We start from the raw sequence: 111681 nt of genomic DNA on the forward strand, positions 1-111681 counted from the left end.
GCGCGACCCGGGGAATGGGTCGTGATTTCGGGCGTCGGCGGGCTCGGGCATGTCGCCGTGCAATATGCCAAGGCGATGGGGTTTCACGTCGCGGCCCTCGATGTCTCCGCCGACAAGCTCGCGCTTGCGCGGGAGCTCGGTGCCGATCTGGCGTTCGACTGCTCCGAAGGCGACGGCGTTGAAAAGCTGTTGCGCGCAACGGGAGGCGGCGCCCACGGCGTGCTCGTGACCGCAGTCTCGCCAGCCGCGTTCAGCCAGGCGATCGCGTGCACCCGCCGCCGCGGAACGATCGCTTTGGTGGGGCTGCCGCCGGGCGACTTCCCGACCCCGATCTTCGATGTCGTGCTGAAGCGGATCACCGTGAGAGGATCGATCGTCGGCACCCGCCGCGATCTGGCAGAGGCGCTATCTTTCGTGGCCGATGGGAAGGTCCGTACGTCCGTAATCGAGGAGCCGCTCGCGGCCGTGAACGACGTGTTCGACCGCTTACGTCAGGGCCGGATCGAGGGCAGGGCAGTCTTGCGCCCCTGATCGCGCGGTTTCCGCGGGCTCAAGCAGCGGGGCTGCGGCAGGCCGTCTAGGCTGCGCCAAAACGCTCTCTCGAGCTCACGTCGGTGAAGGCGCGATTGTCGTTGACGTCAGCGTAGGGAAGCGCCTTTCCAGCTGCCGCATTGCGCGGTTGACGGCCGACTTTCCTGTCCACGAGGTCCGCCAGCGAGTAGTCGCCGAGGACGCTCCAGAACGCCGCCATCGCCTCGTCGAGGATCGGCTCGAGGCGGCAGCGGGCGATCAGTCGGCAGCCTAAACAATCGACCAGCGGACACGAGGGCTCCGTGGCGCGGATCACATCCTTGAGCTTGATTGTTTCAGCGGTCCGCGCAAGCGAGATCCCGCCGCCGCGGCCACGTGCAGCTGCGATGAACCCGCGGACCGTCAGCAGGTTCGCGATCTTCATCAGGTGGGTGCGCGATATGCCCTGCGCTTCTGCCACCTCCGCGATCGACACCCGGCGACCGACCGCGGCGAGATAGATGAGCAGGCGCAATGCATAGTCGGTCTGCTTGGTCAGTTGCACCGCGCGACGATCTCCTTGCCTGCACTACCTCATGCAACCGCCTTCCAGGCACGAGTTTGACGCCGGTCAAAGTGCCGTCTGCAGCGGCGCTTAAAGTGGAGTTCAGAGTTCATCTTTGGCGAAGGGCCGTGCCATGTACTGCGTGCAATGCGAACAATCGAACAAAGGCGGATGTGCGGCCAAGGTAGGATCCTGCGGCAAGAGCGCGACCGTCGCCGACCTGCAGGACGTCCTGCTCCGCCTTATGCAGGGTGTCTCCGTCTACGCGGATCGTGCAGCGCGCGTCGGCGGCTATGATTGCCGGGTCAACGCGTTCACGCCACACGCCTGGTTCACCACGCTCACGAACGTCAATTTCGACGACAACCGCTTCGTCGCGTTGATCGCGGAGGCTTTGCGGATGCGTAACTCGGCGCGAGACCTTGCAACCCGCATGGGCGCTGACCTCACGGACCTGCCCGAGCCCGCCACGTGGCAGCCCGGCACCACAGCTTCCGAGCTGGCGGCGGCGGCTCCGTTCGCCGCGATCCAGCGGTTCATGGACCGCGATGGGCCCAGCATCGTCGGCCTGCGTAACCTTATCCTTTACGGGCTCAAGGGTACCGCTGCCTATAGCGAGCATGCGCGCGTGCTCGGCACCGAAGAGCAGGCAGTCAGCGCCGAGTTTCACCGGATCAGCGCGTTTCTCGCTTCCGACCCGACCGACATGGATGCGCTCCTGCGCGAAGCGTTGGCGCTTGGAGCGCTCAATCTCAAGGTGATGGAACTGCTCGATGCGGCCAACACCGGGCGGTTCGGGCACCCCGAAGTCACCATGGTGCGCATGACACCCAAGGCGGGCAAGGCGTTGCTCGTATCCGGCCACGACATGGGGGACCTCGAGACCATTCTGCTGCAGACCGAGGGCACGGGCGTCAACGTCTATACGCACGGGGAGCTTCTGCCGGCAAACGCATATCCAAGGCTCAAGAGGTTCCCGCATCTCGCCGGCAACTATGGCGGCGCCTGGCAGGACCAGCAGAAGGACTTCGCCGCTTTCCCGGGCGCGATCGTGATGACGTCCAACTGCCTGATCAACCCGAACCTCAAGGGCTATGCGGATCGGCTGTTCACGGCGGGGCCGGTGGGCTGGAACGGTATCGCACACGTAAGCGATCACGATTTCAGCCCTGCCATTACCCGTGCGCTGGCGCTTCCCGGCTTTCTGGAGAATGCGGTCGAGCGGACGATCCCGATCGGCTTCGCGCGCAACACCGTGATGGGTGTCGCCGATACGCTGCTCGGCATGATCCGGAAGGGCGATGTCCGCAATCTGTTCCTGATCGGCGGTTGCGATGGGGCCCGGCCCGGTCGCAACTACTTCCATGATCTCGCCGTTCACACTCCACAGGACAGCCTGATCCTCACTCTGGGTTGCGGGAAGTTCCGGTTCAACGGCGAGGACCTCGGCACCATCAACGGCGTGCCGCGGGTGCTCGACGTTGGGCAGTGCAACGATGCCTATAGCGCGATCCGCATCGCGACCGCTGTCGCCGATGCGCTCGGCTGCGGTGTCAACGACCTTCCGCTGCACTATGCGATCAGCTGGTTCGAGCAGAAGGCGACCGCGGTCCTGCTGACGATGCTGCATCTGGGTCTTCGCCGCATCCACCTCGGACCGACCTTGCCGCAATTCCTTACGCCCGACGTATTGAACGTGCTGATCGAAAAGTTCGACATCCGTCCCACCGGCGACGCACAGCAGGACCTGGAGGCGATGCTTCAGGCCGCCTGACAGTTCCCAGGACCGGGCATCGGCGGGTGACCTTCTGCCGTGCCCGCTTCGATGTCCCTCGCAGCACAGGCGGTCAGCTGGTGCTATGATCGCCTCGCGTGAGCAATGGCCGACCTGGAGAACGCAGCTCGCGCGGCAATCGTCAACGAGGAGGAGCGCGTGGTTCAGCTGGGGATTGCAACGGCGATGGTCGCCATCACAGTCGTCATGCACCTCGCGGGCCTTGCCCTCCTCGTCGCGCTGCTGCGTGGACATCGGCGCCGCTTCGGCGAGCGCTTCCGCGAGTGGTCGCAATTGGCGGCGATCTTGGGTGCCGCCTTTGGGCTTTTCGCGCTGCACACCGCGGAGATCTGGGCCTACGCTCTCCTGTATGCACGCTATGCCGGGTTGATCAACTTTGATGATGCTCTGTACTTTTCGACCGCCACCTACACCACGCTCGGGACGGCTGATCTTGCGCTTCCGAGCGCCTGGAGGCTCGTCGGTGCGATTGAGAGCGCCAACGGCATCATCTTGTTGGGCTGGTCGACCGCCTTCTTCGTTTCGGTGATTAATCGGATCAGGCTGTTCGAACAGGAGGCGAGAGGAAGCGGCTGATGCGCCCTCTCTTACCCAAACCTTCGAAGACCATCATGGTCGAACTCGATCTTCAAGAAGACGACCTTCAGCGTGTCGTTCACGCGTTTTACGCGCAAGTGCGAACGGACTCCCAGCTGCAACGCGTCTTCAATGGAGCCATCGGCGACTGATCCGACATTTTCAAGGAGCTTTGCGACTTCTGGTCATCGGTGATGCTGACAAGCCGGTCGCTCCAAAGGGCATCCCAGGGCTGTGCACCTCCGGCACGCTGAGGCCATGGCGACGTCCGCATTTGCACGCCTGGCTGCGACTGTGGGAGGAGACACCAACGAGATGCTCGCACCTGAGCAGGAATCAGCGCTGCAGGACAATGCGGCGCGGATCGCCGAGAGCCTCGCGCTCGGGATAGGTTCCAGCGTGGCGACGTTCCTGGCGCAGGCGTCAGGCCGGTAGCCTGCGCGCATACCTAAGCCTCGAGGAGCAGTGCGCATTTGCGGACAGGCCGTACATGGAATGCAACTCGGCACTACCCCATCAGCGTCGAACCGGTGGGAAGGTACCACAAGGTAGCCATTCCTGTGGTACCATACGATACGCACACCTGAGTGGAACTTGACCACCTTCGCCGGTAGGCCCGAACGCATCACAGCCTCTACCGCGCGGCAAGCGGTCGATGGCGTCGAAGCTGTCGTGTCCGGGAATCCAAGGGTGGGATCATAAATTCGCTTGCTCGTCGGCCGACAGATCCGCGTCCGGGCTGTAATAGAGCGACGCACATTCCTCAGCGAGGCAACCGCCCTCGATTTCGATGTCGTCCCGATAGGCATCGCCGATGAAGGCCAGCGTGTCGACGTGCTTCGCCTCAAAGTACATGGGGTGCACGTCCTCGCGCCCCGCGCCATAGACGACTCGGCCTACCTTCGACCAGATGGATGCCATGGTGCACATGCCGCAGGGCTGGAGCGTCGAGTAGAGCGTGGCGCCTCTCAGCTCCATCTCGCCGGTGGTCTCGCACGCGCGGCGGATCGCCATCATCTCCGCATGAGCCGTGGCATCCGGGAGCTCTTGGGTCTGATTGCGCTCGGCCGCGATGACTTCGCCATCCAGGACGATCACGCAGCCGAGCGGCGAGGTTGACGGATCCGACCCCTTGGAGCGCGCGACCTCAAGCGCCACGCGCATGTACGTCTCATCAGCGCCGACACACATTCTCTTCCTCCATCCGGTCGAACAACCGAACGCCTGCGGACGCGATCGGCTTCTCATGCGGCGAGGCAGATCGGCGACAATCTTAATTTCGGGCCTGAGGCCCGCTTACGAACGGCATTCGCTCGTTTGACTGCTCGCCAGCACGCCCAAATGGATACAGGCCACGCTGGCCCGCGAAAGCATCCGCTGGCCGGCACCGCTCCGCGCGCGGGTCTTGGCGCATCATCGGCTGGCGGGCCTGGACGTCGAGGACATTCTGGAGCAGTTTCGCGCGTGGCTTGTTGAGCGGGAGCAGCGCTTGCGTGAACGAACATCGCTGATCGGGTAAGGGCGCGACAAGCTCCTAAACACCTAACCTGTAGAGCAAATCTGTGTTCCCGCTGATTAGAAAAGACACATTCTGCCCCAAATAGAAATGACACACGGCTGGTAGCAGCGGGGGCAGCGTGGAGCCATCCACAAGCGCAGCGCTGACCCCGCTGATGCGGTGAGTTTCGAGGGAAGGGCGACGGACCCGCTGCGCCAGCAGCGGGCTCGGTCACACCAGAATGCAGACAGTCAGGCAGGTTCCTGGGGTGGGGTGGCGTGACCCGGACTCAGCCAGCGTATTCGGCCAGTCCGCGCGCGACGAGTTCCGTCTCGGAAAGGCGCGGCCCGCGCTTCAGTTTCGGCGTGCAGAGCGTGCGGCGATCCACCTTCGATGCGGTCGCAACAGCCGACGCGGCGAACATGCCGCCAGTCTGCGCCGTCCGCGCCGGCTCGTTGTTGTTCCGCTTGCGGTGGTGTGGCGCCGTTTCCTGCAGGAGCCGCGCCATCGCCAGCGCCGCGTCGAGATGCTTGTTGTCGACCACTGCTGCCTGGTTCACCCGCCGCATCTTGTCGAACACGCGATAGGGCAAGGCCTGCCCGTCGTGCCGGATCTCGATCCGTCCGTCAGGATACTCGCAAACCTCCACCCGCTTGCGCGCCAGCGCCTGGCTGGTCCGGTTCGGCTCCAGGATGAACAGCGCCTTGTTGTAGTGCAGCGTCAGCGCCGCGGTCACCGTGCGCTGCTCGCGCCACACCATCTCTGCCTCGATGTTCTCGTGCGGCGCCAGCGGGCGGTGCAGATCGCGCGGGTCGAACGGGGTCCTGGCGAACTGCCGGTTGTGCCGGGCCATGTAGGAGGGGAGGAAGGCATTGGCTTCGTCGATGGTGGAGATGCCCTCCAGTCTCATCGCCTTGACCAGCCGGTCCTGCAACGTGCCGTTCGCGCGCTCGACGCGCCCCTTGGCTTGCGGCGAGTTGGCGCAGATGATCTCGATGTTGAGCGCGTGCAACGCCCGCCCGAGATGGGTCATGCCGTCGCCGTTCGCCGAGGCCGTGTTGTTGCGAAACGCGCTGTGCTTGTCGGAGTAAAGGGCCACGGGTTTGCCATGGCGCTCGATATAGCTGCGCGTCGCCCGCATATACGAGAAGGTGCTCTCGCTCTCCACCATCTCCAGGTGCATCAGCTCGCTGGTCGCATCGTCGATATAGACCAGCAGCGTGCATTGCGGGCCCCGGTCCTCGAACCACCAGTGTTTGGACCCGTCGACCTGGATCAGCTCGCCGCGGCAGTCCCGCCGATAACGCGGCTGGTACGGGCGAGGGCGGCGCGCTGCGCGGTCCTTCCACAGCCCCGCTGCCATCATCATCTGCCGCAGCGTCTCGCACGAGATTCGGATGCCGTGCCGCTCGGCCAGATACTCGCGCGCGAGCGTCGGCCCGAAGCCGCTATACTGCTCGCGCACGAGGCTGACGACCTGATCACGAACGGCATCGCCGTAACGCCGGTTGCTCGGACGCCCACGCTTGCGGGATATGAGCCCGGCTGCGCCGTCCTGCCGAAGTCGCTCCAGCAACCGGTAGATCTGTCGACGCTCAAGCCTCAGCAGCGCCATCGCGTCCGCCACCCTGATCTCACCGCGGTCGAGCCGCATCAGCGTGTCGTACCGGCTCACCTCGGCAGCACTCATTGTCAGCACCGTCATCGCTTGCACATCCTCGCTGCCGAGGATGGCCATGACACCGGCGACCCGCTGGCACTCGTTGTGCCTTTTCTATCTAGCGGAGGAGTGTCATTTCTACTTAGCACTGCGGTTTCAAGCCGAAGTGCGACACCGCCTCGTGGCAGCGGGGCAGCGTGTAGCCTCCCAAGCAGCGCAGCGCTGCCCCGCTGATGCGATGGCCTCTCGGCTCTTGCGCCCTCGGACCCGCTGCGACAGCAGCGGGCTCGGTCACGCCGGTAACGGCCGCGAACAACCACTAGCAATTATGCGCGGACGGCTCGGTGAGCAGCCCTCTAAAGGCATAGGAGGGCACAAGTACAACCTTCGAAAGGTTGCAGCGCTACCGCGCAGCCTTTTCGGCGAGAATATCTCGTAGCGTGCCTCTCGGCCAGGGACCGATGTCGACGTAGGAATGGCTCCGCGCCGACCGACGAACGATCAACGTAATGAAGATAGTACCCCGACCGGTCGTCGCACCGAGAATGTCGGTCCACGCCCATCTTCGAGTTTGATAGATATCCGCCACCTCGATCCCATCTTCGTCCATGATCAGCGAGCTGGGGTGCCGATAGTGTTTGAGGCTGCGGATCACACCACGAAGCGACGCAACACCGACCACAAAGAAAACAATCGACACGAACGTTTCGGGCGGCGAAGCATGGCCGCGTACGGCATTGAAGATGCCTCCAGAGCCCAAGGGTAGGGATATAATACCCAGAAGAAGGCTGGCAATGGCGCGCGCCATCCATCCTCCCCTGGCGCCTGATCGTACCTCGGGCTCGCGGTTTGCCGTCATGGGGTCACTCTCATTGCGAGTGATCGTATCATAAGCGTCCAGGGTTTCAGTATCGTTGACGGCGAAGGCGACGTAAGGGACAACTATCACCTTCTTGGTCGCGGAACCGGACTGTTGTCTAGCCTCTTAATCACACACGCTCGTTGCCGGCCCGAACGGCGACGTACGCCAATGGCCGAGATTGGCAGGTGAACAGCCGGGCCGGTATTGTCATGGAAGAGCTATAAGCGGACAGTCGCCGACCCCCGGCATCGTAGCAAGGGTTCGTGTGCGACCATTGAGTCGCTGAGATCGGAGATGCGGCATGCCGAAGAACAAAGCACGGATCTTGGCTGTAACCTGCGCTCTTGGGTTCAGTCACCCGGTCGCAAATGCCCAAACCATAGCCTCGAAACCGCTGGGGGGTGTCCCAGCGCAGTGCCAACTTTCCGAGCCAGCCCGAATCGTTAACTCACTGCGCGATCTTCCAGAGGTTGCCGCTGAATTTCGCAGGCAAAATTTGGGCATCGCAGATGTTGGAGAGAGCTTCAATCCGTCCGATGTTGTGGACGAAAAATCAAGGACATTGCCGCCCCGGCAGTTCGTTCGAGCCTACGCCTTCAAGGACAGGACTATCGTTTGGTATTTTCGCGGTGGCTTTGCTGCTAGGTTCCATGTCGTCGAGCTTAGGACAGGTCGCGACACGATGCCAAACGCTCCGCCTTTGTTGCGCTTTACGGGTCGGACTCTTTCAGGGCCGCCGTGTGCGGCGACTGACGCCATCCTTGCAGGCGTCGATGGCGGGCAGGGCTGGTAGTGAAGAGCTAAGTCCGCCCGAGGCTGCTGCTCCTCTACCGCCGACCGCATCCTGTACGAGCGGCCGATTTCGGGAACGATCATCGGTGGCTGAGATGGCGAGTTTGGGCGCTTGCGGACATGCCGAAACGTCACGGTTCCGCTTCAAGCACGAGGGCGACCTGCTCGGCCAGGACCTCGCCCGGCGTTCGATATGCAAGGCACTTGCGTGGCGTTCGGTTGAGGCGGTCTACCAACTGCTCGAGCTCGCCTCGCGGTACCTGTGCGATGTCCGTGTCGGAGGGCAGGAAGCGCCGTATCCTGCCGTTGCTGTTCTCCACGCTGCCCTTCTGCCATGGCGCTGAGGGCTGGCAGAAGTACGCGGTCATGCCCAAGCTCTCCCGTAGGCGCCCATACCCGGCGAACTCGGTGCCCCGGTCAAGCGTGATGGTGCGACGGAGGGAAGGGGGGAAGGTGCCGAGGTGGCGCTCGATGCCTTCCATGATGCCGGCCGAGTGACGGCTGCTGTTGGGCGTCAGCACGGTGAAGCGGCTCCGGCGCTCAACCAGCGAGGTGAGGTTAGCCTTACCGTGCTGCAGCTTGAACGCGATGAGGTCGCCTTCCCAATGGCCAAAGTCGGCCCGCTCAGCGATGTCTGGCGGTCGAGCCGCGATGGTGTGGGCGGGCGGGATGTTCAGGCCGCGTGGCTTGCGAGCGTAGCGACGTCGGCGTTTCCGCCTGCCGGTGGGCAGCAGCCGTGCCAGCTTGGCCGCCTGACCGTCGGGCCCATACACGAACTGGTAGATCGTTTCATGGCTCACCCGAAGCGGCCCTGCGGTACGGTGCCGAAGGTAGCCGGCAATCTGCTCCGGCGACCAGGCGGCTTCCAGCCGGTCGACGATGTAGCTGGCGAGCTGTAAGCGTCCGGTCTTCTCCACCTTGCTGACGAGGTGATGCGCAAGCCACAGGTTCGGCACTGTGGCAGACACCGGTGCGGCATCATGGCGACGCGAATTATCGAGATGGTTGGGCCTGAACCGCGCCGGCGGTTCAGCGAAGATGACAAGGCGCGGATCGTGTCGGAGGCGATGATGCCGGGTGCCAGCGTGCTGGAGGTGGCGCGGCGACACCGGGTGTGCACGTCGCTGGTGTATCGCTGGCGACGCACGCTGCTGCGCGACGGGGTGGCGAGCGAAGCATTGCCGTTGCCGGGGCCGGCATTCATTCCGGTCGAGGTGGCGGGCGCGCCCATGGTGCCGCATTCGGAGCCGCTCGGACCGGGTGTGGTGGAAGTGGTCGGCCCGGCCGGGCAACGCATCCGCCTGGCACCTCCCATCGACGCGCGGGTGCTCAAGACCGTGCTGGCGGGGTTTGCTTGATCGGGCCGCCGGGCGGTGTCCGGGTGTATCTGGCGGCCGGGGTCACGGACATGCGCAAGGGCTTCGACGGGCTGGCCGCGCTGGTACAGCAGCGGCTGCGCCAGGATCCGTTTGGCGGTGCGGTGTACGCCTTCCGGGGCAAGCGTGGCGATCTGGTCAAGCTGCTGTGGTGGGATGGTCAGGGTCTCGTGCTCCATGCCAAGCGTCTGGAGCGGGGCCGGTTCACCTGGCCGGCGACCGCGGACGGCGTCGCGGTGCTGACCCCGGCGCAGCTGTCGATGCTGCTCGAAGGGGTGGACTGGCGGCATCCGATCCGGTCCTCGCAGCCGACCTTGGCCTGGTAAAAAGTACGGTTTCCTGCGGCTTTCGCGTGTATCGGCACGGGGGTTCTGGTATAAGCGGGCGTGTCGCCCGATGCCGCCTCGCTGCCCGACGATATCGCCCTTCTGAAGGCCATGCTCATTGCTGCCGGCGCCGAGCTGGAGCAGTTGCGGATGCAGGTCGCGCGGCTGCGGCGCATGGCCTTCGGCCGTTCGTCGGAGAAGCTGACGCACCAGGCTGACCAGCTGGAACTCGGGCTGGAAGAGCGCGAGGCGGAAGCCGCCACTGCGGCGATGCCGGTGGTCACCCGGACACGGGAGACCGCCAGGCCGTATCGACAGCCGCTGCCCGATCATCTGCCCCGCACCGAGGTCGTGCATGAGGCACCGTGCGTCTGCCCCGACTGCGGTGGTGCCATGCGGCGCATGGGCGAGGACGTTACGGAACAGCTCGACTATGTGCCCGCCTCGTTCCGGGTCGTGCGCCACGTCCGGCCGCGGCTCAGCTGCCGGTCATGCGAGCGCATAGTGCAGGCGCCGTTGCCGTCCATGCCCATCGAGCGCGGTCGACCCGGTGCGGGGCTGCTCGCCCATGTGCTGGTGTCCAAATACGCCAACCATCTGCCGCTCTACCGCCAGTCGGGCATCTATGCTCGCCAGGGCGTCGACCTTGCCCGCTCCACGCTCGCCGACTGGGTCGGGCGCTCGGCCGCGCTCCTCGGCCCCTTGGTCGACGCGCTCGAGCGCCACGTCATGGGCGGCGCGACCCTCCATGCCGACGACACGCCGGTGCCGGTACTGGCCCCTGGTGCCGGTCGCACCAGGACGGGCAGGCTGTGGACCTATGTACGCGACGAGCGCGGGGCTGGCGGCGAGGCTCCGCCCGCCGTGCTGTTCCACTACGCGCCCGACCGCAAGGGCGAACGACCCGCCGGACATCTTGCCCGGTTCCGGGGCGATCTGCACGCCGATGGCTATGCCGGGTTCGACCGCCTCTATGGCGACCGCATCGCAGAGGTGGCCTGCTGGGCGCATGTCAGGCGCAAGTTCTTCGACGTCCATGCCGCAACCGGCTCCCCCACGGCCCGCGAGGCACTGGACCATATCGCCGGCCTCTATGCCGTCGAACGGGATGTGCGTGGCCGGCTCCCTGACGAGCGACGGCACGCGCGCCAGGCCAGGGCCGGACCGCTGCTCGATGCCTTCCGCCAGTGGCTCGACGCGACCGGACCGAAGCTGTCCCGGCGCTCCGACCTTGCGGTCGCCATCCGCTATGCGCTCGCCCGCTGGCAGGCGCTGACCCGCTATGCCGACGATGGTCGCCTGGAGATCGACAACAATGCCGCCGAGCGCTCGCTGCGCGGTATCGCCGTCGGGCGCAAAAACTGGCTATTCGCGGGCTCCGACCAGGGCGGGCACCGCGCCGCCAGCATCTACAGCCTGGTGGAAACCGCCAGGCTCAACGGCGTCGACCCCGAGGCCTGGCTGGCCGACACCATCAGACGCATCGCAGACCATCCGGCCCGCCGGGTCGCTGAACTGCTGCCGTGGAACTACCGGCCCGTTTGAGGTGACGCCGTCACCGGACGCTTACGGCGAGCTCGGGATAGCGGCTGATTTTCGCGCCCCTAAGCCGTCGCCCAGCCGCCATCGATTGAGCAGTCAGCGGAAAGTACCCGCGGAACATCGGCTCTTCGTCAAACCGGTGATTGCGCTTCAGCTCGCGGTAGATCGTGGACGGGTGACGCCCGAGCTCGGCCGCCGCCTGGCGCGGACTTCTACCGGCGCTGGTGAGCTGATACAGCTTGCGGCGCTCGTCGAGATCCAGATGCGTGTAGCTGCCCATGCGCAACCCTCCGCCGGGTGGAACCCGCACTTAAGCTAGGTTTTCGCACTTCGATCTAGAATGCACCCACCTACAATCTGCCAGTTCGATAACATTGATTATGTAAAATCGTAGATCGTTTGGCAGGTAGTCAGGCCGCCTCGAGCCAGTCCGCCATCGACTCCCGTGGCAGATACCCGCGATTGCGCAGGATCGTAACGATGACGCTGTCGCGTACCCCGAAGCGGCTCGCGGCGCGCACGATCTGCTCGCGGGTCGGACGGTTCACGTCGACGACGTTGCGCAGCGCCTCCATCGGACAGAGCAGCGCCTGGGCGAACGCGCGCTGGAACTTCTGGCGGTCGGTTCGCGACCGGCTGATCACGCCGAAGCCTTGGCCACCGGTCCAAACCTCGTCGCCGATCATCCTCGCCAGCTCGAACCGGCGATCGTTGAGGGGTTTCATCGCCAAGGCCAATCGCGACTGTGAGCCGTTACCTTCCGTCTTGGCGGAGAACGGCAGATGACGCGCCGTCGCCGTTGCTTCCTTGAGCAACTCCCACCGGACCTGAAGAATGTCGCCCAGATCGGCCCAGCGCACGGTATTGCCGAGGTTGAGGGCAGCACGCAGCGCGATCGCGGCGTCTTCGGCCGCCTGCCACGGGGTCTGGCCGGGCAGCGTTGCCGGATCGATTTGACCCTGTACCGAGGCGAAGTCGACAACGACGTCGGACGCCTCGACTGCCTCCAGCACCGCTTCCAGCGCAACTGGCGCAGCTTGCCCCTTGGTCGCGAGCGCAGCTTCGTCGATCGCCGCCTCGCCGACCCTCTCCTCGAAGCCGAGCAGCGCCTCGACGACCGCCTGGGGAGCCTGGTCGGGATCGTAGCCGAGACATGCTTCCAGACGTCGCCATCCCGCGAGCTCGTCGTCTGCGCGCTCGCGGGCGAGTTGCCCGATGAGATCGGCAAAGGCCGCGCTGTCGGGCAGATCGCGACAGCGCAGCAACGCGTCGAAGAAGCGCTCGAGGCCGGTCTCGAACTCGTCCGAGAGCATCGTCAGGGGGCGCTCATGGAGATAGCGGATGACGCTGCCATCGTCCTCGACCCCGGTAACCGGCGCTACCATCACCCGCGGTCCCATCCCATAGATCATGAAGGGCGGCAGGACGGTATCGCCGGACGCGGCGCTGAGCTCATGGCGCAGTCGCCATTCGGTGCTCGGAAAATGAGGATCGTCGAGCGGCTCCCAGCGCAGCCGCCAGAAATTGTCGACGAACCAGAAGCCGAGCAGGAGCGGCGACGCCCGAAAATAGTCTCGCCGGGTCCCCTCATGTTCGTCGAGCAGGCGAGTGAACACCGTTCGACCGACCGCCATGCGGATGTCGGCGACCCCCTGCGACCGGTCCCCTGCCGGCCAGTCAAGATCGATGTCGAAGCTCACAGCTCTATCTATACCGCTCCTGGGCTCCTCGCAACGCGGCAAGCATTGCGGGCTGTCTCTGCGCGCGCGACAGCGACAGATACCAGTTCTCGAAACGCGCAATCACCTTGCGGCCCAGTGCATTGGTCGGCAGCAAAGGATAACCGTGGTAGAGCGCGCGCCCGGGAATGGTTTGCCGCAATTCGTAGATCCATCCATCGTCGTCCAGCGTCCAGAGCATCGTCGGGTCGCCTTGCCGGACGAGGTCGCCGAACAGGCCGGCGTCAATTCCTCGCCGCAACAGCTGCGGAATACGTTGCTGATCGGCGATCCCGAAGCCGGTGTCCTCACAAAATGTCCGATCGGGAGCACGGCCACGATACGGTTCCAGCCCCCAGGCATAGGGATCGCGCTTGTGCTTGGCATACCCGCCGTATGTTGCGCGACCGCTTAGTTGGGCGCGCTCGGCGGCCGATGGCATCCCCGGCGAAAGGTCACGCTTCTCGTTCTCGCTACGACGTGGTTGAAGGATGCGGGGCGATGGCTTGCGACGCATGCTTGGCAGACTGGGAATCAATCAGCGATAAGTCGGTCAAGCGGAAGATCGAAGCGAACCCGCAGTCCTGTAGGCTCGAAATCTCGGTTCCACTTGCCCCCGAACTGTCGCACTAGGCTCCGCTCGATGAGCTTGCTCCCGAACCCGTCGCGCAACGGAGGCGTGACGTCGCTCACGCCGACCTCGATCCAGCTGAACTGCAACTGCTCGTCCTGAGCAGTCCAGCTTACCTCGACGAAACCCTCAGGGTTCCTCAATGCCCCGTACTTTGCAGCATTGGTGCAGAGTTCGTGAAGCGCCAAGGAGAAGGCGGTCACCGCCTGCGCCTTAATCACGAGCTGCGGCCCCGAGGAGCGTATGCGCCCGGCCGCCCCTACCTGCGCCGAACAGGCTCTAAGGACGACGGACTCAAGCGACGCCTTACGCCAGTTGTCCTGCGTAAGCGCTTCATTGGCCGCCCCGAGCGCAGTGAGACGCGCGTGAAAGGTGTCGAGCGCGTCCTCGACGCCTTCGCCTTGAAAGGTCTGCGTGGCGATCGCCTGGACCACCGCCAGCATGTTCTTGACGCGGTGATGGAGTTCGCCCGTCAGCAGTTCGCGCGCATCCTCGGCACGTCGCCGTTCGATCGCCTCACGCGTCCGACGAAGCGCCTCCTGCAGAAAGGCCAGCTTGTCATCGGACCAATGCCGAACGTTACGGTCATGCAGGAAGATCAGGGCTACCAGCCGGCCATGCTCAAGCAGCGGCACGTTCACCAGCGCGCGAATGGTAAGCGTACGGAACCTCTCGGCATGGCCGGCAGTGTGCGGATCAGACTCGATGTCGTCGATGACGACAGGCTGTCCCGCTGCGAGTTGGTCGAGCGGCAGGCCATAGTCCTCGAATTGGTAGGAACCGGCGAGACCCGCTACACCTTGCGATGTCCAGTCGCGGTCGATTGTGAGCGTCCCCGCAGCCTGATCAATCGTCCCATAGCCGGCACGGGTAAGTTCGAATGTTCGCCCGAGGATCTCGCCGAGCGCCTGCGTCATCTCCGACGTATGCCGGGCTCGTCCCAAACGATCGGAGAGTTCGACCAGCGCCGCAGCCCAGAGTTCCCGCGTTTTTCGACGCGTGATATCCAGCGCCGTTCCTGGCAGCCGCGTTGATCGGCCTTCGTGGTCGAAGGTTGGTCGACCCTGAAGAGTGATCCAGCGCGGAAGTTGGGCATGCTGTGGAACCCGATAGTCGATCGCAACCGCCACGCCATCGTTACGGGCGCTCTCAAGCGCGCTCTGGACATGCGCGCGATCGGCGTCATGAACCGCTCCCAGAAAGCGCGTAAGCGACTGTTCTTGCTCGTCGCTTGCTGACAGTCGGTGCAGCTGCCAGAAGCGATTGTCGCCGCGCAGGACACCTGACGGAAGATCGAGCTCGAAAGTGGTCAACCCAGGGCTGGCCGCAAGCGCCGCTTTAAGGCGCTCGTCCATGCGCGCGCGACGCTCTGCCTCTTCCCGCTGGCGGGTACGGTCGCGCAGGATCTTGACGAAGCCCTGCTCCTGGCCCTCGACGAGGAGCGGCATCATCATGCCGGTGGCGAAAAACCGCTTACCTCCCTTATGCAGGTGCCAGCGGTCGTCTTCGGCACAGCCGTTCTCCCGGGCGCCGAGCATCTCTTGCTTCGGTACGCCTGCAGCGCGATCTTCGGGTGTGAAGATGAGGTCGGCAGAAAGCCCCCTCACCTCTTCAAACTCCCACCCGAGAATGCGCCGCGCACCCTCGTTCCAATCAGTGATCACGCCCTCTACATCCATGATGATGATGGCGTAGTCGGTCGTGCTGTCCAGCAAGGATCGATAGCGCGCCTGATCGGTCGCTTGCCGCTCCGCGACACGCTCCAGTGCCCACTCGAGCGAGTGGAAGCTCTCGGGCCCGAGCGGGCCACGGCTGCTCTGAAGCTTGACGACTTCTGCCCGCAAGCGGGCAAGTTCGTCCTGTGGATCGGTCATGATGGTTGGCGTCCCCTGCAGCGCAGAGAGCGCCCAACCTCCAACCTATTATCCGATCAGACGAAGTTCCAGCATCTTCAATGGATCGCGGACGGATATGCCGGGTTGAGCGAGTGTGAGCACCTCCAGTCTACACACAATCCTCGTCGTCGACGACGATCCCCTGTTGCGCATGCTGGCGGCGGACACCTTCACCGATGCCGGCTACACCGTATTTGAAGCGGATAGCGGCAGTGCCGCGCTCCAGCTGTTGGAATCGGGAGCGGATGTCTGCGCCGTGTTCACGGACATCCAGATGCCGGGCGATCCCGACGGCCTCAAGCTTGCGAGTCTCCTGCGGACCATGTGCCCGGATTGCGCCATTCTTGTCACCTCCGGGCAGGTTACGCCTGAACCGCAGGATCTGGCCAGCGGCGCCCGGTTCGTTCCCAAGCCATACCGGCCCCGCGAGCTGCTGGCGCTGGTAAGAGAGATGCTGGAGCGGACGTAGACCGGAGCTTGCGCCCGGCACACAAGTTCCAGCGCAACGCCTCCCCCTCGCCTCAAGCAGCCATCATCAGGACGTTCCGCCCTGCCCGCTTCGCGCTGTACAAGGCAGCATCGGCGACGGCCATCGTGGCATCGAGGCTCGTGTCCGCACTGAGCGGCGCAATGCCTCCGCTTACGGTGATGCGGATCGTCGCTCCGCCGACCGATACTGCCATCTTCTGGGTCGCATCGCGAAGCCGGTCACACACTGCGAGCGCCTGTTCGGAGTTCGCGCGAGGCAGCAGGACCGCGAACTCTTCGCCGCCGAGCCGGGCGACGACATCGCCTTCCCGCACCATCCCTTTGGCCAAAGCCGCGAACCGCTTCAGGACCAAATCGCCGGCCGCGTGGCCGTGGCGATCGTTGACCTGCTTGAAAAGATCGATGTCAAAGGTTGCGATCGCGCCGCCCCCGCCCCCGGCAAGGTGACGTTCGCAGCAGCGTTCGAACGATCGGCGGTTCGCAAGTCCGGTCAGCGGATCGGTTATCGCTGGGATGGCGAGGCTTGGTATGGCGGCGACATCAACCGCTTCGTTGCGAAGACCGAGGGCGAAGGCACGTTCGGCAAGGGCATCGAGAGTGCCGAGGTGCAGGCGCTCTACTCGCGCACGATCGGCCCCTATTGGAACCTGCAGGGTGGCATCCGCTACGACTTCAAGCCCAATCCGTCGCGCACCTATGCCACATTCGGCATCGAGGGATTGGCTCCGAATATGTTTGATCTCGAAGCTGCCGCCTTTCTGTCCGACAAGGGCGACGTGCTGGCGCGGATCGAGGGCTATTACGATCAACGGCTGACCCAGCGCTTCATTCTCCAACCCCGCGCCGAGTTCAACCTGGCCGCGCAGGACGTGCCTCGTGACGGCTACGGTGCCGGGCTGATCGACGCCGAGCTGGGGCTTCGACTTCGGTACGAGCTCCGGCGCGAGTTCGCCCCTTATTTCGGCGTATCGTGGGAGCGCCAGTTCGGCGACACCCGCCGCTACTCGCGTGCGCCGGGCGAGAACACGGGCGGGTTCAGCTTCGTCGCCGGTATCAGGACGTGGTTCTGAGGAGCCGGCGCGCCCGTCTGCACCTGTTCGCGAGCCGCACGCATAGGTGGCTTGGGCTCATCATCGGCGCGCAGCTCCTCTTGTGGTTCACCAGCGGCGCATTGATGAGCTTCCTGCCCATCGACCGCGTGCATGGCGATCACCTGATTAATCGCAAGGCCGTGGCGGCGCTGCCTACCGGCGTCCCGCTTGCACCGCCATCGGCGATCACCGAGGCCAGTGCCGCGCCGGTCGAGGCCGTCACCTATCGCCTGTGGCTGGGCCGCCCCATTGCCGAGGTGACGGCGGCCAAGGGCACACGGCTGTTTGACGCGCGGACCGGCGCGGCGCTGCCCGCCCCAACCGCGATTGATGCCGAGGCGGTCGCCCGCGCCGCGTGGCGCGGAGACGGCCGACCGGAGGCCAAGGTGGACCGCATCCAGTGTCCCAGCCCCGAATATCGCGGTCCGCTCCCCGCATGGCGTGTCGCCTTCGCCGACGCAGACGCGACTCGCGTCTTCGTCGCGGGCGACACCGGCCGCATCGCGGCGGTCAGGACCGGGACGTGGCGGCTCTACGACTTCTTCTGGGGGCTACACATCATGGACTGGAGCAACCACGAGAACTTCAACACGCCTTGGCTGCTTGCGTTCGCGATTGGCGGCGTGGCGCTTTGGCTGGGCGGAGCGGTGCTCCTTTACATGCGCTGGCCGAAGCGGTCGCGACGGGCGTCCAAGGATCAATCAACGCTCCAGCAGGGGCATGCGTGACGGACGACAAACCCGACAAGATGAAGCTGATGATGGGAACGGGCCGGGCCGCTTAACCGCGGTGACGTTCACGCTCGTGATGTATGGCCTCATGGCCCTTAGCATCTAAGCGCTCACCCGCCAGTTCAGGTCTGCCCCCCTCCGGCGTCCTGGCGGCGTCTCTGCTCAGCCACTTGCACCTTGATAGGGAGATTGCGTGCGCGGCCTGTCGCTCATCAGGTCTTAGTGGCGGGCTCAAGCAGGTGAAATAAAACGTTGAGGGGTGAGCGGCTGCGCCGCGTAGCAGATGGGGGTAGCACGAGGAGTTCGAAGGAAATGCGCTCTATTTCGATATTCACCGCTTTGGCGCTCGTCGCCACGCCCGCGTTTGCCCAACAGAGCGGGAAGCAGGCGATGGACCACGGCCAAATGCAAGGCATGGACCATGGCCAGATGCAGGGCATGGATCACGGCGATATGGCCGGCATGATGGCGGGCAATCCCTACGGCCAGGCCGAAATGGACATGCACCGGAAGATGATGGCGGCCAAGCAGGGTGATGCGGCAGAAATGTGGACCCGCAAGATGATCGAGCATCACCGCGGCGCGATCGCGATGGCGCGGGTCGCTCAACGTGATGCGAAGGATGCCGAGACCCGCCAGATGGCGACGATGACGATCTCGAAGCAGGAAAAGGACATCGCGGAGCTGCAAGCCTGGCTTCGTAAGCATGGCAAGCGCGCGCAGTAAGGCGCGCTGCACCCGCCCTGCCGTCCCCCCAACCACCCGCGGCAGGGCGGGATCACTTCCGTTGGAGCTGACCCATGACCCATCGCCCTCGCTTCCTAGCCGCAATGCTCTTGATCGCCGTTCCGAGCGTCGCATCGGCTGCGGCGGATATCGTCATGCACCGCGACCCCGGCTGCGGCTGTTGCGAGAAGTGGGCGGCGCAAGTGCGCCAGCAGTTCGGCCGCAACGTGCAAATCGTTGATGATGCCAACCGCGCCGCGTACCAACGCCGGCTCGGCGTGCCGACCTCAATTGCGTCCTGCCACACCGCCATCATCGACGGCATGGCATTCGAGGGCCACGTTCCAATCGCCGACATGAAGCGGGTGATCGCCCAGCACCCAAAGGGTGTGCGCGGCCTGGCCGTCGCCGGAATGCCGATGGGTTCTCCCGGCATGGAGGTCGCGGGCATGCGGCCCCAAGCCTATGACGTGATCGCGTTCGGCCCGAGCGGCCAGCGCGTCTATGCTCGCCACGGCGGCTAGACGAGGGTCTTAGCGAGAACGGGGGCGGTTGCCCGCCCCCGCCCCGTTTCAGTGGTTCATGCCTGGCATCGGTGCAGGCTTGGAATCACCCGGCTTCGCCTTCATCTTGTCGCAGCAGTCCGCGCAATCCTTTGCAGCACGCCTTGTCGGCGCCGCAGCAGCAGCCCGCATCGGTCGCGAACGCCGCGGTCGGGAGGGCGAGCGCCAGGGCGGCGCGGATCAGTTTCAGTCATGTCATCAGTATCTCCGTCGGTTGAACGTGTGAGCTGTCGAGGAGGTCACACCGTTCGCGGCGGGGGCGTTGCCGGTGGCACCGGCAGCCCGGCCAACTCTTAAGCCGGAGCAGGAATTGGCGTTGTCGACGGCAAGCGCCACGGCGCAGGCCTAATTAGGGTAGGCTGGTGGACGGCCGCGCATGGTGTTGTGCATGCCGACCCGGGTGCCTTCTTCGTCGGCGTCCCCTTTCAGTCGCAACCGGCCATGACCGGCGCCACCGGCGCGGCGCTCGCCGCCGCCTCGCACCACGGTCCCAGGCGCAGGAGCAGGAGCGCCGCGAGCACGCCGAGCAGGGCGACGCGGAGCAGGCTGGCGGAAGGTTGCGACCTGGTTCCCACGTTCCCTATCCGCGCGCGCGCCGCTTCGATGTCAATTGCAGCCTCAGTGCGCCATCGACAGCGCGGACGGGGCGAACAGCATCCACAGCGCCATTCCCACCATCATCAGGTTCTCGGTCAGCGAGATGAAGCCGAGCGGCACGCTGCTTGCGCCGCCGACGCAGGCGCACTTCAGCTCGCGCTTGTCGATATAGACGGCCTTGAAGACCGACACCGCCCCGATCGTGCCGATGACGAGCGCGACGGGCACCGACAGCCAAGTCAGCGCGCCCGCGATCATCAGCACGCCCGCGCCGCCTTCGGCGAAGGGGTAGATGTAGCCGTATGGCACCCAGCGCCTGGCGAGCAGATCGTAGTTGAGGAACATGGTCGAGAACTTCTCGACGTCTTGGAGCTTCAACAGCGCCAGCACGCACATCGAGAAGGCGATGAACCACTCGCCCGCACGGACGGTGAACGGCGTGCCAAGCACGGCATAGCTGGCGGTGAGCGCCATCAACGCCGTCATCGCGAACACCGCGATCACCGGCTTGTAGCTGGTCTCGTCCTTCGCCGGCACGTGACCGCCGAAGAAGCGGGTGAGGTCGTCGTTGCCGCCGATCCGCTTGGCCCCGATGAACGTCTGCGGCGTGGTCTTGACGTCGTGCTTCGCCTTGAACGCCTCGGTCTCTTCCTTGGTGCGCAGCCAGTGATCCTCGACCTCATAGCCGTGCCGCTCGAGCTGCCACTTGGACTTTAGGCCATAGGGGCAAGTATGCTCGGGCATCACCATACGGTAGAGCGCCGCCTTCTTGGGCGCGGTGGTCGCCATATCGCTTCTCCAATTGGTTACACGACTTATATAGGGTCTGTACCATAGTCCGGAGTCAAGGCATGACGAGCATGACGATCGCGGGGCTTGCGCGCGAAGGCGGCGTCGGTGTCGAGACAGTTCGCTTCTACCAGCGCCGCGGCCTGCTGGGTACGCCCGAGCGGCCCGGCGGGTCGGGATCGGCCGGCGGATTTCGGCGCTATGGGGACGACGACGTTCGACGGCTCCGTTTCATCCGCGCGGCGCAGTCGGCCGGGTTCACGCTGGAGCAGATCGGCGAGCTGCTGGCGCTGGACGCGACCGACGATCGCGCGCGCGCGCGCCTGCTCGCCAACGAGCGCATTGCCGCGCTGGATGCCAAGATCGAGGAACTCGAGCGGGTCCGCACAGCGCTGCGCCGGCTTGCGATGGAGTGCGGGTCCGGGTCGGATGGGCCGTGTCCGATCCTGAGGGCATTTGAGAAGTAGCGAGCTAGGTTCTCTCCCTATGCCCAGGATGCTCTCCGGCACGTTGCGGGAGAACGACGATCAGCAGCAGGATGGCGGCCGCCAGGACTGCGGACGCGAGCGGCCGACTGAACGCGAGCCCGCCATGATCGAACGGCTTGTCGAGAAAGTCGCCCACCGCAGCGCCAAGGGGTCGCGTCATAACAAAGGCGGCCCAGAACAGCACCACGCGGCTGGCGTTCGTCATTAAGTAGAGCAGCGCCAAAACGGCCAGCAGACCCGCGAAGATGCCAGCCGCACCGATATAGCCGAGGTTGCCCGTATCAGCCGTCCAGTCTCCAAGCGCGGTGCCGAGTGTCTGCGAGAAGGTGATCGTGACCCAGTAGAACAGCTCGGCCTTCGGCTCGCGCACGGTGCTGACCGAGATCGAGCCCAGCGTTTGATACCAGACCAACAGCGAGGCCAGCACGCAGCCGAGCAGCAGCGCTGATCCCCCGGTATAGCCGATGCCGAGCGAGCGCGTGGCGAAGTCCGCCATCGTCGTTCCCGCGGTCGTGGAGGCGATGATCGTTGCCCAATAAAGGAACGGGTGAAAGCGCGTTGACGCGACCTGCCACCAGACCAGGGCGACCAGCACCGTCAGGAATATCGCGGTCCCGACCAGATAACCGAGGTCCATCGTCATCGAGACGGTATCGCCGCCCGTTTCGCCGAGCGTGGTGGCGAGGATTTTGATGATCCAGAAGCCCAGCGTGACGGCCGGCACTTTACTCGCAAGTTCCCGGTTCGTTGTGTCCAACACAGCGCGCGTGCTTGCCCTCGCCAACGCCGCACCGGCGTTCGCCGGGCCGATCCCGCAACCCTATTACTTCCCGAACGGGTCGCGGGGTGTGAAGATCAACTATGCGCTTCCGGCCGCCTGCGACGCCAACACCAAGGCCGCGGTCGACACGATCAACGCCGCAGGGCGCTCGTTCCAGCTCACCGGAACGACGCAGAACTACACGTCGACTTACTACTCGGCGACCGAGGACCCGGATTTCATCAACATCCAGGACGGCTCCAGCATGTCGGCGATCATGCGGACCATCATTTACGGCTATTCCGGGCCAGCACCTGCGCAGGCGATCGACGCGACCGTGTACGTCAATACCGACCGCATCTACTACGACACGGGCCACACGGCGCAATCGACCGATTTGATCTGCGGTTCGTCGATCACGTCGAGCAACATCGGCCAGCATATCGACTGGCAGTCCGCGATGACGCATGAGATGGGTCACGTGAAAGGGATGGACCACCGCACCGATGGTTCGACAGGGCCATGCTTGATGACGACCTATCTCAACCCTGGGCAGATCAAGCGGAGCCTATGCTCTGACGAGCGGGCGCTGCTGGTCGGGTTCTATGGCTGACCGAGGCAAGGCCTCGACCGGGGCGGGATGGCTTTTGGCCTTCATCGCCCTGGCAGGGTGCGACCGCGGCTCCGAGAAGGAGCCGCGGCCCACCGAGCTCTCCGGCCCCGTCGGAACCGAGTATTCGATCCACCCCCGCAATGTGGCCGGCGACCGCCTACTGATCGCCGGCTGCTGCACGTTCGACGTGGGACAGGCGCGAATCACTAAGTTGGAGGGCGACGTTGACGGCCGCATGGTCGAGGGGGAGGGTTATCGGGTGGAGATTTCATTCGGGAACGGCCTGGCTCGCCGGCCCCTTTCCGCGGCCGCGCCCTCGACGCTCAACATCGATGGGGTGACTCTCCGGAAGTTCAGGCCAGCAAGCCCCGGACAGAAAGAGCCCGATCTCCTCTACGCCGCTATCGTCCCTCTCGATGCAGAGGCGCAACGTCGTCGTGTTCGGAGCCCGGGCCTTGAAGTCAGGGCTTGGTGCGCGACCACCGCGAGCTGCCAGGCCGCAACTCGGTTGGTCGAGGGGATCAGATTCTGACCAGTCCCGTCAGTAGCGCTGAGCGTGAGCGCGGGGCGCTGATTGCGAGCAGCCGCGGGAGATCGCGAGCATATTGTCAAAAAGCGTGAGCAGACGCGCGCTCTGACTGTCAGCTAATCCGAGCAGAAAAGTGGTCTGTTTGCGAGCAGGAGCCCATCCGATTGCGAGCGGCTACAAATAGGGCACCCACCGTTTGGCGAGGAGATCGTAGCCGAGGAACATGCTCGAAAAGCTCTCGATATCCTGGAGCTTCAGCATGGCGAGGACGATCATCGAGAAGCCGATGAACCACTCGGCCGCGCGGATGGTGAACGGTGCCCCGACCACGGCGTAGCTCGCCGCCAACGCCATCAGCGCCGTCATCGAGAATACCGCGATCACCGGCCGATACGTGACCGCCTTGGGATCGCGGACGGCCTTGCCGAAGTATCGGCGCAGATCGTCGAAGCCGCCGACCCGCTCGCCGTTAATGAACATCTGCGGCGTCGTCTTCACGTCGTACTTGGCCTTGAAGGCGTCCTGCTCCTCGCGCGTCGTCAGCCAGTGGTCCTCGACCGAATAGCCCTCGCGCCGCAGCAGGTCCTTGGCCTTCAGGCCATAGGGACAGGTGTGCGTCGGCATCACCATCCGATAAATACTGGCGCTCTTCGCTGCCGCGGCCATGTCACTTCTCCGGGGGATCGTAACGCCTATATGGGGTCCGTACCATAGTCCGGAGTCAACCCATGCCCGCCATGACGATTGCAGGTCTCGCATCGGTGCTACCGATACAGATGTGACCGATCCTCGCAGCCGTCGCCCGGACCCTCGATTTGCACCGTGCTATGCTCGATATCGAACCGTTTGGCGAGCAGGCCGCTGACGGACCGGCGAACGGCATCCGGGTCCGCCCCTTCCGCGAGCGTCACATGCAGGGTGTGCACCGGTGAGAGGATGGTCGAGCACGTACGCTCTCATGACTGCCATCCGAGACGCTGGCCGAGTTTACTCCTTCGCTGGCCAGGAAGCCAGCGTCGCATTGACCTTGGCGGGTGTGCCGCGGGCGCCTGATCGACGACGATTGATCACGCTCTCATCCGCGGGTTGATTACCGCACTACCCGTATCCGTCGCTGGGCCTGTCCACCGTCTAAGATCGGGCGTCGGACGAACCTGCCCCAACGTACGCCGTGGATTACCCATCACAGTCGGGTGCCCGCGGCACGCCGGCCAAGGCTATGCAGGTCGTGCGCTGGCGCCTCCTCTCGTCGCGTTCGGGGAAAGGGTCAGGTGGCGACCGCCGGCGACACGCGCCTCGCGATGTCCCACGCGTAGCCGATGAGTTCGCGCGCGATCGCGGTTATTACCTTGGGCTGGGGCTTGCCCGTGGCGGCCAGGCGGCGGAAACGCTGACACAGGCGGACCTGCGCCTTCCATCCGATAGCCTGGACCTCGTCGGGCAGATCAGCGACCCGCTCGCGGTAGCGACGCTCCTCGCGTGCAGGCAACCGGTAAGCCCAGCCTGCCTCGACCAGCATGGTGCGCGCCTGCCCGTTACCAGCGCGGGTGATGCGTCCGCGCTGTTTGCGAGCGCCGCTGGAATATTCGGACGGTACCAGCCCGACATAGGCCATCAACTGCTTGGGATTGTCGAAGCGGGTAAGATCGCCGACTTCGGCGACCAACGTTGCGGCGCTGACCAACTGAATGCCACGCAGCGCCTGTAGATTGCGGACAAGCGGGGCGAACCGCCAGCCCTCCACTGCCTCGCCGAGGGCCGCCTCGAGGCGGCCGACGCGTGCTTGCGCCTCGAGCACGCGCTTCTGCATCTCCTCGAACGCCAGTTGCTGATGCGGGAAGTCGAACCGCTGCTCCGACAACCATCGCCAGTACATCTTGGTCCAGGTTCCTTTGCCGCCATAACGACGATCGTGCCGGAGCAGAAAGCTCTTCACCGTCTGCTTGGCCCCGGTGGCGTCCTCCTTCGCGCTGCGCCTTGCCCGGATCAGGTCGCGCACTGCCTCGTGCGCTTCGTCCGGCACCCAGATCGCGGTGAGTTCGCCGGCACGCAGCAGGCGCGCCAACGTCATCGCATCACGCCGGTCGGTCTTCACGTGATCGCCAGGTCGCCACGGCATCATCGAAGGGGCGATGACGATGCAGCTCTGCCCCAGCCCGGTTAGCAACCGGTGCAGGCCGTAGCCGCACGGGCCCGCCTCGTAGCAGACTTGCAACTTCGTGCCCGCCCCGGTCAGCCGCTTGACCAGCTTTCTGACCGCATCGTCCTCGTTGGGAACCGTGCCGACATAGCGTACCTCGCCCCCGCGTTCCCCATCGGCCACCGCGACAGCGATGGTCTCCTTGTGCACGTCCAGCCCGATGTATTTCACTGCCTCCGTCATGACTCGTCTCCGTTGCTGACTAATCCATAGTCAGCATCCCAGATTCGAGCCGCCGAGGCTCCCGCAGTCATTGGGTCTAAGCGTTCCGACCTTGCTGGTGGAGCCGGAGCGACCTGAACTGTTCACGGGGTTTGTCGATGTCGCCTCAGAGAATGTCGCCGTTGAGGCCGACGTACTCCCAGCGCAATGGCGCGACGTGAGCGAGCAGTTCGTCGGGCACGTCGACCCGGTTGCCAAGCAGATTCCGGACGACGCGGTCGAGATAGACGGTGTTCCATAGCGTCGGTGCGGGCGAAGGCGGCCACCATCAGCGTCGGCCGTTGCCGGAGGACTCTCGCTGCGCCGCCGCGTCGAGCTCGGCCACGGCCTGCGCTGCGGCCTCACAATCGCTGCCGGTCTCTTGGCCCCGCTCGCAGCGTGTGACGACCAGTCTCGCCTCTTCCGCGTGGAAGCGGAAATAGCCGGCGTCGCGTGGTTTAATCAGCCCGCATCCGGACAGAACGATTGTTGCGGCAACGGCGATGACCGCCTGCTGCTTGCTGTTCCCCATTATGTCGATCCTCTCCATATTCCGGCCCAACGCCACTTCCCTCCGTTGCGACGCCATGCGTGAAATCCGCTGCGGTGAAGCCTTCCAACCAATCTGATGAGGATGATCGAGCTGGCTGGTGAGATCAGGCTAAAAGCACGTGCAAAGCGTGTGATGCGGACAAGCATCGAAGCTGCCATGAGCCAAAGGCCGGCAGGAAACGCGGGCAGCAGGTCAGCCATCAATGGCCACCCCTTGATCGCCCGAAAGTCGCGACCCGCCAAAGATACCAGATGACGGCCAGCGCGAGCACGGCGTTGCTGATCGGTTCGATGACGCTCGCCACCTGGCTATAGCGTTCGCCCAGCTCATAGCCCGCCAGCACGAGGATAACGGTCCATATGGCCGAGCCGGTGAGCGTCGAGACCAAGAATGGACCAAGGGGCATCCCGCTGACCCCTGCGGGCACCGAAATCAGGGTCCGGACTCCCGGGACCATGCGCCCGAACAGAACCGCCCAACGACCGTAGCGGTCGAACCAGCGGTCGACATGATCGACCTCACCGCGCGTCAACGTCAGCCATCGGCCGTGGCGGGAAGCAAAGCGCTTCAATCGTTCGATGCCGATCCAGCGGCCGACATAGTACCACAGCACCGCCCCTGCAGCCGATCCGAGGGTGCCGGCGATTGCCACCACCCACAGCGAGCCGCGCCCCTGCGCAGCGGTGTAGCCGGCAAGTGGCAAAATCACTTCCGATGGGATCGGCGGAAAGACGTTCTCAGCCAGCATCAACAGGAAGACGCCAAAGCCGCCGAGTGACGCGAGGATCGATGTTATGATGTCGAACACAAACCAGCCTCGTCAGAAGATCCAATAGGAGATCGCGCAAGTCACGAGCAGGAGGGCGACGACGGACCCAACGATCCGACTTTCCAGGCGCGGACATTCGACGTCCTGATCCGCACGGCGACCTGCCAAGCGGGTCGAACCGGACACCGCCACGAACCTGCGGCAATCCGATCCAGCTCGGCATCCGACAACCCGAAGAACGATTTTGCTTCACCTCGCGATCGTCCCGCCAACCCCATCACCCGCAGCACCACGTCGCTCCATGCGACGTCGATCGCGCTCGGCCGATCGACCATCGTGCTGCGCGCGTCGCCGCCCGCCCACGAGGGGACAGCAGGCCGATTATCTGGTGGGGATTGCGCTCCAGCAGCGTCGCCCAGCGCAGCAAGCGATGTTGGCGGTCTCGCGCCGCGATGGTCGTCGCCGGTGACCAGCGCCGGGTAAGGGATCGCACAGGCCGCATCCATCGGCTCGCCCAAGGGCTCGTCATGGGCTCGCCGAGCTGCCAACGTCGCCATTGGTGGCACGCTTGAGCGGACGAGAGCAGCGCAGGGTGAGGAAGGTAGTGGCGCTCAGGATGAAGGCGATGTCGTATAGGCCGTAGCCTACGGCCGCGCCGAGTGCCCCAGTCGCCCACAGACTGGCCGCCGTCGCCGTACCTGACGCCTTGTCGCCCTTCTTCAGAATCGCGCCGCCCCCGATGAAGCCGACGCCCGTAATCAGACCTTCGAGCAACCTGGCTTGCGCTGGAGACGTGCGGCCGAGGATCGCGATGCCCACCAGCACGAAGCCGCAACTGGCGATGGCAACCAACGGGAATGTACGGATGCCTGCGCTGCGGGCGTCCTTCTCGCGATCCCAGCCAACAGGAAGGGCGAGCGCGTAGGCGACGGCGAGACTGATGATATGGGTGGCGATCTCCCACCACGAGCTTTGAAACATGCCGGCCTGCCTGTTCTACGCGATTGCTCCAGATCGGAGGTAAAGGGCTAAGGTCGGGACGAGAGTCCCACAGACGTTCAGGCCCAAGGCGGGGATCGCGAACATCGGCGATCCCTACCGGTGCAGACATGCGATGATGGCTGTCACGACGGCGGTGGTTTCCGCAACGTCGCGCACTCTCACCGTATCGAGGCCAATTTCAGCGGCGGGATAGTCATTCCCACCGGGGAAGATCGCGTCGCCGATGAACAGCATCCCGTCGAGCGGGACGCCGCTTTCAGCACTCAGGCGCTTCAGGCCATAGCCCTTGTCCACCCCTGCCCTGGTCACGTCGATCGATGTCGTGCCACCTAGATTGATCGAGAGGTCCGGCAGCGTCGCGCGCAACGTGGCCTGCAACGCGGTCCTCTTCTTTCGGTCGGGATCCCACGCTTCCTTTTCCTTTAGCGGCGCTGCCTGCCCCAGCCCCGAAAAGGTGATCTGGCTGCCCCGGTCCTCGATCCGTTCGCCCCAGATACGTTCGTCGGCGAGGCTGGCATCGGTCAGGGCTTGATCGAAGGCCGCGCGGATCGTCGCCTTCTCTGCGTCGTCGAACAGCTCGGCATAGACCGCGCGCCAAGCGCCGTTGATGAACCGATAGAGTTTTGTGCCTGTGGTCGGCATCAACCAGAGACGGTCAAGCGCGGCGCCGGCAGGAAGACGCGAGGCGACCTGCTTTTCGAACTGCGGCCAGTCCCCGCCCGAGATCACCGCCACATCCGTGACGGCGAGCAATCGGGCGAGGGTTGTGGCCATATCCTCCGACAGCGGCCGCTTGCTCTCGGCAAGCGTGCCGTCGAGGTCGAAGGCGATCATCCACTTCATGCCGCCTTCCCCGCCGGATCGCGGTAGGCGAGCAGCCTGAGCGCATTGATGACAACAAGCAGCGTTGATCCCTCATGAACCGCCACCGCTGGCCCAATACCGAGGCCCAGGATGGTGGCAGGAACGAGGAAGGCGACCACGCCCAGGCTGACGAAGACGTTCTGGCGGATGATCCCGCGTGTGTGACGGCTCAAGCCGACCGCGAACGGCAGGTGCGCCAGATCGTCGGCCATCAATGCGACGTCGGCTGTCTCCAGCGCCACGTCCGAGCCCGCCGCGCCCATTGCAATGCCGACCGTTGCACTGGCCATCGCCGGCGCGTCGTTCACGCCGTCGCCGACCATCGCGACCTTGTCTTCACCGGCGAGCTTCTTGATCGCGGCAACCTTGTCTTCGGGCATGAGGTCGCCCCACGCCTCATCGATCCCGACTTCGTTGGCGATCGCTTCGGCGACTTTCTGGTGGTCGCCAGAGATCATTATCATCCGCGACACGCCCATCTCGTGCAGCCGGCGCAGCGCGGTCTTTGCCGCTTCGCGGGGCGTGTCCATCAGGCCGATCGCGCCCAGGTCGCGGTCCCCCTTGCGGACCACCATCGTCGTGCGACCGTTCTCGCGCAGTTTCGCGATCGCGTCCTGCGCTCCCTGCCCCAGCGCCGGAATACCCTCACTCCCGAACATCTCGGCCTTCCCGATCCAGACCGTCTCGCCATCCACGCTCGCGGTGACGCCCCGACCGGTCAGGCTCTTGAGGTCGCCGGCAGTCGGCACGGCACGATCGTTCAGTCGTTCGCGGCCGTCCTTGACGATCGCTTGGGCCAGAGGATGGTCGCTCAACGCTTCGACGGCGACGGCCAGCGCCAGCAGCTCGCCTTCATCGGCGCCATCGACGGGCACCACATCGGTGATGCGCGGACGACCTTCGGTCAGCGTGCCCGTCTTGTCGAAAGCGATCGCCTTGAGCGACCCAAGGTTTTCGAGCGGTGCACCGCCCTTCACGAGCACGCCGCCCCGCGCTGCACGGGCAACGCCAGACAGGACAGCGCTCGGAGTTGCGATGGCGAGCGCGCACGGGCTTGCCGCCACCAGTACCGCCATCGCGCGATAGAAGCTGTCGCGGAACGGCTCGTCGACGACCACCCATGCGAAGAGCAGGAGCACCGACAGGATCAGGACAGCAGGCACGAAGATCCGCTCAAACCGATCGGTGAAGCGCTGCGTCGGCGACTTCTGCGTCTCCGCTTCGCTCACCATCTTCACGACCTTGGCGAGTGCGCTTTCGTTGGAACGGCGCGTCACCTCGATCTCGATCGCGCCGCCGCCGTTGATCGTACCGGCAAAAACCCGGCTTTCCGCGTCCAACGCATCGGGCTTTGCGCGTGCCGCCGCAGCGTCGGCGACCGGCACCTTGTCGACCGGGATGCTTTCACCCGTCACCGGGGCCTGGTTGATCGCGCTCGTGCCCTTGATGACGAAGCCGTCGGCGGGCAGGCGCTCATTCGGGCGCACGATGGCGATGTCCCCGACGACCATCTGTTCGACAGGGATTTCGCTAGTTTCCCCGTCGCGACGCACGGTCGCGGTTTCCGGGGCGAGCTTCGCCAGCGCCTCGATCGCCTTCTTGGCGCGACCCATCGCGTAATGCTCGAGCGCGTGACCAAGGCTGAACAGGAACAGCAGCAGCGCGCCTTCGGCCCATGCGCCCAGCGCAGCGGCGCCGGCGGCAGCGACCAACATCAGCGTGTCGATCTCGAACTTCTTCATCCGAAGGTTATCGATCGCCTCGCGCAGCGTGAAGAATCCGCCGAAAAAGTAGGCTGTGATGTAGCAGGCGGTCGGCAGCCACTCCGGTGCGCCGGCAACTAGCTTCTCGATCGCATAGCCGATCCCCAGCAGCGCGCCGCAGGCGAGCGCGAAGATCAGCTCGGTGTTGGGGCCAAGAAACTCGGCATGGCTATGGTCGTGGCCATCGCCGGGACCGTGCTTCTCCTCGCTCATGCCGTGGCCCCCCGGCCCGTGGTCGTGGCCGGCATGGTCGTCGGCCGCGACCCGCTTGCCCACACCGACCTTCAGCTTGCCAAGTGCAGCGCGGACCTCCTCTTCGGTGGTTTCGCGTCGATCATACTCGACCCGAACCGAGCCGCTGGTGCTGGCGCTTGCCTGGACCACGCCGGGCAAGGCGCACAGCGCATCGCTGACGGTGCGTGCCCGACGCTCGTGATTGATACCTGTAACCTGCCAGATTGCATGGCCATAGCGGTCGGTGATCTCGGCGCCCGCGGCGCGCACCATCTCGCGCACGCGCGGCAGCGGCAGCTTGGCAGCATCGAAATGGATGCACAGCGCCGCCGGCGTGTCGCCGTCGAGGCAGATCACATGCGCCCGCTCCACGCCTTCGCGCTTGGATAGGGTCGACACAAGACGGTCCAGGCAGGCATCGGCCGCATCAGGCAGGTCCGGCAACAGCACTGGAATATCGAGTTCGAGCTTGTCGTTCATGACGACCTCCTTTCGCTTTTCTTGGTTTCGGCGCGCGCATCGCGCAGGATTTCGACACCGCCCTTGATGGCGATGATGGCGGTGGCGAAGCCGACCAGCAGGTCCGGCCAGTTGGTGCCCAGCCACAAAACCAGCACGCCGGCGATCAGGATGCCGCCGTTGGAAATGAAGTCGTTGAAGCTGAAGGTGGTGGCGGCCCGGAGATTGACGTCCGGATCCTTGAGGCGCTGAAGCAGCCGCAGGCAGAGGTAATTCACGACACCGGCAATCGCCGACATGACCATCATCGTCGGTCCGATCGGCTCGCTGCCTTGCACGTAGCGCCGTGCGACATCGAGCAGAATGCCGCCCGCGAAGATCAGCAGCATGACGCCCGACGCCATCGCGGCGCGTGTCTTCCATGTCTTGCCCCGGGTGAGCGCCACGAGGCTCAGCGCGTACACGGCGGTGTCTGACAGGTTGTCGACGCCGTTGGCGATCAGCGCGCTCGAATCCGCGAAGAAGCCCGAGACGAAGAAGCCTGCCGCAATCGCCGCGTTCAGCAGCAGGACGATCCAGAGGGTGCGGCGCTCCTGTCCGCCTTTGTTGTCATTGCTCGAGATCATCCCATAATCTCCTCAAGCGTGAGCAGGGCCAGGAACCCCACGAAGAACATCGAGCTGATGAGCGGGGTGTCGGGTTTCTCGTGCGCCTCGACCAGCAGCTCCTCCGTGACGAGATAGAGCAGCGCCATCAGCCCGAAGCTGAGGAAGCCGGCGACCATCACCGGCGACAGCGTGGCGACGGGCACGGCCGCAAGCGCGCCGAGCGGCAGCAGCAGCGCCAATGCCGACACGATCACGATAATGCGAAGGCGCGAGCGATAGGTTTCCGCCAGCTCGTCGGTCAGCGTCAGCCCTAGGAACAACACTTCCAGCGTCAGCGCGATCGTCAGCAGGAAACCCGCCTTTTCGCCCGCCACGAAAGCGAGGCCGAGCACCAAGCCGTCGACCAGAATGTCAATGCCGATCGCGGCGAGCAGCGCCATCGGTCCTTTGAAGCGGGCTTCGAATGCCTTGAGCCCTAGCATCGTCGCGACGCCCGCCGCCCCGCCGATCAACGTCGCGCTGGGCGACGCCTCATGCTTGACCTGCGGCAGGATTTCAGTCGCGGCCGCCGCGAACACGACCCCTGCCGCGAGATGCTGGAGGCCGGCCACAAGGTTGGGCTTCAACTTGGAGCGGCTCGCTATAATCGCGCCGAGCACGACCGCCAGCACAGGCGCAAGCGTGTAAAGCAGTGCCTGCATATCCTATGATCCCTCCGGGGTTCGGTGACAGACGTGGATTTTCCCGCGCCGCATGAAGGCGATCGCCCCGCCCGCCACGACGGCCCGTGACTGGTTGCCGCGAAATTCATCACCGGTTCGCTGGGCGCGCAGGATCTCGGTCCTGCCCTTCGGCAGCCAGGTGACGGCCATCTTCAGGCCGTCGTCGATGAAGTCGACATCGGCGCGGGTGCCGTCGTCGCAATACATGATGCGCTGCGCGATCAGCCTTGGCGTCACACGCTTGTCGTGAGCCGGTTCGACAGGTTCGCTCGGAGCCGGGTTGCACGCCCCTACAATCACGCCGGTGACGAGAACGACGCCAACGCGCGCGATCGTCAGCCCGGGCAGATGCAGCAAGGCGCGCATGCCCATCACCACAGCACCCCGTGGTCAGGTGTCAGCGGCTCGGGGGCCGGAAGTCCCGCGGTTTGGAGAAGGTCGATCTCGATCGTGCGACACATTGCCGTGAGCGGGACATCGTGGACGCTATTGGCGAACGGATCGGTCAGATCCTCGCCGATGCTCAGCACCGCGAGGAAGACGAGTCCGATCAGCGTCGATCCGATCGGCGTGGCAAGGCCCAGGGATTCGACCAGCGCGATCGGGAGCAGCACGCAGAACACACGCGTGAAGAGGTTCGGGAAGAACCGAAAGCCATTGGGCAGCGGCGTGTTCTTGATCCGCTCCATGCCGCCCTGCGCATTGGCGATGTCGATCAGGACGCGCTCCACAGTTGCCTGCTGGATTTCGGTGATCCGACCTTCCGCGAGCGCGTCGGCGTAAATGCCCGATATGTCCTCCAGGAGCGCGTTGGCAGGGTTCAGGCGGGCGACCGCCATATCGGCGACTTCCGTTCCAGCGACCCGGGCAATCTCTTCATAGGGCGACTGTCGGCGAAGCTGGCAGCGCATCGAGTGCGCAAAGGCGATCTGCCGCAGGATGATGTTGTGCCGCATCTCACTGCCCTCGGGTTCCCCCTTGGTCAGGCTGCGCGTGATCCGGGCCAAGCTGCGCGAGGCATTGATGAGCGCGCCCCAAAGAGTTCGCGCTTCCCACCAGCGTGCATAAGCGGCGTTGGTCCGAAACCCCATGAAGAGCGCGATGGCAGTGCCGAACAGCGCCGTCGGCAAAGGCGGTTCCTTGATCGGGGTCATCATGTGGAATGCCGTCACCGCCACGTCCCACACGAACAGGATCGTGAGAGGCTTCCAAACCTCGACAATAATCTGCTTGAATCGTGGCCTTGTGCCGACAATCATACCAATACCGCCTTAGTTATCTTCGCGATCGTCATCCGATCGGCATGTTCATGATGTCTCGATATGCAGACAGCAGCTTGTTCCGGACTTGCAGCGTCGCCTCGAAAGTAATGGATGCACGGCTCTGGATGAGCGCGACGGTTGCAATGTCGGTGGTTTCGCCCCGTTCATATGCTTCGGTGACGACATCCTCCTGCTCCTGGGTCTCGTTGACCTTCGCCACCACGGCATTGAGGGTGTCGGCAAAGGTTGAGGCTGGAGCGGTCGGCGTCACGCCGGGCGGTGCCGTCGGCTGCGCCTCGCGCAAGGCGCGGCTTCGCGCGATTACTTCGGCGCGAATGGCCATCACATTCGAGATCGACGTGTCAGACATCGTTTCTCTCCCGTTGCGGTGCGACGTGTCGGAAGACATGACGGTTCATCGGGTGCCCTCCCGTTCGCAGGTCCGCGTGCGGCCTTCGCCTTCCACGATGGTGAGCTGCGACCCCTTGAAGGTCGCGGTGGCTGTCTCGCCGACATATTGGAGGCCCTGCGCTGGCGCGGTCAGCGTCATGGGCACGGCGCTGCTGGAGCGCCGCAAATCGATCTGCAGGCCGTTGTCCTTGTAGTCGACGAACAGCGGTTCCCCGTCGGAACAGCGATAGGGATGGCGCCCCATTTCCCCGGTCGCCACGGCGCTGTCGGATGAATGGATTTGCTGCTCCGTTGGCGGGGCTGGCGGCTTGCTTTCCGTGCAAGCCGCCAGCCCGACAACGAGGATGAGGGCGGGCAGTACCCGCTTCAACGGCGTCATCGCGCCTTCCTCCTGTAGCGGGAGGGGACGCGCTGACGATTGATCCCACGGGCAGGCTGACCCACCCGCCAGCGCAGATAGGTCGCAAGTCGATCGTCGGCATCGACCATCAGGGACCGCAGACGACGCAACATCATCGCCGCGAACGGCAAAGACAGCGCCCCGCGCAGCGTGCAGCTATGTGTTAGCCTGGTGCCACCGTCGTCCCCTGCCAGCTCGTACCGCTCTTCGAGCGTGAACAGATAAGGGATGCCGCAGGACCAAGCGAAGGCGTGCGGCTTGTCGAATTGATCGACCAGGGCCGGCGTCCGAATTGGCCGGGTGATGCCCTGGATCGCGAAGGTACATTCCGTCTCGCCAAGCTGGCACGGGTTGTCGAGGAATACGAGCGGACTCCAAGCCCGGCGATGATCCGGATCGGTGATCGCCGACCAGATCCGCAGTGGCCCGCCGTGAAGCATTGAGCTGGTTATGGTGCGAGGCATATCCCCATCTCCCAGAGATGAGCGGGGCGATCGCGGATCGCCCCGCGCACCCATCAGGCCAAGTTGTTCACGAAGGTCTGACCGTGGTCGTCCCCTTCATGCTCCTCATTGTAGTGCTCGGGCTTCTCGATCACTTTCTGCCCGAACCGGGCATAGAGTGTCGGCAGCACGAACAGCGTAAGAAGCGTCGCCGAGATCAGACCGCCGATGACGACCGTCGCCAAAGGCTTTTGAACCTCTGCGCCGGCGCCTTCGCCCAGCGCCATCGGCACGAAGCCGAGGCTGGCGACTAGCGCGGTCATGATGACTGGCCGCAGACGCTGCATTGCGCCGACATGGGCCGCCTCCTCGCGCGATAGCCCCGACCGGATCAGATCCTGGATTGAGCTGACCATGACGAGGCCGTTGAGGACCGCGATGCCCGAGAGGGCGATGAAGCCCACTGCCGCCGAGATCGAGAAGTCCATGCCCCGCAGGAACAGCAACAGGACGCCGCCCACCAGCGCGAAAGGCACGCCGGTGAACACGATCGCGGCGTCGCGGACCGATCCCAACGCCCCGTAGAGGAGCAGCAGGATCAAGATGAAGCAAGCCGGAATGACCAGCTTCAGCCGTTCGCTTGCCGATTGGAGGTTCTCGAACTGGCCGCCCCATTCGAGATAGGTGCCGGCAGGCAGCCGGAGTTGGCTGCCGATCGCCGCCTGCGCATCCGCCACGACGGATCCGACGTCGCGGCCACGCACGTTGGCTTGCACCACCACGCGCCGCTTGCCGTTCTCGCGGCTGATCTGGTTCGGACCATCGACCACCTTGATCTCGGCGACGCTGGACAGCGGTACATAGCCGCCGCCTGCCACCGGCACCTGCACCTGTTGGAGCAGGCCGATGTCGGCACGCTGCGCCTCCGACAGGCGGATCACCACGGGGAAGCGACGGTCGCCCTCGAAGATCTGGCCCGATGTTCGCCCGCCGATCGTCGCAGTCACGGTGTCCTGCACATCCTGAGCCGTAACGCCCAACCGCGCCATCGCGTCGCGGTTGACGCGAATGTCGAGCATGGGAAGACCGGTCGTCTGCTCCACCTTCACGTCCGCTGCGCCTTGCGTTCTGCGCAGCACCGCCGCGATTTGCTCGGCCGTCCGGTTCATCTGGTTGAAGTCGTCCCCGAACACCTTCACCGCGATGTCGCCGCGCACGCCGGCGATCAGCTCGTTGAAGCGCATCTGGATGGGCTGGGTGATCTCGTAGGCATTTCCCGGAATCTTCGCGAGATTACCCTCGATCCGGCTGACCAGCTCCTCCTTGGGAAGCTCAGGATCCGGCCAATCCTTGCGCGGCTTCAGGATGACGAACATGTCGGTCGCGTTCGGCGGCATCGGGTCGGCCGCCAGCTCGGCGGTGCCCGTCTTGGAATAGACGAATTGCACCTCCGGCTGCTTCGACATCATCCGCTCGATCGGCACCTGCATCGCCTGGCTCTGCTGGACCGACGTTGCCGGAATGCGGAGCGACTGGATCAGCAAATCGCCTTCGTCGAGCTGCGGCAGGAACACCGAGCCGAGCGTAGTGAAAGCAAGCGCCGCCACCACAAGGCTTCCCACACCCGCACCGATCGTCAGCGTCGGGCGCTTCATGGCCCGGTCGAGACCGGGTTCGTAGCGCTTCTTCAGCCACGTGATGATGCGGCCGTCCTTCTCCTCGACCTTCTTCGACAGCCAGATCGCAATCATCGCCGGCACGAAGGTGAGAGAGAGGATGAAGGCGAAGGCGAGCGCGATGATGACGGTCAGCGCCATCGGTCCGAACGTTTTACCCTCCACGCCGGTCAGCGTGAGCAGCGGTACGTAGACGAGGATGATGATTGCCTGCCCGTACACAGAGGGACGGATCATCTCACGCGCAGCGGCTGCCACGGTCGCGAGCCGTTCCTTGACGCTGAGCAATCGGCCTTCATGATGCTGTTGCTCGGCAAGCCGGCGCAGCGCGTTTTCGACAATGATGACGGCGCCGTCGACGATCAGACCGAAGTCCAAAGCCCCAAGGCTCATCAGATTGGCCGAGACCCCAGCGCGCAGCATACCAAAGCCTGTCAGCATCATGGTGATCGGGATGACCAACGCCGCGATCAGGGCCGCACGGAAGTTGCCGAGCAGCAGGAAGAGCACGACGATGACCAGCACCGCGCCTTCGGACAGGTTTTTCGCGACCGTCTTGATCGTCGAATTGACCAGCTCGGTGCGGTTCAGCACCGGCTGAATTACGACGTCAGGAGGCAGCGAAGCGTTGATCGTCTTCAGTTTCTCAGCGACCGCGGTCGACACGATGCGGCTGTTCTCGCCGATCCGCATGATCGCCGTGCCGACAACGACTTCGGTACCGTTCTCCGATGCCGAACCCATGCGGATCGCCTGACCCGTCTTCACAGTCGCAACTTGTTCGACCGTGATCGGCACGCCGTTACGTGTCGCGATCACGGTCCTGGCCAACTCGCTGGCATTGCGAACGAGCGCATCCGAGCGAACAGCCAGACCTTCGCCATTGCGATTGACGAAGCCACCGCCGACGCTGGTGTTATTGCGCTCCAGCGCATTTCCCAGGTCCGTCAGCGTGATGCCGAGCGAGGCCAGCTTCTGCACGTCGGGCACGACGAGGAACTGCTTGGCGTAACCGCCAATCGAGTCGACACCGGCGAGGCCCGGTGTGGTCTTCAGAAGCGGCGTCACGATCCAGTCCTGCGCGGTGCGCAGGTAGGTCGCCTTGTCCTCTTCGGTCGTCAGTCGCTCGCCCTCTGGCGTGATGTAGCTGCCATCGGGCTGTTGGCCCGGTTCACCGGGCTTGTGCTTGTCGTCCTCGCGATGATCGAGACGAACGGTGTACATGTACACCTCGCCCAGGCCTGTCGCGATCGGACCCATTTCAGGGTTCACGCCGTCGGGCAGATTCTCTTGCACGCCCCGCAGACGCTCGCCCACCTGCTGGCGGGCGAAATAGATGTCCGTCGCGTCCGAAAAGACCGCCGTGATCTGCGCGAAGCCGTTGCGGCTCAACGAGCGCGTATATTCCAGGCCGGGGGTGCCGGCGAGCGCGGTTTCGATTGGAAACGACACCTGCTTCTCGACCAGCTCGGGCGAGAGGGCAGGCGCGCGGACGTTGATCTGGACCTGATTGTTGGTGATGTCCGGCACCGCGTCGATCGGTAGCCGGTAGAGGGAAAAGGCGCCGATGGCGGCGACGATGACGGTGAGGAGCAGGACTAGCCAGCGCTTCTCGACCGCCCAGGTTACGATACGGGCGATCATGGCTTAATCCTCGTGGCTCGCTTCGCCCTTGCCGATCTCGGCCTTGAGCGTGAAACTTCCGGTGGTGGCGATCTGTTCGTTGCCGGTCAGGCCCGACCGGACGATCACCGTGTCGCCCGACGCATCGCCGAGCTGGACCGGGGTCGCCTTGAAGCCGGTGGGCGTGCGCACGAACACGACCGACTTGCCCTCGAAACTCTGGACCGCCGTCGTCGGCACGCGGACCGCCCCGCTCCCGCCGCTGCCCGTGAGCTGCACGGCTGCCGTCACAGGCTCGCCGACCCGCCATTCGCCACCGCGATTGTCGAGGGTGGCGAGCGCAGGCACGAGCCGCGTCTGCGGATCAAGCGCCGGCGACACGAAGGTCACGCGGGCGGTCGCCTGACGGCCTGCCGCCTTCACCAGCACCGTATTGCCGGGACGCACCCGGCCCGCATCCTCGGGCTTGAGATTAAGCGCGATCGACACCTGGCTCAGGTTGGCGATGCGATAGAGTTCGGCATCCGCCGCGACCGTTTGTCCCAGCGTCACGGGGCGCGCAATGATCTGGCCCGAGATCGGCGCGGCAATGCCGAGCCGGTTGAGCCCGCCGCCGCCGACACCCGCCGCCGAAACCATGCTCTGCGCCTGCGTCAGGGCGATCCGCGCCTCCGTCGCCGCTGTGCGGGCGGCGATCAGATCCTGTTCAGGGGAGACTCTCTGCGCGAACAGCCGCTGTTCGCGCGCGAGGTTCGAATTAGCGAGCTGAAGCCGCGCCCGCGCCGCCTCGACCTCGCCCTTGATCTGCGCCGCCTCGCGGCTTTCGATGACCGCAATGGTCTGGCCGCGTCCGACCGATTGGCCGAGGTTACGGGTGAGCGCGACCACGCGTCCCGCAATTGCGGCCGAGACGACCTGCGTTCCCTGTGGGTCGCCCTCGATGATCGCGGGCAGCTCGATCGTCCCGGCCCCGCCGATGATCGGCCGTCCGACCTGGACGCCCGCTGTGGCGATCTGGTCGGCACCCAATGTGACGACGCCTTCACCGGCATGACCGCCTTCAGCACCGCCCTTTTCCGTGCCCGCTGCCGTCTCATTGGCAGCTGCGCCTTCGGCAGTTGCCTCGTTTCCGCCATCCTTGCCGCCGCAGGCAGCCAAGAGCAGGGCGAGCGACGCCGCGCCCGCGAGATAAAAGCTCTTCATCACTGATTCCCCCCATTGGGCGCACGAGCGGTCAGTCGCTCCACTTGCGCGCGGGCATTCTGGTAATTGGCAAGCGCGTCGATCGCGGCGACCCGCGTTTCGGCGAGCGTGCGTTCAGCATCGAGCAATTCGAGCTGGCCGAACTTGCCCTCGCGATAGCCGATCCGCGCGATGCGGGCGGCCTCCTGTGCAGCCGCCAGCGCCGGCCCCGACGCCGCACGAGCCGTCGTTGCGGCATTGGCCGCCTGCGCCTGCGCGTCCGTGATCGCCTGTTCGATGTCGAGCGCGGTCACGCGGCGCTGCGCATCCGCCTGGGTCCGCTGCGCGGTCGCCTGCGCAATCGCGGCGCGACCATTGTTGAACACCGGGATCGGGATCGACACGCTGAACACCGCCGCCATGTCGTTGGTCGCTTCCAGGCGGCGGATCGACGGCCCGACGTTCAGGTCAGGCACGCGATTGGCGCGCGCGAGCCGCACGCCGGCTTCGGCAATGGAGAAATCCGCGTTGGCTGCCGCCAGCGCGAGTGTGCCGGTCGTGTTGACCGGTGCCAACGGCCCATAGACGTTCACACCGGGAAGGCGATCGAGCAGCGTGTCATCGAGCAGGCCGTCGATCGGCCGTCCGATCCGACGCGCCAGATTGGCGCGGGCCGCCTCGGCCAAGCGAAGCTGCCGCTCCACATTGGCGTCGGCATTGATACGCGCGACATCCGCGCGCTGTTGCTCGAGTGGCGATGCCCGCCCTGCCTGCACGCGAACGCCCGCGGCCCGCAGCGCATCGCTGGCGATCCGGGCCTGATCGCGGGCTGTCATTACCCGGCGATCGGCCGCGACCGCTTCGACATAGAGCTGCGTTACCTGAAGCCGGACATCCGCCGCGATGATCGCGGCCTGGATCTCGGCCCGGGACAATTGCGCATTGGCGACCGCGACGCGGGCGCCGCGCTTGCCGCCTAGCTCGATCGGGATCGCAAAGCCGACCGTGGTTTCCGCGCTGCGGACCCCCCGATACGGCCCGGAGCCGATGACATTCTCGACTTGGCCTTGAACCACCGGATTGGGCCGCAAGCCGGCGACTGTGCGACCTGCACGGGCCGCGTCGATTCCAGCTGTCGCCGCTTCCGCAGCAGGGGCCGAACCGCCCGCTGCACTGACCGCTTGGTCAAGCGTGTAGACCGGCGCATCCTGCGCAACAGGCGCGGACGGTCCGACCTGCGCCTGCGCCATCGTGGCGCAAGACGCTGCGGCCAGCATGGCCGCGAGGATACGATTCATGAAAATAGGACTCCTGACGATGATCGACAGGGGCGCGCCAACGCACGCCCAAATCGGACGTCAGGCTTGGGGGGGTCTCAAATGGACCATGCCGGTGCGGCCATCGAGCGACGCAGAGGCGGAGATAGTTGGTTTGGGCGTCGTGAGGACGTGGGTATATTCCATCGTCGTGCGCGCAGGCGCACCAACGTCATGCCCGTGGCAATAATTGTGATGGTGGGGGACGTTCTTGTCCGAATCCGATGGCACTTGATCGATGTCGCCATCGGTATGGATTGTGAACTCGACGCCCGCGATGCTCCCCCCCGCCAGATCGGCGGCGTGAGCCATGCCGGAGAAACTGGTGAGGACCAGCATCAGGCATGTCAGGAGAGGCAAAAAGGCTCGCACGAACCCGCCCTTACCACGGAGAGGTTTCCATGTCATTGCAATAACTCGCGAGCCGGTGCCTTCGCGGCATGCCATGCCGGCCAGGCTTCCCGAAGCACGCGCCATGCCGAGCGCAGGAAGATCACGGCGATCAATCCGCCGACGATGATGTCCGGCCAAGCCGAGCCGGTCAGGCCGACCAATCCGGCAGCCGCGAGAACCCCGACGTTCGACGCGACATCATTGCGCGAGCACTCGAACGTGCTCGACATGTTCACATTCTCGCGGCGGAAGCGCCAAAGCAGCGCGAGGCAGATCAGGTTCGCAACCAGCGCGGCGCTGCCGACCCCGAGCATCAAGCCCGATGCCGGAGGAACGCCGTTCGCAATCTTGTCAGCGATCTCGAAAATGACCGCGACGCCGAAAGCCAGGATGATGCCACCCTTCGCCAGCGCCGCACCCGCTTCCCAGCGCGCGCCTCGATGCAATGCATAGAGACTGAGCGCATAGACCACCGCGTCGCCGAACATGTCGACCGAATCCGCCATCAAGGCAGAGGAACGCGCGACGACGCCGCCACCAAACTCGACCACGAACATCGCGAGATTGATGAGCATCACGATGATGAGCACGCGGCGCTGCTCGGCCTTGCGACCAAGTTCCGCGATCGTGTCGCGTTTCGATGAGCAACAAGCGTCTGCCATTATCGAAGCTCGATTCGTGGATCAGACGCCCTATATGAACCCTCATCCTACTAGAGGGTCAAGAGGTTGAGCGATGAAAATCGGTGAGATCGCAAAGCGCACCGGGTTGAAGATCGAGACGGTCCGTTTCTACGAGGCCGAAGGGCTGGTTCCCGCTCCCATCCGTAGCGGTGGCAACTATCGACTCTATGATCGCTCGCACCTTGATCGTCTGTCGTTCATCAAACGCTCGCGTGATCTGGGTTTCACCCTGGATCAGGTTCGTGCGCTCCTGCGGCTTTCAGATGATCCGCGCGGTTCCTGTGCCGAGGCCGACCAAATTGCTGCGGTCCACATCGCGGAAATCGATCGCAAGCTGGCCGACCTTACAGCGTTGAGAACGGAAATCGCTCAGTGGGGTGACACCTGCAACGCCAGCATCGTTGCCGAATGCAAGGTTATCGACGCCCTGTCGTTGAGTCCTGGTGTCAAAACCGTCCGGGGCTGTTGAAAAATGCGCGCTGGTAGCCGGTCCGGTTGAGGGCGAAATGAAACCCCAAGGTTTCTCGATCCCGTCCCGATTGGGATGGTGAAGAGAGAATGTAGTCGGCTTCTCAAAACCTATGTCTAAGGGTGCTGGTGATATCCGAACGACTGTTGGTCACTTCGGCGCGAGCGCGAAATCGACCCGCGCCGCGACCACGCCGTTGTTCGTGCCGGCCATGACGGGCGGGGCGGCGCTCTGCATCGCGACCACGGGCGGCGGTGCTACGGGCATCGCCGTCATATCGCCGGCCTGCGGTAATTCGCCGCCAGTGCCGCCATCCCGGATCGAAAGCACCCGCACGATATGCAGCCCGGCCGCGGCGGCATATGCGTCCGCTTTCGCGCGTGCGGTTTTGTAGGCATTTCCGTAGCCGGTGAGGTTCGCCTTTTCCGGATCGGCGACCGACAGGTCGGGGCCGGACACGATGTTGGCACCGGCGTTAGTGACGGCGGCGATCGCCGCGCCTACTTTGCCGGTGTCGCGCATCCGAACGGTGACGCTGTTGGCGACCTCGTACTGTCCCTTGTTCGCGCCCCAAGTGATGCGGTTCACCGACAGATTGCGAGTTTGGATATCCCGTTGGGCGACGCCTAACTTTGCCAGTGCCTGCGTGATCGCGGTCATGGTGCGAGCGTTCCGTTCGGACGCGCCGCGGGCATCCGCGGCGATGCTCGACAAGCCGGCGGTGAACAGCGCCTGGTCAGGCGTCGCCTCGGTGCGGCCGGTGCCCGTCACCGACAACAGCGTCTCGCCCGGCTGAAGGCCGATCGGATCGGGGGTGGCGTTGCAAGCGCCGAGACCAGCGCATAGCGGCGCGACCCAGATCAGACTCCTCATCCGCGTTCTTCCTTCTCGTTCTCTACCTGGAAGACACGTCTATCGATACGGTCGAGGTTTTCCCATTGGGATGCTAATTTTGGGACAACGAAAGGTCAGCCCAGGATAGGTGTTCCTATAACTACGCCATCCTCAAGCTGAAGCTTTTGCCACTGCCGCTCTCGCGCATAGTGGTACAAGGCAGAGTAGAGCCGCCAGCATCCAGAAAGCGGCCGTTAGGCCGGTATGCCCCGCGACGAAACCGATCGCAGCCGGACCTGCCAGGATGCCGGCGTAGCCAACCGTCGTAATCGAGGCGACGGCAAGCTCAGGCGGCATCGCGTTCTGTGCGCCAGCCTGGCGAAACAATACCGGCACCGTGTTCGATGCACCAAGTCCGATCAACATCAGACCCAACATGGCGACCACGGCAACCGGTGCGAGCAGCATGATCCCGTAGCCCATGAGCGCCAGCAAGCCGCCCCAAAACATGGTCTGACGATCACCAATTCGAGCCACCACCCGATCGCCGGTGAGCCGCCCTGCGGTCATCGCAATAGCGAAGACACTATATCCAAGGCCCGCTTGATCGGGTGCCAGCAATCCCTTGCCGGCAAGGAGCAGCGCACCCCAGTCGAGAATAGCCCCCTCCGTCAGGAAGGTAATCGCGGCGAGTAGCGCCAGGAGAACCACAATACCGCGCGGCACGACGAAAAGCGGCGCTTGTTCGGCACGCGGCGTAACGATGAACCGTGATGCGGCAAATGCCAGTGCGGCAAGCATCAGTGCGGTCGCAACGAGTGTTCCGGCGAGCGCGCTTAGGCGCGCAGATACATCGTCCGCGACGCGCACAGCTGGACAAGCGCGACCTTCACGCGCATCGGCTTGCCCGAGATCTCGACGTCCTCGTGGCTCCAGTCGAACTGGTAAGCCTCGCCCGGCCGGAATAGCAGCGGGATGAACGCCGGCGCATTCATTACGTCGCGACGCCGCGCCTGCCGCCAGCGCGCCGCATAACGGCGCACCGCATCATACGAGCCGTCGAACCCCTCGCGTAGCAGCAGGTCGTGGATACGGGTGAGGCGCAGCTTCTCCCGCCGCGGCCGTGCCTCATCTTCCTCCAGCAACGCGTCCAGTCGCGATTGAAACGGCCCCAGCTTCGGCAGCGGCTGTACCTCCCGCCGATACCCCATGTCCGCCTCCGGCGCCCGGATCGCCTTGCGCACCACCTTGCGCGACAGGTGCAGGTCCCGCGCTATCGCCTTGATGGCCTTCCCCGACGCGTGCTCGCGCCGGATCCTCAACACCGTCTCCAATACCAGCATCCCGATCTCGCCGCCTGACACACCGCCAAGCGAACAGCCTAGACCAACGGGATGAGGGGTCCCTTTTCGACGCCGATCACCCCGCTACCGGGGTCCCTTTTCCACGCCGATCCACACCCGAAATTTCGCTCGAAATGCGGTTGCCCATCACCGGCCACCGCTCTTTGCCCAGCCGCAGACTACCGACTGGCAGGTGAACGGACGACCGCTTTCGGGAGCGCTATTACCGCGATTGAACCACCGAAATTGGGTCGTTATAGCCTGGATCGCCGGTGAATATCTCAGCCTTGATGGTGTCACATTTTGAGCAGTGCGCCTCTCCCGAGGCATGAGGCTCGTGACGCCAGCGTGTCACGAACGCTGCATCATGCGCTCAACGATCCTAGACTGTTTGGTTGATAAAAAAAGCACGTGCAATCTCGTGTGCGGCGATGTTGGCTAACTTGGCCGAACAAAGCGGGCATATGCGATCCAGCCGTAGAAAACGGTGAGCCCGAAGAGGTTCACCACTTCGCCTGATAATTGCCGAAGGCTTCCACCCATCTGGTTGACCCCCACCATCAGATGTATCCCCGGGGTCGTGGGAAGCATCCGTGACGCTGCGACGAGCCATCCCGGCGTTGCCTCCGAGGGCCATGACAAGCCGGAGAGGAAGAAGATTGGCAGGGATGTCACGATCCAGAGCTGGATCGGCCGCTCGCGAGTCTTGAAGAAGCTGGCAAGCGCCATTGCCCCGGCGACGGTTGCCGCGACGAACGCGATTGCTGCGACGATGAGGGTGAGAGGGGCCGCCTGAGCACGTGGGTAGTCCTGAAACCAGAAAACGAAGCCAGTGTAGTAGGCCACGTCGAGGAGACCAATTGATACGAATGCCAGTGCGATGCCGAAGAACTCCCTGCGAGTGAAGCGTCGGCGGCCCTGCCGTTCCCTCATCGTCCCGGCAAGCAGAGCGAGACCCATCAGCAGCGTCTGATGAATGATCAGGAACGCGACGCCCGGAACGACCGTGCTTCCATAGCCTTCGCGCGTGTTGAAGAGCGGTCGTTGCACGAGCGACAAGGCCGGTGGCGCCGTCGCGCCGGCGGCCATCGCCTGATCCATCCCTGCCTCGCGACCGACCGCCGAAATGGCAGCGGCGATGCTGCCGAGCGAGGTGCTGCTACGAAGAAGATAGGCACCATTGCCATACAGCGCGATCGTGCCTTGGCCACCACGCAGGATGTTCCGCTCGTAGCCGTCCGGGATGACGATCACCGCGTCCGCGTGGCGAGATTGCACCCATCCGTAAGCCTCTCGAGGAGACGATAGGGAGGCGATGAGCTCGGCCTGCTGAAGGGCCGGGAGCTTCATCAGGAGCGAGCGGCTCGAACCGGTATGGTCGAGATCGACAACGACGATGGGCAGTCGCCTCGGCACCTCGCCGGAATAAGCGGCCGGGTAGAAGAACGAATAGATGATGGCCGATCCGATCAGCAGCAGGAGCGCGGATCGGTCCGAGAGGATGGCACGGAACGTGCCGAGGAAGGCGTTGCGTATCACCGGCGGCCCCAGGTTTCCGGCTGCTTCGCCGCGGCAAGGTAGCGCGGCAGTCCGACGGCAAGACCGACGATCACGAATGGTAGCATGACGATGATCTGTCGCAGTGACACTGATGCCGCCGAACCCATGATCCACTGCTCCGAAAGCAGCTTGGCAAAGGAAGAATAAGGAAGCAGCGCGCTCCATACCCGAGCAAAGCCGGAGGCGGACTCGACCGGGAATACCGCCCCGGCGAACGCGAAGGAGGCTCCCGCGTAGAGGCCAGCCGCCGAAAGCGCGCTGCTCATCGTTAGAGTAAGACCGACGAATAGAAGCCCGACACCGACATATGCCATGTACATCACCGCATAGCCGGCGCCGATCAGCAGCGGGCTGCCCGCGATCGGCCAGCCTCGCAGACCAGCCAGATAGGCGATCGCTGCGATCCCCCAGCCCATGAAGATGAGGACGTAGAGCAGCAATTTGCCGCAAACGGCCCAGGCCGCCTCGCGTCGCGAGCAGTCTGCAAGCCAGTCCCCGATCGTTCCGTCGCGAAGCTCCCGCCCGAGCGCGCCGGTGATCGCCACCATGAAGATCAGATGCAGCAATGCGGGATGAAGCAGCGCCACCAGCTGAATTTCGTAGCTGCCCTGCGGATTGAAGAGAACGGTCGAGCGTACCGCGATGGGTGGCCTGCGAACCCTCCCAGGCCCCAGCACGGCCGCGCTCTGCTGCGACGCAAGCGAGCTGGCATAGCCTTGCACGACGCTGCCGACTTCGCGGATGACGGACCCGGCCGGTGTCGAGTAGCTGGCATTGTAGAGCGCAATGACCTGAGCCGTGCCGCCGCGGAGTACCTCTCTGCTTGTGTCCCGATCGATGAGGACAATTGCATAGGCCTGTCGGGCGCGCACGGCGTTTTCCGCCATCGACAGGTCGGGTGCTATTTCGAGAACGGCCAAGCCGGGCGCCGCATCGAGACGGCGGGTCAACTCGCGGGCGATGCCGCCGCCGTCGCGATCGACCACGACGATTGGGAGGTCGCGCATGGCCCCGGCCGACATCTGGATGGCGACCGTGGCGAGAAGGATCAACGGGATCCATGTCACGAGCGACAGGTCCCAGAAGCTCTTTCGCAGGAAGCCGGCCTCCCGCCGAAAGCCGCCGACCAGCGCGGGCGGGATCATTGCGGCCAGTCGAACAGGACCGTCATACCGGGACGCAGCCCGTCGATGGGACGGGATGGCAGGGCGCGGACCTCGAAGCTCTTGACGTCGAACCCGCTGGACTGGCGGGTCGCGCGCCAGGTCGCGAACTCGCCCGCCGGCGCCAGGTACGACACGCGGAACGTCACCCGCCTGTTCGCAAGCGCAGGTATCGTTCCGACGATCTGCCGGCCTCGTGCGAGCCCGTCGAGCTGATCCTCGCGGACGTTCAGCGTGACCCAAGCGTTTTCGACGTCGGTCAGCATGAAGACCGGAAAGCCCTGCGGCACGAGTTCGCCTGGTTGAGCCATCCGCTTCCCGACTTCCCCAGCAGATGGCGCGACCACGCGCGTCTCGGCGGCGGCGGCCTGCACCTCGGCCACCGCGCCGCGCGCCTGCTGGACCTGACCGCCAGCGGCGGCCTTGTCCTGAGGGCGGGCTCCCGCCAGGGCCTGATCGTATTGCGCCCTCGCTGCCTTCGCAGCCTCCGTCGAAGCGATGGCGTTCGTCCGCGCCTCGTCCGCCTTCTGACCGGCGACGACGCCCTGGGCGAACAAGCGTTGCGTGCGGTTGCTGGTATCCTGCGCCAGATTCGCTGCCGCCTGTGCACGCCGCCATTGCGCCTCGGCCGCCCGGATGTCCTCGCTGCGCGCGCCGGCCTCGGCCTTGTCCTGCGTTGCCTGCGCGGCCTCCAGCGCCCCGCCGGCCTGCTGCTGCTTGGCGGCGACTTCGGGGCTGGAGATCGTGTAGAGTAGCTGCCCTTGCCGGACGGGCTGTCCTTCCTCCACGCCGAACGATGCGATCCGTCCCGTGACCTTGCTCGTGACGCGGATCTCGCGCGCGTCTACCATGCCTTGCAGCTGACCAGGCACGGGACGGTAGCTGAGCCAGAGTCCGACGCCCAGCAGGGCAGCGACCACGAGAGCGACAACGACCAGTTTGCCGCGGGGTGGCCTTGTCGTCCCCCCGCCGTCGTGCATTTCGTTTTCAGTTGCGGCGTTCATGGAATTACCTTGTCGGCTTTGGCGACGTATGCGGCCATCTCATCCATTTGCCCGCTGACGTTCAGAAGCTGGGCAAGTGCCTGTACATATTCGTTGGCCGCCTGCGCGCGCTGGATGCGCGATCGCCCCAGCGAAAGCTGCGCGTCGATGACGTCCAGCGATGTCGCCTGCTGTTCCCGATAGGATAGGGTCTGAAGCCGCAGATTCTCGATAGATGAAGCGAGGGAGGTATCGAGAAGCAGATACCGCTTTCGCGCCGCCTCGACGTCGTTCCACGCCTTCGTCACACCGATCTCGATCTGCGTGCGGCCTTCGCGCAGACCGGCGCGCGCCTGTTCCGCCGTCGCCCGTGCCGCATCGACCGCCTGTCGGCGCCCAAGACCCCCGGCGAGCTTATAGCGCAAGCCAACACCCACTGCCCAATCCGGGTCCGTGAGGAGGGTGTCGCGCCGGTCGAAATTATACTGGCCGAAGCCGTAGACGGTCGGGCGCTGCTTCGCCTGCTGGATCAGGACGCCGGCCTTCGCCTGGTCCTCCAGCGACGACAGCCGCTCGAGTTGAGGATGTGAGGCTAGGGCCGCGGCCTTGAACGTGTCGAGCGGCGGCAGTGGACGCGAGATGACGAAGAGCGGCGTTGACGGCCTCACTCCTGCGGGTTCGCGCAGCAGCCCCGCAAGCGCCGCATTCGCCGTCTGGAGGTCAGCGATCGCCTTCTCATATTCCGCCCGTGCGTCGTCGCGTGCCACCTCTGCCTGAAGGCGTTGCGCCCGGCTGATGAAGCGCGCTTCCTCGAGCTTGACGGCGTCTGCGACGTGACGGTCGAGCCCATCGAGCACGTCGCGGCGCACGCCCAGCGCTCGCTCGGCTAGCTGCTGGCCGAAATAGGCCCGCACCAGTTGCACGAGCTGATCGTTGGCGGTGATGGCCCGGTCGGCCTGCGCCTGCGCCACCTGTGCCCGCGCACCAGCCTGCGTCCCCGAAATCTGCCCTCCGGTGTAGATCGGGAGGGTCGTCGAAGCGATGGGGCGCGTACTTTGCCTTCTAACTTGAAACCGCAGCGGGTCAGGGATGCCGAAGCCCTCGGCGACCGGCGCGAGCGAACCGAGCGGCAGATAGAGCGTCTTCTGATAGTCCAGCAGTTGCGCCTCGAGGTCGACGTCCGGCCTGCGCAATGTGCGCGTGGCTCCCTCTTGCGCCTCCTTGCTGCGCACGTTCGCGTCCGAGGCCGCGATCGCGTCGGAACGGTCCAGCAGCTGCTCCTGCGCACGGGCGTATGTCAGGACGGCGGGGCTTGAGGGGCCGATGTTCTGGGCCGATGCGGCATGCGCCGTCGCGACCGCGGCGCCGATGATGGCGATAGACCGAAGGCTCATCATCGACGTTGGCCCGCTTTGCTGTGAGGCGACAAGCCGTCTGCGGCCTCGATGCCGCAGCCATGTACGAGGGGACGAGGTCTGGGCGTCGCCGCCATGATCACGTTCACGACTGCGACCCCGGTCGTCGAAATTCGCAAGAGACGATGCTCGCCCCCCTTCGGAGGGACAGCTCGCGGGCCGCACGTCGTTTCGCGAATGATCTTGGCAATCCCAAAGCATGGTCCAGCTCGTCGCCGATCAACGACGCACTCAGCGCGCCCGAAACGATGCCCTTGACGAGGGCCGGCAGCTCGTGGTCGGCGACTGTCGAGCCCCCCGTCGTGTCGCCCGCCAACTCGCTTGGTAGGCGGGAGAATCGGCTGAAGAGGGGTTCCAGCATCTGACGATCGGTCGCGGCAAGCCAGCCGATCAGCCGGCCCACGCCGGTCTGTGCGAACGTGTCGAAGACGAGGTCGACGAGGCCGGCTTCATCGATGTCGCCTGCCCTCAAGGCTCGGACACCGCGCCGGAAGTCCTCCAGAAGCTGGCCGATGACGTCGTCCGCGACGGCTGCCTGCAGGTTGGCCGCGGTGCCGAAATGATGGGTGATGCTTCCGTGCGCCATGCCTAATGCCCCGGCCACGCTCTGAAGCGTGATCGCTGCCGGCCCGAAACGCTCAAGGATATCGCGGGCAGCGCCGACCGCTTCGCTGCGAAGCTCGTCCGGATGACGCCGGCGGCGGCGGGGAGGCGCTATTGTCATTGATGACAATATAAGTTAATGCCGTGTCGGTGTCAATGACGATCAGCGGAGACGACGCGGATGCCTAACGATAGCGCCGGCCATACCTGCGCCTTCGATGTGATCGCCTCCGACATCGATCACATGGGCCACGTCAACAATACGGTCTATTTACGCTGGATTCAGGAGGCGGTGGTCTCCTTTTGGCACCGGATCGCGCCCGGCGATGCGCTGGAGTCGGTTGCCCGGGTCGCGATAAAGCATGAGATCACCTATCGCTGCCCCGCCTTCCTAGATCAGCGCGTTGACTGTCAATCGGCGTCCAAAAGGGACCCCCTACCGGCGTCCAAAAGGGACCCCCTTCGTCGAGCAGCGTACCGGGGATGACGGGCGCACTGTTCGCGCTGGTTGCGGCGTAGGGCGGGCGTAGCCCGACGGGAGGCGCAACCAGCGCGAAGCGTTCTCTGCCGGTGTCCCAGGCGTCAGCTTCGATGTTTGAAGCGCCAGCTGTCGTTGCCGGTTTCGACGATGTCGCAATGGTGGGTAATTCGGTCGAGCAGCGCGGTGGTCATCTTGGGGTCGCCGAAGACGGTGGGCCACTCACCAAAGGCCAGGTTCGTCGTGACGATGACTGAAGTCTGTTCGTAGAGCTTGCTGACGAGGTGGAAGAGCAGCTGACCGCCCGAGCGGGCAAACGGCAGGTAGCCAAGCTCGTCGAGCACCACGAGGTCGAGGCGCGAGAGCTGGGCCGCCAGCGTGCCGGCCTTCCCAAGGCGGGTTTCCTCCTCGAGCCGGTTCACCAGATCAACCGTGTGGAAATAGCGCCCGCGGGCGCCGGCCCGTACCACATTGGCGGTGATGGTGGTGGCGAGGTGCGTCTTGCCGGTGCCCGTCCCACCGACCAGCACGACGTTGCGCCGGCCCGGAAGAAACGAGCCGCTGTACAGCGAGCGTACCGCGTGCCGCTCTACACGGGCGGTGCGATCCCGGCGATCCAGGCGGGTGCGGACGGCGCGGTCGAGGTGGCCCGCGCCAGGCAGGCGGGTGGTCGCGACCTGTCTCGCGTCAGGTTGGTCCGCACCTATTTCGGTCAGCAGGTTGCCGCCCAGCTGACCCGGTCGACGCGCGAGACGCTCGCAGGGTTCGATCGGCATCTGTCGGATGCCGTGAAGCTCGAGCAGAACGGGGTCATTCCCCATGCGCGCGTCCTCCAGGTTCAGGTCGCCCGCGACGCCGCCGAACGCGCCTTCATTCGCGCGCAACTCGAGGAAGCGACTGCTGCCGACGCACTGTCGCGGTTGCTGGACCGACCCGCCGGCGTCGGCGCATCGACGCCGCTGTTCGTCAATTCGCAGCCGCTGCCTCCCGTCGGCACATTCCTGGAGGGCATAGACGCGACGCCCCGGGCCCGCGGCGCCGACGCAGCGCGTGACATCGCCAGCGCGGGGGTCGGCCTGGCGAAATCGCGCTACCGCCCGCAAGCCTTCGCGTTCGGCAGCTACAACGCCAATCGCGACAATGCGCTGCCCACGGACACGCGAAACCGCGACCGCTCTGTCGGCGAGCGCCGTCTATGCCGGTTCGGCGCTTGCCTATTCGGGCGCGACGTTACCGCTGAACGGCGCCAACGCCTTTGCCCACATCTGGAGCAACGTGCTGCCGCTGAACCCAACTCAGTCGCGGCGGGCTGCCCGTCGCGGTCACGACCGAACCGCTGTTCAACCGGACAAGTGGTTACAAGGGCTATGTCTTCCCGGCGGTAGCGGTGATCATCGTTCAACAGACGCTGCTCTTCGGCGCCGCTACCTTCATGGGCGGACGACGCCGCTCCGGCGCATGGCGGATGGGTGTCGCGGAGTTCTGGGGAACGCTGGCGGCGTTCGCGTCGGTGGGCATTCTAGGCTGTTATTTCCTGTTCGGGTTCATCTTCTGGCTCCAGGCCGTGCCCGTTGATGGCAACATCGCCGGCATGATGGTGATGGTCCCTGTCTTTGCCACGGCGGTTGCTGCCCTGGGGCTGCTCGTCGGCAGCGTGTTCGATCGTGCCGAACGGGCAACCTACATCCTGGCGCCGACCTCGGTGCCGTTCTTCTTCCTCACCGGGACCGCATATCCGCTCGATCAAATGCCGGGCTTGGTCGCCGCCCTCTCTCACTTGATCCCGGCCACCGCCGGCGTCCACACGTTCGTCCCGTTGAACCAGATGCATGCGCGCCTGAGCGAGGTCACGATCCCCGCCTTGACCCTTGCAAGCCTCGCCCTCGGCTATGCCATGCTGGCGTATTCGCGCCTCGTCGGCTTCGGCGCGATGGTCGGGACGTCCGCCACCGAGGCCTGAATGGAGGGCAATCCTCGCCAAGGAGCGCAAGCTCCACCGTTTCCGCGGCTGTAGTGTATCGCGCACTCCTTCTAGCCGCTCGTAGTGGCTGCGACCTCGCTTCGCATGGCCACGAGACTTCGTGTCGCTGATCGCTGCCACCTGCATCGATAGTTGCCTCACGTAGAGACCTGGTCGAGTCAGCAAGAAAGGGAACCATTCGGTTTCCCTAGGTGTTGTTGGTGGGTAATTGCCGGGAAATGGCTGGGCCAAGCGGCGCCGCGACCGGCGTCGGGACATGGGCAACAGACGAGGTCAGGCTTTGAAAGCACCGCTTCTCTATTCGTCCGACATCGAGACGATCGCCGAGGATGAAGAGCGCCTGACGGCCGAGATCGTCGAGCAGATGGCGGCCGGCAACCGCTGCGCTTTCGAGCATCACCGTCACGCGATCCGCGACGCGCATGCCAAGTCACATGCCGTCCTGAAGGGCACATTGACGGTTCACGACGATCTGGCGCCGGAACTGCGGCAGGGTATCTTCGTGCGCCCAGCCACGTATGGTGTGGTCGCACGGCTGTCCTCGGCACCCAGCGACATTCATTCGGACGCGATCCCTGCGCCGCGAGGCTTCGCGATCAAGGTGATCGGCGTCGAAGGAGAGCGGTTGTCGCCCGATATCGGGGGCGCCAACCAGGATTTCCTGATGGTGAACTTTCCCGTCCTCGCCTTTGGCACCATCGCCAAATACAAGCTGATGCTGAGCCTTCTCGAGGCGAATGCGCATGCGCCCGACACCTTCCAGCGGCTGATCGCGGGCACTGCGCGGGGTGCCAAGAAGACAGTGGAGGCGTTGGGGATGACGCCCGGGGCGACGCTCGAGGGTTTGGCGCGCGACAACCATCATCCGCTCGGCGAGAGCTACCACACGCAAGGTGCTATCCGCTTCGGTGACCATGTCGCCAAGCTGGCGCTGTCCCCAGCTTCCGATAACGTCCGGGCCTTGACGGGACAGCCGGTGGGCAAGGCGGAATTCTCCACGATGCGGGATGTTCTGGTGGAGCATTTCGCCGGCCAGGGCGCGGAATATGCCCTGTCGGCGCAACTCTGCACCGATCTGGTGGAGATGCCGGTCGAGGATGCGGCGGTACGCTGGGACGAGAAGGTGTCGCCGCATCGCCCGATCGCAACGCTGCGGTTCGCACCGCAGGACGCCTACGCGCCGGCACGCCAAGTGTATGGCGACGACATCCTGTCCTTCAATCCATGGAACGGCGTAGAGGCGCATCGCCCGCTTGGCCAGATCATGCGCATCCGCCGGGCGGCTTACGAACGCTCGACCAGCTACCGCCATCGGATGAACGCGCGCGCCCGGATCGAGCCTGACCAGCTTGATGACATTCCCGACTGAACAAGCAGGAGGTCGTGATGACCACAGACAACAAGGATCCGCGCCTCGCGGATGAGAGCACGCTTCAGGAAATCCGTCGCCGGGTGGAGGAAGTCGCCGCCGATGCACCCCACCTCGCCAAGATCGCGCTCGAGGCGATGATCCGCAAACATAATCCGGACCTGAAGGGCAGCGCACGGTCGGCCGGCCGCGCCGGCAAGCAATCCGGCAACGTGTCCGAACTCACCGCCATCGCTACGCTCAAGCCGGGCGGCGCAGAGCGCCTGCGGCGGATCTTCGATCTCACCGACGGCAACATGGACGGTGCCCAGCGCGTCTCCACCCTGCACGACATGCGCTTCGTGTTTTTCGACAATGATACGCGCATCCTGTTCGCGACCGCCTACGACGGCGACTGGGATGCCTACATCAATGACTTTGCGACCAAAATTCCCGAGCTCATGGACCTTCTGTTCGCCAACGTCGAAGGCTGGCCGGGGATCGACAGCCCCAAGGTGAAGGATTTCATCGCCGACCACCAGATCGACGCTGCCGGTTGGTTCGTCGCCAATCCGCAGGTGACGGTGGTCGACGTACGCCGCTTCCAACGAATGGAGAAGGCGCTCAACGCGTTCCTCGATGCAGAGGCCGCCAACACGGCGATCGATCCGACGACCAAGGCGGCGCTCGGCCAACTTACCGACGCCATCTCCAAGCCGGAAGGGGTGGATTACTGACATGAGCGTTCTGGCGGACCTGAGGGCGCGCTTCAGCCGGGAGCGGGTCAAGCTGCAGCTCGACGACATCCAGGCCCTGATCCTGCGATCGCGGCCCGAGCCCTATGTCGGCCTGCACGCGATGCTGCACGTCGATGAGGCGGAAGGCGGTCGCGATCTGGTCCGCCGGCTCGCGCCGCACATCCCCTCGGCCGACGATTGGACGGACGACATGGACTCCTGGACCGGCGTCGCGATCAGCCATGCCGGCCTGAAGGCGCTGGGCGTGCCAGAGGCATCGCTGAAGAGCTTTCCCCTGCCATTTCAACAGGGCATGGCGGCCCGAGCCGAGCAACTGCGCGACTTCGGCGAGAATGCACCCGACCGGTGGGAAGATGCCTTTCGGCCCGGCACCTGCCATATCGCGCTGACGATCTATGCCCGCGACGAAGCCGCGCTGGAAAAGGCGATCGAAGTCGCCATGACCGGGTTGGAAGCCTCGCATGGTGTCACGCTCGTCGGCACGCACAGCTTCGGGGCGGATGCCGATGCCAAGAACCCTTTCGGATTTCGCGACTCCATCTCGCAGCCGACAGTGGCGGGCGGCGGGGTGGACCCGCGGGGCGACGAGCGCGCGATCGCGGCGGGCGAGTTCATCCTGGGCGAAGACAGCGAGACCGGCGCGCCAGTCGCAATGCCCGAACCGGCCCCGCTCGGCCGCAACGGATCGTTCGTGGTCCTGCGCAAATATCAGAGCGCGGTTGGCGCCTTCAACGATTTCATCCGCGCAAACGCCGACAGCGAAGCCGACCAGGAGAAGCTGGCGGCCAAGATGTTCGGCCGCTGGCGCAGCGGCGCGCCGCTGATCCTGGCACCGGATCATGACGACGAGGCGCTGGGGGCGGATCGATCACGCAACAACGACTTCAATTTCGCGGAAGATCCCAAGGGACTGGTCTGTCCGCATTCAGCGCACATGCGCCGTCTGAACCCGCGCGACAGCCAGTTGACGATCCTGACCGACGTCAACATTCACCGCATCATCCGGCGCTCTTCCACCTTCGGCCCCAAGTGGACTCCGGACGTGACGGCGGCCGACGATGCGAAAGACGATCGCGGCATCTTCTTCATCTTCATCAGCGCGCGGGCGTACGATACGATCGAGTTCCTCCAGCAGGAATGGATCAACCGGGGCAACTTCATCGATCTTGGCACCGAAAAGGACCCGATCGTCGCGCTGCACGAGGAGCCCGGGACCTTCACCATTCCGCAGGAGCCGGCGCGAAAGCGCGTCAACGGCGTGACCACCTTCAACCGTCTGATGGGCGGCGAATATCTCTTCATGCCGTCGCTGACGGCGCTCCGGTGGATCGGTGAAGCAGGCTGGCACTGATCCGTCCAGCGGGCCTGAGGGGCGCTCGCAATACCGTTCGCATCGGCATGCCATCACCGTTTCGGCGGACGCGATCGACGAACTGGGCCACGTCAACAATGCTGTGTACCTGCAGTGGGTGCAGCAGGCGATAACCGCGTACTGGCGGACGGTGGCGAGGAAGGAAGATGTCGACCGGCTTCGCTGGATTGTTGCTAGTCACGAGATCTTCTATCGAAAACCGGCCTATCACCGCGATAGTCTCATCGCGACGGTTCAGATTACCAAACACACAGCGTCGCGAGCATGGTTCTCGACGCATATCGGCAGGGACGGCGAGACGGTCGCCGAGGTGCACTCGACGTTATGCTGTCTCGACGCGAGCTCGGGTCAACTCGTCCGCATCACTCCGGACCTTGCGCAGCCGTTCTGCCTGTAACACGCCGGGCCTATGAGGGGCGGTTAACCCTGGCGAGCAGCTTGGGTCGGATGGTGCGGCGCAGCCCGCGAGCAAGCTGCGCCACGGCCGATCATGCTCAGCCTCTGGGCATCGTCGGAACGGCTCGAGCGGTCGTCGCCGACGCTGACCGGGACCGATCAAAGCTCGGAGCGATGTAAGGAAGAGCCGCGATGGTCGGTGAAAAGAGAATGCCGAAAAGCCAACGCGGTCGGATAGGCCGGCCGAGTGCCGAAGAGGCGGCCAGTCTGGAAGACCGGATCCTGGCCGCCACTTGGGACTTGCTGCTCGCAAAGGGTGCCCGCGAACTCTCGGTCGAACGGATCGCACGTGCGGCTGCTGTCAGCAAGAAGACGATCTACACTCGCTTTCAAGGCCGCAGTGATCTCTTGATGCGCCTCCTGCGGCGCAAGCTGGAACTGGAAGAAAGCGGACTTCATGAGGACGTGGATGCGGAAGACTTTCGCGATGCATTCTGCAGCGTCGGGAGGCGTATCCTGGCCTTCTTGATCAGCGCGGAGCGTCAGGCGATCGCAGCGGTGCTGGCGGAACTACCGGACGCGCGGCATGATGCCTGGACCTCTACCTATGCTGTCGGTCTACGCGCAATTGATGCCTTGCTAGCACATCCGGGAGCCGCGATCGCGCTAGCGAATCTCGATCTTGCGACGTTCCGTCATGCTTTGTTGCAATGTCTGATCGGTCGGGCGGAGAACATGCTGCGTGCTCCTGAGTCAGATCAGCCTATGAGCGAGGATTGGATGAAGGCCTTGGCAAAGCTCTTCATACGGCATGATTCGTAACCGCGGTGGTGACTGCCATAGCCAATAGCCTTGGCAGGGTAGAACGGCCTCGCCGCATCGCTCGTCTCCATCTGACGAGCTAACCTACAAATGGCATGATTTCCGGGGAGCAGGTCATCAGGCTTGAACGCACCCAGATTCTTGAGGTGAACCGAACCCAGCACCGAAACCTGCGTCTTCTCCCCGGCCACCTTGGACTTCCAGGCACGCGGATCAAATGCCGGGTCTCGCGCGATAGCTGCACTTCCCAGCGAAAGGCAGACCAATCCCATTATAAGTGCGCGCATCTGTAGCCCCCCTGTGCCCCGCGACCAGTGGCACGTTCTGATCGCCAAACACCAGTCGTTATGCCGAATTAGTGATTTCCGCTGCGACGCCTTCCCGATTGGGAACGTCGGGCGAGAACGGACGAGCTGAGCGAGCGGTGGAGCGCGCCTCAGCGGTCTGTTTTCCCAAAATCTGTTCCCGATTGCTTTTTCCCGAAACTGCCCGACCGACATGGGAAAACGGGAAAGCTGAAACGCCTATCTGACGTACTCGCCCAGACCCCGCGCGATCAGTTCATCGTTCGACAGCCGCGGCCCGCGCTTCAGCTTCGGGGTGCATAACCGGCGCCTGTCCACCTTCGCGGTATCCGGTTGCGGGGAAGGTGCGAAGATCGTGAAGGATCCGGAGCTGCGCGCCGGCTCATTGTTGTTCCGCTTCCGGTGGTGCGGCCGCACCTCCTGCATGGCTTGCGCCATGGCCAGCGCCGCCCCCAGGCGCTTGCTGTCGACGATCTCGGCCTGATTCACCTGCCGCATCTTGTCGAAGACGGTGTAGGGGAGGGCGCGGTGGTTGTGCCGCACCTCGATACGACCATCGGGATATTCGCAGATCTGGACGCGCTTGCTGGCAAGCGACCGGGCCGCGGGCGTCGGGTCGAGGATGAAGATCGCCTTGTTGAAATGGATCGAGAGCGATTTGGTGACTGTCCGCTCCTCGCGCCAGACCATTTCGGCATCGACGTCGTCGCGCGGGGTGAGGGGGCGATGCGCATCGAGGGCGACCCGGGGAGGGCGGGCAAACCGCTCATTGTGTCGCGCCAGGTACGTTGGGAGGAAGGCGTTGGCGTGTGCCTGCCGCGCCGCGCTGTCGGCAGCGACTTGTGCGTTGATCCGCAGCACATCGGCGCGTTGCTGCTCGATCGGCCCAACGTCGCCAACCTGGACGCGGTCGCTGGCGATGCGAAACGCATTGTTGGCGATGCTCGCCTGCTCACCCAGCACTTCGGCGCGCCGCTCGGCTGCCGCTGCTTCGATATAGAGCTGGGTGATCCGCAGCCGCAGGTCGGCGCGCGCGATTTCGGTCTGAACCTGCGCCCGCGTTAGGCGTGCGGTCGCCAGGGCTACGCGCGCCGGACGTTTGCCGCCAAGTTCGAGAGGCAGGGCGACGCCGACCGTCGTTTCGGAGCTGCGCAGCCCCTTATAGGCGCCCGTCCCGGCGATGTTTTCGACCTGGGCCTGCACTTCGGGATTGGGACGCAAGCCGGCGACGCGCCGGGCGGCCGTGGCGGCATCGACGCTGGCGCTCGCCGCCGCGACCGACGGCAACGCCGACGTCGAGCTGGCCCCCGAACTTGAAGACGCGGCAGAACTGGCGGTGGCAGACGGCACACCGCCGGCTGCGAGTGCGCTTTCGAGCGAAAATGCGCCCATCGCCTGAGGTGAAGCGGTCGCTGCCGGGAAGCCCGGCGGCGGTGCCGTCTGCGCGCCCGCTGTATCGGCGAGCGACGCCGCAGCCAGCACGGCCGCGATGATACGATGCATTGATGATGTCTCCTGACGAACCGGGTCCGCCCCGCACGGCACAGGCCGGCAGGGTCAGCGGATCGTCAGGCTTGCGGCGGCCTCAGCGCAGGATCGGCCGTCGAGCGCGGACGCACCGTCTCGACCAGCGGCACTGGGATCGTGCGGTGATCGCGCACGGCCGTATCGGAGACGACCTTGACCGGCGCTGCGACATGATCGCCGTGGCAGCCGCCATGATGGTGCGGAAAAGCCTTGTCGCCATCCGCCGGCACTTCGTCAGAATCGCCGGGCGCGTGGCCTTGGACTATTTGCTCGCCCGCCGACGTATAACCCGCGACGCTGACATCCGGACGCTCCAGCGCGTGCGCGGTCGCCGTCGTTCCCAAGGAAGCGACGAGCGTGAGGCAAGCAAGGATGTTCAGCAGGCGTCGCACGTTTGTCTTGTTAGCAGCATCGTTGTTCGTGGGATAGCGCTTCAATCTTCACAGCAGCATGGCGGGACGGCGAGACGCGCGGAGGCAAAAGCGCAGAGCTTGGCGAAAAGTAGGGGCGGTTGCCCGCCCCCGCCCTATGAACTAGCGATGCTGTTCGGCTGAGGCGGGCGCGGCGTGGTCGCCACCCTTGGCCTCGCCACTATCACCGCAAGGGTCCGCGCTGTCTTTGCAGCACACCATATCCGGGCAGCAATCGGCCGCGATGGCGGCGAAAGCGGCGGACGAAATGGTGAGCGCGACAGCCGCGCCGATGAGCTTGAACTTCGACATTCTTAGTTCTCCGAACAACAATGTGTGAGTTTGGATCGTCACATGGTTCGCCTAGTGAGCTGTCGCTGAGCCAGAACCCGAGCGAGATCGGTTGCGCCCGTTCCAAGCTAATCCGACCGCGATGACAACCGCCATCAGAAGTTGCGCCAGCACCGATTGCCAGGTGGGGAACACGCCTAGAACCGACAGCCGTGGCACGTCCGTGAGCGGCGCGATGTTAATAAGGCCGGCTTCCTGGAGCGCGGCGACGCCTTTGCCGGTGCCAGCCGATTCTGACAAGGGTTATCCGCACCATCATGTGACTTGCCATGGCGACCACATCGGCGTGCCGGTGACGCCCGCCCCCGTGTTCTCGGCGAGCGCAATGCGCGTGTGCCCGCTGTCGTGGGATCAAGGGTCGATCACGCCCGCGACGAGCGACCCGGCTTTACGGCCTCCACAAGCCTGACGAACCCCTAGCACCTGTGCGCGCGCACGGGCTTCCAGGTTTGTCAGGAGACGATCATTCATGTCCCGTGTCATCGCGGCCCTTATGGCCATCGCGTCAGGCGCTTCGATAGCGCAGGCGCAAACGGCCGCGCGGCCATCCCAGGCCGCTACCGATCCGCCCTTCATCCTTGAACGCGCGCTCGCACCGGGCGGCCCTGCATTCCATCCGCTGGTGGTCAGCAATGCCGGCGTGCAGGCCGTGACCGCACGCCGGGTCGTCGTCGCCCTTCGCCCCAGTTTCGAGATGGGAAAGCACAGCAGCGAAATTAGGGCTTGCTCCTCTAGAGACTGTAGGTTGCATGAGCGCAACCTGCGACATGAATCGCGGGAAATCGGATGAGCAAGCACCAAGTTCGACAGAAAAGCTGGAAGAGGAAGAGCCTAGTCGCAGTTCTGCTCCTCGCATTCCCCGTGTCGGGATCACTGGCGCAGACGTCCGCACCGTCATCGGCCGTGCCTTCGGAGCCTCCCTTCACCCTTGAGCGCGCTCTGGCGCTTGGCGGCGCCGTTTCTCCTTCGATTGCGGCCGGAACTGCAGGCGTACAGGCCGCGACGGCTGGTCGCCGCGTGGCGGCGCTTCGCCCCAACCCCGAGATCGTCGTCGAAACCGCGAACGTCGCCGGCAGCGGCGAATATCGCGGACTCCGCAGCGCGGAAACTACCGCGGGCTTGGCGCTTCCGATCGAGCTTGGCGGCAAGCGATCGGCGCGAGTCGCGGTCGCGGACGCGCAGATCGACCGGGCGCGGATCGGCGCGGCCATCGCGATCGCCGACCTCACACTCTCAATCACGCAGAGCTACATCGAGGCTGCGGCGGCCGAGCGGCGGTTGATTGTCGCACGCGAGCAAGCCGGCCTTGCGGCTGAGGGCGCGCGGGCGGCACGGGTGCGTGTGACAGCAGGCGCGGCGTCGCCGATCGAGCAACAGCGCGCCGAGGTGCTTCGCATCAACGCGGAGACCGCGGTGGAACGGGCCGCGCGCACTGCCGAGGTGGCGCGCGCGAACCTGGCGAGGCTGATCGGCCAGCCCGTGACCGGGCCGCTGGATACGGCTTGGTTCGAGCGGATCGGCGGCTACGGACCCACCCAGCTTATCTCGGCCGAGGGCACGCTGGCGCTGGCAGCGGCCAATGCTGACGCGCGCACCGCGAGCGCCCAGGTCCGGCTCGCGCGGGCGCAGCGCATCCCCGACGTGACGGTGAGCGCGAGCGCGCGCCGACTTGAGGCAACGAACGATGTGGCGGCGGTATTCGGCGTGTCGGTCCCCTTTCCGGTGTTCAACAATGGTCGCGCGGCCATTGCCCAGGCCCAGGCACAGGCAACCCAGGCGGAGGCGCTACGCCGGGTGGCGTTGCTAGAGGCCGATCGGTCGATCGCGAGCGCGCAGGCCGAGCTTGCCAATGCCGCGACGACCGCGCGCACGGCGGGAGGACCGGCGCTGACCGCAGCCGCGGAGGCCGCCCGCATCGCACGCCTCGGCTACGCGGCGGGCAAGTTCAGCCAACTCGATCTTTTGGAGGCCGAGCGGACGCTTCGCGAAACGCGCGCCGCAGCGATCGACGCCCTTGCCACATACCGCGACGCGGAGGCCCGCCTGGCGCGGCTCACCGCGCCAGCCACCCTATCGGCCGAGCAGACGCCCTCGAGTGCGCGCCCCGCCATCCCCGGAGATATTCGATGATCTTATCTGACAAGCGTTTGTTGGGCGGCGTGGCAGCGGCGGTGCTCGTTGCGGCGGCGGGCGGGTTCACCGTCGCACGATGGACGGCCGACACCCCGGCCGCGCCCGCGCCCGAGGGTGGCAAGTCCGAGGCGGCCGAAGCGGAGGCGGCGCCGAGCGATACGCTCCCGATGAGCGCCGAGATGATGAAGAGAACGGGCGTCACCACCGAAACCGTCAATCCAGGCGGGTTGGCGGCCGAGATCGTGGCCCAGGCGACGGTCGCACCGTCGCCCACGGGCGAGGCGATCGTGACGGCGCGCGCGGGGGGCGCGGTGACGCGGGTATTCAAACGATTGGGCGATCCTGTCAGACGCGGCGAGGCGCTGGCGATCGTCGAAAGCCGCGACGCCGCCCAGATCGCGGCCGACCGGACAGCGGCCGCGGCGAAAGCGACTCTTGCCCAACGCAACCTTGCGCGCGAACGCTATCTTTACGGCCAAAAGGTCTCGCCGCGTGTTGACCTCGAAACGGCGCAGGCGGAAGCCGCATCAGCGGCGGCCGAGGCGCGGCGTGCGAGCGTCGCGGCAGGAGCGGCCAATGTCACCAGCGACGGGCGCGGCGTCGTCGTCGCCTCTCCAATCGCGGGACGCGTGACATCGGAAAATGTCAGCCTGGGCGCGTTCGTGCAACCGGAGACCGAGTTGTTCCGCGTCGCCGATTCCAGTCAGATACAGATCGAGGCGGCGGTTGGACCTGCGGACGCGCAGCGGCTCGCGCCTGGTGACAGGGCGATCATCGACCTGCCAGACGGATCCACGACCAGCGCCCGTGTTCGCGCCGTGACGCCGACCTTGAGCGGCGAAACTCGCGCTGCGACCGCGGTGCTCGACGTGATCGGCGGTCGGCTTCAGCCGGGCTTGGCCGTGCGCGTGCGGCTGTTTCCGAGCCGCAGCGGTGCATCGACCGCGATCGTGGTGCCCGAGGAGGCGGTGCAATCGCTCAATGCTCGCGACGTGGTGTTCGTCCGCACGCCCAAGGGGTTCAAAGCCGTCCCCGTCACCACCGGGCAGCGCAGCGCCGGCCGCATCGAGATCGTGTCCGGTCTCGCATCGGGTCAGACCATCGCCACCAAGAACGCATTCCTGCTCAAGGCCGAACTCGGCAAGGGCGCGGGCGAGGAAGAATAACAGATGATCGTCAATCTCATTGCGCTGGCTGTCCGCGCGCGTTGGGCGGTTCTGTTCATAATTTTGGGGATCGCCGGCATCGGTGTTTGGCAGCTCACCAAGCTGCCGATCGACGCCGTGCCCGACATCACCAACAACCAGGTGCAGATCAACACGGTCGATCGGCGTCTTTCGCCGGTCGAAATGGAAAAGCTCGTCACTTATCCGATCGAGACCGCGCTTGCCGGCATCCCCGGCCTAGAGACGACCCGATCGATTTCGCGCAACGGTTTCAGCCAGGTCAGTGCGATCTTCTCCGAAGGCACTGACCTCTATTTCGCGCGGCAGCAGGTAGGCGAGCGGCTGACCCAGGCGCGCGACACGCTTCCCGATGGTGTCCAGCCGCAGATCGGTCCCGTGACCACCGGGCTCGGCGAAATCGTGATGTATACGGTCCGCTTCGCCAATCCGGGAGGAAAAGGAGCCAGGAGCGCGAACGGCCAGCCCGGCTGGCAGTCTGACGGGAGCTATCTGACGCCGGAAGGCGAGCGGCTGACCAACGAGGTTGAACAAGCCGGATACCTGCGCACCGTGCAGGACTGGATCGTCCGGCCGCAGCTACGTTCTGTTCCCGGCGTGGCCGGCGTCGACTCGATCGGCGGATATGCCAAGACGTTCGTGGTCGAACCCGATCCGGTGAAGCTCTCCACCTACGGCATCTCCTACAGCGAGCTTGGTGAGGCTCTGGAGAACGCCAATCTGGCGGTAGGCGCTAACTACTATAATCGCGGCGGTGAAGGCTATCTCGTGCGCCTCGACGCGCGGGTGCGCTCGGTGGACGAGATCAAGAACGCCGTCGCTGCCACCCGAGGCGGCGTGCCGATCACGGTGGGACAGATCGCCAACGTTGAGAGCGGGGGCGATCTTCGCACCGGCGGGGGCAGCGTGAACGGCAAGGAAGCCGTGATCGGCACCGTTTTGATGTTGATCGGCCAAAACAGTCGGATCGTCGCGCAGGACGTGGCCGCGAAGCTGGATCAGATCGGGAAAACATTGCCGCCGGGCGTCGAAGTCGAGATCGTGCTCGATCGCGCCAAGCTCGTCAGTGCCACGGTCGCGACGGTCGAACGTAACCTGACCGAGGGCGCGATCCTTGTTGCCGCGGCGCTATTTCTGTTGCTCGGCAATTGGCGCGCGGCGCTGATCGCGGTGCTCGTGATCCCGTTCTCGTTCCTGATGATGGCGATGGGGATGAACGCCTTTCGCGTCCCCGGAAACCTGATGAGCCTGGGCGCGCTCGACTTCGGCCTGATCGTCGATGGCGCGGTCATCATCATCGAAAACTGCCTGGCGAGGCTCGCGCACCGGCAGGAGCATGAGGGGCGGCTCCTCACCCTTCGCGAGCGGCTTGAGGAGACCATGCGGGCCTCCCAGGAGATGATTAAGCCCACCGTGTTCGGGCAGGCAATCATCCTGCTCGCGTTCGCGCCGCTGCTCATGTTCACCGGCGTTGAGGGCAAGACCTTCTCGCCGATGGCGATCACGATCATGCTCGCGCTTGTCGCCGCGTTCATCCTCGCGCTGACCTTCGTGCCCGCGATGGTCGCGCTGCTGATCCGGGGCCGCGTCGCCGAGAAGGAAGTGTGGCTGATCGCCAAGACCAAGGCACGCTATCTACCGCTCCTCGACAAGGCAATTGCGCGCCCGTGGCCGTTCATCCTTGGCGGCCTGGCATTCTTTCTGGCGGCGATCCCCGCGTTCGGGCTTCTGGGAAGCGAGTTCATCCCCCAGCTCGACGAGAAGAACATCGCGCTCGCGTCCACACGCGTGCCATCCGTCAGCCTGGAACAGTCGTTGGTGATGCAGCGCGAGGTTGAAGCGGCCGTCACCAAGCTGCCCGAGGTCGAATTGATGTTCTCGAAAACCGGCACGGCCGAGGTCGCGACCGACCCCATGCCGCAGAATATGTCGGACGGGTATGTAATTCTTAAGCCGCAGGATCAGTGGCCGGCAGGCGTCCATACCAAAGCGGACGTGATCGAGCGGATTGAGAAAGCGTCTCGGGGTCAGCTCGGTCAGCTCTACGAGATGAGCCAGCCGATCCAGCTCCGCTTCAACGAGCTGATCGCCGGCGTGCGCGGAGACGTCGCGATCAAGCTCTACGGCGACGATCTCGACAAGATGGCGCAGACCGCTGGCGAGATGGTCCGCATTCTACAGTCGATCCCCGGAGCGGGCAGCGTCAAGGCCGACCAGGTTGGCGGTGCGCCCACGCTCGACGTCAAGCTCGATCGCGCCGCCATCGCGCGCTACGGCCTGACGGTTAGGGAAGTCGCCGATACCGTCTCCGCGGCGTTGGGCGGTCGCGAATCCGGGTTGCTCTACGAGGGCGACCGGCGGTTCGACATCACCGTGCGGGTGCCCGAGGCTACACGAATCAACCTCGATGAAATTCAGGCGCTACCGGTGTTGCTGCCCAGCGAAGCCGGCCAAGCGCGCCAGCAGGTGCCGCTTGCCCAGGTGGCGCAGATACGCGTCACCGAGGGGCTGAATGAGATCAGGCGCGAGAACGGCAAACGTCGCCTCGCCATCCAGGTCAACCTCTTAGGTCGCGATGCCGGGTCGTTCGTCACAGAGGCACAAGCCAAGATCGCGCGGGTGAAGCTGCCTGCCGGTTATTATCTTGAATGGGGCGGACAGTTCCAGAGCCTCCAGGATGCGAGCCGCAGGCTCGCGGTCGTGGTGCCCTTGTGCTTCCTTGCCATCTTCGGGTTGCTTTACATGGCGTTGGGCGGGTTCGCGCGCGCCGGGGCGGTATTCTTGGCCGTGCCCTTAGGGCTGGCGGGCGGTGTGTTCACGCTCGCGCTGACCGGCATCGCCTTTTCGGTGTCGGCCGCGGTCGGGTTCATCTGCCTTGCCGGCGTTGCCGTGCTGAACGGACTGGTCGTGATGACCGCGATCCGGGAGCGTATCGAGAACGGCGCGCCGATCGCCGAGGCGATCCGCAACGGCATGGCGGACAAGATGCGCGCGGTTGTCATGACCGGGTTCGTGCCGGCGATCGGCTTCGTGCCGATGGCACTCGCGCACGGCACCGGCGCCGAGGTGCAAAAGCCTTTGGCGACGACGGTGATCGGCGGCCTAATCGCCGCCACCATCCTGACGCTGCTCGTCCTTCCCGCCATTGCGCGGGTGGTGCTCGGCTGGGGCGAGCGGGCGAGCAAGCGCGGTGATCCCGCACGGCATGATCCCGAACCGCACGACGGCGGGGGAGCGCACCAGCTCCCTGGACCGGGCACGATATGAAAATGGAGCCAAGCATGAACCAGCAAGCCAGACTGCTCCGCATCTACACCGACGAGGCCGCCTATGTCGGAGATCGCAAGGTCTATGAGGTTGTCGCCTCTCGGGCGCGAGACGCCGGGCTTGCCGGAGTGACGGTCCTGGAGGCGCTCATCGGATTCGGCCGATCGGCGCACGTCCACCGTCGCCATGTGCTCGAAAGCGACCGCGCCGTGGTCGTCGAGATCGTCGACGAAGACCCTAGGCTGCGTTCGTTTGCGACCCAGCTCGCCGACGTTCCGGAGATCGGACTGATTACCTTGGAGGCGGTCGAGATCATTACCCCGACGGCCGACGCTGACCACAACGGAGGGGCGAAACGATGATGAGGCAAGTCGATCTCTTCCCTTCGGAGGCGCATCCAGCATCGTTGCGCCGCTTCGTCATGCTGGTCGCGCTAACCGCGCTTGCCATGATCCCAGCCATTATTCTGAGGATCGAGGGGTGGCGGCCAAACCCTCTGCTCGACGCCATGCTGTTCGGCGCTGCCATCCTGGCAGCCGGCTTCTACCTGTCATGGGGAGCGGAAGCCGCGGAGTCGCGCATCTCCGCGGGCCTGATCGTCGCCATCGTGGCGCTGATCACCGTGCTCCCGGAATATGCCGTGGACTTCTACTACGCCTACTCGGCTGGGGCTAATCCAGGGTCCAATTACGTCCACTATGCGGCAGCAAATATGACCGGTGCGAACCGGCTGCTGGTCGGCATCGCCTGGCCGCTTCTGGTGCTGCTTCATTGGCGCAAGACAGGCGAACGCGCAATTTCGCTTTCTAGCGCCAACCGGGTCGAGATCCTCTTCCTCCTCGTGCCCAGCCTTTATGCGTTCAGCGTCCTCTTGAAGGACGCAATCAGCATCGTCGATACGGTCCTGCTCATTGCTTTGTTCGGCCTGTATATGTGGCGAGCGAGCGACAAGGGTGAAGGCGCGGGCAGCGACGACGACGATGATGACGAGCCCGGTCCTGCGGCTGCGCTCACCCTGCTCTCTCCGACGCGCCAATGGCTTGTCATGGGCGGACTGACCTTGGTGGCAGCCGCGGTAATCCTCGCGTCGGCGGAGCCGTTCGCCGAAGCGATGGTCGACTCCGGCCGTCAGCTCGGGTTCGACGAGTTCCTGCTGATCCAATGGCTCGCGCCGCTCGCCAGCGAAGCCCCCGCGGTCACAGTCGCCATTCTCTTCGTGTTGGCGAGGCGGTCCGAACAGGGCTTAGCGACGATGATTTCCGACAAGATCAACCAGTGGACCTTGCTGGTCGGCATGTTGCCCCTCGCCGTCAGTCTAGGTGCGGGCCAGCTTTCGAGTTTACCACTCGACGCGCGCCAGCATGAGGAGTTCTTCCTGACCGCGGCGCAGTCGCTGTTCGGCATCGCCCTCCTACTTCGCCTCGGGCTGAGCTTGCTTGGGGCGGCAGCGCTTGCCGGGCTATTCATCGTTCAGGTCGTGCTCGCTGTAGCCTGGCAGGGTGATGAGGCACGCACTGTCGCCAGCTTGACCGCACTCGGCTGGTTTTACATCGTGCTCGCCGGCGGGCTCTTTGCTTTGAACGCCAAGTATCTGGCGGGACTCGTGGGTGCCATTCGACCTCAAAGGCATCGGGGAGAAAATGCATGATGTTTCGGCAATGACGATGGAACCGTTGGCAGGATGAAACAGCGGCACCCCGTCGTCCTCGATCGCGATTACGTGCCGCGCTGGGCCGCCCCGAGCTGACCGGTCTATACGATCATGCGATAGCGTTGCTGACGCGCGAGCGCCGATGGCGAACCGCGCTGCTGCAATTGGCGGCCCCCAGCCCGAGCGAAACGATTCTAGATGTAGGATGCGGGACGGGCAGCTTCGCAATCATGGTGAAGCGGCAATGCCCGGCCGCGCGCGTTATCGGGGTGGACCCCGACCCGTCCGTGTTGAAGATCGCCCACGCGAAGGCAGCCAAAACGCGCGCCGCGATCGAATGGACCGAGGCGATGGGTGACGAGCTGGCGAGGACCGGGATCGAGCCGGTCGATAAGGTCGTGTCGAGATTGATATTCCATCAATGCCCGCTTGTCATAAAACGGGCGATCCTTGACGCGATATTTGACGTTCTGCGGCCAAGCGGCGCGCGTTTCGTTGCCGACTATGGCGAGCAGCGCAGCCGGACGATGCGGGCTCTGTTTCGGCAGATTCAGCGCCTCGACGGGTTCGCGAACACCCAGCCGAACGCTGATGGCGTGCTACCCCGCATGTTCGCCGCGGCGGGGTTCGATCGCGTGATCGAGCGCCAGTCGATATCAACGCCGACCGGCTCCATTTCTATCTACTCGGCACACAAGCCTTAGCTCGGTATCAGCCGAAAAGGCGGGGGCGGACGGTTGCCTCCATCAAGGGCGCCTGTCGCGAGAACTCTCTGTCATCACGGCCCTCCGTCCGTAGCTGCCGGGCGTTCAGCGCCATTCCGGCGAAACGCTTCTGCCGTCGATCCTCTTGCGGGTAAGTATGGCCCGAGCAGCAGTAGCCCGACCCCGAGCGAAATCCACACGTCGGCGAGGTTGAAAACGAAGGGGTGCCAGCTCCCGAAGTGCAGCCCGAGGAAGTCGGTTACAGACCAGCGTGCGGCGCGGTCGATCAGATTGCCCACGGCGCCGGCCGCGGCGACCGCTAAGGCCGTGCGCTGCCAGCCCTGCGAGCGGTAGGCCCACGCGACAAGGCCGAGGGTCAGGATTGCCGTGAGCCCGATCAGGAGGGCGCGCCCGACGTCGCCATCAGAGGCGAGCAGGCTGAACGACACGCCCTCGTTAAAGGTCAGGCGCAGCGAGACGAAGGGCAGGAAATCGCCCGCCGGCCCATAGGGTTCGAGCGCAGCCCGCGCCCATGCCTTGGTCGCCAGGTCTAGCGCGGCCCCCGTGGCGATCAGCAGCGTGGCCGTGCCCGCTTTCATGTCCGCTGCGTACCCGCGAGGTCCTGGCGCCCGTCGCGGATGCGCGACATGCCGGCCAGTGTGCGCGAGCGAAGCGGGGGCAAATGCGAGCCTCGCCTAGTGAGCCGTCGCCGGGCCGGAACCCGAGCGAGATCGGTTGCGCCGATTCCAGGCAAACCCCACTGCGATGGCGACCGCCATCAGGAGTTGCGCCAGCACCGATTGCCAGGTGGGGAATAACCCTAGCATCGACAGCCGCGGCACGTCCGCGAGCGGTGCGATGTTGATAAGGCCGGCCTCCTGGAGAGCGGCGACGCCCTTGCCCGCAAGCACGACGGTCAGAACGGCCATGAGCCAGGAGCTATAGCGGAAGAACTGCGCGATCGGCAGCTTGCGGCTGTAGCGGAGCATTGCCCAGGCGATCACACCAAGCAGTCCAATGGCCGATCCGGCGCCGGCGAGCAGCATCCCGTTGTCACCTTGCGCGGAGAGAGCGGCGTAGAACAGGATCGTCTCGAAAACCTCGCGATAGACGACCACGAAGGCGAGTCCGAACAGGAACCAGCCCGACCCGCCCGAGAGCGCCCGCGACATCTTCTCGCGAATATAGCGCTGCCACTGATCGGCTTGCGCCTTACCGTGCATCCAAATCCCGACCGAGAGCAGCACGAACGCGGCGAACAGCGAGCCGAACCCTTCGGTCAGCTCCCGGCTCGCGCCGCTGATCCCGATTGCATAGGTGGCGACCGCCCAGGTGATTCCGCCCGCGATGATCGCGCTGACCCAGCCGCCATGAACGTAGCGCAGCGCCTCGCCGCGGTCGGCTTTACGCAGGAATGCGATCATGGCGACGACGATGAGCAGGGCTTCGAGCCCTTCACGCAGCAGGATCGTGAACGCGCCCAGGAACGTGGACGCCTCGGTGGCGGCATCGGGCGCGAGCGCCGCTTCTGCATCATCGAAAAAGCCGCCCAGCACCGTGACCTTCTCCGCGAGATCATCGGGCGATGCGCCCCGGTCGATCGCGGCGCGGAACTCCCCCATGGCGCCCTCGATTCGGCCCATCAGCGTCGCGTCGCGCGCGGTGAGCGTTGGTTCGATCGGCTCGAACCCATCGAGATAGGCTGACAGCGCCAGCTCTTTTGCCATCCGCGCATCGCCACGCCGGGCAGCGGCCACGCTTTCGGCGAGTTTGGCGCGGGCGACCGCGAGCGAGCCGGGAGCCTGTTGCATCACCTGTTCAGGGTGGCGACGCAGGAACGCGAGCACGGCGTCAGCCTTGGCGTCGCCGATCGCCGCGCCGAGCGCGGCCGGGGTGAGTGCGACCAGGGTTTTCAGGTCCGGGATGCGACGGCGAAGGGTCGGATCGGATTTCCACAGCCGCTCGCCTTCGCGCGCCTGCGCGTCCGTGAAGGCGAAGCTCCCGGCTCGGAATGCTACCGCCCAGCGCTGATCGTTCGGCAGATCGGCGAAGCTCTGCATCGCCGTCCCGTCGATGCCCTGCGTCACCACCTGATAGAGCGCGAAGACGCTGCGCTGGCGCGCACGTTCGGCATCGGTAAAGGCGATCGGGGGTGTCGCGAGCTTGGCGGCGTCGGGGCCACGGCCGTTGCCCGTCATGCCGTGACAGGACGCGCAGGATTGTTGGAACAGGGCATGGCCGGAGACGAGGTTCGGAGCCTTATCGGGCGCGAGCGGCACCGGGTAGGCGCGCAGCAGATCGGCCGCGAGCCCGTGCGCCAGTGTTGCCACCTGTTCAGTCGATCCCTTTTCCGCGATTACCGCTTGGAGGTTGGCGGCCCGCTGAATGAGGGCTTGGCGCTCCGGCTTCGCCGGCAGGCCTTGAAGCCGTGTCGAGACCGACGCGGCAAACTCATTCATTTCGGCGTATTCCGACGCGCTCTTGATCCGACCGTTCGCGACCGCGCCTCCATAATCGACGGCCATATAGTCGAGCAGCCGCCATGCGGTTTGCACGTCGCCGGGTTCGGCGAATGCCGCAGCAGGGATCAGCAGCGCAGCGAGCGCGGCGAGCAGCCGCAGCGAGAGCATTGCCCGGATCAAGGTGAGCAGACGCACTACCGCTCTCCCAGTTCGCGCCGAGCGCCAGTGACGATTTCATACGCGGAGTGGAGGAACAGGAGGGCGATGAGGCCGGCGACGGCGAGGTCCGGCCAGGCGCTTCCTGTCCACGCCACCAGACCGGCCGCGGCGATCACCGCGACATTGGCGAGCGCGTCGTTGCGGCTGAACAGCCAGATCGCGCGAACATTGGCGTCCCCTTCCCGGAAACGCGCAAGCACCAAGGCGGACACGACATTGATCGCGAGCGCGACAACGCCGATTGTGCCCATCAGTTCGGCATCCGGCGCGGTTGCGTTCAGGGCGCGCCAAATCGCGAAACCGATTACGCCCACGCCAAGCGCACCGAGAAACAACCCCTGCGTCAGCGCGACCTTTGCCCTCGCCCGTGCGGACCAGGCAAGCGCGAGAAGACCGATAAGGCTGATCGACCCGTCCCCGAGAAAATCGAGGGAATCCGCTTTCAGCGCTTGGCTATCGGCGATGAACCCGCCGAACAGCTCGGCGACTCCGAAGCCGAGGTTGAGCACCACGACGGTCAGCAGCGCACGGCGATAGGCCGGATCGGTTTGCGCGCGCGCGGGCTCCCCGTGGCACCCGCAGCTTTCGGTAGAAGCATTCATGCGGCCTTCCTTACCACCTCCAGTCGCTGTAGAAGCAAGCGAAATGTGCGACACGTTCGCATTAGCAAGGATGACATGATGAAGCCGGTGATGATTGGGCAGCTCGCCAGCGAGACGTCGACAAAAGTGACGACGATCCGGTTTTATGAGTCGATCGGGTTGCTGCGCTCCGCCCCGCGCACGGCGTCGGGCCGTAGAACCTATGATGCCAGCGACATCGAGCGTTTGCACTTCATCCGCAACGGTCGCCGGCTCGGCTTTTCGGTCGACGAAATACGATCGTTGATGGGGCTGGCGCAGAACCCGGACCAGGATTGTGGTGCCGCCTCAGCTATCGCTGCTCAGCACCTCAAGGATGTTGAGGAGAGGCTGGCGCAACTCGCGGTGTTGCGGGATGAGTTGGCAATGCTCAGCCAGAGCTGCACCAAGGCGCGCATGGCCGATTGTCGGATCATGAAGGCGATCGGCAAAGGCCACCCTCAAGCCGATCAGTAATAGTCGGCTAGCCTGAGGTCGCGCACATCACCCGAGGCCATCGTCAGCTTTACGAGGGTGCCAGCAGGCCGGGAGCGCACTTGCCAGAGCTCCCCACGCGTATAGTTCGCATCGATCGAATGGCCGTTCACCGCCACGATCCGGTCGCCGACCGCCCAGCCAGCCTTTTCCGCGGGACTGTTCGCCGCCACATGAACGACGGTGAGCGCCGTTGGTGAGGCTGCGAGGCCAAGGCCGCTACGGTCCTTCAGCATCGGCAGGCGACGACGAGGACCGAGTGGCCGGAGCCACACGAATCCGGCGGTCACGTCGAACACCACGTCGAATTGAGCGATCAGCGGTAGGCCGACATTGCCAACCGTGCTGGTGGAGAGCCAAGCTCTCATCCCGAGTGTGGGGACGTTCGAGACGCCAAGCCCTTCAATGTTGATGTTCTGGGTTGTGAAAGCATCGTTGACTCGCACGCCATCGACGCCGCCGATCGCCGCGGTCGAGACGAGCTTCCCGTTCAACAGCCCTTGATCGCGGGCATAGGCCGACGAGAGCATCAGCGCGGCCGAGCTGCCAAGATCGATCATCAAGGGCACGGGAGACAGGCCCTCGACGGAGGCCCGGATGAACAGCTCCTGCTTGGCACCGCGTCCGAGCGCGACAGCGCGCCAGTCGGGGCCGGCGAGAAACGTGCCTGACTTGACGACCGCCATACGCCTGTTCGCGAAATCGAGCGCGATGCAGCTGCCCGTGAACATATCGGCACCGAGGAGAACGTCGATCGGTCGTCCGAAGGCCGCCGACACTGAACTCAGATCACCAACAACGGCAAAGGGTAAGCGACGGGTTTCGCGGGCGAGCTGTACGTCGATGTCGCGGACCAGCAGCACCGGGGCCTTGGCGCTCAGCCCGCTAATCATGCGCCGCTCACCATTGTTCAAGCCGAGCTTCGCCGCGAGCGCCGTGCTCATGATCGACGCGCCGCTGCCACTGTCGAGCACCGCCCGCGCCGGCACTCCGCGCACTTGTGCCGAAACAAGGAGGGTATCACCCGTGCCGACTTCCAGCGGCTCCCATTCGAGGTGAGCCGCGCCGAAGTTCCACGAGGCCGCAGACCGGGAAGTCTGTCGCGCGAGCGTTGGAGAACCGAGCACCAAGCCGGTTCCACAGGCCACCAGCCGCGCCACTAATGAGCGTCGAGACATACCGATTGCTTCAACACGGGCCGTCAAAAAGCCACCTCCAGCCCCCCGTCCGCAGGAGAGCAAATTGCGGTTACATGCTCTAGCAACTGGAGGAGCAAGGGTTTTTGAAGCGCCCGAAATGCTATCCTGTTCAAATGCCCTCTCGAAAATGAGCAGTTGAGGCAGGTCAGGAACCGGTCGAATAAGACCGAAGTAGGCAATTTCGCTTGCGCGACCTTGGCGAGCAGGACCCCAGTTCACGAAGAAACGTGAAGCTATCGCCTCACCCGCAGCAGCCCGCCACAGTCCCGTTTGCTTTCGCTTCCTGGATCGGAGGGCATGGGACATCGCCAAATGAGCAGAACACGCAGCAGTCGCCAGCCAGGGGCCGCAGCACCACCGCGCAATGCCGGCAATCATAGAAGAATTGGCAGGCGTTGGTGGGCATCCTTTCGGTGGCCACCCCGCCGCATTTGGGACAGGTCAGGGTTGAGGTGAGCTGCATCAGGAAAGCGCGTTCATCAGCGGCGCTTCTAGGAGGTCCCAGGCGAACGCGATAAGCGTCAGAACCGTTCCAATCGCGAGCAGGATAGGTGTCGCGCGCGAGGGCAGCGGCATTGTGCAGGACCGGTCCCCAGCACAGGACCTCCGCCGCTGCGCGTAGGCCCACCACCCAGCAGCCAAGCCGATGAGGGAGGTCGCCGTTAGCGGCCACCGTAGTGGTATCAGCGCGGCGAAGTTGCTGGACAGGCCCGCCCCCAGGCCGAGCGCCGCGAGTGCGAGGGGCAGGACGCAGCATGACGCCGCAGCTAGAACAGCGGCTAAGCTCGCAAGCGCGCCGAGGGCGGATAGCCCCGTGTCGGCGCGACGTCGTGACGTTGGTGCGCCTAGGGGTTCACGCGGGATGGTCTCTTGGTTCATCTATCGCCTCTAGCGGGTTAGCCCGTTATGCATCCTGTAGTGACTACAGGAGCAAGCAATATAGGGGGCGTTTGCGGTAGGGGGCGAAATCCTACGCTAAGCCCGCTTGCGCGTCATCGCCCGATTGCTGTCAGCACAGGGTCATGCGCATTATCGCGTTCGGCTCGCTGGATAAGGATTTGAGGATGGTAAGCCTCACGCGGGAGCCCTGTTACGGTGAACAATTGCTCTGTGCCGAGATCTACCTTGGCGGCTGAGCCTTCGATCGTTTCGTTGCTCAATGCACCAAGAAGATGGGCCAGATCGCTGCCAACGGTGGTGGCGCCGATCGCGTCGAAACCGATCATCAATCCCTCGCCCATGCTGCCGGTCCACCGCCCGCCGGCAACATAGACTTTCCCAGGATAGCGAATGCCATAGGGCGCGACGAATTCGACGAATTTACGTGTCGGCCCGAGCACCCTCGTTTCGTAAGGAATGACGTGCATCTGGTAGGGTCGATCGTGATCCACGAAATGCCCCATGATGCCACGGGCGACGCTGGTGTTACCCCCACTGGGTGTATTGCGAAGGTCGATCAGCAGGGTGGTGGTGTCGTTAAGGGACTCCAGTGCTTGTGCGAACTGCACGATCAAAGCTTGGTCGCCGAGCGAATTATTGATGCGGATAATACCGAGTGCTCCGTCTCGCTCGACATCCAGGAGAGGTCCGTCCGCAACCCGATTGGCCTGATCCGAGGTCGCCGCCAAAGCGAAGGTCCGTCGCTGCCTGGCCTCCAGTATTTCCAACGTGCGAGCCCGCCGACGATGGCCTGCCAACGCCACGTTGAACGCGAACCCGATCTGAGGAGTGCTCAGCGCTGTAAATGGCCGCCCAGTGATTTGCTCAATAGCGGCACGAGGCGTTTGACCATCGATCCTGAGCACAGTCACGCCTGATGTCACACCCTTGGCCATCGCATCGCCGCCTGCCCGCACATCCTCGATCCGAAAGGTTGTGCCGTCGTAGATCCCGAACAGGTCTGACGATGTGGGGATGATTGCCCAGTCATCGCGATCGAACGGACCGACAATGAAATGCGGGTCTGCGAAATTGTGGGATACAAGCTGGAGTACGTCGATGAAGTCCTTGTCGGATCGGGCTGCCTTTGCTCGCTGTTCGAACGCGGAAAGGATGGCATCGCCGTCGACACCGGGACGGTCAAAATAGCCGTATTCCTCGTGCAGCAACTTCGTGAACGAAGCCCATGCCACAGTTGCATCGAACGGTTTGCCCGCTGGGTCAGCCGATTGAGCCAGGGTGGGTGTGGCTGACACAAGCGCCAGCGCAGCAAGCGAATTGAAGAGAAAATTTCTGGCCATTGCTCACCCTATTCAGCAGACAGATCAGCGGGCCTTACAAAGCCCGTTCGCTGAGGTATCATTCGCCCCATACGCATCAGCTTGCGACAAGCCCTAGGACGCGCTTTCCGTAGTCCCTGAGTTCGCCTTTGGGACCGACATAGCGATAGAGGGTGACGCGCTCGATCCCGAGTTCCTTGCATAGATCTGAGACGGACGTGTCGCGCTGGGCCATGGCGGCCTGGGCGAGGCGCACCTGAGCTTTGGAAAGGGCGAACTTGCGGCCGCCTTTGCGGCCCCGCGCGCGGGCGGCGGCAAGGCCAGCCATGGTGCGCTCGCGGATCATATCCCGTTCGAACTCCGCCAGTGTGGCGAAGATGCCGAACACCATGCGACCCGATGGCGTCGTGGTGTCGATCTGCGCGCCCTTGCCGGTGAGCACCCTCAAACCGATACTGCGATCCGACAGGCTCTGGACCGTGCTGACCAGATGCGTGAGCGTTCGGCCGAGCCGATCGAGCTTCCAGACAATCAGGACGTCGCCGTCGCGCAACGATTTGAGGCAGGCGGCAAGACCGGGGCGATCATCACGGCTACCAGATGCACGATCATCATAGATATTGCCTGGCTCGACACCGGCGGCGCGAAGGGCGTCGTGCTGCAGGTCGAGGGACTGCGAGCCATCAGCTTTGGAGACACGGGCGTAGCCGATCAACATGGATCACAAACGAAGGTTTGAGGCGGTGACGAACATGAGCACATAAGATTGCGCTATTGTGTATCTCAACCAGCATCGCAATCAAGCTATCTCAAACCTCGCATCGGAGAGAATAAGGAGCATCTATGCCGCGTCGCGTGACCCTGACCGATCGACAGCGCGAGGCGCTGTTTCATTTGCCGGTCGATCAAGGTGAGCTGCTGCGGCACTATACCCTCAGCGATGAGGATCTCGGGCATATCCGCCAGCGTCGGCGCGCCCACAACCGTTTCGGCTTCGCGCTGCAACTGTGCGTCCTGCGCTACCCGGGCCGGGTGCTCGCTCCTGGCGAGCTGATCCCGGCGCAGGTATCGGATTTCATTGCGGCCCAGCTCGGGCTGACCAGCGACGATCTACTCCTCTATGCCGCGCGCGAGGAGACCCGGCACGAACATCTGGCGGACCTGCGCCGAATCTACGGCTATCGCTCCTTTTCGGGGCGGGGCGCACGGGATTTGCGCGAATGGATCGCTCGGGAAGCCGAGGCGGCGACATCGAACGAAGATCTTGCCGGTCGTTTCGTGGCGGAGTGTCGCCGCACCCGCACGATCCTTCCCGGCTCCTCGACGATCGAGCGCCTTTGCGCCGATGCGCTGGTCGAGGCGGAACGCCGGATTGAAGATCGTATCGCCCATCGCATCACGCCAGCCCTGAGTGGGAATTTGGCTCACCTGTTGGAGGATACGGTGGATGGTCGTGTCACCCGCTTCGTATGGCTGCGACAGTTCGAGGTTGGCGCAAATTCAGCAGCCGCCAACCGGCTGATGGATCGACTGGAATATCTTCAAAGGTTCGATCTTCCGGCGGATTTGCTGGAAGGCGTGCCCGCGCATCGTGTGACCCGACTTCGCCGACAGGGCGAGCGCTATTACGCCGACGGTATGCGCGATCTACCCGAAAGCAGGCGGCTTGCGATCCTCGCTGTCTGCACCCTGGAATGGCGGTCTTCGCTGGCCGATGTCGTCGTGGAGACCCACGACCGCATCGTGGGCCGTCTCTATCGGGCCTCCGAACGCCTTTGCAGCACCAGGATCGCCGACGAAAAGGCGGCCGTTCGGGACACGCTGAAGTCCTTTGCCGAAATCGGTGGCGCATTGCTAGGGGCACAGGACGATGGTGCGGCCCTGGACGGGATAATCGCCACCGGGCCTGGCTGGGAACGGTTCAGAACCCTTGTCGACACGGCCTCCGCGCTGACCAACGTGCTCGCGGCAGGTCCGCTCAGCCGCGTTCTCGACGGCTATCATCGCTTCCGCCTCTACGCGCCAAGGATGCTGCGCCTGCTCGACATGCAGGCGGCGCCGATCGCCAAGCCTCTTCTGGCGGCTGTCGCGCTGCTGCGAAGCGGGATCAAGGCCGATCCTCCGATGGATTTTCTGCGCCCTAACTCCAAATGGCATCGTCATCTTCGCGCTGAGCCCGCCGGTGACTACCGGCTTTGGGAAATCGCAGTGCTGTTTCACATCCGCGACGCCTTCCGGTCGGGCGACATATGGCTGGCGGGATCGCGCCGCTATGGCGACCTCAAGCAGATTCTGGTCCCGCCACAGGCGATAGAGCAGACTGCGCGGCTCGCCGTGCCGCTACGACCTGGCGAATGGCTGGCCGAGCGCAGGGCACGACTGGATACACGGTTGAAGGAGCTAGGCCGCGCAGCGCGAACCGGAACGATCCCAGGTGGCATCATCGAGAACGGCAAGCTGCACATCGACAAGCTGAAGGCCGACACGCCCGAAGGTGCCGAGGATCTCGTGCTCGATCTCTATCAGCAGCTTCCGCCCGCGAGGATCACCGATCTGCTGCTGGAAGTCGACGAGCGAACCGGGTTTTCCGAGGCGTTCACGCATCTACGCACCGGCGCGCCCTGCAGTGACCGGATCGGCCTGATGAACGTGCTTCTTGCGGAGGGCGTCAATCTCGGACTGCGCAAGATGGCGGCGGCGACCAACACACACAGTTTCTGGGAATTGCTGCGGATTGCGCGCTGGTATGTCGAAGGCAGCGCCTATGATCGCGCGCTCGCCATGATCGTGGAGGCCCACGCCGCCCTGCCCATGGCCGCCTTTTGGGGACAAGGACAATCGGCATCCAGCGACGGGCAGTTCTTCCTTGCTACCGAGCAGGGCGAGGCGATGAATCTGATCAACGCGAAATATGGCAACGTCCCGGGTCTCAAGGGATACAGCCATGTGTCCGATCAATATGCTCCCTTCGCAACCCAGGTGATCCCGGCAACGGTCAGCGAGGCGCCCTACATCCTAGACGGGCTGCTCATGAATGACGCGGGCCGCCACGTCCGCCAGCATTTTGCCGACACGGGCGGCTTCACCGATCATGTGTTCGCCGCCTGCGCCTTGCTCGGCTACAGGTTCGCACCGCGTATCCGCGATCTACCTCAGAAAAGATTCTATGCCTTCACGCCCAATGCGACGCCTGCCAATGTGCGAGCGCTAGTCGGTGGCAAGATCAATGAACCGCTGATCGAACGCAACTGGCCCGACATCCTGCGCGTCATGGCGACGATCGCAGCGGGGATCGTCGCGCCTAGCCAGATTCTTCGCAAGCTCGCCTCTTACCCGCGCCAGAATGAACTGGCCCTCGCATTGCGGGAGGTCGGGCGCATCGAGCGGACCCTGTTCATGATCGACTGGATTCTCGATGCCAGCCTCCAGCGCCAGGCTCAGATCGGACTCAACAAGGGCGAGGCCCATCATGCCCTCAAGCGCGCCATCAGTTTCCACCGCCGAGGTGAAATCCGGGATCGATCCGCCGAAGGGCAGCACTATCGCATCGCCGGCATGAACCTGCTCGCCGCCATCATCATCTTCTGGAACACCATGAAACTTGGGGAGGTCGTCGACAGCCGCGCTGTGGACGGGATCGTCGTCCCGCCTGACCTCCTCGCCCATGTCTCGCCGCTGGGATGGGAACACATCAACCTCACCGGCGAATATCGCTGGCCTAAGTCCTTAGCGTAGGATTTCGCCCCCCACCGCAAACGCCCCCAATATATGCGCGTTGAGGAAAGCATCACGATCGGCGAGCTGTCTCGCCGGACTGGCGTGAATATCGAGACGATCCGGTACTTCGAGCGCGTTGGTGTTCTCGCAACGCCACCCCGCACAAGCGGCGGGCGGCGGGTATATGGGACCGGTCACGTCCGCGCACTTGGGTTCGTCCGTCGCGCGCGCGAACTCGGCTTCTCCCCGGCCGAGGTGCGCGCGATCCTGTCTCTTGGCGGTTCTGCGCAGGCGTCATGCAGTGAGGTCCGCGAGATCGCGGCTCACCATCTAGAGCGTGTGCGCGCTAAGATGGAGGATCTGGCGCAACTAGAAAGCCTGCTGGCTGCGACCATCGACCGTTGCGAAGGCGACGGGGCGGCGAGGTGCGCCGTGATCGACTTGCTGAACCAACATTCGACTGCGTAGATGTCGCATCGCACCCCGTACTCGCGCAAACGGTCGATAACGGAGCCGATCACCATCACCACGGCACGCGGCCCTAGCCACCTATGTGGACGTTGCGCATCACGAAGCCGCTTTTCGGAAGCGCTGGCAGCCTGGCGAAATCGATGCTCAGGTCTTGGTCCGGTACGTCATAGCGCATCGCGTTGACGAGGAGGTGTGCCGCCACCTTCATGATCGCGAGGACGATCCATTCGCCGGGACAGCGATGGCCGAGATAGTGATCGCCGCCGCCCTGCGGAATGAAGTTGAAGGAGTCTTCGTCCCAAGCCCTGAAACGCTCAGGGCGAAACTCCTGGGGGTCGGCCCAGGTCGCTGCGTCGTGATTGCTCCCATAAAGGTCTAGCACCACTTGACGCCCTTCCGGAAAGGCCATCCCCTCCCACTCGAAATCTTGGCTCGCGCGCGCCACCACAGCGGGAAAGAAGGGATAGAATCGGCGGACCTCTTGGACGAAGAGCTCGGCATAGTCCGGCTGCTGAACCAAGGCCGCCCTGATCCCTGAACAGGTTTGCAGCGCGTGGGCGACGAAGGTGATGTACACTGCGATCGCGACGGTCGGGCGAAGGACATTTACCAGTTCGACCGCTGCGACGTGCGGCGAAAGAAGATCGTCGTGCCGGTCGCGATGCCAGGCTATCGCGTAAGCCGCGGTCCCCGAGCCCGAGCCGATGCTCCCGGCCCGAATGCCTTCAATGATCCGCTTCGCCCATGCGTCGACGCGACGACGGGCCAGCCGTGACCAAAGATGCCTTGGGCTCGCCGAGCCGGCGGCGTCGAACAGCGCCCGCAGCTCGCCCGCGCGGTTGCCGGCTTCATCGTCCGGAAGAGGAACTCCCGCCCAAGCGCATACCGCTCGCGTCAGCGGCTCATGCAACTCGTCATAGAAGACGATCTCTCCTTTGCGCGTCCAGCCCGGCACCGCCCTGCGCCACTCGGCCTCGAACAATTGCGCCAGCGCCCGCACGCGCTCTGGTGTCATCAGGCCCATGAACATCTGCTTGCGGTGCCGATGGGTCTCGCCGTCCAGACCCTGAACGCCGCCTTGGCCCAGCAGTGTCTTCTGAATAGCGACCGGCATGGCACCTTCGCGCTCGAAGCGGGTCGTATCGTAGAAGATTTCGGCGGCCTTGGCCCCCTTAAGGCAGTTGGTCTTTTTCAGCAGGAAACGGGATTCAAAAGCGTTTGCGCCTAGGCGCTGGCACTGCCTGGAGATGAACCGATAGGGATCGGCGAGGAGAGAAAGGGTTTCGTCCGGGCCTTTCGTGTGTGGTGTCTTAGGCATGACCGGTCCGGTGATTGTTGGGTCTCCTTTGATTAACTCGGAGGAATATCACGGGTTGCAGGCTCACGACAGGTGACGAACGAGGACGATCAGGGCGGAGCAGGCGCGGCCGAGGCGTTCGAGGCCATGCGCGGCGAGCTGGCGCTGCGCCGTGGAGGGCTTGGCGGCCGAGCGCGGCGATCGACATACCCGACCATACCGAGACGCTTGGCGTGCTCCAGCAGAACGTGAACACGGCAGGCGAGAACGTCGCGCGCATCGGCCAATTCCTGAAAGCGGCCCCGGCGCTGGCGATGACGCCGGAGCAGATGGCGCAGCGCATCGCCGCGGCGGGCAGCGCCGCCCGGCGCGAGGATCAGGCGGCGCTCGCCAAGGCGGGCGAGGACAAGGCCCGCATCATGGCCGATCTTCGCGCCATCGCCGGGTCCGCATGGACACGCGCCGACCAGAAGAATCGGCAGCTATGGTTTGCCCTGGGTGGGGTGGCGGCCGGCATCCTCGCATGGGCGATCGTGCCGGGCCTGGTCGCGCGCGAGATCGCACCGGCGAGCTGGCAATGGCCCGAGCGCATGGCGGCGCGGACGCTCGACTTGCCCCGCTGGGAAGCCGGGCAGCGTATGATCCAGAGCGCCAGTCCCACCGCGTTCCGCGCCATCGTCGGGGCCGACAGGATCGTGACGGCCAACCGCGCGGCGATCGAGGGGTGCGGCAAAGCCGCAACGCGAAACGCGTGAAACGGTGCGACGCACGATCACGCTCAAGTGGAGTAAAAGTTAGCCGCGCAAGTTATTCAGCCAAGCGTTCGATGATCGGACAATCAGGCCGATCATCGCCATGACAGGCTTGGGCGAGCCCGGTAAGCGAGCGGCGCATGGCGTCCAAGACGCGGACCTTGCGGCCCAGTTCGGCAGCGCGGGCTTCCGCCAGCGTCTTCACTTCCGCGCTCGACCGATCGCGATCCGACCACAGCCCCAGCAGCGTGCGGATTTCCTCGATCGGGAACCCCAGGTCGCGCGCGTTGGCGATAAATCGCAGCCGATGAACGTCAGCGTCGGCGTAGTCCCGGTAGTTCCCGCGCCGTGGCGGCGCGGGCACCAAACCAATCTTTTCATAGTGGCGGATCATGCGTTGGGAGACGCCGCTGGCGTCCGACGCCGCTCCGATGTTCACAGCTTTACCGCGTTGAGCCGCAGTGCGTTCAGGACCACGGTGAAGGACGAGAGCGCCATCGCTGCACCGGCCAGCATCGGCGACAGCAGGATACCGGCAACCGGGTAAAGCACGCCGGCCGCAACCGGCACGCCGATTCCGTTGAACAAGAACGAGAAGAACAGGTTTTGGCGGATATTTCGCATCGTCGCGCGAGCGAGCTTGCGGGCGCGCACGATCGCCGAGAGATCGCCGCGCGTGAGCGTCATGCCGGCGCTTTCGATCGCCACGTCTGTTCCCGTTCCCATCGCCAAGCCGACATCCGCGGCGGCGAGCGCCGGGGCGTCGTTGATCCCATCGCCCGCCATTGCGACCCTTGCGCCGCTCGCTTTCAGCTCGCCGATGATACGCGCCTTGTCTTCCGGCAGCAGATCGGCGCGCACGTCATCAAGACCGCCCACGGCGCGCGCGACAGCATCGGCCGTCCCACGATTGTCGCCGGTGAGCATGACGACCCGCAGGCCCTCCTTGCGAAGCGCGGCAATAGCGTCGCGCGCCGATGCGCGCACCGGATCGGCGACTGCGAGCAGACCGGCGAGCGCCCCGTCGATCGCGACGAGGATGATGCCCGCGCCTTCGCCACGGTGACGATCGGCCGCGGCGTCGACCGGCTTGAGATCAGCGCCGATCCGGCTCATTTGCACCGCATTGCCAATCACGACCGAGCGGCCGCCCACCGTGGCGCTGACACCCAGCCCGGTTTGCGAGGCAAAGTCCGCGACTGTGCCGAGCTGCAATCCTCGTTCTTTGGCGGCAACGACGATTGCGTGCGCGAGCGGATGTTCGGATTGGCCTTCGACGGCCGCGGCAAGCGCGAGCATGTCGTTCTCTCCGACCGCGCTGACCGTCTCGACCGCGATCAGCTTGGGCTTGCCTTCCGTGAGCGTACCTGTCTTGTCGATGACAAGGGTATCGACCTTTTCCAGCCCCTGTAAGGCTTCCGCGTTCTTCACCAGCACGCCGGCCTGAGCGCCGCGTCCCGTGCCGACCATGATCGACATGGGCGTGGCGAGCCCGAGCGCGCACGGGCAGGCGATCACCAGCACTGCGATGGCGTTAAGCAGGGCATGGCCCATGCGCGGCTCAGGGCCGACCAGCGACCAAGTGATGAAGGTCGCAATCGAGATCAGCACGACGAGCGGCACGAACCATCCTGAAACCCGATCGGCGACCGCCTGTATCGGGGCGCGGCTTCGCTGCGCTTCCGCGACCATGCGGACGATACGCGCGAGCATCGTGTCCGAACCAACCGCGCGGGCTTCCATCACCAGGCTGCCCGTCCCGTTGACGGTGCCCCCGGTAACGATCGCCTCGACTTCCTTGAGGACCGGCGCGGGTTCGCCGGTGAGCATGGCTTCGTCGACCGACGAACGACCCTCGACCACGACGCCATCGACCGGGATGGCTTCACCGGGGCGGACCCGCAGCCGGTCACCGGTTGCCACGTCGGCAAGCCCGACTTCTTCTTCAGAACCGTCAGGCTGCAAGCGTCGCGCCGTCTTGGGGGCGAGATCCATGAGAGCGCGGATCGCGCGCCCTGTCGCCGCCCTAGCGCGCAGTTCGAGCACTTGCCCGAGCAGCACCAGTGTCACCACGACGCCGGCCGCCTCGTAATAGACGGGAACCATGCTCCCATGCGTGCGGAAGGTCGCTGGGAAGATGCCCGGCGCGAGCGTCGCGACCACGCTATAGAGGAAGGCGGCACCTACGCCGATCGCGATCAGTGTGAACATATTGAGATGGCGGGTACGAAGCGATGTCCACCCCCGCTCGAAAAACGGCCAGCCCGCCCACAGCACGATCGGCGCGGTGAGTGCGAGCTGGACCCAAGGCGAGGCCGCAGGGCTAACCACATGCAGGCCTAACATTTCCGCGAACATCGAGACGACGAGCAGCGGGATCGTGAGCGCGCCCGCCACCCACAGTCGGCGCGTGAAGTCGACCAGCTCAGGGTTGGGAGTATCGTCGAGCGACGGTTCTTCGGGTTCGAGCGCCATGCCGCAGATTGGGCAAGTTCCCGGCCCTTCCTGGCGAATTTGCGGGTGCATCGGGCACGTCCACATCGCCCCCGGCGTCGCCATCGGCTCCGGTTTCGGCTTATCGCTCAGATAGGCGTCAGGATTGGCGACAAACTTGCTCCGGCACCCTGCGCTACAGAAATGATAGGCATGACCAGCGTGCTCGGCATGGTGTGTCGTTTTTGCGGGATCGACCGTCATGCCGCACACCGCGTCGATCACTGCTGCTGCGGCATCGTTGTCCTTACTGCCCGAGCAGCAGCCGCCCGCTTCGGTGTGATGATGTTCGTGCTCGATCTTTGCGGGAGCGGCCGAGCCGCCCCCGCAACAGGATGAGGGCGTGGAGACCGATTCAGGCGCAGGCTTCGAACAGCCGCAACCCCCGGCTTGGGAATGGGAATGAGGGTCGTTCATGGCAAGACTCCTTCGACCCGAGAGCATGTAGGGTATGACACCGTGTTAGGGTCAAGGCCCTGTCGGCACCGCTGGCGTGTATGTTGAATCTACGCGCGGGAGCGGCGTTGCCCTCATATTGCGGGGGCCAGCTCTACACCCTCGACGCCATAAGGGCCGCAGCTTAGGTCTATTACTAGCTCGCCAAACGCGGGCCGGGGGCAATCGGGGACATATGGCAGCGCAGATCGACAGTCTTTCTACTGGCACCGACCATGACGGCCTGGTGCGCCGCTTAATTGCCCGCTGGCGTGACGATCAGGGCGCGACCTATCGGAGCTGGTTTCTTTGGGACGAGCGGTTGAAGAACTTCCGATCAATCCGGCGCGGCATCACCCAGGTTGTCGGCGAGATCGAGCGCGGCACGTTCGGCGTCGCCTACCGCGGATCGTCGCTCGAAACCGTCGTCCATTCCGTCGCCGAGCAGCGGCAAATCTTCAAGGGCGCGGACCATGCGTTCCTCTGGAAGCCGAAGCTCCGCATCCCCGACATTTACGAGAGCCCCGACAATCAGCGCGCGTTCGGCCGCTTGCTCGACGCCTGTTCCTGTTGCGACACGGCCGAGGAGATCATCAGCCATATCCACGCGATCGACCGTTTGAAGATCAAGGGGCTGGGTCCGGCGGTCGCCAACCTCCTCTACTTCCTTCACCCGACGCTGGTGCCGCCCTTCAACACCGCAATCGTTAAGGGCTACAACGCGCTGACGGGGGCGAATGTGAAGCTCGGGAGCTGGGAGCATTTTCTGGCGATGCGGACCGGCATCCTCGATCTCAACGACCGCTTCCGCGAGCTGCTATCGAATGATTTAGGCGCGATCGGCGGTCTGTTGTTCGACATCGGCTCCGATCGCTATCCGGCTCCGCCCCTCGACGTGAGCGGCGCGACGCTGGCGAGCTGGGGGCAGCGGCTTGAGGCGGCGCGCAAGGAAGCGCGCACGCTCAGCAAGGCCGCTCAGCGCGAGGGCGAGAACGAGCGCACCCATACCGAAATCCAGGCATGGCTTCGCGATCTAGGGTTGGCGCTCGGCTATGACGTATGGATCGCCGCGAACGACCGCAGCCGCGCCTTCGACGGATCACCCTTGGGCGCAGGATGCCTTGAGCGCCTGCCCGACACGATCGCGACGTCGAAGGGCGCTGACTCGATCCGGCTGATCGACGTGCTGTGGCTTGAGAAGGCCGGCGATCATGTCGCCGCGGCGTTCGAGGTGGAGCATTCGACCTCGATCTATTCGGGCATCGTCAGGATGCTCGACCTGGCCTTGAGCGGTGGCGACCTTCACGCGACCGCGGGGCTGTTCCTTGTCGCGCCCGACGCGCGCGAGACGGACGTTCGCGCGCAGTTGCAGCGGCCCGCGTTCAGCCGCGTAGCCGACCTCGACATATCCTACCTGCCCTATGGCGAGCTGGAGAAGAACCGGGAGGCCATCGCGCGGTTCGGATCGGGACTGAAAGCGATCAAGGCCGTTTCCAGCAAGCTCGCCTAGCCCGCTCCGCGCAAGGGATGATCCGGAGAGCCGCGTATCCTCTAGCATGTAGAGGAGTGCTGCCGTGACGATGCCATCCCCGGCCCCCTGGCTCGACGCCGTGCTGATCGGGTGGTTCGTGCTGACCGCCCTTTCGGTCGCTTACGTCGCGTGGGATGCCTTCACCCGCAACCCCGAGCTGCGCGTGATGAAATGGGGGTGGCTGTTGGTCACGCTCTATGGTGGCCCGATCATGGCCGCGGCCTATGTCCTGTCCTGCCAGGAGCCGGCGAACGAGCGGCACGAGGATTTCGTTCGACCGCTCTGGAAGCAGGCGTTCGGCTCGGCCATCCATTGCATGGCGGGCGATGCAACCGGCGTCATCGCCGCAGCCGCGATCACCACGGCGCTCGGCCTGCCGATGTGGCAGGACGTGATCGCGGAATATGTGTTCGGCTTCGCGTTCGGACTGCTGATTTTCCAGGCGCTTTTCATGCGCGACATGGCGGGCGGTTCCTATTGGGGCGCGCTTCGCATGTCGTTCATCCCCGAATGGCTGTCGATGAATGCCGTCATGGCCGGCATGATCCCGACGATGGTGGTGTTGATGAGCCGCGACATGGCCGCGATGCACGCCAGCTCGCTCCGCTTTTGGGGCGTCATGTCGCTGGCGACACTCGTCGGGTTCGCAGTCGCCTATCCGATCAACCTTTGGCTGGTTGGCGTGCGCTTGAAGCACGGCATGGGCACGGTGCGCGCGCTGGGGCATGGCGGACACGAAGTCGGCGCGGACCGGCAATCGGCCACGCCGATGCCGGACATGGGACACGACGCAATGGCAGGGATGAGCGGCATGGCGGCCGGCGCGCGCGTGACCGGACCTCAGATCGCCGCGATGACAGTGTTGACGCTCATCATGCTTGGCGCGGGCATCATCGTTGCGACGCTGTTCGGTCGGTGGGCCATGTAACTTGCCGCGAACGACGGAGATCGCGGCAAGGGGTGATCGCGCGGCGCGCGTATCTAGGAACAGGCGGGGGCTCATACGGAGATAATGCGATGCACCAGATCGACCCCGGCATGAAGGCGTGCATGGACGCCTGCCACGAATGCCATGTGACCTGTCTTCACATGGCGATGAACCATTGCCTCGAAATGGGCGGCCAGCACGCCGCGCCCGAGCATATGAAGATCATGGCCGACTGCGCGCAAATTTGCGCGGTTGCGATCGACTTCATGGCGCGCAAGTCCGCCCACCATCAGCATATCTGCCGCGAGTGTGCCGAGATCTGCCGGGCTTGCGCAGCGAGCTGCGAGGCCCTGGGCGGCATGGAGGATTGCGTGGCAGCGTGCCGGAAGTGCGCCGATTCCTGCGATCGGATGGCGGCATAGCGGGGCTTGCGCGGGCGGTCGCCCGCCCGCGCAGCTATCTGCATATCAACGGCCCATGCTCGCGATCACAGCGAACAGCTCGGCCGTGAACTTGGTCAGGAGCTCGGTCGCTGCGCTCCCGAAAATCACCAAACATACGCCTAGCGCGATCAGCTTAGGCACGAAGCTCAGCGTCTGTTCGCTAATCGACGTCGCCGCCTGGATGATGCTGATTATCAGCCCGACGATCATCATCGGCACGAGCAGCACCACGCAGATCAGGCCGGCCACGGCCAGCATCCTCCCCGTCTCGTCGAGCAGGATCGACTGATCCATCAGGCGCGGCCCCGTGAACGGCCGGGGACCGCGAGGGCTCCCCGGCCGCGCATCACATCGCCGATGCAGGCGGCGCGAGCGTCCCGAGCCAGGCGATCAGCCCGAGAACCGCGATGACACAGGCGGTTTCGATCGCCAGACTTGTCCGCAGCGCGCCGAGGGCGCCCTTGTGATCGTCCGCTGCGATCGACCGCTCGAATGCCGGCGTGAGCCGGAAGCGGTTGAGCGAGGCGAGCCCTAGCATGGCGACGAACAGCGCCAGCTTTGCGATCAGGAGCTGACCATAGAGCGTCGCAGGAAGCGTGGCGAGGTTGCCGATCCCGACCAGCATCCAGCCGTTGACCAGGCCGGTGACGAGGATCGTGCCGACCACAACCGTCCCGATCGCGCCGAACCCGTGCAGCGCGCGGTGCGTCAGCCCCAGATGCGCCGCGTCTACGCGCGCCGCGGGTCGGGAGACGAGCAGGAGCAGCCCCAGTAGTGCGCCAACCCAAGCGCCCGAGGCGATCAGATGGAGAATGTCGACGATGAGGTGGACCCAGCCCATCACGGCTTCGTCCATCGCGCCGTGTCCGGTCCACGCCAGCGTTGCGAGTGCCACGGCCGAGCAGAGCGCGACGATGCTCAGCCAGATGCCGCGCCCGCCCGCGACCAGCGCTGCCAGCGCCGCGAGGGCCACCATGACCATGCGCAGCTTCCATGCTGCTCCGATCGCAGAGCCGGTGAGCAGCGCGCCGACTGCTTCACGGTCGATCGGCCAGGCCGGCGTTCCGGCCATTGAGGAGGCCATCAGCACGACCCAGGCGCCTGAAAACAACAGGCTCAGGCCAGCGCTGGCGATGAACCAGGGACGCAGCGCGAGCGCGTCGCCGCGCTCGCGCGCCCGCAGCCCATAAAGGCTGAATGCGGCAAGGCCGAACAGCGCAGCCAGCGTCACGTAGAGCGCGAAGCGGACGCCGATAAGCGACCAGTCCCCCATCGCCTCACTTCACCGCGAAGACGTAGGTTCCTGCGACCTTGTGGGTGTCGGTCGAGACGACATTCCACGCGACGCTATACCGACCCGATGGGAGCGGCGATTTCGGGGTGATGACGAGGGTCCGGCCATCGGACGAGAGCGCGGAGGCGCTGGCCATCTTCATGGCTGCCATGCCGGGCATCGCTGCCATCGTGAGATCGGCCTTGGAGAAGGCTGGCATCAGCTTCTCGCTGAAATGAAGTTCGATACGAGCGGGCTTCGCGACCGTCGCATTGGCGGCCGGCGATGCCGACACCAGCTTAGGATGGGCGTTCGCCGTTCCGGCGAACATGACGAGAGCGGCAGCAGCAGTCAGAACGGATAGGCGGCGCATAGGGGGCCTTTCGACAGGAGGGTTCCTGTCCTTCATTACGCGCCCCGATCGACCACCCCTCACGGATGGATTTGAGGGATGGGCGCGTCGCTTGCGTAATCCATGCTAGAGGGGTGGAGTGAACGACATGGACCTCGACGCAGTATTGATGAGGCTGGCGCAAGCACCCGTGCCCGCGAGCCTTGATGGCATGGAAGATCGCGTGCTGGCGCGGGTCGCCGCACGTCCAGCGGCGCGCGCCGGCTTAGGCGTTGGGGCAATGACGATCGCTGCGGCGCTCGTCATGGGCATCTTCGGTGCCGGTGTGCCCGCGAAGGAAGCCAGCGCGGCTTCGCTATCGCCCTTGGGGCCGGTGTCGCCGCTCGCGCCCTCCACGCTGCTCGTCGGCGTGCAATGAGCGGCCGCATCCGCCTTCTGCTTGGCATTGTCGCGTGCTTCATCGCCGCGATCATCGGTGTGTTCGTGGGGCGGGCGCTACTTCCGCCACGTGCCCAGCCCGGCTCGGAGCTGCACGACGTGCTGCATCATAAGCTGGCGCTGGACGCCAACCAGGAAGCGCGACTTGAAGTGCTGGAGCAGCGTTTCGCCGTGCAGCGGCGCGCATTCGAGCTGGAATTGCGGGCGAACAATGCCCGGCTCGCTGAAGCGATCGAGGCCGAGCATGGCAACGGGCCGCGCGTCGCCGCAGCGGTCGACCAGAGCCACGCCGTCATGGGCGAGCTCCAGAAAGCGACGCTGGCGCACATCTTCGCCATGCGCCAGCTCTTGCGGCCCAATCAGACCGGCCAGTTCGATCAGGCCGTGGTGAAGGCGCTCACCGACGACGCACGTTGAGGTTCGGCGCGTGAGCCTCGACTGGACCACGCTTACGGACGGCGAGCTGGCGACCCTCAGCATCGCCGGGCGCGAAGCCGCCTTCGCCGAGATCATGCGCCGCCATCGGCAGTCAATCTTCCGCATGGTGCGCGCGTGCGTCGGCGAGGCCGACGAGGCGCTGGACCTTCTGCAGGAGACCTTCGTCGCGGCGCATCAGGCCCTGCCCCGCTACGACGGCGATCGATCGATGCGCGCGTGGCTATCGACGATCGCGATCAACAAGTGCCGCGATTGGGGGCGCAAGCGCACCGTGCGGCGCTTTCTGGCGTTCGCCGCACCGATCGGCCCGGAAGCCGAAGCCATTGCAGACGACCAGGTGGCGATCGACGACGCGACGGGCGACCGACAGGAACTCGACCGCGTGACGCGCGCCATTGCGGGCTTGCCGACCGCATTGAAGGAATCCTTGGTGCTGCGCACGATCGAGGGGTTGAGCCAGGCTGAAACCGCGGCAGTGTTGTCGATCAGCGAAAAGGCGGTAGAAACCCGCCTCTATCGCGCGCGATCGAAGTTGCTGGAGCGATTGGGCGGGCGCTGAGGGATAGCGCCCTGAGCTGCGTATCAAGGCTAGAGGGACACTCCCGTTCGAGAGCCTTGAGGACCGTATGAGCCGCACTATCGATCGCCGCCAGATGCTTCGCGGCGCCGCCCTTGCTGGCGGTGGCATGGCGCTGACCGCCTATATGCCCGCGTGGGCGCAGCCTGTCTCGGGCGGGATCGTCAAACCGCTGCCGACCGTCTCGGGCACTGACATCGCGCTGACGATCGACAGTTTCAGACTTCCCGTCGACGGCAAGTCGACGCCCGCAATCGGCGTCAACGGCACGGTGCCGGCCCCTCTCATTCGCTTGAAGGAGGGGCAAAAGGTCCGCCTCTCCGTCACCAACAATCTCGACGAGGACAGTTCGATCCACTGGCATGGGCTGCTCGTGCCGTTCGCGATGGACGGCGTGCCCGGCATCAGCTTCCCCGGCATCAAGGCGCGCTCGACCTTCATCTACGAGTTCCCGATCATCCAGTCGGGCACCTACTGGTATCACAGCCATTCCGGCGAGCAGGAGCAGGGCGGACTTTACGGGCCGATCGTGATCGACCCGGCCGGTGCCGATCCGATCGCGTTCGACCGCGAGCATGTGATCGTGCTGTCCGACCACAGCCAGATGACCGGCGAGCAGATTTTCCGGAAGCTGAAGCAGATGGGCGGCGCCTATTTCAACTATCAGCGGCCGACCCTCGCGGGCTTGCTCGCGGGTCGGGAAATGCCGCTCAAGGACCGGATCGAGTGGGGAAAGATGCGAATGGACCCCGCCGACATCGCCGACGTCACCGGCTCGACCTATACCTTCCTGGTCAACGGCTACGGGCCGTATGACAACTGGACGGGGCTGTTCAAGCCGGGCGAGCGGGTCCGCTTGCGGATCATCAACGCCGCGGCGCAGACCAACTTCAACGTCCGCATCCCCGACCTGCCGATGACCGTCGTGCAGGCCGATGGGCAGAATGTCCGTCCGGTGAAGATCGACGAGTTCCAGATCGGCGTTGCCGAGACGTTCGACGTGATCGTGACGCCCGAGGACCGGGCCTACAGCTTCGTCTCCGAGGCTATCGATCGCTCCGGCATGGGCCGGGCGACGCTCGCCCCGCGTGAGGGGATGGTCGCCCCGGTCCCGCCGCTTCGTCCGCGCACGCTGCTGACCATGACCGATATGGGCATGGACATGGGGAGCATGGGCGGGATGCAGGGCATGTCCGGCATGAAGGACGAGAGCCCGGTCGCCACGCGCGGGCCGGACCCCACCTTGATGCAGAACGCCTCGCGCAATCTTTGGAAGCTGACGGGCTGGAAGGGGCCGACCGATCACGGGACGGTCGCGGCAGGCGCAGCGATGGCGGGCATGTCCGGCATGTCCGGCATGGACCACAGCCAGATGGGCGGCGCTGTAATGCCCGGGATGGACCATAGCCAAATGGCAGCGGGCGGTGCTGGCATGGCCGGCATGGACCATAGTGCCATGTCGGGCGGATCGGGCCAGGCTGGCGGCATGGCCGGGATGGACCACGGGTCGGGTGGCGGCATGAACATGAACATGCGCGACCCGAAGAATGCGCCGGGCGTGAAGATGGGGCCGGGCGTGCAGACCATCTCCCCGATGCCGAAGGACCGTAGCGGTGAACCGCCCCAGGGTCTGGAGGGCCTGGATCACCGCGTCCTCACCTATCGCGACCTCGTTTCGCTCGCGCCCAACCCCGACGTGCGCGCGCCGTCGCGTCAGTTCGAGATCCATCTGACCGGTAACATGGAGCGCTACATGTGGGGCTTCGACGGGCAGAAGCTGAGCGATCCCGCCGACCCCATCCCGTTCCGCAAAGGCGAGCGGGCGCGGGTGACGTTGGTCAACGATACGATGATGCCGCACCCCATCCATCTCCACGGCCATTTCTTCGAGCTGGTGACGGGGCACGGCAATCATGCGCCGCGCAAGCACACCGTCAACGTGCCGCCTGGAGGCAAGATGACCTTTGATCTGACCGCCGATGCACCCGGCGATTGGGCGTTCCACTGTCACAATCTCTACCACATGACCGCAGGCATGATGCGCGTCGTCACCGTTCGCCCGTTCGCGGGAGAGGCGGCATGAACCGGCTGACCGCGGCGCTCGCCGCCACCACCATGCTCGGCATCGCCGGTCCTGTCGCCGCTCAGTCGATGCAGGGCATGGATCATTCGGCAATGCCGGGCATGACCATGCCGATGCCTGCGAAAAAGAAGCCGGTGGTGAAGCCCACGGCCAAAGGCAAGCCGGCCAAGACTAGGTCAGCTCCTGCGAGGCGACCATCAGCTTCGACGACGAAACGCCGCGCCGCGCCAACGGCCGGCATGAATGGTATGGATCACGGGACCATGCCGGGCATGGATCACTCGTCTATGCCCGGCATGGACCATGCGGCTCCGCAGGGCTCACAGCAGGGCATGGAAGCCATGCCGGGGATGCAGATGCCCGGAAACGGCCAAACGGTCCCTCAGGGCTCCCAGCAGCCGATGCAGGGCATGGACCATTCGGCGATGCCGGGGATGACCATGCCAGCCGACCAGCACAGCGGCCACGACATGCAGGGCATGTCGGGAATGGCCGGAATGCCAGGCATGGCGGCCGATGGGGTGCAGCAGACTGGCACCGCGCTTCCCGCAGGAAACGCCCCCGCCCCGCCCCTGCCGACCGACCATGCGGCCGACAGCGTTTACGGCGCGGACGCGATGGCGATGGGTCGCCATCACCTTCAGCAGCATCACGGCGGTCAAAACTTCAGCCAGGTGCTATTGAACCTCGCTGAGTATCAATTCCGCAACGGTCGTGACGGCTATCGCTGGGATGGCGAGGCGTGGTTCGGGGGTGACATCAACCGCCTCTTCATCAAGTCTGAGGGCGAGGGAGCCTTCCGCGAGGGCATCGAGAGCGCCGAGGTGCAGGCGCTCTATAGCCGGACCATTGGCCCTTATTTCAATCTACAAGCGGGTGTCCGCCAGGATTTGGGGCCGTCCCCGAAACGCACCTATGCGACCGTCGGGCTGGAGGGGCTGGCACCGGGCTTCTTCGAGCTAGAGGGCGCGGTATTCCTGTCCAACAAGGGCGACCTGCTAGGGCGGCTTGAGGGCTATTACGACCAGCGCATCACCCAGCGGCTGATCCTGCAACCGCGCGCCGAGCTCAATTTCGCTGCGCAGGACGTGCCGGAAAACCGGATCGGATCGGGCCTATCCAACGCCGAGCTTGGATTGCGGCTGCGTTATGAGATCCGGCGCGAGTTCGCCCCCTATGTCGGCGTGTCATGGGATCGCCGCTTCGGCGACACCGCCCGCTACGCGCGCGCCGATGGGGATCGCGCAACGTCCAAGAGCATCGTCGCCGGCGTTCGTGTCTGGTTCTGATCGATGGAGGAACAGATGGCTCAAGACGGCAGGCGCTCGATAAGGCAGCACTTCCCGAGCCTGCCGTTCGTAGGCGCCCTGGCGATCGTCCTGGCGCTGGGCGCAGCCGCGTTTATCTACCTTGGCGTGTATAACATCGCGGCCGACGAACCGCACACGCCGGCGGTCTATTCAATGCTCGAACGCCTGCGCGATCGGTCGATTGAGGCACGCGCGCGCGGCATAACACCCCCGGCCGATCTGGCATCGGCGCAGCGCGTGTCAGTCGGCGCGGGCCTTTACGGAGAAATGTGTTCCGGTTGCCATCTCGGCCCCGGCGTCGAGAAATCCGAGATGAGCCAGGGCCTCTATCCACAGGCGCCGGAACTCGCGCGCGCTCAAGATCTCACCCCCGCCCAGCAATTCTGGATCATCAAGCACGGGGTGAAGCTCAGCGCCATGCCGGCATGGGGCAAGACGCATCCCGACCCCCTAATTTGGAATATGGTCGCGTTCGTCCGCAAGCTCCCCGGCATGACGCCCGAACAGTATAAGGCACTGGTCGCGAGCGCCCCGGCCGATCACGACGAGATGATGAAGGACATGCCGGGTATGAAGTGACCCCGGCGACGAGGTTGAGGGAGGAGTGGTTCTGAAAAGCGCGAAACTGAGGCTGCATCTACTCGCGAGCCGCACGCACAAATGGCTCGCGATCATCATCGGCGCGCAGCTCCTGCTATGGTTCGCAAGCGGCGCCCTGATGAGCTTCCTGCCGATCGATCGGGTGCATGGCGATCACCTCGTTGACCGCAAAGCCGCGGCGCCCCTTCCCCGCGGCAGCACGTTCGCCCCACCATCGGCGATCGTAGGCGCAGCAGATGCGCCCATCGAGGCCATCACCTATCGCATGTGGCTTGGCCGCCCGGTCGCCGAGGTCGCGACAGCCAAGGGAACGCGCCTGTTCGACGCCGCGACGGGCCAAGCGCTGCCAGCACCAACGGCTCGTGAGGCCGAGGAGATCGCGCGTTTGGCATGGCGTGGCGGTGCTCGACCAGCGGCGAAGGTAGAGCGGATCGAGCGCGCCAGCCCCGAATATCGCGGCACGCTCCCCGCCTGGCGCGTCGCGTTCGCCGACCTCGATTCCACCCGCGTCTTTGTCGCGGCGGACACCGGTCGGATCTCGGCTGTCCGAACCGGCACTTGGCGGCTCTACGACTTCTTCTGGGGCCTTCACATCATGGATTGGACGAATCACGAGAACTTCAACACGCCCTGGCTGCTCGCCTTCGCGATCGGTGGGCTTGCGCTTTGGTTAGGGGGGGCAGTGCTTCTCTACATGCGATGGCCCAAAACGCGGCGTCGCAACATCGTGATCGAGGCATAATATACGCGGCTCAGGAGCGTAGCCCTCGGAAATAAAGTCCTGTTTCCTGACAATTTCTCGCGCGTTCTAGCACCCCGGGTGAGGGATAGCCGCCTCGCACGCGTAGAAGTCTTAGAACCCAGGGAGATCAATAATGCGCTTCGCACCAACATTCGCAGCTTTGGCGCTGCTCGCCACGCCCGCCCTCGCGCAGCAGAGCGGCGGAATGCAGGGCATGAACCACGGTCAGATGGCCGGCATGAACCACGACGACATGGCGGGCATGATGGCCGGCAATCCCTACGGCCAGGCCGAGATGGACATGCATCAGAAGATGATGGCGGCCAAGCAGGGCGACGCGGCCGAAATGTGGACGCGCAAGATGATCGAGCATCACCGAGGCGCCATCGCCATGTCGCGCGTTGCGGTGCGTGACGCGCGCGACGCCGAGACCAAGCGCATGGCGCAGATGACGATCACGAAACAGGAAAAGGATATTGCCGAGCTGCAGGCGTGGCTCAGCAAGCACGGCAAGCGCCCGCAATAAGGGAGCGCTGCCCCGCCCTGTCGATCCCCCTACCCCCCGGCAGGGCGGGGATTTCCTTTTAGAGCCCGACTCATAATTCGAGTTTTGCGATACGGCGTGTCATGCGCCTGATGGAAGCGATGATGAGCCAGGCTTCGGCGGAGGCGACGGACGCCTCCCAATCTTTGGCGAGACGCCGACATCGGTTGAGCCATGCGATGGTGCGCTCGACGACCCAGCGCCGGGGCAGGACGACGAAGCGGTGGGCATCGGAACGCCGGACGATCTCGATGGCGAGGTGGTCGATATGCGCGATAGCGGCGGCCAGTTTCTGCCCGGCATAGCCGCCATCGGCGAAGAAACGGCTCAGGGACGGATAGGCGTCGCGACAGCGTTCGATGAGGTCCGGTGCGCCGTCGCGGTCCTGGATGTCAGCGGAGAGCACCAGTCCGTCGAGGAGGTTGCCGGCCGTGTCGGTCGCGATATGGCGCTTGCGGCCCTTGATCTTCTTGCCGGCATCATAGCCGCGCGGCCCACCCGCTTCGGTGGTCTTGACCGACTGGCTGTCGATGATGCCCGCAGTCGGTTCTGCCTCGCGCCCTTCGGCAATCCGTACTCCGGCTACCAGCACCGCGTTGATCGCATCGAGCAGGCCGCTGTCGCGCATCCGGTAGAAATGGTACTGCACGGTCGTGAACGGGGGAAAGTCCCGGGGCAGTTGCGCCCACTGGCATCCCGTCGCGGCAAGGTACTGGATCGCGTTCCACAGATCCCGTGCCCGGTGCAGGCGCGGGCGGCCCACCTTCGTCGTTCGAGCCAGCAGCGGCGCAATGATCGCCCATTCCGCATCGGTGCAGTCGCTTGTGTAACGCAGCCTACTTCTGTCATGCTCGCGACGAGCGGTTTCGGTCCAGCCCATGTGCTCTCCAAGGTCTTCGCAAAACCCGGTGAATCACAACTGACTGAAATCGCTCAACCTAATTTTCGGTCGGGTTCTTAGGAGCTGATGATGAAGAATGGTGTTCGTGGCGCCGTCGCCGCCTTGCTAATGACCATCCCAGCGGTCGCATCGGCCGCGGCCGACATCGCCATGCACCGCGATCCGGGTTGCGGCTGTTGCGAGAAATGGGCGGCGCAGGTGCGTCAGCAGTTCGGCCGCAAGGTCCAGATCATCGACGATGATCGCCGTGAGGTGCTGCAGCGTAAGATCGGCCTGCCCGCTGACCTCGCGTCCTGCCATACCGCGATCATCGACGGCATGGCGTTTGAGGGACATGTCCCGATCGCGGACATGAAGCGCGCGCTGGCCCAGCATCCTAAAGGCGTGCGCGGCTTGGCCGTGGCCGGAATGCCGATGGGCTCACCGGGCATGGAGGTGCCCGGCATGAGAACCCAGCCCTATGACGTCATTGCGTTCGGTGCCGCTGGCCGGCGTGTCTTTGCTAGCCACGGCGCCTAAACGACAGGTTGTCTTGTGAGCGGCAAATCTTCCCCGGCGCTTCATGCCGGCACTACGGCACCCGGCAAACCACCCGTATTGACCTCGGCGTTGACAATTGGGATAGTATCCGGGTGTTGAAAGCTCGTCTTTCTCTCTTGCTTCTTGTTGGAGCGTTGCTTGGCCTTTTGGGCCAAGGAATTGCGTATGCGGCCGGCCCATCGCTCTCACCCAAGATGGCGATGAGCCATGTCACCCCATCCCGCATGGATTGCGCGGGTATGGCGACCCCGGATCCGTCATCGGAACACCCATGCAAAGGACTGACGCTGGCGTGTATCGCCCAAATGGGATGCGTTGTTCCCATGACGTTTGAGGAGCCGGCAAGAGTGCTGAAGCGCTCGATCGCATCTCAAATCGTTATCTGGCCTGCCAGCCGGGCACTTGCCGGCCTCAACGTCGCTCCCGAGCCCGAACCGCCTACCGTTTGATCGAGTCAAGCCGTGTCAGGCTGCAGCCGTTCGCCGGTTGCGGCTCTGCCGATTTTAAATCTCGATCAAATTGGAAAGTGACATGAAAACGTTCATCTTGGCGGTATTTGCCGCTAGCCTCGCCGCGTCGGCAGCGACGGCGGCCACATCTGAAAATAAAAGCAATGGTCATTGGGAGTGGCGTTCCAATTACCAGCCGGGCCCGCGGGCGCCGCTTCAAGCCCCACGTCGCGTATGGGTTACGGACGTTCCCCAGTCGAGCGCCTGCGTGTGCCCGATGATGGAACGCGGTCGCGACGCCTGCATGTCAATGAAGGGCGGCCAGTCAACTTAAGCTGGCGAGCCTGAACAGGTGCCGGGCTCCGATCAACCATTTGGAGCCCGGCCATCATTATGACATGAAGGGACTAGAGGGATGCGCGCATCCATGATGCTCGCGGTCGCCGCGCTCACGACGAGCGCCGCGCACGCGCAGACACTTACCTATGACCAAGCGCTGCGCGATGCGGTTGCCAACGCCCCGGGAGCGGTTGCCGGTCGCGCGGGGGTCAGCGCCGCCCAAGCCGATGCACGTGCGGCGGGAAGCCTTCCGGACCCCCGTGTGTCGATCGGAATCGAGAATTATCCTGTCTCTGGGCCACCCGCCTTCTCCCTATCCAGAGACGACATGACGATGGGGCGTGTCGGTTTCCAACAGGACCTACCCAACCTTGCCAAGCGTCATGCCGCGCAAGCGCAGGCACGCGCCGTGATCGCAACGGCAGAAGCATCGCAAGCGACCAAGCTCCGGGAGGTGCGATTGGGAGCGGGGCAGGCATGGATCGACCTTGCTTATGCCGAGCGTCGACTAGCTGCCCTCGACACCGTTCTGCTATTCCTTCGATCTCTCCCTTCCGCTGCGCGGGCCGCCGTGACGACCGGTTCGGTCCGCCCTGGTCAGACACTGACGACCGATCAGGAGATCGCGGCACTCGACGACCGCCGCGACGAGTTGATGGCCGCCGTTGCGCGCGCCCGCGCGATGCTGGCTCGCTGGACCGGCGTATCGGCGCCCGAGATTGCCGGCGATATGCCCGCGATCGATCTGGCTCCGGCGCGGCTGCGGGACGCGCTCAGCCTTCACTCCGACATGGTTCTCGCCGAGGCCGGTATTCAGCGCGCGCAGGCCGACGTGGATGCGGCGCGAGCGGAGAAGCGACCCGATTGGGGGGTAGAGGTAGCTTATCAACGCCGTGACCCCCGGTATGGCGACATGGTGTCGGCGGGAGTTTCGATGAGCCTGCCGCTGTTCGCTCGATCGCGTCAGAACCCGCGCATCGAAGCCCGCAAATCCGCACAGGCGCAGGCCGAGGCCGCGCGCGAAGAAACCCGGCGCACATTGGCAGCCGATCTGGAGGCCGCGCTGGCGGACCACCAAATGCATCACAGCCAATGGCAGCGCGCGCGCGACGTGCTCCTTCCGCTCGCTCGGAAGCGAGCCGATCTGGAGATAGCGAGCTACTCTGCCGGTCGCGCGAGTCTTGCGGATGCCATCGAAGCCAAGACCGCGCTCGCCGACGCCGAGCTGACCGTGCTCGACCGTGAGGCGCTCGTCGCCGCAGACTCTGTCCGCCTCACCATTACCTTCGGGAGCGCCGATCGATGAGCGACACTACCATTACCCGCGCCCGCCTTGTCACCGCGGTAAGCGCGCTGGTGCTGGTCGCAGGGGGCGTGGGCTTCGGGCTCGCGAAACTTGGCACGTCCTCGGCTGCCGATCAAACGGCATCCCCAGCCCCGCAGAAGAAGATCCTCTACTGGTATGATCCGATGATCCCGGGGGAGCGGCACGACGGCCCGGGTCTCTCGTCGATGGGGATGAAACTGATCCCCCGCTATGCCGACGAGGGCGCAGGCGGTAGCGCCGCACCGGGCGTAGCGATCGATCCGGCCAGCCTCCAGCGGCTCGGCGCGCGGATCGTCACGGTCGAACGCGGATCGTTGTCAAACTCGGCCTCGGCAACCGGCAGCATCGAGTTCAATGACCGCAACGTTGCGGTCGTGCAGGCACGCAGCGGCGGCTTCGTTCAGCGCGTCTATGCGCGCGCGCCAGGCGATGTCGTGCCGGCAGGCGCCCCGCTCGCCGATATCCTTGTGCCCGAATGGGCGGGCGCGCAGGCGGAGTATCTCGCCGTGCGCCGCACCGGGGATGCCGGGCTCACGCGGGCGGCACGAGAGCGCCTGTTGCTTCTCGGGATGCCCGCCGGATCGATTGCATCGGCGGAGTGGCGCGGCCGACCGCAAGGTGTGACGACGATCAGCACGCCCGTGGGGGGCGTCATCAAGACGCTCGGCGTCCGACAGGGGATGACGGTCGCGCAAGGACAGACACTGGCGGAGGTGAACGGCCTCGCCACCGTGTGGCTGAACGCGGCTGTCCCTGAGGCCCTCGCAGGAAACCTGCGGATCGGCACGCCCGTCATCGCCACGCTGGCGGCTTTCCCGGGCGAAAGCTTCAGGGGCCGCATCGCTGCGATCCTGCCCCAGGCCGAGGCAGCGAGCCGCACGCTCACAATCCGCGTCGAGCTCCCCAACCGTGCCGGCCGGTTGCGCCCCGGTATGTTCGCCAGCGTGGCGCTCGACCAGGGGAGCCGCGATGCACTCCTTGTTCCGAGTGAGGCCGTGATCCGGACCGGCCGGCGCACACTCGTCATGTTGGCAGGGCCGGGTGGACGCTTTCGACCCGCCGAGGTTCGCACTGGCGCAGAAGGCGGCGGCAAAACCGAGATAGTCGCCGGCCTGACCGAGGGTGAGAAGGTTGTCGCGTCGGGCCAGTTCCTGATCGACTCCGAAGCGAGCCTCGCTGGCCTCGATGCGCGTCCGATTGGTGTCGAAGCGTCACCCGCAACAAAGCCGGCCGTGAAACCCACCGCGTCGATCTACGAGACGGTCGGCAGCATCGAGGCGATCGATCGCAGTTCCGTCACCCTGTCCCATCAGCCCGTTCCGGCGATCGGCTGGCCGGCCATGACAATGACGTTCCGCGTCGCCGATCCCGCGTTGGTGCGTGGGTATCGCAAGGGTGAGCGGGTGCGGTTCGGCTTTGATCAACCCGCCGATGGTCCAACGCTGCGCCGCATGACGCGCGAGGCTGGGCGATGATTGCCGCGATCATCCGCTGGTCGGTCGCGAACCGCTTCCTCGTCGTCCTGGCGGCCATCGCGCTCGCCATGGCCGGGGTGTTCGCAATGCGTGCCACCCCCGTCGATGCGCTCCCCGACCTGTCCGACACGCAGGTCATCATCCGCACGAGCTGGCCGGGCCAAGCCCCGCAGATCGTCGAGAACCAGGTGACGTATCCGCTCACCACGACGATGCTGTCCGTGCCTGGCGCGAAAACCGTGCGCGGCTATTCGTTCTTCGGCGACAGCTACGTCTATGTCCTCTTCGAGGATGGGACCGACCTCTATTGGGCGCGCTCACGCGTGCTGGAGTATCTGAGCCAGGTGCAGGGACGGCTTCCCCAAGGCGCGCAGGCCGCGCTGGGTCCTGATGCGACGGGGGTCGGCTGGGTCTATGAATACACGCTGTTGGACCGCACCGGCCGCCGTGACCTGTCGCAGCTCCGATCCTTGCAGGACTGGTTCCTACGTTATGAACTGAAAACGCTGCCCGGCGTTGCGGAGGTGGCGAGCATCGGCGGAATGGTGAAGCAATATCAGGTGCTGCTCGACCCGACGCGGCTCGCCGCATTCGGTGTCACGCACACTCAGGCCGTCGATGCCATTCGCCGCGCCAATCAGGAGGCCGGCGGGTCCGTCCTCGAGCTGGGCGAAGCCGAATATATGGTGCGCGCGTCAGGTTACTTGCGCACCGTCGACGATTTCCGCGCGATCCCGCTCAAGGTCGCCGGTGCCGGCGTCCCCGTTACCTTGGGCGACGTCGCGTCGATCCAGATCGGCCCCGAGATGCGCCGCGGCATCGCCGAGCTGAACGGCGAAGGCGAGGTCGCGGGCGGAGTCGTCATCCTGCGTCAGGGCAAGAATGCACGGCAGACGATCGAAGCCGTCAAGGCCAAGCTCGCGGAACTGAAAGCGAGCCTTCCCCCCGGCGTCGAGATCGTCACCACCTATGACCGCTCGCAATTGATCGACCGCGCGGTGGAGAATTTGACGGGCAAGCTGATCGAGGAGTTCGTCGTCGTCGCGATCATCTGCGGGTTGTTTCTGTGGCATGTCCGGTCTGCGCTGGTCGCGATCGTCACCTTGCCTCTGGGGGTGCTCGCGGCCTTGCTCGTCATGCGTGTGCAGGGGGTGAACGCCAACATCATGTCTTTGGGCGGTATCGCCATCGCGATCGGCGCGATGGTCGATGCCGCGATCGTGATGATCGAGAACGCGCACAAGCGGATCGAGCGATGGGAACACGACCATCCGGGCGTGGCGCTGGCGGGCGAGGAACGCTGGCGCGTCATCACCGAGGCCGCGGCCGAGGTCGGGCCGGCGCTGTTCTTCAGCCTCGTCATCATCACGCTGTCGTTCGTGCCGGTGTTCACGCTCGAAGCGCAGGAGGGACGGCTGTTCGCCCCGCTCGCCTTCACCAAGAGCTATGCGATGGCGGCAGCGGCGATCCTGTCGGTAACGCTCGTGCCGGTCCTGATGGGATGGCTGATCCGGGGACGCATTCCGGCCGAGAACGACAACATTATCAACCGCGTGCTCACCCGTGCCTATCGCCCGGCGCTCGACCGCGTGTTGGCGCGGCCTTGGGCGGCGATCGGCATCGCCGCCCTGGTACTGGCGACGACGGCATGGCCGCTGACCCGATTGGGTGGCGAGTTCATCCCGACGATGGATGAGGGCGATCTGCTCTACATGCCGTCCGCGCTTCCCGGCCTTTCGGCCGCGAGCGCCTCGGCCCTGCTCCAGCGCACAGACCGGCTGATAAAAACCGTTCCCGAGGTCAAAACCGTGTTCGGCAAAGCCGGGCGCGCCGAGACCGCGACCGACCCGGCACCGCTCGAGATGTTCGAGACGACCATCCAATTCAAGCCGCGCGATCAATGGCGCGCGGGGATGACGCCGGCAAAGCTGGTGGAGGAGCTGGACCGCACAGTGCGCGTGCCCGGCCTCACGAACGTATGGGTGCCTCCGATCCGCAATCGGATCGATATGCTCGCGACCGGCATCAAGAGTCCCATCGGGGTGAAAGTGTCGGGGTCCAACCTCTCCGAGCTGGACCGCATCGCCGGCAGCATCGAACGTGTCGCCAGGACCGTGCCGGGCGTCAGCTCGGCATTGGCAGAACGGTTGACCGGAGGCCGCTATGTCGATGTCGATATCGATCGGGTGACCGCGGGGCGCTACGGTCTCAACATCGCCGATGTGCAGGAGATTGTGTCCGGCGCGATCGGCGGCGAGACGATCGGCCAGACGGTGGAGGGCCTTGCCCGCTACCCGATCAGCGTCCGCTACCCCCGCGAGCTGCGTGACAGTCTGGAGGGACTGCGAACGCTCCCAATCGTCACCGCATCGGGTCAGCAGATCACACTCGGCACCGTCGCATCCGTGTCGATCGCGGAAGGTCCACCGATGCTCAAGACGGAAAATGGTCGACTCTCGACATGGGTCTATGTCGACGTGCGCGGGCGCGACCTGGCCTCCACGGTCGCCGATCTGCGCCGTGCTGTTGGCAAAGATGTTCGGCTCAGCCCCGGCGTCTCGATCGCCTATTCCGGACAATTCGAGTATCTGCAGCGTGCCGAGGCTCGGTTGATGCTCGTCGTGCCGGCGACACTCGCGATCATCTTCCTTCTCCTCTACCTTACCTTCGGTCGCCTCGACGAGGCGGCGCTTATCATGGGCACACTGCCCTTCGCGCTGACCGGCGGCATCTGGACATTATGGCTGCTCGGCTATGCGCAATCGGTCGCCACAGGTGTCGGGTTCATCGCGCTCGCCGGCGTGTCGGCGGAGTTCGGCGTCGTCATGCTGATCTACCTGAAACACGCATTGGCCGAGCGCGGGCCGTCACCGTCGGGCGAGCAAGTATCGGAAGCGATCAGGGAGGGCGCGCTGTTGCGGGTACGTCCCAAGGCGATGACCGTCGCTGTCATCGTCGCCGGGCTGTTCCCCGTGCTGATCGGGCATGGCGCCGGATCGGAGGTGATGAGCCGGATCGCCGCGCCGATGATCGGTGGAATGCTGACCGCCCCTTTCCTCTCCATGTTCATCCTGCCAGCCGCCTACTTGCTCTTGCGGCGGCGAGCTTCAACCCGCCCCGAAAGGAAGATCTGATGAAAGCCACTTTCTCCATGCGCGCCGCATTCATGCTACTAGTCACGCCGATCGCAGCGAGCGCTCTTGCTCAAGGCAGCAGGCCGGCTGCATCGGCTGTAAAATCCGGCAGCGGATCGGGGACGATCACTGCCGTCGACGCGAAAGGTGGAACCGTAACCATCAAGCACGGCCCGATCCCGACGATCGGCTGGCCCGCAATGACGATGACCTTCCGGGCATCCCCCCCGACCCTGCTCAAGGGACTGCGGTCGGGGCAGCGGGTCGCATTCACCGCCAAGGCGAAGGGTATGACGGCAGAAGTTACGGCGATCAGCCCGCATTGACGACGCGTGCCGACCTTCGCGTCAGTGCGCCATCGCCAGCACGGGCGGCGCAGCGATCATCCACAGCGCCATCGCGACCATCATCAGGTTTTCGGTGAGCGAGATGAAGCCGAGCGGCACGTTGCTGTCCCCGCCCACGCACGCGCATTTCAGCTCACGCTTGTCGATGTAGACGGCCTTGAACACCGACACCGCGCCGATCGTACCGATAACGAGCGCGACGGGCACCGACAGCCAGGTCAACGCGCCGGCTGCCATCAGGACGCCCGCCGCTCCTTCCGCGTAGGGATAGACATAGGAATAGGGCACCCAGCGCTTCGCGAGCAGATCGTAGTTGAGGAACATGCTCGAGAAGCTCTCGACGTTCTGGAGCTTGAGCATCGCCAGAGCGCACATCGAGAACGCGATGAACCATTCACCCGCCCGCACCGTGAAGGGCGTGCCGAGTACCGCATAGCTGGCGGCGAGCGCCATCAGCGCCGTCATCGCGAACACGGCAATCACCGGGCGATAGGTGACGGCCTTGGGGTCGCGGACCATCTTGCCGAAGAAGCGGCGCAGATCGTCATAGCCGCCGACCCGCTCCCCGGCGATAAAGATCTGCGGGGTCGTCTTGACGCCGTGCTTCGCCTTGAAAGCGTCGGTTTCTTCCCGCGTCATCAGCCAATGGTCATCGACCGCATAGCCTTCCCGGCGCAGAAGATCCTTCGCCTTCAGCCCGAAAGGGCAGGTATGTTCCGGCATCACCATCCGGTAGATCGTCGCCTGTTTGGCGGGGGCGCTCGCCATGCCGCTTCTCCAATATCCTCGCCCCGCCTATATAGGGTCCGTACCATAGTACGGAGTCAAGGCATGACCGGCATGACGATCGCGGCGCTCGCGCGCGAGGGCGGCGTCGGCGTCGAAACGGTGCGCTACTATCAGCGTCGCGGTTTGCTGGACGAGCCAGACCGGCCGACCGGGGCTGGCGCCGGAGGCGGCATCCGGCGCTACGGCACCGATGACGCCCGCCGCCTTCGCTTCATCCGCTCGGCGCAGGCAGCCGGTTTCACGCTCGAGCAGATCGGTGAGCTTCTGGCGCTGGATGCGACCGACGATCGCGCGCGTGCGCGCCAGCTCGCCCATGAGCAGATGGCGGCGCTGGATGCGAAGATCGCCGAGCTTGAACAGGCGCGTGCTTCGCTGCGTCGGCTTGCCAGCGAGTGCGGCTCGGGATCGGCAGGGCCGTGCCCAATCCTGACAGCGTTCGATTCACCGACTGAGTGATCTTTGATTAGCTCCCAGGCGGTCAGCAGGAGATTTCGGATCAGGCAAATAGATCGCCGATCGCACGCATACGGAAGGCGTTGATCCACCGACGTCGGCGATGCTCGCTGGCGTCGTGGCGCATGTGGCACCGCTGGCAGAGTGCAGCGAGGTTGCGTGGTCGGTTATCGCTCGGATCATGGTTCAGATGCGCGCTAGCAAGAACCACGCGCGTGATCCGCACTTGTGAAGGTGGATCAATGCCGACGAAGCCAGGTTGCGCGCATAAGAGGGCGTCGGGCGGCGGCAGGCGGCGAACGCACCTGCCCTGCCCGTTGCGCCACCTGCTTATGTCCTCATCCCACCAAACACCATCGCCCAGATGCAGCACATGACGACCATGCGGGCGCTGACAATGTTCGCAGCGTCCTTTGGCGCGGCCAAACCGGATGAAGGCAGATAGTTCACGCCAGTCAATCGGGTAGAGCCAGCGATGTTCACGCGCGATTGGCATAACAATTCTATGATTCAGTATCGTGGAGAACGAAAGCAGAAAACAGCAGTGACTCAACTTATCCATTACGGCTAGGTCACTAAGCGATTAGCTGACTTGGCTACTCAAGGAATGGTGTCAAAACCGTTCGGTTGTGACACTGGTTAGGAAGCCGAGCGATCAGCTGCCAAGCATTTTTCCGTCAATCTCCTGACCATAATAGTCCCCTTTGGGGTGAAACTGCTTACGTGCGCTCTCGACAGTCCCGGTCTGCCGCGGATCGCGGGGTCGCTCGCGACTATCGACATAGGCGGCGACATCCCACGCCTGCTGATCCGTCAGCGTGTTGCCCTCACCATAAGGCATGTTGGCCTTGATGAACCCGGCAGCCGACGCCAGCCCGGTCATGCCCGCACCCCAATTGTAGGAGCGCGCTCCCCACAGCGGCGGGATAGTATAGCTGCCGTCCGGGTTCGCCTGCCCTTGGCCGTTCGCACCGTGGCATGATGCGCACTGGCCGGCGAACACAATCGCGCCGCGAACCGGATCGTGCCCGATCGGGGTTGTGGCGAGCTTTATGAACCCGCGACCGGGCAGCGGCTTGCCGGATGGCGCGCCGGTCGCGAGCCAGGCGAAATAGCTCTGGAGATCGCGGTAGATATCGTCGCCATAGGGCGGCGGGGCGCCGGCTTTCGAGGCGGGCGCGTTCATCGAGTAGAGGAAGCAGTCGCGGATGCGATCCTCCATCGTGTTCACCCGGCCGTTCTTCGCGCGATAAGCTGGGTAGCTGACCCAGGCCGCCCACATCGGGGACGCATCGGCCTTCCGCCCGGCATCGAGGTGACAGTTGCTGCACGTCAGGCCGTTGCCGACGTACTGGCCGGCATGAGCCGCGCTCGCGGTGAAGATCAGTCGACCGCGCCGGATCGCGTCGCCGTCCGGCCCGGCGGGGATGGTGCTTTCCGCCGGTGGCGAAAAGGCGGCGTCCGCTGCTACCTCGACGGGTGCCTGCACGGGCGCGTCAGACTGCCCTACCTTGTAGGTGACGACGAGGACGAGCAGCGCGGCGGTAATGGCGAAGATGATACGCTGGGCATCGCCATCATCACCGGGCGTTGGCGGCGTTGGTTCGGTCATTTGCCCGCGCCGAAGTGGTTGAGCGGCACCTTGAGGAACGCTGTGCCGCACGCCTCCGGCTCCGGCAGGCGACCGCCGCGGATGTTCACCTGGAGCGCGGCAAGCATCAGGTCCGGCAGCGGCAGGGTTGCGTCGCGCTTCTCGCGGGTGGCGACGAACTCGGCCTCACCGATGCCGTTGTGCACATGGATGTTGTCACGACGCTGGTCCGCCACGGTCGATCGTCCAAAGACTTCGCGCCCGTCCTTGCCGTAGTCGTGGCCGACATAGGTCGCGGTGCTGGGCGGCAGTTCGAGGATCGCCCGGATCGAGCGCCACAGCGCGCGCGCGTTGCCGCCTGGAAAGTCAGCCCGACTGGTGCCGCTGTCGGGCACCATCAGCGTGTCGTGGACGAACGCCGCGTCGCCGACGACGTAGGTGATCGAGGCGAGCGTGTGGCCGGGCGACAGCATGACGTGCGCGTCGAGCGAGCCGATCCTGAACTGCTCGCCATCGGCGAACAGGCGATCCCACTGGCTACCATCGACGGGCAGGTCAGGCAGGCAGTAGATGTCCTGCCAGAGCTTCTGCACCTCCACGACCTTGGTGCCGATCGCGGTTTTGCCCCCTGTCTTTTCCGCGAGATACGGCGCGGCCGAGAAGTGATCGGCATGGGGATGGGTATCGAGCACCCATTCCACAGTAAGTCCCTTGGCGCGGACATATTCGAGGATCATATCGGCATTGTCGGTTGCGGTCGCACCGGCACGGGGATCGAAGTCGAGGACCGGATCGATAATCGCGGCGGTCTTCGTGGCTTCGTCGACCACGACATACTGGAAGCTGCCGGTGCGCTCGTCATGGAGCGACGCAACCGTCATGCCCTTGTGATTATACTCGATCATGTTTCGTATCCTCTCGCATCGTCAGCTTTCTTCCCGCGCACGCGCGAACAGCCGTTGGAAATCGCTGGCGTCGATCGCGCCCATCACCAGCATGGGACCGGCAAGATAACCCGGGGTGCCCGCCAGTCCGATCGAATAGGCTTCCTGTCCGTTCGCCCGCAGGCGGGCTGCGACAGCGTCCGCGTGGGCGGCAAGCCAGGTCATCGCGCGCAGCCAATCGCCGCCAGCGCGCATCACGACGTCCCGCAACACGTCGTCGTCGATCGTGCGGCTGTCCGTCATCAACGCACGATGGACGGTCGGGTAAACTCCCTGTTCGGCGCACGCGAGCGCCACGCTTGCGGCACGTTCGGATGGCGGACCGAAGATGGGCCAATCCTTGTAGATGACCCGCACCTTGCCGTCGCGTTGCACAGCCTCTTCCAGGGCGGAAAATCCATGACGGCAGGCCGGGCAACGATAGTCGGTGAACACGGCAAGCCGGAGCGTAGCATCGGCAGGTCCGTCCTCGGGCGAGCCGTTACCGGCAAGGATCAGGTCGGCGGTCGGCCCGACGTCGCGCCCGATCGGGGCGGTACGCCGTAGAACCTGCCCGACTGCCCAACCACCCACGACCACCGCGCCCAAGCCGGCAAGCTGTCTCCGATTGAGCGGCCCGGGCATGGTCAGCGCGCCGCTGGTTTTTTGCGCGCTTCCGCGACGAGACGACGCAACGTCGGGAGATCGACAGCACCGGCGACGACCTGCGAGCCGACGATCAGCGCTGGTGTTCCGTTGAAACCGATCGCCTGGGCGATGCTATCGGTGCGCGTAAGCAGCGCGTCGATTTCGGCGCCACGGTTCTTCAAATCGCGTTGCAGACGGGGCCAGTCGACCTTGGCTTTGGCAGCCGCTGCCTTGACGCCCGCGCTGTCGAGCCGCGCCGGCGAGGTCATCAGGGCCTCGTGAAAGGCGGCATGCCTGCCCTGCCATTGGCTCGCGACAGCCGCGCGTGACGCCTCACGCGAGGCAGGTCCGAAGATCGGCCAGTCCCGGTACACGACCCGTACCTTCGGGTCGGAGCGAAGCAGGGCGTTCAGCACCGGCTCCATGCGACGGCAATAGGGGCAGTTATAGTCGAAAAACTCGACAACCGTGACGTCGTAGGTCCTGCCGGCGCGCTTGGGAGCCACGGGATCGTCAACGACCGCCTTGCGCGACAGATCGGGCTGCTGGGCCATGAGAGGCGTGATCGGCGCGGCGAAGGCAAGCGCGGCCAGGAGGCCCCGAGACAACAGGTTGCGACGATTCATCGGTGTTTCCTTGCTAATTCGATTCCATCGGCGAGCGCAGCGCGTGACAATTCACCGAGCTGGAGCTGTACGATCGTGCCGTCGCCCGCAACGAAGGCCGTTGCGGGATACCCCGCCACCTTCAGGGCTTGAGAAAGGCCACGATCGGGGTCGAGCGCGACATGGCGCGCTCCGATATTTTCACGGCCGAGAAAACCGCTGACGATCGCTTGCGCCTCGCCCTGATCGGCAAGAAGGATCGGGACCTCGCCAGGGCGCGACGCAACCGCATCGAGCATCGGCAGCTCACGCCGACACGGACCGCACCATGTCGCCCACAGGTTGACCACGAAGGGCCTGCCACGGAAGCGATCGAGTGGAAGCGGCGCGCCGGACGGGGTTGTCAGGTTGAGATGATAGGGGAACGGGCCGTAGGTCACGGGAGGGATCAGCGCCTGAAGCGAGAACCAGAGGCCACCCGCAACAGCCAACGCTCCCCAGCCTGCCGCCAGCGCGCTTGAGCGGCCAAGCCGGATCGCCAGCATCGCCGCAGCGCCCAGAAGCCCTGCAACGGGGGAAAAGCCACCCTGCCACACGGCAAGGATGGACAGCGGAGCGCCGGTGTAGCTCGACCAATGCGCTGCGACGTAACCGATCCGTGCCGTGACCAGTCCAGCGACGATGGCGCTGGTGGAGACCGTCGATACGCGAGGGAAGCGGAACCGACCGGCCAGTGTCGTGAGGCCAAGGAACACGACGATGCACAGCACGGCAAGCCCGCGATCGACGGCCAGCATCAGCGGCCCGATGGCAATCGCACCCGCCATCAGAGAAACGCGGCCGCGCTTTTCCAGAGCATGTAGGCCGCCACCACGAAGATCAGGACGGCGAAGACCGTGGTGAGCGTGCCGCCCGTACCGAGGCGCTTCGCGATGCGCGTGCCGATCAAGCCGCCGACAACTCCACCGGCGATGAACACGAAAGCCAGCGGCCAGTCCACCAGACCCGAAAATGCGTAATTGGCGGCCGTCGTCAGCCCGAACGCGGTGACGGCGATCAATGACGTGCCGACGGCGTTCAGGATCGGCATGCCCGTCGATCCGATCAGGCCGGGGACGATCAGAAAGCCCCCGCCGATGCCGAAGAAGCCCGAGAACAGACCGGTGCTGAGGCCGTAGCCCAGCACCTTCGGCGCCTTTTCCCGGTTGCACTCCGCCCCCGGGTTGCCCGTGTCACCGCGCCCGCGCAGCATCAGGACGCCGACGACGACCATGACCAGTGCGAACAGGAACAGGAGCTTGCCGCCGTCGACGGCCTTGCCCGCGGTAGAGCCGAACAGGGCGCCGATGACGCCGGCGGTCGCATACATGCCGCCACAGCGCCATTTGACGTTATGCGCCCTTGCATGGCCGATCAGCCCCGTGGCGGCGTTAGCCGCGACGGCGAACGCGCTCGTGCCGATGGCGAGATGGGCGTCGGGCACGCGCACCAGATAGACCATGAGTGGGACGGCGAGGATCGAGCCGCCCCCGCCGACAAGCCCGAGGGTAAAGCCCACCAGGCTGCCGGATAACGCACC

113 protein-coding genes and 8 pseudogenes (2 of these 121 running past the window's edge) are annotated in these 111681 nt (G+C 64.8%); 51 read left to right on the plus strand and 70 right to left on the minus strand.

The annotated features are described in order from the left end of the window. On the plus strand, nucleotides 1-531 hold the 3' portion of the coding sequence (gene adhP, locus DM480_RS16115) for an alcohol dehydrogenase AdhP (RefSeq protein ID WP_064311247.1). It extends 492 nt beyond the left edge of the window; only the last 531 of its 1023 coding nucleotides appear in the window; its start codon lies beyond the left edge, outside the window; the stop codon is at nucleotides 529-531. 46 nt (nucleotides 532-577) lie between these two features. On the opposite strand, the gene DM480_RS16120 is transcribed toward adhP, so the two are convergent. Continuing rightward, nucleotides 578-1075 carry an RrF2 family transcriptional regulator gene (locus DM480_RS16120; RefSeq protein WP_115381589.1) on the minus strand — a complete coding sequence of 166 codons (498 nt, stop codon included), beginning with the start codon at nucleotides 1073-1075 and terminating at the stop codon, nucleotides 578-580. A 133-nt stretch (nucleotides 1076-1208) separates the two neighbouring features. On the opposite strand from DM480_RS16120, the gene hcp reads away from it, so the two are divergent. Together hcp and DM480_RS16130 are read left to right on the plus strand one after the other, a co-directional pair. Continuing rightward, nucleotides 1209-2849: a hydroxylamine reductase gene (gene hcp, locus DM480_RS16125; protein ID WP_115381591.1), complete on the plus strand. Its 1641-nt coding sequence runs from the start codon at nucleotides 1209-1211 to the stop codon at nucleotides 2847-2849. 105 nt (nucleotides 2850-2954) lie between these two features. After that, entirely contained in the window at nucleotides 2955-3446 is a 492-nt protein-coding gene (locus DM480_RS16130) for an ion channel (RefSeq protein ID WP_084445248.1), read from the plus strand. 696 nt (nucleotides 3447-4142) lie between these two features. Here DM480_RS16130 and DM480_RS16140 read toward each other — a convergent pair. The 4 genes and pseudogenes from DM480_RS16140 to DM480_RS16150 all read right to left on the minus strand — a co-directional run. Then, entirely contained in the window at nucleotides 4143-4637 is a 495-nt protein-coding gene (locus tag DM480_RS16140; protein ID WP_064311250.1) for a nucleoside deaminase, read from the minus strand. Between the two features lie 596 nt (nucleotides 4638-5233). After that, nucleotides 5234-6649: an ISNCY family transposase gene (locus DM480_RS16145; protein WP_047867320.1), complete on the minus strand. Its 1416-nt coding sequence runs from the start codon at nucleotides 6647-6649 to the stop codon at nucleotides 5234-5236. Between the two features lie 358 nt (nucleotides 6650-7007). Beyond that, the gene (locus tag DM480_RS17990) at nucleotides 7008-7412 is read right to left on the minus strand and encodes a hypothetical protein (RefSeq protein WP_125471543.1); all 405 of its coding nucleotides are present in this window, start codon (nucleotides 7410-7412) and stop codon (nucleotides 7008-7010) included. Nucleotides 7413-8389: 977 nt separating this feature from the next. After that, nucleotides 8390-9154 (minus strand): annotated as a pseudogene (locus DM480_RS16150) (IS30 family transposase); the annotation flags it as partial. Between the two features lie 84 nt (nucleotides 9155-9238). On the opposite strand from DM480_RS16150, the gene tnpA reads away from it, so the two are divergent. The 3 genes from tnpA (at nucleotide 9239) to tnpC (ending at nucleotide 11505) form a co-directional block, all read left to right on the plus strand. Further along, nucleotides 9239-9616 (plus strand): IS66-like element accessory protein TnpA, encoded by a 378-nt coding sequence (gene tnpA / locus DM480_RS16155; protein ID WP_056439051.1) that lies wholly within the window; start codon nucleotides 9239-9241, stop codon nucleotides 9614-9616. Then, nucleotides 9613-9960 (plus strand): IS66 family insertion sequence element accessory protein TnpB, encoded by a 348-nt coding sequence (tnpB, locus tag DM480_RS16160; protein ID WP_076711207.1) that lies wholly within the window; start codon nucleotides 9613-9615, stop codon nucleotides 9958-9960. The genes tnpA and tnpB overlap by 4 nt, the downstream gene beginning before the upstream one ends. Nucleotides 9961-10071: 111 nt before the next feature. Further along, entirely contained in the window at nucleotides 10072-11505 is a 1434-nt protein-coding gene (gene tnpC / locus DM480_RS16165; RefSeq protein WP_115380751.1) for an IS66 family transposase, read from the plus strand. 16 nt (nucleotides 11506-11521) lie between these two features. On the opposite strand, the pseudogene DM480_RS16170 reads toward tnpC, so the two are convergent. The 4 genes and pseudogenes from DM480_RS16170 to DM480_RS16185 all read right to left on the minus strand — a co-directional run. Further along, nucleotides 11522-11782 (minus strand): annotated as a pseudogene (locus DM480_RS16170) (helix-turn-helix domain-containing protein); the annotation flags it as partial. 130 nt (nucleotides 11783-11912) lie between these two features. Beyond that, nucleotides 11913-13244: a hypothetical protein gene (locus DM480_RS16175; RefSeq protein WP_157968819.1), complete on the minus strand. Its 1332-nt coding sequence runs from the start codon at nucleotides 13242-13244 to the stop codon at nucleotides 11913-11915. Further along, nucleotides 13207-13737, minus strand: a complete 531-nt coding sequence (locus DM480_RS16180) for a hypothetical protein (RefSeq protein ID WP_125471579.1) — start codon at nucleotides 13735-13737, stop codon at nucleotides 13207-13209. The genes DM480_RS16175 and DM480_RS16180 overlap by 38 nt, the downstream gene beginning before the upstream one ends. 17 nt (nucleotides 13738-13754) lie before the next feature. After that, nucleotides 13755-15725, minus strand: coding sequence for a PAS domain-containing sensor histidine kinase (locus tag DM480_RS16185; protein WP_115381601.1), 1971 nt, complete (start codon nucleotides 15723-15725; stop codon nucleotides 13755-13757). Nucleotides 15726-15840: 115 nt separating this feature from the next. Between DM480_RS16185 and DM480_RS16190 the strand changes: the two genes are divergently transcribed. After that, the gene (locus tag DM480_RS16190) at nucleotides 15841-16215 is read left to right on the plus strand and encodes a response regulator (protein WP_232834228.1); all 375 of its coding nucleotides are present in this window, start codon (nucleotides 15841-15843) and stop codon (nucleotides 16213-16215) included. 52 nt (nucleotides 16216-16267) lie between these two features. Here DM480_RS16190 and DM480_RS18590 read toward each other — a convergent pair whose 3' ends face one another. After that, entirely contained in the window at nucleotides 16268-16750 is a 483-nt protein-coding gene (locus DM480_RS18590; protein WP_443026408.1) for a GGDEF domain-containing protein, read from the minus strand. On the opposite strand from DM480_RS18590, the gene DM480_RS18595 reads away from it, so the two are divergent. From DM480_RS18595 to DM480_RS16210, 4 genes are all read left to right on the plus strand, one after another. Continuing rightward, on the plus strand, nucleotides 16634-17305 hold the full coding sequence (locus DM480_RS18595) for a copper resistance protein B (RefSeq protein ID WP_443026409.1): 672 nt from the start codon (nucleotides 16634-16636) through the stop codon (nucleotides 17303-17305). The genes DM480_RS18590 and DM480_RS18595 overlap by 117 nt on opposite strands. Then, on the plus strand, nucleotides 17296-18054 hold the full coding sequence (locus DM480_RS16200; protein WP_115381605.1) for a PepSY domain-containing protein: 759 nt from the start codon (nucleotides 17296-17298) through the stop codon (nucleotides 18052-18054). Before DM480_RS18595 ends, DM480_RS16200 begins: the two co-directional genes overlap by 10 nt. Nucleotides 18055-18369: 315 nt before the next feature. Beyond that, nucleotides 18370-18783 carry a DUF305 domain-containing protein gene (locus DM480_RS16205; protein ID WP_198665979.1) on the plus strand — a complete coding sequence of 138 codons (414 nt, stop codon included), beginning with the start codon at nucleotides 18370-18372 and terminating at the stop codon, nucleotides 18781-18783. 74 nt (nucleotides 18784-18857) lie between these two features. Next, entirely contained in the window at nucleotides 18858-19307 is a 450-nt protein-coding gene (locus DM480_RS16210) for a DUF411 domain-containing protein (protein WP_115381607.1), read from the plus strand. Between the two features lie 464 nt (nucleotides 19308-19771). On the opposite strand, the gene DM480_RS18170 is transcribed toward DM480_RS16210, so the two are convergent. After that, nucleotides 19772-19921, minus strand: coding sequence for a hypothetical protein (locus tag DM480_RS18170; RefSeq protein WP_157968820.1), 150 nt, complete (start codon nucleotides 19919-19921; stop codon nucleotides 19772-19774). Nucleotides 19922-19964: 43 nt separating this feature from the next. Then, complete coding sequence (locus DM480_RS16215; protein ID WP_115381609.1) at nucleotides 19965-20732, minus strand: MauE/DoxX family redox-associated membrane protein; 768 nt, start codon at nucleotides 20730-20732, stop codon at nucleotides 19965-19967. A gap of 62 nt (nucleotides 20733-20794) precedes the next feature. On the opposite strand from DM480_RS16215, the gene DM480_RS16220 reads away from it, so the two are divergent. Further along, nucleotides 20795-21199: a MerR family transcriptional regulator gene (locus DM480_RS16220; protein WP_115381611.1), complete on the plus strand. Its 405-nt coding sequence runs from the start codon at nucleotides 20795-20797 to the stop codon at nucleotides 21197-21199. Between the two features lie 4 nt (nucleotides 21200-21203). On the opposite strand, the gene DM480_RS16225 is transcribed toward DM480_RS16220, so the two are convergent. Continuing rightward, the gene (locus tag DM480_RS16225) at nucleotides 21204-21944 is read right to left on the minus strand and encodes a COG4705 family protein (protein WP_232834229.1); all 741 of its coding nucleotides are present in this window, start codon (nucleotides 21942-21944) and stop codon (nucleotides 21204-21206) included. Between DM480_RS16225 and DM480_RS16230 the strand changes: the two genes are divergently transcribed. Both DM480_RS16230 and DM480_RS16235 read left to right on the plus strand, forming a co-directional pair. After that, nucleotides 21913-22593 (plus strand): hypothetical protein, encoded by a 681-nt coding sequence (locus tag DM480_RS16230; RefSeq protein WP_198665982.1) that lies wholly within the window; start codon nucleotides 21913-21915, stop codon nucleotides 22591-22593. The two genes, DM480_RS16225 and DM480_RS16230, sit on opposite strands and share 32 nt — an antisense overlap. Nucleotides 22594-22627: 34 nt before the next feature. Further along, entirely contained in the window at nucleotides 22628-23125 is a 498-nt protein-coding gene (locus DM480_RS16235; RefSeq protein ID WP_125471581.1) for a hypothetical protein, read from the plus strand. Between the two features lie 177 nt (nucleotides 23126-23302). On the opposite strand, the pseudogene DM480_RS16240 reads toward DM480_RS16235, so the two are convergent. The 21 genes and pseudogenes from DM480_RS16240 to DM480_RS16340 all read right to left on the minus strand — a co-directional run. Further along, nucleotides 23303-23788, minus strand: a pseudogene (locus tag DM480_RS16240) (glutaredoxin family protein); the annotation flags it as partial. 601 nt (nucleotides 23789-24389) lie between these two features. Next, nucleotides 24390-25505, minus strand: a complete 1116-nt coding sequence (locus DM480_RS16245; protein ID WP_115381620.1) for an IS110 family transposase — start codon at nucleotides 25503-25505, stop codon at nucleotides 24390-24392. Nucleotides 25506-25581: 76 nt separating this feature from the next. Further along, a pseudogene (locus DM480_RS18900) lies at nucleotides 25582-25794 on the minus strand (Tn3 family transposase); the annotation flags it as partial. An 18-nt stretch (nucleotides 25795-25812) separates the two neighbouring features. Beyond that, complete coding sequence (locus DM480_RS16255; RefSeq protein ID WP_232834230.1) at nucleotides 25813-26055, minus strand: hypothetical protein; 243 nt, start codon at nucleotides 26053-26055, stop codon at nucleotides 25813-25815. A gap of 220 nt (nucleotides 26056-26275) precedes the next feature. Continuing rightward, nucleotides 26276-26884: a DedA family protein gene (locus DM480_RS16260; RefSeq protein WP_115381624.1), complete on the minus strand. Its 609-nt coding sequence runs from the start codon at nucleotides 26882-26884 to the stop codon at nucleotides 26276-26278. A 41-nt stretch (nucleotides 26885-26925) separates the two neighbouring features. Beyond that, nucleotides 26926-27363 carry a hypothetical protein gene (locus DM480_RS16265; protein ID WP_232834231.1) on the minus strand — a complete coding sequence of 146 codons (438 nt, stop codon included), beginning with the start codon at nucleotides 27361-27363 and terminating at the stop codon, nucleotides 26926-26928. A gap of 7 nt (nucleotides 27364-27370) precedes the next feature. Beyond that, a complete protein-coding gene (locus tag DM480_RS16270; RefSeq protein ID WP_053556572.1) occupies nucleotides 27371-27826 on the minus strand; it encodes an MgtC/SapB family protein in 456 nt (151 codons plus the stop codon). A gap of 114 nt (nucleotides 27827-27940) precedes the next feature. Continuing rightward, complete coding sequence (locus DM480_RS16275; RefSeq protein WP_115381626.1) at nucleotides 27941-28690, minus strand: HAD-IIB family hydrolase; 750 nt, start codon at nucleotides 28688-28690, stop codon at nucleotides 27941-27943. Continuing rightward, the gene (locus tag DM480_RS16280; protein ID WP_115381628.1) at nucleotides 28687-31188 is read right to left on the minus strand and encodes a heavy metal translocating P-type ATPase; all 2502 of its coding nucleotides are present in this window, start codon (nucleotides 31186-31188) and stop codon (nucleotides 28687-28689) included. Before DM480_RS16280 ends, DM480_RS16275 begins: the two co-directional genes overlap by 4 nt. Further along, nucleotides 31185-31793, minus strand: a complete 609-nt coding sequence (locus DM480_RS16285; RefSeq protein ID WP_115381630.1) for a cation transporter — start codon at nucleotides 31791-31793, stop codon at nucleotides 31185-31187. The genes DM480_RS16280 and DM480_RS16285 overlap by 4 nt, the downstream gene beginning before the upstream one ends. Next, nucleotides 31790-32476: a ZIP family metal transporter gene (locus tag DM480_RS16290; protein ID WP_115381632.1), complete on the minus strand. Its 687-nt coding sequence runs from the start codon at nucleotides 32474-32476 to the stop codon at nucleotides 31790-31792. Before DM480_RS16290 ends, DM480_RS16285 begins: the two co-directional genes overlap by 4 nt. A gap of 3 nt (nucleotides 32477-32479) precedes the next feature. After that, complete coding sequence (locus tag DM480_RS16295; RefSeq protein ID WP_053556597.1) at nucleotides 32480-32863, minus strand: hypothetical protein; 384 nt, start codon at nucleotides 32861-32863, stop codon at nucleotides 32480-32482. A gap of 5 nt (nucleotides 32864-32868) precedes the next feature. Then, entirely contained in the window at nucleotides 32869-33756 is an 888-nt protein-coding gene (locus DM480_RS16300) for a bestrophin family protein (protein ID WP_053556567.1), read from the minus strand. A 31-nt stretch (nucleotides 33757-33787) separates the two neighbouring features. After that, entirely contained in the window at nucleotides 33788-34129 is a 342-nt protein-coding gene (gene fliE, locus DM480_RS16305; protein WP_007406845.1) for a flagellar hook-basal body complex protein FliE, read from the minus strand. Nucleotides 34130-34174: 45 nt separating this feature from the next. Continuing rightward, nucleotides 34175-34549, minus strand: a complete 375-nt coding sequence (locus tag DM480_RS16310; protein ID WP_053556566.1) for a hypothetical protein — start codon at nucleotides 34547-34549, stop codon at nucleotides 34175-34177. Next, complete coding sequence (locus DM480_RS16315; RefSeq protein WP_084280108.1) at nucleotides 34546-35034, minus strand: SRPBCC family protein; 489 nt, start codon at nucleotides 35032-35034, stop codon at nucleotides 34546-34548. The genes DM480_RS16310 and DM480_RS16315 overlap by 4 nt, the downstream gene beginning before the upstream one ends. A 53-nt stretch (nucleotides 35035-35087) precedes the next feature. Further along, nucleotides 35088-38333: an efflux RND transporter permease subunit gene (locus DM480_RS16320; protein WP_115381634.1), complete on the minus strand. Its 3246-nt coding sequence runs from the start codon at nucleotides 38331-38333 to the stop codon at nucleotides 35088-35090. Nucleotides 38334-38336: 3 nt separating this feature from the next. Next, the gene (locus DM480_RS16325; protein WP_004212877.1) at nucleotides 38337-39515 is read right to left on the minus strand and encodes an efflux RND transporter periplasmic adaptor subunit; all 1179 of its coding nucleotides are present in this window, start codon (nucleotides 39513-39515) and stop codon (nucleotides 38337-38339) included. Further along, nucleotides 39515-40792, minus strand: a complete 1278-nt coding sequence (locus DM480_RS16330; protein WP_115381636.1) for a TolC family protein — start codon at nucleotides 40790-40792, stop codon at nucleotides 39515-39517. Before DM480_RS16330 ends, DM480_RS16325 begins: the two co-directional genes overlap by 1 nt. Nucleotides 40793-40852: 60 nt before the next feature. Then, nucleotides 40853-41149 carry a hypothetical protein gene (locus DM480_RS16335; RefSeq protein WP_115381638.1) on the minus strand — a complete coding sequence of 99 codons (297 nt, stop codon included), beginning with the start codon at nucleotides 41147-41149 and terminating at the stop codon, nucleotides 40853-40855. 65 nt (nucleotides 41150-41214) lie between these two features. Beyond that, the gene (locus DM480_RS16340) at nucleotides 41215-41865 is read right to left on the minus strand and encodes a cation transporter (RefSeq protein WP_115381640.1); all 651 of its coding nucleotides are present in this window, start codon (nucleotides 41863-41865) and stop codon (nucleotides 41215-41217) included. A 73-nt stretch (nucleotides 41866-41938) separates the two neighbouring features. On the opposite strand from DM480_RS16340, the gene DM480_RS16345 reads away from it, so the two are divergent. Further along, nucleotides 41939-42355 (plus strand): MerR family transcriptional regulator, encoded by a 417-nt coding sequence (locus DM480_RS16345; RefSeq protein ID WP_115381642.1) that lies wholly within the window; start codon nucleotides 41939-41941, stop codon nucleotides 42353-42355. 150 nt (nucleotides 42356-42505) lie between these two features. Here DM480_RS16345 and DM480_RS16350 read toward each other — a convergent pair whose 3' ends face one another. From DM480_RS16350 to DM480_RS16385, 8 genes and pseudogenes are all read right to left on the minus strand, one after another. Next, entirely contained in the window at nucleotides 42506-43126 is a 621-nt protein-coding gene (locus DM480_RS16350; protein ID WP_232834241.1) for an SIMPL domain-containing protein, read from the minus strand. Between the two features lie 234 nt (nucleotides 43127-43360). Further along, nucleotides 43361-44041: pseudogene (locus DM480_RS16355) on the minus strand (MFS transporter); the annotation flags it as partial. After that, nucleotides 44029-44532: pseudogene (locus tag DM480_RS16360) on the minus strand (IS21 family transposase); the annotation flags it as partial. The pseudogenes DM480_RS16355 and DM480_RS16360, both read right to left, overlap by 13 nt. A gap of 438 nt (nucleotides 44533-44970) precedes the next feature. Then, the gene (locus DM480_RS16365; RefSeq protein WP_056433079.1) at nucleotides 44971-46071 is read right to left on the minus strand and encodes an ABC transporter permease; all 1101 of its coding nucleotides are present in this window, start codon (nucleotides 46069-46071) and stop codon (nucleotides 44971-44973) included. Continuing rightward, nucleotides 46068-47237 carry an ABC transporter permease gene (locus DM480_RS16370; RefSeq protein WP_056433082.1) on the minus strand — a complete coding sequence of 390 codons (1170 nt, stop codon included), beginning with the start codon at nucleotides 47235-47237 and terminating at the stop codon, nucleotides 46068-46070. Before DM480_RS16370 ends, DM480_RS16365 begins: the two co-directional genes overlap by 4 nt. Further along, a complete protein-coding gene (locus tag DM480_RS16375) occupies nucleotides 47234-48259 on the minus strand; it encodes an HlyD family secretion protein (protein WP_232834232.1) in 1026 nt (341 codons plus the stop codon). Before DM480_RS16375 ends, DM480_RS16370 begins: the two co-directional genes overlap by 4 nt. Continuing rightward, nucleotides 48256-49635, minus strand: a complete 1380-nt coding sequence (locus DM480_RS16380; RefSeq protein WP_232834233.1) for a TolC family protein — start codon at nucleotides 49633-49635, stop codon at nucleotides 48256-48258. Before DM480_RS16380 ends, DM480_RS16375 begins: the two co-directional genes overlap by 4 nt. Nucleotides 49636-49738: 103 nt before the next feature. Beyond that, nucleotides 49739-50377 (minus strand): TetR/AcrR family transcriptional regulator, encoded by a 639-nt coding sequence (locus tag DM480_RS16385; protein WP_115381648.1) that lies wholly within the window; start codon nucleotides 50375-50377, stop codon nucleotides 49739-49741. A gap of 60 nt (nucleotides 50378-50437) precedes the next feature. Here DM480_RS16385 and DM480_RS16390 point away from each other — a divergent pair, with 60 nt between their 5' ends. Then, complete coding sequence (locus DM480_RS16390; protein WP_115381650.1) at nucleotides 50438-50743, plus strand: acyl-CoA thioesterase; 306 nt, start codon at nucleotides 50438-50440, stop codon at nucleotides 50741-50743. Nucleotides 50744-50838: 95 nt separating this feature from the next. On the opposite strand, the pseudogene istB reads toward DM480_RS16390, so the two are convergent. Further along, nucleotides 50839-51312, minus strand: a pseudogene (gene istB, locus DM480_RS16395) (IS21-like element helper ATPase IstB); the annotation flags it as partial. A 3-nt stretch (nucleotides 51313-51315) separates the two neighbouring features. On the opposite strand from istB, the gene DM480_RS16400 reads away from it, so the two are divergent. The 7 genes from DM480_RS16400 to DM480_RS16435 all read left to right on the plus strand — a co-directional run bounded on the left by DM480_RS16400 (nucleotide 51316) and on the right by DM480_RS16435 (nucleotide 57411). After that, entirely contained in the window at nucleotides 51316-52119 is an 804-nt protein-coding gene (locus DM480_RS16400) for a TolC family protein (RefSeq protein ID WP_232834234.1), read from the plus strand. Beyond that, the gene (locus DM480_RS16410; RefSeq protein WP_232834243.1) at nucleotides 52071-52694 is read left to right on the plus strand and encodes an ABC transporter permease; all 624 of its coding nucleotides are present in this window, start codon (nucleotides 52071-52073) and stop codon (nucleotides 52692-52694) included. The genes DM480_RS16400 and DM480_RS16410 overlap by 49 nt, the downstream gene beginning before the upstream one ends. Before the next feature lie 277 nt (nucleotides 52695-52971). Beyond that, nucleotides 52972-54084, plus strand: coding sequence for a catalase family protein (locus DM480_RS16415; RefSeq protein WP_198665980.1), 1113 nt, complete (start codon nucleotides 52972-52974; stop codon nucleotides 54082-54084). 17 nt (nucleotides 54085-54101) lie between these two features. Beyond that, nucleotides 54102-54800, plus strand: coding sequence for a hypothetical protein (locus tag DM480_RS16420; protein ID WP_115381654.1), 699 nt, complete (start codon nucleotides 54102-54104; stop codon nucleotides 54798-54800). A 1-nt stretch (nucleotide 54801) separates the two neighbouring features. Further along, nucleotides 54802-56172, plus strand: coding sequence for a Dyp-type peroxidase (locus DM480_RS16425; RefSeq protein WP_115381656.1), 1371 nt, complete (start codon nucleotides 54802-54804; stop codon nucleotides 56170-56172). Next, entirely contained in the window at nucleotides 56153-56590 is a 438-nt protein-coding gene (locus DM480_RS16430) for an acyl-CoA thioesterase (RefSeq protein ID WP_115381658.1), read from the plus strand. The genes DM480_RS16425 and DM480_RS16430 overlap by 20 nt, the downstream gene beginning before the upstream one ends. A 191-nt stretch (nucleotides 56591-56781) precedes the next feature. Then, entirely contained in the window at nucleotides 56782-57411 is a 630-nt protein-coding gene (locus DM480_RS16435) for a TetR/AcrR family transcriptional regulator (protein WP_115381660.1), read from the plus strand. Nucleotides 57412-57935: 524 nt separating this feature from the next. On the opposite strand, the gene DM480_RS18605 is transcribed toward DM480_RS16435, so the two are convergent. From DM480_RS18605 to DM480_RS18815, 4 genes and pseudogenes are all read right to left on the minus strand, one after another. Further along, a complete protein-coding gene (locus DM480_RS18605; RefSeq protein WP_232834235.1) occupies nucleotides 57936-59219 on the minus strand; it encodes a TolC family protein in 1284 nt (427 codons plus the stop codon). A gap of 65 nt (nucleotides 59220-59284) precedes the next feature. After that, nucleotides 59285-59680, minus strand: coding sequence for a hypothetical protein (locus DM480_RS16445; RefSeq protein WP_115381662.1), 396 nt, complete (start codon nucleotides 59678-59680; stop codon nucleotides 59285-59287). 96 nt (nucleotides 59681-59776) lie between these two features. Then, the gene (locus DM480_RS16450) at nucleotides 59777-59965 is read right to left on the minus strand and encodes a hypothetical protein (RefSeq protein WP_115381664.1); all 189 of its coding nucleotides are present in this window, start codon (nucleotides 59963-59965) and stop codon (nucleotides 59777-59779) included. Nucleotides 59966-60016: 51 nt separating this feature from the next. After that, a pseudogene (locus DM480_RS18815) lies at nucleotides 60017-60223 on the minus strand (iron permease); the annotation flags it as partial. Between the two features lie 250 nt (nucleotides 60224-60473). Between DM480_RS18815 and DM480_RS17995 the strand changes: the two are divergent. The 7 genes from DM480_RS17995 (at nucleotide 60474) to DM480_RS16485 (ending at nucleotide 68943) form a co-directional block, all read left to right on the plus strand. After that, on the plus strand, nucleotides 60474-60794 hold the full coding sequence (locus DM480_RS17995; protein ID WP_125471585.1) for a hypothetical protein: 321 nt from the start codon (nucleotides 60474-60476) through the stop codon (nucleotides 60792-60794). Continuing rightward, complete coding sequence (locus DM480_RS16460) at nucleotides 60791-62134, plus strand: TolC family protein (RefSeq protein ID WP_115381666.1); 1344 nt, start codon at nucleotides 60791-60793, stop codon at nucleotides 62132-62134. Before DM480_RS17995 ends, DM480_RS16460 begins: the two co-directional genes overlap by 4 nt. Beyond that, nucleotides 62131-63303, plus strand: coding sequence for an efflux RND transporter periplasmic adaptor subunit (locus DM480_RS16465; RefSeq protein WP_064311257.1), 1173 nt, complete (start codon nucleotides 62131-62133; stop codon nucleotides 63301-63303). The genes DM480_RS16460 and DM480_RS16465 overlap by 4 nt, the downstream gene beginning before the upstream one ends. Before the next feature lie 3 nt (nucleotides 63304-63306). After that, nucleotides 63307-66588, plus strand: coding sequence for an efflux RND transporter permease subunit (locus DM480_RS16470; RefSeq protein WP_084445250.1), 3282 nt, complete (start codon nucleotides 63307-63309; stop codon nucleotides 66586-66588). A 14-nt stretch (nucleotides 66589-66602) separates the two neighbouring features. Next, nucleotides 66603-66950: a DUF190 domain-containing protein gene (locus tag DM480_RS16475; RefSeq protein WP_064311318.1), complete on the plus strand. Its 348-nt coding sequence runs from the start codon at nucleotides 66603-66605 to the stop codon at nucleotides 66948-66950. A 44-nt stretch (nucleotides 66951-66994) separates the two neighbouring features. Beyond that, complete coding sequence (locus DM480_RS16480; protein WP_064311319.1) at nucleotides 66995-68236, plus strand: sodium:proton exchanger; 1242 nt, start codon at nucleotides 66995-66997, stop codon at nucleotides 68234-68236. A gap of 125 nt (nucleotides 68237-68361) precedes the next feature. Continuing rightward, nucleotides 68362-68943, plus strand: coding sequence for a class I SAM-dependent methyltransferase (locus DM480_RS16485; protein ID WP_232318420.1), 582 nt, complete (start codon nucleotides 68362-68364; stop codon nucleotides 68941-68943). 74 nt (nucleotides 68944-69017) lie between these two features. On the opposite strand, the gene lspA is transcribed toward DM480_RS16485, so the two are convergent. The 3 genes from lspA to DM480_RS16500 form a co-directional block, all read right to left on the minus strand. Further along, nucleotides 69018-69542 carry a signal peptidase II gene (gene lspA / locus DM480_RS16490; RefSeq protein WP_064311259.1) on the minus strand — a complete coding sequence of 175 codons (525 nt, stop codon included), beginning with the start codon at nucleotides 69540-69542 and terminating at the stop codon, nucleotides 69018-69020. Nucleotides 69543-69638: 96 nt separating this feature from the next. Then, a complete protein-coding gene (locus DM480_RS16495) occupies nucleotides 69639-71600 on the minus strand; it encodes a cytochrome c/FTR1 family iron permease (protein WP_064311260.1) in 1962 nt (653 codons plus the stop codon). Continuing rightward, entirely contained in the window at nucleotides 71600-72226 is a 627-nt protein-coding gene (locus DM480_RS16500; protein WP_004212870.1) for a cation transporter, read from the minus strand. The genes DM480_RS16495 and DM480_RS16500 overlap by 1 nt, the downstream gene beginning before the upstream one ends. Nucleotides 72227-72301: 75 nt before the next feature. Between DM480_RS16500 and DM480_RS16505 the strand changes: the two genes are divergently transcribed. Further along, the gene (locus tag DM480_RS16505; RefSeq protein ID WP_007406847.1) at nucleotides 72302-72721 is read left to right on the plus strand and encodes a MerR family transcriptional regulator; all 420 of its coding nucleotides are present in this window, start codon (nucleotides 72302-72304) and stop codon (nucleotides 72719-72721) included. Here the strand turns inward: DM480_RS16505 and DM480_RS16510 are convergent. The 5 genes from DM480_RS16510 to DM480_RS16530 form a co-directional block, all read right to left on the minus strand. Then, entirely contained in the window at nucleotides 72715-73728 is a 1014-nt protein-coding gene (locus tag DM480_RS16510) for an aspartyl protease family protein (RefSeq protein WP_061780297.1), read from the minus strand. The two genes, DM480_RS16505 and DM480_RS16510, sit on opposite strands and share 7 nt — an antisense overlap. Before the next feature lie 451 nt (nucleotides 73729-74179). Further along, the gene (locus DM480_RS18610; protein ID WP_081609171.1) at nucleotides 74180-74401 is read right to left on the minus strand and encodes a GDCCVxC domain-containing (seleno)protein; all 222 of its coding nucleotides are present in this window, start codon (nucleotides 74399-74401) and stop codon (nucleotides 74180-74182) included. Continuing rightward, nucleotides 74401-74817 (minus strand): mercuric transporter MerT family protein, encoded by a 417-nt coding sequence (locus tag DM480_RS16520; protein ID WP_017980799.1) that lies wholly within the window; start codon nucleotides 74815-74817, stop codon nucleotides 74401-74403. Before DM480_RS16520 ends, DM480_RS18610 begins: the two co-directional genes overlap by 1 nt. Before the next feature lie 113 nt (nucleotides 74818-74930). Beyond that, nucleotides 74931-76178 carry a hypothetical protein gene (locus tag DM480_RS16525; RefSeq protein ID WP_125471587.1) on the minus strand — a complete coding sequence of 416 codons (1248 nt, stop codon included), beginning with the start codon at nucleotides 76176-76178 and terminating at the stop codon, nucleotides 74931-74933. Nucleotides 76179-76254: 76 nt separating this feature from the next. Next, nucleotides 76255-76875, minus strand: a complete 621-nt coding sequence (locus DM480_RS16530) for a recombinase family protein (protein WP_115381670.1) — start codon at nucleotides 76873-76875, stop codon at nucleotides 76255-76257. 125 nt (nucleotides 76876-77000) lie between these two features. On the opposite strand from DM480_RS16530, the gene DM480_RS16535 reads away from it, so the two are divergent. Together DM480_RS16535 and DM480_RS16540 are read left to right on the plus strand one after the other, a co-directional pair. Beyond that, entirely contained in the window at nucleotides 77001-79892 is a 2892-nt protein-coding gene (locus tag DM480_RS16535) for a Tn3 family transposase (RefSeq protein ID WP_115381672.1), read from the plus strand. Nucleotides 79893-79925: 33 nt separating this feature from the next. Beyond that, the gene (locus tag DM480_RS16540) at nucleotides 79926-80342 is read left to right on the plus strand and encodes a MerR family transcriptional regulator (RefSeq protein ID WP_017980798.1); all 417 of its coding nucleotides are present in this window, start codon (nucleotides 79926-79928) and stop codon (nucleotides 80340-80342) included. A 73-nt stretch (nucleotides 80343-80415) separates the two neighbouring features. Here DM480_RS16540 and DM480_RS16545 read toward each other — a convergent pair whose 3' ends face one another. Next, nucleotides 80416-81663 carry a cytochrome P450 gene (locus DM480_RS16545; protein WP_017980797.1) on the minus strand — a complete coding sequence of 416 codons (1248 nt, stop codon included), beginning with the start codon at nucleotides 81661-81663 and terminating at the stop codon, nucleotides 80416-80418. 212 nt (nucleotides 81664-81875) lie between these two features. On the opposite strand from DM480_RS16545, the gene DM480_RS16550 reads away from it, so the two are divergent. Continuing rightward, nucleotides 81876-82397, plus strand: a complete 522-nt coding sequence (locus DM480_RS16550) for a DUF6118 family protein (protein ID WP_115381674.1) — start codon at nucleotides 81876-81878, stop codon at nucleotides 82395-82397. 52 nt (nucleotides 82398-82449) lie between these two features. On the opposite strand, the gene cueR is transcribed toward DM480_RS16550, so the two are convergent. Beyond that, the gene (cueR, locus tag DM480_RS16555; protein ID WP_017980795.1) at nucleotides 82450-82833 is read right to left on the minus strand and encodes a Cu(I)-responsive transcriptional regulator; all 384 of its coding nucleotides are present in this window, start codon (nucleotides 82831-82833) and stop codon (nucleotides 82450-82452) included. Beyond that, nucleotides 82830-85091 carry a heavy metal translocating P-type ATPase gene (locus DM480_RS16560; protein WP_026151875.1) on the minus strand — a complete coding sequence of 754 codons (2262 nt, stop codon included), beginning with the start codon at nucleotides 85089-85091 and terminating at the stop codon, nucleotides 82830-82832. Before DM480_RS16560 ends, cueR begins: the two co-directional genes overlap by 4 nt. 427 nt (nucleotides 85092-85518) lie before the next feature. On the opposite strand from DM480_RS16560, the gene DM480_RS16565 reads away from it, so the two are divergent. The 3 genes from DM480_RS16565 (at nucleotide 85519) to DM480_RS16575 (ending at nucleotide 88203) form a co-directional block, all read left to right on the plus strand. Beyond that, nucleotides 85519-86832 (plus strand): type II restriction endonuclease, encoded by a 1314-nt coding sequence (locus tag DM480_RS16565; RefSeq protein WP_115381676.1) that lies wholly within the window; start codon nucleotides 85519-85521, stop codon nucleotides 86830-86832. A gap of 64 nt (nucleotides 86833-86896) precedes the next feature. Then, nucleotides 86897-87781 carry a DUF4396 domain-containing protein gene (locus DM480_RS16570; protein WP_020486672.1) on the plus strand — a complete coding sequence of 295 codons (885 nt, stop codon included), beginning with the start codon at nucleotides 86897-86899 and terminating at the stop codon, nucleotides 87779-87781. A gap of 89 nt (nucleotides 87782-87870) precedes the next feature. Next, nucleotides 87871-88203, plus strand: coding sequence for a four-helix bundle copper-binding protein (locus tag DM480_RS16575; protein WP_017980791.1), 333 nt, complete (start codon nucleotides 87871-87873; stop codon nucleotides 88201-88203). Between the two features lie 45 nt (nucleotides 88204-88248). On the opposite strand, the gene DM480_RS16580 is transcribed toward DM480_RS16575, so the two are convergent. From DM480_RS16580 to copC, 3 genes are read right to left on the minus strand one after another with little or no spacing between them, the layout of a single operon-like run. Then, nucleotides 88249-88518: a flagellar biosynthetic protein FliQ gene (locus DM480_RS16580; protein WP_017980790.1), complete on the minus strand. Its 270-nt coding sequence runs from the start codon at nucleotides 88516-88518 to the stop codon at nucleotides 88249-88251. Nucleotides 88519-88570: 52 nt separating this feature from the next. Beyond that, nucleotides 88571-89455 carry a copper homeostasis membrane protein CopD gene (gene copD, locus DM480_RS16585; protein ID WP_231292101.1) on the minus strand — a complete coding sequence of 295 codons (885 nt, stop codon included), beginning with the start codon at nucleotides 89453-89455 and terminating at the stop codon, nucleotides 88571-88573. 46 nt (nucleotides 89456-89501) lie between these two features. Beyond that, the gene (copC, locus tag DM480_RS16590; protein WP_020486671.1) at nucleotides 89502-89870 is read right to left on the minus strand and encodes a copper homeostasis periplasmic binding protein CopC; all 369 of its coding nucleotides are present in this window, start codon (nucleotides 89868-89870) and stop codon (nucleotides 89502-89504) included. Nucleotides 89871-89997: 127 nt separating this feature from the next. Here copC and DM480_RS16595 point away from each other — a divergent pair, with 127 nt between their 5' ends. The 8 genes from DM480_RS16595 to DM480_RS16630 all read left to right on the plus strand — a co-directional run bounded on the left by DM480_RS16595 (nucleotide 89998) and on the right by DM480_RS16630 (nucleotide 96563). Further along, on the plus strand, nucleotides 89998-90267 hold the full coding sequence (locus DM480_RS16595; protein ID WP_020486670.1) for a hypothetical protein: 270 nt from the start codon (nucleotides 89998-90000) through the stop codon (nucleotides 90265-90267). Next, entirely contained in the window at nucleotides 90264-90704 is a 441-nt protein-coding gene (locus DM480_RS16600) for a periplasmic heavy metal sensor (protein WP_017980786.1), read from the plus strand. The genes DM480_RS16595 and DM480_RS16600 overlap by 4 nt, the downstream gene beginning before the upstream one ends. A 10-nt stretch (nucleotides 90705-90714) precedes the next feature. After that, the gene (locus tag DM480_RS16605) at nucleotides 90715-91284 is read left to right on the plus strand and encodes an RNA polymerase sigma factor (protein WP_018251214.1); all 570 of its coding nucleotides are present in this window, start codon (nucleotides 90715-90717) and stop codon (nucleotides 91282-91284) included. Nucleotides 91285-91351: 67 nt separating this feature from the next. Continuing rightward, nucleotides 91352-93385, plus strand: coding sequence for a copper resistance system multicopper oxidase (locus tag DM480_RS16610; RefSeq protein WP_018251213.1), 2034 nt, complete (start codon nucleotides 91352-91354; stop codon nucleotides 93383-93385). Further along, on the plus strand, nucleotides 93382-94674 hold the full coding sequence (locus DM480_RS16615) for a copper resistance protein B (RefSeq protein ID WP_024310688.1): 1293 nt from the start codon (nucleotides 93382-93384) through the stop codon (nucleotides 94672-94674). The genes DM480_RS16610 and DM480_RS16615 overlap by 4 nt, the downstream gene beginning before the upstream one ends. A 3-nt stretch (nucleotides 94675-94677) precedes the next feature. After that, on the plus strand, nucleotides 94678-95274 hold the full coding sequence (locus tag DM480_RS16620) for a c-type cytochrome (RefSeq protein ID WP_017980781.1): 597 nt from the start codon (nucleotides 94678-94680) through the stop codon (nucleotides 95272-95274). A gap of 25 nt (nucleotides 95275-95299) precedes the next feature. Beyond that, nucleotides 95300-96037 (plus strand): PepSY domain-containing protein, encoded by a 738-nt coding sequence (locus tag DM480_RS16625; protein ID WP_017980780.1) that lies wholly within the window; start codon nucleotides 95300-95302, stop codon nucleotides 96035-96037. Between the two features lie 133 nt (nucleotides 96038-96170). After that, nucleotides 96171-96563: a DUF305 domain-containing protein gene (locus tag DM480_RS16630; RefSeq protein ID WP_042469554.1), complete on the plus strand. Its 393-nt coding sequence runs from the start codon at nucleotides 96171-96173 to the stop codon at nucleotides 96561-96563. 70 nt (nucleotides 96564-96633) lie between these two features. On the opposite strand, the gene DM480_RS16635 is transcribed toward DM480_RS16630, so the two are convergent. Continuing rightward, nucleotides 96634-97461, minus strand: a complete 828-nt coding sequence (locus tag DM480_RS16635; RefSeq protein WP_076712056.1) for an IS5 family transposase — start codon at nucleotides 97459-97461, stop codon at nucleotides 96634-96636. Nucleotides 97462-97548: 87 nt separating this feature from the next. Here DM480_RS16635 and DM480_RS16640 point away from each other — a divergent pair, with 87 nt between their 5' ends. The 5 genes from DM480_RS16640 (at nucleotide 97549) to DM480_RS16660 (ending at nucleotide 105072) form a co-directional block, all read left to right on the plus strand. After that, a complete protein-coding gene (locus DM480_RS16640; protein WP_017980778.1) occupies nucleotides 97549-98001 on the plus strand; it encodes a DUF411 domain-containing protein in 453 nt (150 codons plus the stop codon). Nucleotides 98002-98886: 885 nt separating this feature from the next. After that, the gene (locus DM480_RS16645) at nucleotides 98887-100116 is read left to right on the plus strand and encodes a TolC family protein (RefSeq protein WP_017980777.1); all 1230 of its coding nucleotides are present in this window, start codon (nucleotides 98887-98889) and stop codon (nucleotides 100114-100116) included. Then, nucleotides 100113-101612 (plus strand): efflux RND transporter periplasmic adaptor subunit, encoded by a 1500-nt coding sequence (locus DM480_RS16650; protein WP_061780583.1) that lies wholly within the window; start codon nucleotides 100113-100115, stop codon nucleotides 101610-101612. The genes DM480_RS16645 and DM480_RS16650 overlap by 4 nt, the downstream gene beginning before the upstream one ends. Next, complete coding sequence (locus DM480_RS16655) at nucleotides 101609-104746, plus strand: efflux RND transporter permease subunit (RefSeq protein WP_018251208.1); 3138 nt, start codon at nucleotides 101609-101611, stop codon at nucleotides 104744-104746. Before DM480_RS16650 ends, DM480_RS16655 begins: the two co-directional genes overlap by 4 nt. Continuing rightward, nucleotides 104746-105072, plus strand: coding sequence for a copper-binding protein (locus DM480_RS16660; protein ID WP_017980774.1), 327 nt, complete (start codon nucleotides 104746-104748; stop codon nucleotides 105070-105072). Before DM480_RS16655 ends, DM480_RS16660 begins: the two co-directional genes overlap by 1 nt. A 21-nt stretch (nucleotides 105073-105093) precedes the next feature. On the opposite strand, the gene DM480_RS16665 is transcribed toward DM480_RS16660, so the two are convergent. Beyond that, complete coding sequence (locus DM480_RS16665) at nucleotides 105094-105861, minus strand: glutaredoxin family protein (protein ID WP_017980773.1); 768 nt, start codon at nucleotides 105859-105861, stop codon at nucleotides 105094-105096. Nucleotides 105862-105924: 63 nt separating this feature from the next. On the opposite strand from DM480_RS16665, the gene DM480_RS16670 reads away from it, so the two are divergent. Next, a complete protein-coding gene (locus DM480_RS16670) occupies nucleotides 105925-106338 on the plus strand; it encodes a MerR family DNA-binding protein (RefSeq protein ID WP_018251207.1) in 414 nt (137 codons plus the stop codon). Between the two features lie 40 nt (nucleotides 106339-106378). Here the strand turns inward: DM480_RS16670 and DM480_RS16675 are convergent, their stop codons facing one another. From DM480_RS16675 to DM480_RS16705, 7 genes are all read right to left on the minus strand, one after another. Then, nucleotides 106379-106831 carry a hypothetical protein gene (locus tag DM480_RS16675; RefSeq protein ID WP_043060763.1) on the minus strand — a complete coding sequence of 151 codons (453 nt, stop codon included), beginning with the start codon at nucleotides 106829-106831 and terminating at the stop codon, nucleotides 106379-106381. Nucleotides 106832-106990: 159 nt separating this feature from the next. After that, on the minus strand, nucleotides 106991-107947 hold the full coding sequence (locus DM480_RS16680; protein ID WP_018251203.1) for a c-type cytochrome: 957 nt from the start codon (nucleotides 107945-107947) through the stop codon (nucleotides 106991-106993). Continuing rightward, nucleotides 107944-108831: an MBL fold metallo-hydrolase gene (locus tag DM480_RS16685; protein WP_018251202.1), complete on the minus strand. Its 888-nt coding sequence runs from the start codon at nucleotides 108829-108831 to the stop codon at nucleotides 107944-107946. Before DM480_RS16685 ends, DM480_RS16680 begins: the two co-directional genes overlap by 4 nt. A gap of 21 nt (nucleotides 108832-108852) precedes the next feature. Further along, nucleotides 108853-109494, minus strand: coding sequence for a DsbA family protein (locus DM480_RS16690; RefSeq protein ID WP_026189135.1), 642 nt, complete (start codon nucleotides 109492-109494; stop codon nucleotides 108853-108855). Between the two features lie 2 nt (nucleotides 109495-109496). After that, a complete protein-coding gene (locus tag DM480_RS16695; protein ID WP_056432835.1) occupies nucleotides 109497-110123 on the minus strand; it encodes a DsbA family protein in 627 nt (208 codons plus the stop codon). Further along, a complete protein-coding gene (locus tag DM480_RS16700; RefSeq protein ID WP_018251199.1) occupies nucleotides 110120-110929 on the minus strand; it encodes a TlpA family protein disulfide reductase in 810 nt (269 codons plus the stop codon). The genes DM480_RS16695 and DM480_RS16700 overlap by 4 nt, the downstream gene beginning before the upstream one ends. Further along, nucleotides 110929-111681, minus strand: the 3' portion of a protein-coding gene (locus DM480_RS16705) for a sulfite exporter TauE/SafE family protein (RefSeq protein ID WP_115381678.1). It continues 30 nt past the right edge of the window; 753 of the gene's 783 nt are visible here — the last part of the coding sequence; the start codon falls outside the window, past its right edge; it ends in the stop codon at nucleotides 110929-110931. The genes DM480_RS16700 and DM480_RS16705 overlap by 1 nt, the downstream gene beginning before the upstream one ends.

The organism is Sphingomonas sp. FARSPH, from assembly GCF_003355005.1.
GTDB lineage: Bacteria > Pseudomonadota > Alphaproteobacteria > Sphingomonadales > Sphingomonadaceae > Sphingomonas.

Excerpts from the sequence above, each read along its gene's own strand:
- hcp (WP_115381591.1), top strand. The coding sequence starts at position 1,209 with ATGTACTGCGTGCAATGCGAACAATCGAACAAAGGCGGATGTGCGGCC.
- DM480_RS16130 (WP_084445248.1), top strand. The coding sequence starts at position 2,955 with ATGGCCGACCTGGAGAACGCAGCTCGCGCGGCAATCGTCAACGAGGAG.
- DM480_RS16140 (WP_064311250.1), bottom strand. The coding sequence starts at position 4,637 with ATGTGTGTCGGCGCTGATGAGACGTACATGCGCGTGGCGCTTGAGGTC.
- DM480_RS16145 (WP_047867320.1), bottom strand. The coding sequence starts at position 6,649 with ATGACGGTGCTGACAATGAGTGCTGCCGAGGTGAGCCGGTACGACACG.
- DM480_RS17990 (WP_125471543.1), bottom strand. The coding sequence starts at position 7,412 with ATGGCGCGCGCCATTGCCAGCCTTCTTCTGGGTATTATATCCCTACCC.
- tnpA (WP_056439051.1), top strand. The coding sequence starts at position 9,239 with ATGGCGACGCGAATTATCGAGATGGTTGGGCCTGAACCGCGCCGGCGG.
- tnpC (WP_115380751.1), top strand. The coding sequence starts at position 10,072 with ATGCTCATTGCTGCCGGCGCCGAGCTGGAGCAGTTGCGGATGCAGGTC.
- DM480_RS16180 (WP_125471579.1), bottom strand. The coding sequence starts at position 13,737 with ATGCGTCGCAAGCCATCGCCCCGCATCCTTCAACCACGTCGTAGCGAG.
- DM480_RS16185 (WP_115381601.1), bottom strand. The coding sequence starts at position 15,725 with ATGACCGATCCACAGGACGAACTTGCCCGCTTGCGGGCAGAAGTCGTC.
- DM480_RS16205 (WP_198665979.1), top strand. The coding sequence starts at position 18,370 with ATGCGCTCTATTTCGATATTCACCGCTTTGGCGCTCGTCGCCACGCCC.
- DM480_RS16210 (WP_115381607.1), top strand. The coding sequence starts at position 18,858 with ATGACCCATCGCCCTCGCTTCCTAGCCGCAATGCTCTTGATCGCCGTT.
- DM480_RS16215 (WP_115381609.1), bottom strand. The coding sequence starts at position 20,732 with ATGGCGACCACCGCGCCCAAGAAGGCGGCGCTCTACCGTATGGTGATG.
- DM480_RS16220 (WP_115381611.1), top strand. The coding sequence starts at position 20,795 with ATGACGAGCATGACGATCGCGGGGCTTGCGCGCGAAGGCGGCGTCGGT.
- DM480_RS16230 (WP_198665982.1), top strand. The coding sequence starts at position 21,913 with ATGATCCAGAAGCCCAGCGTGACGGCCGGCACTTTACTCGCAAGTTCC.
- DM480_RS16245 (WP_115381620.1), bottom strand. The coding sequence starts at position 25,505 with ATGACGGAGGCAGTGAAATACATCGGGCTGGACGTGCACAAGGAGACC.
- DM480_RS16255 (WP_232834230.1), bottom strand. The coding sequence starts at position 26,055 with ATGGGGAACAGCAAGCAGCAGGCGGTCATCGCCGTTGCCGCAACAATC.
- DM480_RS16270 (WP_053556572.1), bottom strand. The coding sequence starts at position 27,826 with ATGTTTCAAAGCTCGTGGTGGGAGATCGCCACCCATATCATCAGTCTC.
- DM480_RS16275 (WP_115381626.1), bottom strand. The coding sequence starts at position 28,690 with ATGAAGTGGATGATCGCCTTCGACCTCGACGGCACGCTTGCCGAGAGC.
- DM480_RS16280 (WP_115381628.1), bottom strand. The coding sequence starts at position 31,188 with ATGAACGACAAGCTCGAACTCGATATTCCAGTGCTGTTGCCGGACCTG.
- DM480_RS16285 (WP_115381630.1), bottom strand. The coding sequence starts at position 31,793 with ATGATCTCGAGCAATGACAACAAAGGCGGACAGGAGCGCCGCACCCTC.
- DM480_RS16290 (WP_115381632.1), bottom strand. The coding sequence starts at position 32,476 with ATGCAGGCACTGCTTTACACGCTTGCGCCTGTGCTGGCGGTCGTGCTC.
- DM480_RS16295 (WP_053556597.1), bottom strand. The coding sequence starts at position 32,863 with ATGCGCGCCTTGCTGCATCTGCCCGGGCTGACGATCGCGCGCGTTGGC.
- DM480_RS16300 (WP_053556567.1), bottom strand. The coding sequence starts at position 33,756 with ATGATTGTCGGCACAAGGCCACGATTCAAGCAGATTATTGTCGAGGTT.
- fliE (WP_007406845.1), bottom strand. The coding sequence starts at position 34,129 with ATGTCTGACACGTCGATCTCGAATGTGATGGCCATTCGCGCCGAAGTA.
- DM480_RS16310 (WP_053556566.1), bottom strand. The coding sequence starts at position 34,549 with ATGACGCCGTTGAAGCGGGTACTGCCCGCCCTCATCCTCGTTGTCGGG.
- DM480_RS16315 (WP_084280108.1), bottom strand. The coding sequence starts at position 35,034 with ATGCCTCGCACCATAACCAGCTCAATGCTTCACGGCGGGCCACTGCGG.
- DM480_RS16320 (WP_115381634.1), bottom strand. The coding sequence starts at position 38,333 with ATGATCGCCCGTATCGTAACCTGGGCGGTCGAGAAGCGCTGGCTAGTC.
- DM480_RS16325 (WP_004212877.1), bottom strand. The coding sequence starts at position 39,515 with ATGAAGAGCTTTTATCTCGCGGGCGCGGCGTCGCTCGCCCTGCTCTTG.
- DM480_RS16330 (WP_115381636.1), bottom strand. The coding sequence starts at position 40,792 with ATGAATCGTATCCTCGCGGCCATGCTGGCCGCAGCGTCTTGCGCCACG.
- DM480_RS16335 (WP_115381638.1), bottom strand. The coding sequence starts at position 41,149 with ATGCTGGTCCTCACCAGTTTCTCCGGCATGGCTCACGCCGCCGATCTG.
- DM480_RS16340 (WP_115381640.1), bottom strand. The coding sequence starts at position 41,865 with ATGGCAGACGCTTGTTGCTCATCGAAACGCGACACGATCGCGGAACTT.
- DM480_RS16345 (WP_115381642.1), top strand. The coding sequence starts at position 41,939 with ATGAAAATCGGTGAGATCGCAAAGCGCACCGGGTTGAAGATCGAGACG.
- DM480_RS16370 (WP_056433082.1), bottom strand. The coding sequence starts at position 47,237 with ATGATCCCGCCCGCGCTGGTCGGCGGCTTTCGGCGGGAGGCCGGCTTC.
- DM480_RS16375 (WP_232834232.1), bottom strand. The coding sequence starts at position 48,259 with ATGAACGCCGCAACTGAAAACGAAATGCACGACGGCGGGGGGACGACA.
- DM480_RS16380 (WP_232834233.1), bottom strand. The coding sequence starts at position 49,635 with ATGATGAGCCTTCGGTCTATCGCCATCATCGGCGCCGCGGTCGCGACG.
- DM480_RS16385 (WP_115381648.1), bottom strand. The coding sequence starts at position 50,377 with ATGACAATAGCGCCTCCCCGCCGCCGCCGGCGTCATCCGGACGAGCTT.
- DM480_RS16390 (WP_115381650.1), top strand. The coding sequence starts at position 50,438 with ATGCCTAACGATAGCGCCGGCCATACCTGCGCCTTCGATGTGATCGCC.
- DM480_RS16415 (WP_198665980.1), top strand. The coding sequence starts at position 52,972 with ATGGGCAACAGACGAGGTCAGGCTTTGAAAGCACCGCTTCTCTATTCG.
- DM480_RS16420 (WP_115381654.1), top strand. The coding sequence starts at position 54,102 with ATGACCACAGACAACAAGGATCCGCGCCTCGCGGATGAGAGCACGCTT.
- DM480_RS16425 (WP_115381656.1), top strand. The coding sequence starts at position 54,802 with ATGAGCGTTCTGGCGGACCTGAGGGCGCGCTTCAGCCGGGAGCGGGTC.
- DM480_RS16435 (WP_115381660.1), top strand. The coding sequence starts at position 56,782 with ATGGTCGGTGAAAAGAGAATGCCGAAAAGCCAACGCGGTCGGATAGGC.
- DM480_RS18605 (WP_232834235.1), bottom strand. The coding sequence starts at position 59,219 with ATGCATCGTATCATCGCGGCCGTGCTGGCTGCGGCGTCGCTCGCCGAT.
- DM480_RS16450 (WP_115381664.1), bottom strand. The coding sequence starts at position 59,965 with ATGTCGAAGTTCAAGCTCATCGGCGCGGCTGTCGCGCTCACCATTTCG.
- DM480_RS17995 (WP_125471585.1), top strand. The coding sequence starts at position 60,474 with ATGTCCCGTGTCATCGCGGCCCTTATGGCCATCGCGTCAGGCGCTTCG.
- DM480_RS16460 (WP_115381666.1), top strand. The coding sequence starts at position 60,791 with ATGAGCAAGCACCAAGTTCGACAGAAAAGCTGGAAGAGGAAGAGCCTA.
- DM480_RS16465 (WP_064311257.1), top strand. The coding sequence starts at position 62,131 with ATGATCTTATCTGACAAGCGTTTGTTGGGCGGCGTGGCAGCGGCGGTG.
- DM480_RS16470 (WP_084445250.1), top strand. The coding sequence starts at position 63,307 with ATGATCGTCAATCTCATTGCGCTGGCTGTCCGCGCGCGTTGGGCGGTT.
- DM480_RS16475 (WP_064311318.1), top strand. The coding sequence starts at position 66,603 with ATGAACCAGCAAGCCAGACTGCTCCGCATCTACACCGACGAGGCCGCC.
- lspA (WP_064311259.1), bottom strand. The coding sequence starts at position 69,542 with ATGAAAGCGGGCACGGCCACGCTGCTGATCGCCACGGGGGCCGCGCTA.
- DM480_RS16500 (WP_004212870.1), bottom strand. The coding sequence starts at position 72,226 with ATGAATGCTTCTACCGAAAGCTGCGGGTGCCACGGGGAGCCCGCGCGC.
- DM480_RS16505 (WP_007406847.1), top strand. The coding sequence starts at position 72,302 with ATGATGAAGCCGGTGATGATTGGGCAGCTCGCCAGCGAGACGTCGACA.
- DM480_RS18610 (WP_081609171.1), bottom strand. The coding sequence starts at position 74,401 with ATGCAGCTCACCTCAACCCTGACCTGTCCCAAATGCGGCGGGGTGGCC.
- DM480_RS16520 (WP_017980799.1), bottom strand. The coding sequence starts at position 74,817 with ATGAACCAAGAGACCATCCCGCGTGAACCCCTAGGCGCACCAACGTCA.
- DM480_RS16525 (WP_125471587.1), bottom strand. The coding sequence starts at position 76,178 with ATGGCCAGAAATTTTCTCTTCAATTCGCTTGCTGCGCTGGCGCTTGTG.
- DM480_RS16530 (WP_115381670.1), bottom strand. The coding sequence starts at position 76,875 with ATGTTGATCGGCTACGCCCGTGTCTCCAAAGCTGATGGCTCGCAGTCC.
- DM480_RS16535 (WP_115381672.1), top strand. The coding sequence starts at position 77,001 with ATGCCGCGTCGCGTGACCCTGACCGATCGACAGCGCGAGGCGCTGTTT.
- DM480_RS16540 (WP_017980798.1), top strand. The coding sequence starts at position 79,926 with ATGCGCGTTGAGGAAAGCATCACGATCGGCGAGCTGTCTCGCCGGACT.
- DM480_RS16545 (WP_017980797.1), bottom strand. The coding sequence starts at position 81,663 with ATGCCTAAGACACCACACACGAAAGGCCCGGACGAAACCCTTTCTCTC.
- DM480_RS16560 (WP_026151875.1), bottom strand. The coding sequence starts at position 85,091 with ATGACGGTCGATCCCGCAAAAACGACACACCATGCCGAGCACGCTGGT.
- DM480_RS16565 (WP_115381676.1), top strand. The coding sequence starts at position 85,519 with ATGGCAGCGCAGATCGACAGTCTTTCTACTGGCACCGACCATGACGGC.
- DM480_RS16575 (WP_017980791.1), top strand. The coding sequence starts at position 87,871 with ATGCACCAGATCGACCCCGGCATGAAGGCGTGCATGGACGCCTGCCAC.
- DM480_RS16580 (WP_017980790.1), bottom strand. The coding sequence starts at position 88,518 with ATGGATCAGTCGATCCTGCTCGACGAGACGGGGAGGATGCTGGCCGTG.
- copC (WP_020486671.1), bottom strand. The coding sequence starts at position 89,870 with ATGCGCCGCCTATCCGTTCTGACTGCTGCTGCCGCTCTCGTCATGTTC.
- DM480_RS16595 (WP_020486670.1), top strand. The coding sequence starts at position 89,998 with ATGGACCTCGACGCAGTATTGATGAGGCTGGCGCAAGCACCCGTGCCC.
- DM480_RS16600 (WP_017980786.1), top strand. The coding sequence starts at position 90,264 with ATGAGCGGCCGCATCCGCCTTCTGCTTGGCATTGTCGCGTGCTTCATC.
- DM480_RS16610 (WP_018251213.1), top strand. The coding sequence starts at position 91,352 with ATGAGCCGCACTATCGATCGCCGCCAGATGCTTCGCGGCGCCGCCCTT.
- DM480_RS16615 (WP_024310688.1), top strand. The coding sequence starts at position 93,382 with ATGAACCGGCTGACCGCGGCGCTCGCCGCCACCACCATGCTCGGCATC.
- DM480_RS16620 (WP_017980781.1), top strand. The coding sequence starts at position 94,678 with ATGGAGGAACAGATGGCTCAAGACGGCAGGCGCTCGATAAGGCAGCAC.
- DM480_RS16630 (WP_042469554.1), top strand. The coding sequence starts at position 96,171 with ATGCGCTTCGCACCAACATTCGCAGCTTTGGCGCTGCTCGCCACGCCC.
- DM480_RS16635 (WP_076712056.1), bottom strand. The coding sequence starts at position 97,461 with ATGGGCTGGACCGAAACCGCTCGTCGCGAGCATGACAGAAGTAGGCTG.
- DM480_RS16640 (WP_017980778.1), top strand. The coding sequence starts at position 97,549 with ATGATGAAGAATGGTGTTCGTGGCGCCGTCGCCGCCTTGCTAATGACC.
- DM480_RS16645 (WP_017980777.1), top strand. The coding sequence starts at position 98,887 with ATGCGCGCATCCATGATGCTCGCGGTCGCCGCGCTCACGACGAGCGCC.
- DM480_RS16650 (WP_061780583.1), top strand. The coding sequence starts at position 100,113 with ATGAGCGACACTACCATTACCCGCGCCCGCCTTGTCACCGCGGTAAGC.
- DM480_RS16655 (WP_018251208.1), top strand. The coding sequence starts at position 101,609 with ATGATTGCCGCGATCATCCGCTGGTCGGTCGCGAACCGCTTCCTCGTC.
- DM480_RS16660 (WP_017980774.1), top strand. The coding sequence starts at position 104,746 with ATGAAAGCCACTTTCTCCATGCGCGCCGCATTCATGCTACTAGTCACG.
- DM480_RS16665 (WP_017980773.1), bottom strand. The coding sequence starts at position 105,861 with ATGGCGAGCGCCCCCGCCAAACAGGCGACGATCTACCGGATGGTGATG.
- DM480_RS16670 (WP_018251207.1), top strand. The coding sequence starts at position 105,925 with ATGACCGGCATGACGATCGCGGCGCTCGCGCGCGAGGGCGGCGTCGGC.
- DM480_RS16675 (WP_043060763.1), bottom strand. The coding sequence starts at position 106,831 with ATGCCAATCGCGCGTGAACATCGCTGGCTCTACCCGATTGACTGGCGT.
- DM480_RS16680 (WP_018251203.1), bottom strand. The coding sequence starts at position 107,947 with ATGACCGAACCAACGCCGCCAACGCCCGGTGATGATGGCGATGCCCAG.
- DM480_RS16685 (WP_018251202.1), bottom strand. The coding sequence starts at position 108,831 with ATGATCGAGTATAATCACAAGGGCATGACGGTTGCGTCGCTCCATGAC.
- DM480_RS16690 (WP_026189135.1), bottom strand. The coding sequence starts at position 109,494 with ATGCCCGGGCCGCTCAATCGGAGACAGCTTGCCGGCTTGGGCGCGGTG.
- DM480_RS16695 (WP_056432835.1), bottom strand. The coding sequence starts at position 110,123 with ATGAATCGTCGCAACCTGTTGTCTCGGGGCCTCCTGGCCGCGCTTGCC.
- DM480_RS16700 (WP_018251199.1), bottom strand. The coding sequence starts at position 110,929 with ATGGCGGGTGCGATTGCCATCGGGCCGCTGATGCTGGCCGTCGATCGC.